At 72.4% G+C, this 100549-nt stretch carries 101 protein-coding genes and 1 tRNA gene; 49 read left to right on the top strand and 53 right to left on the bottom strand.

Annotation, left to right across the window (positions count from 1 at the left end):
- Positions 1-192 precede the first annotated feature (192 nt).
- Both ACFWP3_RS12295 and ACFWP3_RS12290 read left to right on the top strand, forming a co-directional pair.
- A tRNA-Arg gene (locus ACFWP3_RS12295) sits at positions 193-265 on the top strand.
- Between the two features lie 230 nt (positions 266-495).
- Positions 496-1365 carry a nitroreductase/quinone reductase family protein gene (locus ACFWP3_RS12290; RefSeq protein WP_384219293.1) on the top strand — a complete coding sequence of 290 codons (870 nt, stop codon included), beginning with the start codon at positions 496-498 and terminating at the stop codon, positions 1363-1365.
- Here ACFWP3_RS12290 and ACFWP3_RS12285 read toward each other — a convergent pair.
- The 4 genes from ACFWP3_RS12285 to ACFWP3_RS12270 form a co-directional block, all read right to left on the bottom strand.
- The gene (locus ACFWP3_RS12285) at positions 1268-2572 is read right to left on the bottom strand and encodes an ATP-binding protein (RefSeq protein WP_384219290.1); all 1305 of its coding nucleotides are present in this window, start codon (positions 2570-2572) and stop codon (positions 1268-1270) included. The two genes, ACFWP3_RS12290 and ACFWP3_RS12285, sit on opposite strands and share 98 nt — an antisense overlap.
- A gap of 395 nt (positions 2573-2967) precedes the next feature.
- Entirely contained in the window at positions 2968-3168 is a 201-nt protein-coding gene (locus ACFWP3_RS12280) for a hypothetical protein (protein ID WP_384219288.1), read from the bottom strand.
- 99 nt (positions 3169-3267) lie between these two features.
- Complete coding sequence (locus ACFWP3_RS12275) at positions 3268-5370, bottom strand: MFS transporter (RefSeq protein ID WP_384219285.1); 2103 nt, start codon at positions 5368-5370, stop codon at positions 3268-3270.
- 166 nt (positions 5371-5536) lie between these two features.
- Complete coding sequence (locus ACFWP3_RS12270) at positions 5537-8113, bottom strand: hypothetical protein (RefSeq protein ID WP_384219305.1); 2577 nt, start codon at positions 8111-8113, stop codon at positions 5537-5539.
- A gap of 172 nt (positions 8114-8285) precedes the next feature.
- Between ACFWP3_RS12270 and ACFWP3_RS12265 the strand changes: the two genes are divergently transcribed.
- From ACFWP3_RS12265 to ACFWP3_RS12255, 3 genes are all read left to right on the top strand, one after another.
- Entirely contained in the window at positions 8286-9023 is a 738-nt protein-coding gene (locus ACFWP3_RS12265; RefSeq protein WP_362304143.1) for a GPP34 family phosphoprotein, read from the top strand.
- A gap of 220 nt (positions 9024-9243) precedes the next feature.
- Positions 9244-10137 carry a helix-turn-helix domain-containing protein gene (locus tag ACFWP3_RS12260; protein WP_384219283.1) on the top strand — a complete coding sequence of 298 codons (894 nt, stop codon included), beginning with the start codon at positions 9244-9246 and terminating at the stop codon, positions 10135-10137.
- A gap of 209 nt (positions 10138-10346) precedes the next feature.
- Positions 10347-10556, top strand: a complete 210-nt coding sequence (locus ACFWP3_RS12255; protein WP_384219281.1) for a DUF397 domain-containing protein — start codon at positions 10347-10349, stop codon at positions 10554-10556.
- A 189-nt stretch (positions 10557-10745) separates the two neighbouring features.
- Here ACFWP3_RS12255 and ACFWP3_RS12250 read toward each other — a convergent pair whose 3' ends face one another.
- Positions 10746-11591 (bottom strand): hypothetical protein, encoded by an 846-nt coding sequence (locus ACFWP3_RS12250; protein WP_384219278.1) that lies wholly within the window; start codon positions 11589-11591, stop codon positions 10746-10748.
- Between the two features lie 128 nt (positions 11592-11719).
- Here ACFWP3_RS12250 and ACFWP3_RS12245 point away from each other — a divergent pair, with 128 nt between their 5' ends.
- Complete coding sequence (locus ACFWP3_RS12245) at positions 11720-12952, top strand: PLP-dependent aminotransferase family protein (RefSeq protein ID WP_384219276.1); 1233 nt, start codon at positions 11720-11722, stop codon at positions 12950-12952.
- Between the two features lie 3 nt (positions 12953-12955).
- On the opposite strand, the gene ACFWP3_RS12240 is transcribed toward ACFWP3_RS12245, so the two are convergent.
- Positions 12956-14323, bottom strand: a complete 1368-nt coding sequence (locus ACFWP3_RS12240; protein ID WP_384219273.1) for a serine hydrolase domain-containing protein — start codon at positions 14321-14323, stop codon at positions 12956-12958.
- 248 nt (positions 14324-14571) lie between these two features.
- Between ACFWP3_RS12240 and ACFWP3_RS12235 the strand changes: the two genes are divergently transcribed.
- From ACFWP3_RS12235 to ACFWP3_RS12210, 6 genes are all read left to right on the top strand, one after another.
- The gene (locus ACFWP3_RS12235) at positions 14572-15354 is read left to right on the top strand and encodes an SDR family oxidoreductase (RefSeq protein ID WP_384219271.1); all 783 of its coding nucleotides are present in this window, start codon (positions 14572-14574) and stop codon (positions 15352-15354) included.
- Between the two features lie 51 nt (positions 15355-15405).
- On the top strand, positions 15406-17997 hold the full coding sequence (locus ACFWP3_RS12230; RefSeq protein ID WP_384219269.1) for a bifunctional FO biosynthesis protein CofGH: 2592 nt from the start codon (positions 15406-15408) through the stop codon (positions 17995-17997).
- 891 nt (positions 17998-18888) lie between these two features.
- A complete protein-coding gene (locus tag ACFWP3_RS12225) occupies positions 18889-20064 on the top strand; it encodes an ADP-ribosylglycohydrolase family protein (protein ID WP_384219303.1) in 1176 nt (391 codons plus the stop codon).
- A gap of 99 nt (positions 20065-20163) precedes the next feature.
- Positions 20164-21024, top strand: coding sequence for a TIGR03619 family F420-dependent LLM class oxidoreductase (locus ACFWP3_RS12220; RefSeq protein ID WP_384219266.1), 861 nt, complete (start codon positions 20164-20166; stop codon positions 21022-21024).
- 50 nt (positions 21025-21074) lie between these two features.
- Entirely contained in the window at positions 21075-21356 is a 282-nt protein-coding gene (locus tag ACFWP3_RS12215; RefSeq protein WP_384219264.1) for a type II toxin-antitoxin system Phd/YefM family antitoxin, read from the top strand.
- Positions 21357-21359: 3 nt separating this feature from the next.
- Positions 21360-21638 carry a type II toxin-antitoxin system RelE/ParE family toxin gene (locus ACFWP3_RS12210; protein ID WP_384219261.1) on the top strand — a complete coding sequence of 93 codons (279 nt, stop codon included), beginning with the start codon at positions 21360-21362 and terminating at the stop codon, positions 21636-21638.
- Here the strand turns inward: ACFWP3_RS12210 and ACFWP3_RS12205 are convergent.
- A complete protein-coding gene (locus ACFWP3_RS12205; protein WP_384219259.1) occupies positions 21586-22065 on the bottom strand; it encodes an ATP-binding protein in 480 nt (159 codons plus the stop codon). The genes ACFWP3_RS12210 and ACFWP3_RS12205 overlap by 53 nt on opposite strands.
- Before the next feature lie 118 nt (positions 22066-22183).
- Between ACFWP3_RS12205 and ACFWP3_RS12200 the strand changes: the two genes are divergently transcribed.
- On the top strand, positions 22184-23035 hold the full coding sequence (locus ACFWP3_RS12200; RefSeq protein WP_384219256.1) for a Scr1 family TA system antitoxin-like transcriptional regulator: 852 nt from the start codon (positions 22184-22186) through the stop codon (positions 23033-23035).
- Positions 23032-23280 (top strand): DUF397 domain-containing protein, encoded by a 249-nt coding sequence (locus ACFWP3_RS12195; RefSeq protein ID WP_384219254.1) that lies wholly within the window; start codon positions 23032-23034, stop codon positions 23278-23280. Before ACFWP3_RS12200 ends, ACFWP3_RS12195 begins: the two co-directional genes overlap by 4 nt.
- A 7-nt stretch (positions 23281-23287) precedes the next feature.
- On the opposite strand, the gene ACFWP3_RS12190 is transcribed toward ACFWP3_RS12195, so the two are convergent.
- Entirely contained in the window at positions 23288-23896 is a 609-nt protein-coding gene (locus ACFWP3_RS12190; RefSeq protein ID WP_384219252.1) for a flavodoxin family protein, read from the bottom strand.
- A gap of 86 nt (positions 23897-23982) precedes the next feature.
- On the opposite strand from ACFWP3_RS12190, the gene ACFWP3_RS12185 reads away from it, so the two are divergent.
- Positions 23983-24381, top strand: a complete 399-nt coding sequence (locus ACFWP3_RS12185; RefSeq protein WP_384219249.1) for a VOC family protein — start codon at positions 23983-23985, stop codon at positions 24379-24381.
- A 26-nt stretch (positions 24382-24407) separates the two neighbouring features.
- Here the strand turns inward: ACFWP3_RS12185 and ACFWP3_RS12180 are convergent, their stop codons facing one another.
- Both ACFWP3_RS12180 and ACFWP3_RS12175 read right to left on the bottom strand, forming a co-directional pair.
- Complete coding sequence (locus tag ACFWP3_RS12180) at positions 24408-24683, bottom strand: hypothetical protein (RefSeq protein ID WP_384219246.1); 276 nt, start codon at positions 24681-24683, stop codon at positions 24408-24410.
- A 197-nt stretch (positions 24684-24880) separates the two neighbouring features.
- Complete coding sequence (locus ACFWP3_RS12175; RefSeq protein WP_384219244.1) at positions 24881-26446, bottom strand: APC family permease; 1566 nt, start codon at positions 26444-26446, stop codon at positions 24881-24883.
- 348 nt (positions 26447-26794) lie between these two features.
- On the opposite strand from ACFWP3_RS12175, the gene ACFWP3_RS12170 reads away from it, so the two are divergent.
- Complete coding sequence (locus ACFWP3_RS12170; RefSeq protein ID WP_384219241.1) at positions 26795-27553, top strand: hypothetical protein; 759 nt, start codon at positions 26795-26797, stop codon at positions 27551-27553.
- A gap of 38 nt (positions 27554-27591) precedes the next feature.
- Here ACFWP3_RS12170 and ACFWP3_RS12165 read toward each other — a convergent pair whose 3' ends face one another.
- The 5 genes from ACFWP3_RS12165 to ACFWP3_RS12145 form a co-directional block, all read right to left on the bottom strand.
- Positions 27592-29073: an aldehyde dehydrogenase family protein gene (locus ACFWP3_RS12165; protein ID WP_384219233.1), complete on the bottom strand. Its 1482-nt coding sequence runs from the start codon at positions 29071-29073 to the stop codon at positions 27592-27594.
- The gene (locus ACFWP3_RS12160; RefSeq protein ID WP_384219229.1) at positions 29070-30809 is read right to left on the bottom strand and encodes an amidohydrolase family protein; all 1740 of its coding nucleotides are present in this window, start codon (positions 30807-30809) and stop codon (positions 29070-29072) included. Before ACFWP3_RS12160 ends, ACFWP3_RS12165 begins: the two co-directional genes overlap by 4 nt.
- A gap of 901 nt (positions 30810-31710) precedes the next feature.
- The gene (locus ACFWP3_RS12155; protein WP_384219227.1) at positions 31711-32835 is read right to left on the bottom strand and encodes an LLM class flavin-dependent oxidoreductase; all 1125 of its coding nucleotides are present in this window, start codon (positions 32833-32835) and stop codon (positions 31711-31713) included.
- Positions 32836-32940: 105 nt separating this feature from the next.
- Positions 32941-33726, bottom strand: coding sequence for an SDR family NAD(P)-dependent oxidoreductase (locus ACFWP3_RS12150; protein ID WP_384219224.1), 786 nt, complete (start codon positions 33724-33726; stop codon positions 32941-32943).
- Positions 33727-33777: 51 nt separating this feature from the next.
- Positions 33778-34725: an LLM class F420-dependent oxidoreductase gene (locus tag ACFWP3_RS12145; protein WP_384219222.1), complete on the bottom strand. Its 948-nt coding sequence runs from the start codon at positions 34723-34725 to the stop codon at positions 33778-33780.
- 165 nt (positions 34726-34890) lie between these two features.
- On the opposite strand from ACFWP3_RS12145, the gene ACFWP3_RS12140 reads away from it, so the two are divergent.
- Positions 34891-35148, top strand: coding sequence for a hypothetical protein (locus tag ACFWP3_RS12140; protein ID WP_384219219.1), 258 nt, complete (start codon positions 34891-34893; stop codon positions 35146-35148).
- A 5-nt stretch (positions 35149-35153) separates the two neighbouring features.
- Positions 35154-35522, top strand: coding sequence for a hypothetical protein (locus ACFWP3_RS12135; protein ID WP_384219301.1), 369 nt, complete (start codon positions 35154-35156; stop codon positions 35520-35522).
- A gap of 30 nt (positions 35523-35552) precedes the next feature.
- Here the strand turns inward: ACFWP3_RS12135 and ACFWP3_RS12130 are convergent, their stop codons facing one another.
- Genes ACFWP3_RS12130 through ACFWP3_RS12120 form a run of 3 tightly spaced genes read right to left on the bottom strand, consistent with a single transcriptional unit; the run spans position 35553 to position 38337 of the window.
- Positions 35553-36410, bottom strand: coding sequence for a L,D-transpeptidase family protein (locus ACFWP3_RS12130; protein WP_384219217.1), 858 nt, complete (start codon positions 36408-36410; stop codon positions 35553-35555).
- Positions 36411-36436: 26 nt separating this feature from the next.
- The gene (locus tag ACFWP3_RS12125) at positions 36437-37678 is read right to left on the bottom strand and encodes a sensor histidine kinase (RefSeq protein ID WP_384219214.1); all 1242 of its coding nucleotides are present in this window, start codon (positions 37676-37678) and stop codon (positions 36437-36439) included.
- Positions 37675-38337, bottom strand: a complete 663-nt coding sequence (locus ACFWP3_RS12120) for a response regulator transcription factor (protein ID WP_384219298.1) — start codon at positions 38335-38337, stop codon at positions 37675-37677. Before ACFWP3_RS12120 ends, ACFWP3_RS12125 begins: the two co-directional genes overlap by 4 nt.
- 90 nt (positions 38338-38427) lie before the next feature.
- On the opposite strand from ACFWP3_RS12120, the gene ACFWP3_RS12115 reads away from it, so the two are divergent.
- From ACFWP3_RS12115 to ACFWP3_RS12095, 5 genes are read left to right on the top strand one after another with little or no spacing between them, the layout of a single operon-like run.
- Positions 38428-38946, top strand: a complete 519-nt coding sequence (locus tag ACFWP3_RS12115) for a hypothetical protein (RefSeq protein WP_384219212.1) — start codon at positions 38428-38430, stop codon at positions 38944-38946.
- Complete coding sequence (locus tag ACFWP3_RS12110; RefSeq protein ID WP_384219209.1) at positions 38943-40034, top strand: peptidoglycan-binding protein; 1092 nt, start codon at positions 38943-38945, stop codon at positions 40032-40034. The genes ACFWP3_RS12115 and ACFWP3_RS12110 overlap by 4 nt, the downstream gene beginning before the upstream one ends.
- The gene (locus tag ACFWP3_RS12105; RefSeq protein WP_384219207.1) at positions 40031-40810 is read left to right on the top strand and encodes an ABC transporter ATP-binding protein; all 780 of its coding nucleotides are present in this window, start codon (positions 40031-40033) and stop codon (positions 40808-40810) included. The genes ACFWP3_RS12110 and ACFWP3_RS12105 overlap by 4 nt, the downstream gene beginning before the upstream one ends.
- Entirely contained in the window at positions 40807-42057 is a 1251-nt protein-coding gene (locus ACFWP3_RS12100) for an ABC transporter permease (protein WP_384219204.1), read from the top strand. The genes ACFWP3_RS12105 and ACFWP3_RS12100 overlap by 4 nt, the downstream gene beginning before the upstream one ends.
- Before the next feature lie 40 nt (positions 42058-42097).
- Positions 42098-42538, top strand: coding sequence for an NUDIX hydrolase (locus tag ACFWP3_RS12095; protein ID WP_384219202.1), 441 nt, complete (start codon positions 42098-42100; stop codon positions 42536-42538).
- A gap of 41 nt (positions 42539-42579) precedes the next feature.
- Here the strand turns inward: ACFWP3_RS12095 and ACFWP3_RS12090 are convergent, their stop codons facing one another.
- The gene (locus ACFWP3_RS12090) at positions 42580-43440 is read right to left on the bottom strand and encodes a trypsin-like peptidase domain-containing protein (protein WP_384219199.1); all 861 of its coding nucleotides are present in this window, start codon (positions 43438-43440) and stop codon (positions 42580-42582) included.
- 139 nt (positions 43441-43579) lie between these two features.
- On the bottom strand, positions 43580-45316 hold the full coding sequence (locus tag ACFWP3_RS12085; RefSeq protein ID WP_384219197.1) for an AMP-dependent synthetase/ligase: 1737 nt from the start codon (positions 45314-45316) through the stop codon (positions 43580-43582).
- A gap of 510 nt (positions 45317-45826) precedes the next feature.
- On the opposite strand from ACFWP3_RS12085, the gene ACFWP3_RS12080 reads away from it, so the two are divergent.
- From ACFWP3_RS12080 to ACFWP3_RS12060, 5 genes are all read left to right on the top strand, one after another.
- On the top strand, positions 45827-46252 hold the full coding sequence (locus tag ACFWP3_RS12080) for a hypothetical protein (protein WP_384219195.1): 426 nt from the start codon (positions 45827-45829) through the stop codon (positions 46250-46252).
- A gap of 101 nt (positions 46253-46353) precedes the next feature.
- The gene (locus tag ACFWP3_RS12075) at positions 46354-46638 is read left to right on the top strand and encodes a hypothetical protein (protein WP_384219192.1); all 285 of its coding nucleotides are present in this window, start codon (positions 46354-46356) and stop codon (positions 46636-46638) included.
- Between the two features lie 160 nt (positions 46639-46798).
- A complete protein-coding gene (locus ACFWP3_RS12070; RefSeq protein WP_384219190.1) occupies positions 46799-47734 on the top strand; it encodes an ABC transporter ATP-binding protein in 936 nt (311 codons plus the stop codon).
- The gene (locus tag ACFWP3_RS12065; RefSeq protein ID WP_384219188.1) at positions 47731-48630 is read left to right on the top strand and encodes a hypothetical protein; all 900 of its coding nucleotides are present in this window, start codon (positions 47731-47733) and stop codon (positions 48628-48630) included. The genes ACFWP3_RS12070 and ACFWP3_RS12065 overlap by 4 nt, the downstream gene beginning before the upstream one ends.
- 76 nt (positions 48631-48706) lie before the next feature.
- On the top strand, positions 48707-49717 hold the full coding sequence (locus ACFWP3_RS12060; protein ID WP_384219185.1) for an AraC family transcriptional regulator: 1011 nt from the start codon (positions 48707-48709) through the stop codon (positions 49715-49717).
- Positions 49718-50093: 376 nt separating this feature from the next.
- Here ACFWP3_RS12060 and ACFWP3_RS12055 read toward each other — a convergent pair whose 3' ends face one another.
- Complete coding sequence (locus tag ACFWP3_RS12055) at positions 50094-50579, bottom strand: hypothetical protein (protein ID WP_384219183.1); 486 nt, start codon at positions 50577-50579, stop codon at positions 50094-50096.
- Between the two features lie 227 nt (positions 50580-50806).
- Here ACFWP3_RS12055 and ACFWP3_RS12050 point away from each other — a divergent pair, with 227 nt between their 5' ends.
- Entirely contained in the window at positions 50807-51991 is a 1185-nt protein-coding gene (locus ACFWP3_RS12050; protein ID WP_384219181.1) for a lipase family protein, read from the top strand.
- A 64-nt stretch (positions 51992-52055) separates the two neighbouring features.
- Here the strand turns inward: ACFWP3_RS12050 and ACFWP3_RS12045 are convergent, their stop codons facing one another.
- The 6 genes from ACFWP3_RS12045 to ACFWP3_RS12020 all read right to left on the bottom strand — a co-directional run bounded on the left by ACFWP3_RS12045 (position 52056) and on the right by ACFWP3_RS12020 (position 58568).
- Positions 52056-53435, bottom strand: a complete 1380-nt coding sequence (locus tag ACFWP3_RS12045) for an alpha/beta hydrolase (RefSeq protein ID WP_384219179.1) — start codon at positions 53433-53435, stop codon at positions 52056-52058.
- A gap of 342 nt (positions 53436-53777) precedes the next feature.
- Positions 53778-55679: an AMP-dependent synthetase/ligase gene (locus ACFWP3_RS12040; RefSeq protein ID WP_384219176.1), complete on the bottom strand. Its 1902-nt coding sequence runs from the start codon at positions 55677-55679 to the stop codon at positions 53778-53780.
- 296 nt (positions 55680-55975) lie between these two features.
- Positions 55976-56305 carry a hypothetical protein gene (locus ACFWP3_RS12035; RefSeq protein WP_384219174.1) on the bottom strand — a complete coding sequence of 110 codons (330 nt, stop codon included), beginning with the start codon at positions 56303-56305 and terminating at the stop codon, positions 55976-55978.
- Complete coding sequence (locus ACFWP3_RS12030) at positions 56305-56820, bottom strand: DUF6232 family protein (protein WP_384219172.1); 516 nt, start codon at positions 56818-56820, stop codon at positions 56305-56307. Before ACFWP3_RS12030 ends, ACFWP3_RS12035 begins: the two co-directional genes overlap by 1 nt.
- A gap of 156 nt (positions 56821-56976) precedes the next feature.
- Positions 56977-57828: a helix-turn-helix domain-containing protein gene (locus ACFWP3_RS12025; RefSeq protein ID WP_384219169.1), complete on the bottom strand. Its 852-nt coding sequence runs from the start codon at positions 57826-57828 to the stop codon at positions 56977-56979.
- Positions 57829-58139: 311 nt separating this feature from the next.
- Positions 58140-58568, bottom strand: a complete 429-nt coding sequence (locus ACFWP3_RS12020) for an ATP-binding protein (RefSeq protein ID WP_384219166.1) — start codon at positions 58566-58568, stop codon at positions 58140-58142.
- Positions 58569-58719: 151 nt separating this feature from the next.
- On the opposite strand from ACFWP3_RS12020, the gene ACFWP3_RS12015 reads away from it, so the two are divergent.
- The 7 genes from ACFWP3_RS12015 to ACFWP3_RS11985 all read left to right on the top strand — a co-directional run bounded on the left by ACFWP3_RS12015 (position 58720) and on the right by ACFWP3_RS11985 (position 62304).
- Complete coding sequence (locus tag ACFWP3_RS12015; RefSeq protein ID WP_384219164.1) at positions 58720-59577, top strand: helix-turn-helix domain-containing protein; 858 nt, start codon at positions 58720-58722, stop codon at positions 59575-59577.
- On the top strand, positions 59574-59759 hold the full coding sequence (locus tag ACFWP3_RS12010; protein WP_384219161.1) for a DUF397 domain-containing protein: 186 nt from the start codon (positions 59574-59576) through the stop codon (positions 59757-59759). The genes ACFWP3_RS12015 and ACFWP3_RS12010 overlap by 4 nt, the downstream gene beginning before the upstream one ends.
- Entirely contained in the window at positions 59756-59929 is a 174-nt protein-coding gene (locus ACFWP3_RS12005; RefSeq protein ID WP_384219158.1) for a DUF397 domain-containing protein, read from the top strand. Before ACFWP3_RS12010 ends, ACFWP3_RS12005 begins: the two co-directional genes overlap by 4 nt.
- Positions 59899-60099: a DUF397 domain-containing protein gene (locus ACFWP3_RS12000; protein WP_384219156.1), complete on the top strand. Its 201-nt coding sequence runs from the start codon at positions 59899-59901 to the stop codon at positions 60097-60099. Before ACFWP3_RS12005 ends, ACFWP3_RS12000 begins: the two co-directional genes overlap by 31 nt.
- Before the next feature lie 62 nt (positions 60100-60161).
- Positions 60162-60596 carry a hypothetical protein gene (locus ACFWP3_RS11995; RefSeq protein ID WP_384219154.1) on the top strand — a complete coding sequence of 145 codons (435 nt, stop codon included), beginning with the start codon at positions 60162-60164 and terminating at the stop codon, positions 60594-60596.
- Complete coding sequence (locus tag ACFWP3_RS11990) at positions 60593-61993, top strand: hypothetical protein (protein WP_384219151.1); 1401 nt, start codon at positions 60593-60595, stop codon at positions 61991-61993. Before ACFWP3_RS11995 ends, ACFWP3_RS11990 begins: the two co-directional genes overlap by 4 nt.
- Entirely contained in the window at positions 61990-62304 is a 315-nt protein-coding gene (locus tag ACFWP3_RS11985; RefSeq protein WP_384219148.1) for a hypothetical protein, read from the top strand. Before ACFWP3_RS11990 ends, ACFWP3_RS11985 begins: the two co-directional genes overlap by 4 nt.
- Before the next feature lie 108 nt (positions 62305-62412).
- Here ACFWP3_RS11985 and ACFWP3_RS11980 read toward each other — a convergent pair whose 3' ends face one another.
- From ACFWP3_RS11980 to ACFWP3_RS11960, 5 genes are all read right to left on the bottom strand, one after another.
- Positions 62413-63750, bottom strand: a complete 1338-nt coding sequence (locus ACFWP3_RS11980; protein ID WP_384219145.1) for a dicarboxylate/amino acid:cation symporter — start codon at positions 63748-63750, stop codon at positions 62413-62415.
- 393 nt (positions 63751-64143) lie between these two features.
- Positions 64144-64455: a DUF4229 domain-containing protein gene (locus ACFWP3_RS11975; protein ID WP_384219143.1), complete on the bottom strand. Its 312-nt coding sequence runs from the start codon at positions 64453-64455 to the stop codon at positions 64144-64146.
- A 100-nt stretch (positions 64456-64555) separates the two neighbouring features.
- Positions 64556-65080: a GNAT family N-acetyltransferase gene (locus ACFWP3_RS11970; RefSeq protein ID WP_384219141.1), complete on the bottom strand. Its 525-nt coding sequence runs from the start codon at positions 65078-65080 to the stop codon at positions 64556-64558.
- A 129-nt stretch (positions 65081-65209) separates the two neighbouring features.
- Positions 65210-66373 carry an aminofutalosine synthase MqnE gene (mqnE, locus tag ACFWP3_RS11965; RefSeq protein ID WP_069920704.1) on the bottom strand — a complete coding sequence of 388 codons (1164 nt, stop codon included), beginning with the start codon at positions 66371-66373 and terminating at the stop codon, positions 65210-65212.
- A 52-nt stretch (positions 66374-66425) separates the two neighbouring features.
- The gene (locus ACFWP3_RS11960; RefSeq protein WP_069920705.1) at positions 66426-66881 is read right to left on the bottom strand and encodes an Lrp/AsnC family transcriptional regulator; all 456 of its coding nucleotides are present in this window, start codon (positions 66879-66881) and stop codon (positions 66426-66428) included.
- A gap of 121 nt (positions 66882-67002) precedes the next feature.
- Between ACFWP3_RS11960 and ACFWP3_RS11955 the strand changes: the two genes are divergently transcribed.
- Complete coding sequence (locus ACFWP3_RS11955) at positions 67003-67137, top strand: hypothetical protein (RefSeq protein WP_384219138.1); 135 nt, start codon at positions 67003-67005, stop codon at positions 67135-67137.
- On the opposite strand, the gene ACFWP3_RS11950 is transcribed toward ACFWP3_RS11955, so the two are convergent.
- From ACFWP3_RS11950 to ACFWP3_RS11925, 6 genes are all read right to left on the bottom strand, one after another.
- Entirely contained in the window at positions 67134-67817 is a 684-nt protein-coding gene (locus ACFWP3_RS11950) for a UbiX family flavin prenyltransferase (protein WP_384219136.1), read from the bottom strand. The two genes, ACFWP3_RS11955 and ACFWP3_RS11950, sit on opposite strands and share 4 nt — an antisense overlap.
- 93 nt (positions 67818-67910) lie before the next feature.
- Positions 67911-68162: a type II toxin-antitoxin system RelE/ParE family toxin gene (locus tag ACFWP3_RS11945; protein WP_384219133.1), complete on the bottom strand. Its 252-nt coding sequence runs from the start codon at positions 68160-68162 to the stop codon at positions 67911-67913.
- Positions 68159-68431, bottom strand: a complete 273-nt coding sequence (locus tag ACFWP3_RS11940; RefSeq protein WP_384219132.1) for a type II toxin-antitoxin system Phd/YefM family antitoxin — start codon at positions 68429-68431, stop codon at positions 68159-68161. The genes ACFWP3_RS11945 and ACFWP3_RS11940 overlap by 4 nt, the downstream gene beginning before the upstream one ends.
- A gap of 55 nt (positions 68432-68486) precedes the next feature.
- Positions 68487-69407, bottom strand: a complete 921-nt coding sequence (gene mqnP, locus ACFWP3_RS11935) for a menaquinone biosynthesis prenyltransferase MqnP (protein WP_384219296.1) — start codon at positions 69405-69407, stop codon at positions 68487-68489.
- Positions 69408-69471: 64 nt separating this feature from the next.
- Complete coding sequence (locus tag ACFWP3_RS11930) at positions 69472-69957, bottom strand: hypothetical protein (RefSeq protein WP_384219130.1); 486 nt, start codon at positions 69955-69957, stop codon at positions 69472-69474.
- Between the two features lie 73 nt (positions 69958-70030).
- Positions 70031-71488 (bottom strand): menaquinone biosynthesis decarboxylase, encoded by a 1458-nt coding sequence (locus tag ACFWP3_RS11925; RefSeq protein WP_384219128.1) that lies wholly within the window; start codon positions 71486-71488, stop codon positions 70031-70033.
- 90 nt (positions 71489-71578) lie between these two features.
- Here ACFWP3_RS11925 and ACFWP3_RS11920 point away from each other — a divergent pair, with 90 nt between their 5' ends.
- Positions 71579-71905: a PLD nuclease N-terminal domain-containing protein gene (locus ACFWP3_RS11920; RefSeq protein WP_384219125.1), complete on the top strand. Its 327-nt coding sequence runs from the start codon at positions 71579-71581 to the stop codon at positions 71903-71905.
- 42 nt (positions 71906-71947) lie between these two features.
- On the opposite strand, the gene ACFWP3_RS11915 is transcribed toward ACFWP3_RS11920, so the two are convergent.
- From ACFWP3_RS11915 to hemL, 8 genes are all read right to left on the bottom strand, one after another.
- Positions 71948-72451, bottom strand: a complete 504-nt coding sequence (locus ACFWP3_RS11915; protein ID WP_384219123.1) for an SRPBCC domain-containing protein — start codon at positions 72449-72451, stop codon at positions 71948-71950.
- Between the two features lie 25 nt (positions 72452-72476).
- Entirely contained in the window at positions 72477-73559 is a 1083-nt protein-coding gene (gene ccsB, locus ACFWP3_RS11910; protein WP_384219121.1) for a c-type cytochrome biogenesis protein CcsB, read from the bottom strand.
- Complete coding sequence (locus ACFWP3_RS11905) at positions 73556-75295, bottom strand: cytochrome c biogenesis protein ResB (protein WP_384219118.1); 1740 nt, start codon at positions 75293-75295, stop codon at positions 73556-73558. Before ACFWP3_RS11905 ends, ccsB begins: the two co-directional genes overlap by 4 nt.
- Before the next feature lie 13 nt (positions 75296-75308).
- Positions 75309-76082, bottom strand: a complete 774-nt coding sequence (locus tag ACFWP3_RS11900) for a cytochrome c biogenesis CcdA family protein (protein WP_384219116.1) — start codon at positions 76080-76082, stop codon at positions 75309-75311.
- A gap of 4 nt (positions 76083-76086) precedes the next feature.
- The gene (locus ACFWP3_RS11895; RefSeq protein ID WP_384219113.1) at positions 76087-76728 is read right to left on the bottom strand and encodes a TlpA family protein disulfide reductase; all 642 of its coding nucleotides are present in this window, start codon (positions 76726-76728) and stop codon (positions 76087-76089) included.
- Positions 76729-76794: 66 nt separating this feature from the next.
- Positions 76795-78027, bottom strand: a complete 1233-nt coding sequence (locus tag ACFWP3_RS11890; RefSeq protein WP_384219111.1) for a hypothetical protein — start codon at positions 78025-78027, stop codon at positions 76795-76797.
- 143 nt (positions 78028-78170) lie between these two features.
- Positions 78171-78851: a histidine phosphatase family protein gene (locus ACFWP3_RS11885; protein ID WP_384219108.1), complete on the bottom strand. Its 681-nt coding sequence runs from the start codon at positions 78849-78851 to the stop codon at positions 78171-78173.
- The gene (hemL, locus tag ACFWP3_RS11880) at positions 78848-80170 is read right to left on the bottom strand and encodes a glutamate-1-semialdehyde 2,1-aminomutase (RefSeq protein WP_384219106.1); all 1323 of its coding nucleotides are present in this window, start codon (positions 80168-80170) and stop codon (positions 78848-78850) included. Before hemL ends, ACFWP3_RS11885 begins: the two co-directional genes overlap by 4 nt.
- Positions 80171-80474: 304 nt before the next feature.
- On the opposite strand from hemL, the gene ACFWP3_RS11875 reads away from it, so the two are divergent.
- Entirely contained in the window at positions 80475-80912 is a 438-nt protein-coding gene (locus ACFWP3_RS11875; RefSeq protein WP_030161262.1) for a hypothetical protein, read from the top strand.
- A gap of 55 nt (positions 80913-80967) precedes the next feature.
- On the opposite strand, the gene ACFWP3_RS11870 is transcribed toward ACFWP3_RS11875, so the two are convergent.
- The 6 genes from ACFWP3_RS11870 to ACFWP3_RS11845 all read right to left on the bottom strand — a co-directional run bounded on the left by ACFWP3_RS11870 (position 80968) and on the right by ACFWP3_RS11845 (position 86341).
- A complete protein-coding gene (locus tag ACFWP3_RS11870; RefSeq protein ID WP_384219103.1) occupies positions 80968-81669 on the bottom strand; it encodes a response regulator in 702 nt (233 codons plus the stop codon).
- A gap of 91 nt (positions 81670-81760) precedes the next feature.
- A complete protein-coding gene (locus ACFWP3_RS11865) occupies positions 81761-82600 on the bottom strand; it encodes a serine hydrolase domain-containing protein (RefSeq protein WP_384219102.1) in 840 nt (279 codons plus the stop codon).
- A gap of 12 nt (positions 82601-82612) precedes the next feature.
- Positions 82613-83944, bottom strand: a complete 1332-nt coding sequence (locus tag ACFWP3_RS11860; RefSeq protein WP_384219099.1) for a DCC1-like thiol-disulfide oxidoreductase family protein — start codon at positions 83942-83944, stop codon at positions 82613-82615.
- A complete protein-coding gene (locus ACFWP3_RS11855) occupies positions 83941-84573 on the bottom strand; it encodes a DUF5819 family protein (protein ID WP_384219096.1) in 633 nt (210 codons plus the stop codon). The genes ACFWP3_RS11860 and ACFWP3_RS11855 overlap by 4 nt, the downstream gene beginning before the upstream one ends.
- A gap of 11 nt (positions 84574-84584) precedes the next feature.
- On the bottom strand, positions 84585-84896 hold the full coding sequence (locus tag ACFWP3_RS11850; protein ID WP_384219094.1) for a hypothetical protein: 312 nt from the start codon (positions 84894-84896) through the stop codon (positions 84585-84587).
- A gap of 68 nt (positions 84897-84964) precedes the next feature.
- Positions 84965-86341, bottom strand: coding sequence for a sensor histidine kinase (locus ACFWP3_RS11845; RefSeq protein WP_384219091.1), 1377 nt, complete (start codon positions 86339-86341; stop codon positions 84965-84967).
- Between the two features lie 202 nt (positions 86342-86543).
- Between ACFWP3_RS11845 and ACFWP3_RS11840 the strand changes: the two genes are divergently transcribed.
- Positions 86544-88604, top strand: coding sequence for a DUF4157 domain-containing protein (locus ACFWP3_RS11840; protein WP_384219089.1), 2061 nt, complete (start codon positions 86544-86546; stop codon positions 88602-88604).
- A 218-nt stretch (positions 88605-88822) separates the two neighbouring features.
- On the opposite strand, the gene ACFWP3_RS11835 is transcribed toward ACFWP3_RS11840, so the two are convergent.
- Positions 88823-90190: a hydrolytic protein gene (locus ACFWP3_RS11835; protein ID WP_384219086.1), complete on the bottom strand. Its 1368-nt coding sequence runs from the start codon at positions 90188-90190 to the stop codon at positions 88823-88825.
- Positions 90191-90358: 168 nt separating this feature from the next.
- Here ACFWP3_RS11835 and ACFWP3_RS11830 point away from each other — a divergent pair, with 168 nt between their 5' ends.
- From ACFWP3_RS11830 to ACFWP3_RS11790, 9 genes are all read left to right on the top strand, one after another.
- On the top strand, positions 90359-91030 hold the full coding sequence (locus tag ACFWP3_RS11830; protein WP_384219083.1) for a LuxR C-terminal-related transcriptional regulator: 672 nt from the start codon (positions 90359-90361) through the stop codon (positions 91028-91030).
- Between the two features lie 176 nt (positions 91031-91206).
- The gene (locus tag ACFWP3_RS11825; RefSeq protein WP_384219081.1) at positions 91207-94368 is read left to right on the top strand and encodes a hypothetical protein; all 3162 of its coding nucleotides are present in this window, start codon (positions 91207-91209) and stop codon (positions 94366-94368) included.
- On the top strand, positions 94365-95069 hold the full coding sequence (locus ACFWP3_RS11820; protein WP_384219078.1) for a DUF4255 domain-containing protein: 705 nt from the start codon (positions 94365-94367) through the stop codon (positions 95067-95069). The genes ACFWP3_RS11825 and ACFWP3_RS11820 overlap by 4 nt, the downstream gene beginning before the upstream one ends.
- The gene (locus ACFWP3_RS11815) at positions 95066-97417 is read left to right on the top strand and encodes an ATP-binding protein (protein WP_384219076.1); all 2352 of its coding nucleotides are present in this window, start codon (positions 95066-95068) and stop codon (positions 97415-97417) included. The genes ACFWP3_RS11820 and ACFWP3_RS11815 overlap by 4 nt, the downstream gene beginning before the upstream one ends.
- Before the next feature lie 180 nt (positions 97418-97597).
- On the top strand, positions 97598-99154 hold the full coding sequence (locus ACFWP3_RS11810; RefSeq protein WP_384219073.1) for a phage tail sheath family protein: 1557 nt from the start codon (positions 97598-97600) through the stop codon (positions 99152-99154).
- Between the two features lie 38 nt (positions 99155-99192).
- A complete protein-coding gene (locus tag ACFWP3_RS11805; protein WP_030388073.1) occupies positions 99193-99633 on the top strand; it encodes a phage tail protein in 441 nt (146 codons plus the stop codon).
- The gene (locus ACFWP3_RS11800) at positions 99630-100157 is read left to right on the top strand and encodes a hypothetical protein (protein WP_384219070.1); all 528 of its coding nucleotides are present in this window, start codon (positions 99630-99632) and stop codon (positions 100155-100157) included. Before ACFWP3_RS11805 ends, ACFWP3_RS11800 begins: the two co-directional genes overlap by 4 nt.
- Positions 100154-100312, top strand: coding sequence for a DUF6760 family protein (locus tag ACFWP3_RS11795; RefSeq protein ID WP_167739575.1), 159 nt, complete (start codon positions 100154-100156; stop codon positions 100310-100312). The genes ACFWP3_RS11800 and ACFWP3_RS11795 overlap by 4 nt, the downstream gene beginning before the upstream one ends.
- Before the next feature lie 4 nt (positions 100313-100316).
- Positions 100317-100549: hypothetical protein (locus ACFWP3_RS11790; protein ID WP_384219067.1), on the top strand; the 233-nt coding region annotated here is incomplete at its 3' end.

Below are 100549 nucleotides of genomic sequence, written 5' to 3'. Positions count from 1 at the left end.
CCCGATACCCTCAATTTCGCCCCGGGGGGCCCTCAAAGTCGCCACCGACACTGGCCGCCCCGCCTCCGCCGGCCCGGCCTCCCCCCCCCCCGGCCCGGCCGGGGCGTCCGCGGGGTATCGCAGATGCGGATCAAGCGCCACCCGCTACACTGACCGCGGTGGACCGGCCTCACGGCCGGGTCCGCGCACCCCGCCTTCGTAGCTCAGGGGATAGAGCACGGCTCTCCTAAAGCCGGTGTCGCAGGTTCGAATCCTGCCGAGGGCACATCACGAGGACCCCCAGCTCAATTGGCTGGGGGTCTTCGCCGTGTTGTGGTTCCATGGTGCTCGTGTCGCGTGACGCCGCCTACTGAGATGTGGGCCGGGCGGTGGTTGGGCAGGCACCTGTTCGTCAAGGACCGGGCTCATGGGCTTCCACGCCACCGGCTACGGGTGATTCCCCGCGGTTGTTCGCTGCCATCGCATGCACACACACCGTAAGGAATCCAACACTCCGTGTCATCTTTCAATCAAGCGGTCATCGAAGAGTTCCGGGCGAACGCCGGCCGGGTCGGCGGGCCCTTCGAAGGTTCCGAGCTGATCCTGCTCACCACCACCGGCGCCAGGTCCGGGAAACCGCACACCGTCCCGCTCGGGTTCGTACGCGAGCCCCGCCACGGCGCGGCCGGTGCGGACGGCGGGACGCTGCTCGTCGTCGCGTCCGCGGGCGGGGCCGACCGGCATCCGGCCTGGTTCCACAATCTGCTCGCCCGACCCCTCGTCCAGGTCGAGACCGCGGCCGGGGAGTACGAGGCCGTCGCCGTGCCTGCCGAGGGTGCGCGGCGGGACGAGCTGTTCGCGCACGTCGTGGGCGTGGAGCCCGGCTACGGGGAGTACCAGGAGCGGACCGGGCGGGTGATCCCCGTCGTGGCGCTCCAGCGCACGCACGAGGCGCCCGCCGGGGAGGGCGGGTTCGCCGGGAAGCTGCTCGAGGTGCACGGGTGGCTGCGGGCCCAGCTGGCCCTCGTACGGGAGCAGGCGCGGGAGGCCGCGCCCGGCTCGTTCGGCATGCAACTGCGTCAGCACTGCCTCGCGTTCTGCCACAGCCTGGACTTCCACCACCGCAGCGAGGACGCCGGGATGTTCCCGTACCTGGCACAACAGCATCCGCACCTGAGCGAGTTCTTCCAGCGGATCGACGCCGAGCACCGGGTCATCGCCCGGCTCCAGGAGGAGCTCGTGGCGGCCCTGGACGGGCCGCCGGGCACCGGCCCGGGCGGCGGCGGGTTCAGCGAGCGCGTGGAGCGGCTGAGCCGGGAGCTGGAGGCACATCTCGACAGCGAGGAGGCGCAGTTGCTTCCGGTGCTTCGGGCGCTGGGAGCGTGATGCGGGCCTCGGCGCCGCCCTCCGCCGGATTGCGGAAGGCAAGGGTGGCGCCGAGGGCGCGGGCCTGGCCCGCGGCGATGGTCAGGCCCAGGCCGTGGCCCTTGTTCATGCCCTCCGTACGGAAGCGCTGCGGGCCGGCGGTGAGCAGGTACTGCGGATAGCCGGGGCCCGTGTCGGTCACGGTCAGGGTCCGGCCGTCCACCCGGACCGTGACCGGGGCCGCGCCGTGCTTGTGGGCGTTGGCGACGAGGTTGCCGAGGATCCGCTCCAGGCGCCGCCGGTCGGTCTCCACCCGGAGCGACGAGGCCACCTCCAGCCGGGTGTCGGTGCCCGAGGCGCGGATCGTCCGGGCCGCCAGGGCGGCCAGGTCGTGGGAGTCCAGCTCCACGCGCCCGCTGCCCGTGTCCAGCCGGGAGATCTCCAGCAGGTCCTCGGTCAGCGCGCGCATCGCCTGGACGCGGTCCCGTACGAGTTCGGCCGGGCGGCCCGGCGGCAGGAGCTCGGCGGCCGCGTTCAGCCCGGTCAGCGGGGTGCGGAGCTCGTGCGCGACGTCCGCCGTGAACCGCTGCTCCGCCTCCAGCTTGCGCTGGAGCGAGGAGGCCATCGTGTCCAGGGCCCGGGAGACCGCCGCCACCTCGTCCTTGTTGCGGGCGCTGTCGTCGACCCGCGCGTCCAGGTCGCCCGCGCTGATCCGGCGGGCCACCTGCGCGGTCAGGTGCAGCCGGCGGGTGATCCGGGTGACGCCGACCGCGCCGATGAGCAGGGTGCCGCCGATGGCGAGCACCGAGGAGCCGAGGATGGCGCGGTCCAGCTCGGCGATCGTCCGCTCGGCGGTGGTGAAGTCCACGGACACGGCTATCGCGGTGTCGTGGTCGGCCGGCGCCGCCGCCCACATCGCGGCCCGGCCGCGGTGCTCGCCGATGACCGTGCCGCGCTTGCCGGTCAGCGCCAGCGCGCGCAGCTCGGCCGGCAGGCCGACGGGGTCGATGCCCTCGCCGCGCGCCATCCGCGCGCCGGTCTCGTACGCCGCGATGGTGCGGTCCAGTTTGGCGAGGGCCTTCTCGCGGGCGGTGCTGACGGTCTGGTGGGTCATGGCGCTGTGGACGAGACCGCCGAGCAGGGCCGCGAGCCCGCAGCACATGAGGGTGATGAAGACCGCGGCCTTCCAGGTCAGGGTCGAGGTCCAGGCGGGCAGCCGAAGGCTCATGGTGCGCTGGTCCCGTTCATGATCCTGTGGGCCCGTCCGTCCTGGCTGGTGGTGGAGACGCGGCTGGCGTACGACCGTCCGCGGTCGCCAGGTCACCGTAGTGCGCCCGCCCGCGCGCCCACGCGGCGGGCGCCGGATTACGGCGCCACGAGATCGGCGTAGAAGATCACGTTGTCTACGAGGGGTGTGTGTGGGCCGTCCGTCGGCGAGGTAACGGTTGTCCGGAGTCCGGCCCGCGATGTCGTGACGATGCGAGAAGGCCCTTCCGGCCGGAGTCGGAAGGGCCTTTCGAAAGGGTCGGATGGGGCCGTCAGGTCGGATGGGGCCGTCAGGTCGCCGGGGCGGTCGGGCCGGTCAGGTCGGCCGGGGCGGTGCGGTCAGGTCGGCCGGGGCGGTCAGCTCAGGCCTCTGCTGCGTTCGCCGATGCGGTCGCCCTGCGGGGTGCCGGCCCGCTTGAGGGCCGCCTTCGTGTGCGCCCCGCCCTTGACCTTGCTCCTCAGCAGACCGTCGAAGCCGTGGCCCGGCGGGCGCGGCGGCCGGTCCGGCTCCTGGGCCTGGTGGGCCTGGTGGAAGTCCCGCTTCTGCTCTTTGCTCATCCCGTCGTCAACTCCCTCGGGAAGCACCCAATCGGACTACTGGGATCGTATGCAGATATAGCGGCCGACGCACCCGGACCGGACGTAAAGGATGGTGGATCAAGGCCGCGGCGGTGCCGGCCTGTCCGGCGGCCCCAGCGTGCCGTGGACCAGCTCCTCCGGGCAGGGCGTGCCCCGCGGCAGCTGGTACTTCGCGGCCACCCGGTACTGCCCCGGGCCCGGGGCCAGCAGCTCCGTCCACACGTCGCCCGACTCGTCCGGCGCGGCCTTGAACAGGCATCCCGCCGTGTTCGCGTACTCCTTCACGGCGGCGGCCTTCGCCTTCGACGAGAAGGTCTCCTCCGGCGGCGCCACCGGCTTGCCCGCCGCGTCCACCAGGCCCAGCCACGGCGAGTGCGGGATCCGCACGAGCACGCGCCCGGCCTGCTTCACGTCGATGACGAGCCGGTCGGCGCCCGCCCGCACCACCGTCGCCGGACCGGTCACCAGGTCCGTCGGCTGGTGGACCTTGAACAGCTGCCAGTTCGCGTCGCCCCACACCTGCTGGAGGTACGGGAGCCCCTCGCGCACCAGCTTCGCCTCGTCCTCCCCGCCCGAGTCGGGTTTGTCGGCGGGCAGCACCACGTAGTGCACCGCCCAGCGCTCGAGCCAGGCCCGGTAGCTGTCGGCGGTCAGGGTGTCGTCGTAGAAGAGCGGGTTGCGCTCCAGGTCCGCCTGCCGGTTCCAGCCGCGCGCGAGGTTCACGTACGAGGGGAAGGCGGAGGATTCGCGGTGGCTGCTGGCCGGGACCACCTCGACGCGGCCGCGGTCGGCGCCCGCCTTCTGCAGCTGGTCGACCAGCGGGGCCAGCTCGCGGTTCCAGGCGGCCACCGGGGTGGTGCGGACGATGTCCGTGATGCTGTTGGTGGTGATCCAGATGTTCAGCCCGGCGAAGGCGAGCAGCAGCGCGTACCAGCGGCGGGTGCGCGGGACCGCATACGGGAGGGCCGCGAGCAGGGCGGCTCCGCCGAAGAGCATGATCAGCCGGGTGACGTTCGACCCGATCTGCGAGTCGATCGCCCAGGTCAGGAAGACCCCGAAGGCGTAGACGGCCGAGGAGATCCGGACCGTCTTCCACCGCTCGGGTACGAGGAACAGGACCGCCAGCGCGAACACGAAGGGCAGCCAGGCCGAGCCGAACTTCATCGGCTGCGTCCCGGAGAAGGGGAACAGCCAGGCCGACAGCCCGACCACGGCCACCGGGGCCAGGCCCAGCGCGTAGGCGCCCGGCCGCCGCCCGCTCAGGAACAGCGCGGCCGCGACCACGCCGAGGAAGAGCCCGGCGACGGGGCTGGAGGCGGTGGCGAGTCCGGCCAGCGGGGCCGCGACGGCCGCCTTGGCCCACCGCCGGTCGGCCCATTTGCGCGGCCAGCAGAAGACGGCGGCGACCGCGCCGAGCGCGAACATCACGCCGAGGCCGAAGGTGACACGGCCCGACAGGGCGTTGCAGAACAGCCCGTACACTCCGGCCAGCGCGGGCCACAGGGGTTCGCGCACGGCGCCGCGGCAGCGGGTCAGGACCAGGGCGAGCAGTCCGGCCGAGACGGTGCCCGCGATCATCATCGTGGTCCGGACGCCGAGCATGTGCATGAGGTACGGCGAGACCACGCTGTACGAGACGGGGTGCATGCCGCCGTACCAGGCGAGGTTGTACGCCGAGTCGGGGTGGCGGCCGACGAACTCGGCCCAGGCGTCCTGAGCGGCGAGGTCGCCGCCGCTGTTGGCGAAGGTGAAGAACCAGACGACGTGCAGCACCGCGGCGAGCAGCGTGGACACGGCGACGGGGTGCCGGCGGACCCAATCCAGAGCCCGCGCCCCTATGCCGCCGGGACCGGGGGCGGGGGCGGGGGCGGGGTCGGGGGCGGGCGCCGAGCCGGGGCCGGGCGCCGAGCCGGGGCCGGGCGCCGAGCCGGGCGCGGGGTCGGTGCCGGGGCCGGTGCCGGGGCCGGTGCCGGGGTCGGGGCCGGTGCCGGGGTCGGGGCCGGTGCCAGCGCTGGGGCCGGCGCCAGCGCTGGGGCCGGTGCCAGCGCTGGGGCCGGTGCCAGCGCTGGGGCCGGTGCCAGCGCTGGGGCCGGTGTCGGCGGGTGCGGGCACGTCGGTGGTGCCGCCGTGGCCATCGCCGCGCCGGCCCTCCTGCTGCTGCCGCTGCTCAGCGGTGGTCACTGACGTACTCCCCAACACACGAGTCCACACCCCGCACCTGCCTGCGTCCGGACGCCCGGGGCGTTCGGACGCCCGGCACGTTCGGGACGTTCAGGTCCCGGGACCCAAGACGCGTCCCGGCGCCCCGGGGTTGCCCGGGGCGCCGGATCCGCGCGTTCGCCGGCCGTCAGCCGACGCGCGTCAGCTTGCTGCCGATACCGGGCGCGGCGAGCTCGCTCTGGAGCGCCACCGGCACCTTCACCTGGCTCGCGCCCTCGCCGACCGTGAGCACGCCGATCTCGGTGCCGGCCTTGGCGGTCTGCGGGATCTTGCCGCCGCCGTCGGCCAGCTTCACGTTCACGGTGAGCGAGGCCCAGCCGACCGCCTGCACGTCGGCGGTGGCCACGACCGGGGTGCGGCCGCCGAGACCGTCGTCCACATGGCCCACGACCTGGCCCTTCTTCACGACGGGCGCGCCTTCGAGGGCCTTCTGCGTGGCGATCATCAGCTGCTTGCTCGCGGAGATGACGCTGTCGATGATCGGCGGCTTGTGCTGGCCGAGGACGGCGCCGACGATCAGCTGGTTGGTGTTGCCGATCTTCTTCTGGGCGGCGAAGAGGAGGTTTCCGCCGGCCTTCGTCGTCGTACCGGTCTTGATGCCGAGCGAGTCGTTGTACGGGACGAGGCGGTTCCAGTTGTCCCACTTCTTGCCCGACGGGTCGACCCAGCTTGGCTTCTTGGTGATGTCCAGCAGGGTCTCGATCTCGACGAGCTTGAGGCCCAGCTTCACCTGGTCCTCGGCGGTGCTGACCGTGGTCGCGTCCAGGCCCGAGGGGTCGGTGTACGTGGTGTTGGTCATGCCGAGTTCCTTGGCGGTGTCGTTCATCTTCTTGACGAACGCCTCCTGGGAACCGGAGTCCCAGCGCGCGAGCAGCCGCGCGATGTTGTTGGCCGACGGGATCATCAGGGCGGCGATCGCGTCGTACTCCGAGATCTTGTCGCCCTCCTTGACCGTGTCGAGGGTGGACTCGTTGTTGACCGAGTCGTTCTTCTTGCCCTCGGTCTCGGCCGTCTTGTCGACGTCGATCATCGCGCCCTGCTCACCCTTCTTGATGGGGTGGTCGCGCAGGATGATGTACGCCGTCATCGACTTGGTGACGCTGGCGATCGGCACGGGCTTCTGCTCGCCGGACTGGCCGAGCGTGCCGAGGCCGGCGGCGGCCATGTAGGCCTGGCCCTCGCTGGGCCAGGGCAGCTCGGGCTTGGCGCCGTCGAAGGTGTACGAGGACTTCGCCGTCATCACGAGCTTCGGCTCCGGCAGGGGGCGCACCAGCTGCACGACGGCGAGGATGATCGCCAGGAGCACGACGAGCGGGAAGTAGATCTTGAACCGCCGAACGGCCGTGCGGAGCGGGCTCGGCGGCGGGGGCGGGTTGTTCGTGAGGTCCGCCAGCATGTCGAGCGGCGGCTTGGGGGGCAGGGGCTGCTGGGTGGTCCGCTCGGTGCGGTCCATGGAGGCGGGGGCCGGGGCCGGGGCGGCCGGGGCCGCGGGGGCCGGGGCGGATGCCTTCGGCTGGGGCCGGCCGGGCTCGTCGGTGCGCAGGGGTACGAAGGTGCTGGCCTTGGCCGGAGCGGAATCCGCGGGCCGGTCGTCGGCCGGGGCCGGAGCCGGGGCCGGGGCGGTTGGCTTGACGGCGCGGAAGGTGGCGGTCCGCTCGCTGTCGTCGGCATCCGCGGCCGGAATCCGGAACACACCGGTCCGCTCCCGCGGGGCGGGCTCCTTGACGGGCGCGTCCGCGGCCGCGGCCGGCTTCACCGCCCGGAACACAGCCGTCCGCTCGCTGTCGCCCGGCTCATCGCCGGAGGCGTCCGTCCGCTGCGCCGAAGCGGAATCGGCAGCCGACTTGCGCTGGCCCTCCGCCGAAGCGGAGTCGGCGGCCGGCTTGCGCTGATCCCCCGCCGGAGCGGAACCCGCGGCCGGCCCGGCCGGAGCCGCCGGCCGCACCGCCCGGAACACAGCCGTCCGCTCGCTCTCGCCAGCCTCAGGGGCCGCCTGCGTCCCCGGGGAGTCGGCCTTCACGGCACGGAAAGCGGTGGTCCGCTGATCACCCTCCGCCACCTCACCACCGACCCGCTCCGAACCCGAAGCGGAACCGGTGCCAGGCGCCGCGGCTTCCGCGGCCCCGGCGGCAGCGGGGCCCGACAGCCGGAACGAGCCGGTCCGCTGATCACCGGCCGGTCGACCCGAAGCCGAAGCGGAATCCGCGCCGGGCGCGGTGGGCTCGGCCGCGGGCGAAGCGGAATCCGTGTCAGGTGCGGCGGCTTCCGGGTTTTCGGTGGGAGCCGGGGCCGCGAGGCGGAACGAGGTGGTGGGCTGGGCGCCCGACGGCTGCTCCGACGCCGAACCGGAATCCGCCGAAGGCGAGTCGGCGGCAGCCGGCTTCGCGGCGCGGGAGGCCGTGGTGCGGCCCTCGCCGGCCGGGCGGTCCCCCGCCGGAGCGGAGTCCGTGGCGGTGGTCGTGTCGTCCGCCGTGGCGACCCAGGCCGCCACCGCGTCGCGCAGCGCGTCGCGGCCGCCGGAACCGTCCGGGGCCGGTTCCGCGTCCACGGGTGTGTCCGCAGAGGCATCGACAGGGGTCTCGGGATCCCGTTGCCGGAACACCGACAGCCTCGGGTCGCTCTCCGCGGAGGTCGACGCCGCCCCCGGCGTTCCCTCATCAACCGACTTGTCGGGGGACTCGCCCGCCACCAGTTCCTCCTCCATCGTCGCCACGTCCGGCTGTCCGAATGTCTAACAGTGTCCCGTCTAGGGGGCATCGCCCACGTGCTAGACGAGAACGACATAGCTGCGGGTTCCCCCACAAAGCGGCCACGCGCTCTCGACAGATGAATGTGAGAGGCGTCACCCTGTCACTCATCCACGCGGGGAGGCATGGATGGGCAGGAGCCGCAGAACAATTCCGGAGGAGCTTCTGCTGCTCGCCTTGGACCCGGCCACGGGTACCACGGCGCAGCCGCAGTCGCTCGACCTCGGCCTGGCCGGGGCACAGCTAGTGGAGCTGGCTCTGGCAGGACGGATAGCCCCTGACGGGGATCGTATCGCCGTGGTGATGCCACGGCCGACAGGAGATCCGACTCTGGACTCCGCACTGGAACTGCTGCGCAGGCGCGGCAGTCCGGTACGGGCCGTCCACTGGATTGGCGGACCCCGGCTGGGGCTCCGCCAGATTTACCTCGCCCACCTGGAGCGCTGCGGCATGGTCCATGCCGTCGCGGGCCAGATGTGCGGGGTGCTGCCGACGACTCGCTACCAGGCGACGGACACGGCGATCAGCCGGGAGATCCGTGCCCGGCTGGACACGGCGATCCGCACCGGCGTACCGCCGGACCCGCGGACCGCGGCGCTTGCCGCACTGGCCCACGCGGTCGGACTCGGCAAGCACCTGTACCCCGGCAACGAGGGGCGGTCGTCCAGATCCCGGCTGCGGGACCTGATCCGGCACGACCCGATGGGCGGACTCGTGGCGCACGCCGTGATGGACGTCCAGAACGGTGTGGCCGCACAGCCGCGCCGCGACCGCGCACCGGCACAGCCGGCCGCTCGGGCCACGGCGGGCAGCGTTCCGCTGCAGCCGCGCCGGACGGGTGCGATGGCCCGCGCGGCCGCGCACTGATCCACCCCGCTCCAACCGCTCCAACCGCTCCACCGCAATGCCATCACAACGCCGGCGCGCGGGGTGACGAGGCCGGTTCCGCCGGTCCCGCCGCCCCGCGCGTCTGTTTTTCCGGGCCGTTCCCCAGCGCCGCAGCACCCTTCGGTGGCAGTCTGCTCAACATCAGCCACGCAGAGAGACAGACAGCTGCACGACAGAAGAAGGCGGAGGTGCCGTTCACGTGGCGTCCAATGTCAATCCCACCGTCCGACGCCGCCGACTGGGCATGGAGTTGCGCAAGCTCCGCGAGGACAAGGGCATGACGGCCGAGCAGGTCGCCGAGCGCCTCCTCGTCTCCCAGTCCAAGATCAGCCGGCTGGAGAACGGCCGCCGGTCCATCAGCCAGCGCGACGTACGCGACCTGTGCGAGGTGTACGAGGTGGAGGACCCCAGGCTCGTGGACTCACTCATGCAGATGGCGAAGGACTCCCGCCAGCAGGGCTGGTGGCACGCCTTCGGCGACATCCCGTACAGCGTCTACATCGGCCTGGAGACGGACGCGGCGAGCCTGCGCACCTACGAGCCCCTGGTAATCCCGGGGTTGCTCCAGACCACGGAGTACGCCCACTCCCTGGTCCGCGGCGCGTGGCCGGAGACCGCTCCGGCCGACGTGGAGAAGCGGGTCCAGGTCCGGATGCACCGCCAGAAGCGGCTCTCCGAGACCGAGAACAACAATCCGGAACTCGGGCCGCTGCGCCTGTGGGCGGTGATCGACGAGGCCGCTCTGCGCCGGCGCGTGGGCGATGCCGAGCTGATGGTCCGGCAGCTGAAGTTCCTGATAGAGCAGTCGGAACAGCCGCACATCACGGTGCAGGTGATGCCGTTCGCGCTGGGCGCGCATCCCGGCGTGAACGGCCAGTACGCGATTCTGGAATTCCCGGACGCGTCCGACTCCACGGTGGTCTACATCGAGGGCGTGACGAGCGACCTGTACCTGGAGAAGGCCAACGACGTGCAGAAGTACAGCGTCATGTACGAGCACCTGCGCGCCCAGGCCCTCAATGTCGACGAGACCCGGCGGTTCATCTCCGGCATCATCGCCGGATATGCGGGCAAGGTCGACGAGTCGCGATAAAGGCGCAGGAAACACATGAGGTCCTGGGGAGGGCCGGTACCGTACACCGTCACTCCCCGGCCGCATAAGACCTGAATGGAATATGCCACTCGGTCGGGTGAATGCCTCCTTCACCCGTCAGGAGCTGCGGGTAGCGTCGATCACGTCAGCCGGAGAACGAGCCGGCCGACGCGGCAAAAACGGAACTACTCGCTGAACCGGAGAGAAACATGGCTATTCGTCAGGGCGCCACGCACAACTGGACCAAGTCCTCCTACTCCGCCAACGGCGCCTGCGTCGAGGTCAAGTCCCCCGTCATGGAGGCCATCGCGGTCCGCGACTCGAAGGCGCAGGACGGCCCGTCCCTCACCTTCGCGCCCGGCTCCTGGACCTCGTTCGTCGACGGCGTCACCGAGGGCCGGCTGGGACGCCTCGCCTGAACGTCACGGCATGCGCCCCAACCGACCCGAACGCGTTAACCGCAGTACCGGCAGTACACGCAGTACGAGCAGTGCCCGCAGTACAAGCAGGACCCGCACCACTGGCTGGAGCCCTCTCGACCGGTCCGCCGTCTTGGCCGAGGGGGCTCGGCCATGTCCGCGCACGGTCGGCTGCGGCTACCGCCGCGGCTACCTCAACTGGTCGACGTACCGGTCGGTCCCCGGCACCGTGGGGATGAACGGCGCCACCAGCTCCACCCGCCCCAGCCCCGCCTCCGCGACCTCCGCGTCCAGCCCCTGGAAGCGGTCCCAGCAGGTCCGGGGGTCCTGCTCCAGGAACCACAGGAGCGTCAGGCGGGTGTCGACCCCCTCGACCTGCTTGACGTAGGTCATCCGGTCGCCGGGCAGCGGCGTCGGCCGGAAAACCGTCACCATCGCGGCCGGAGATCCGTGCAGCCGCTTCGGCAGGGCCCGGGCGCGCAGCCACTCCAGCAGCTCGTCCCGCTGCGCGGGCCCGTCGGCGTCGACGACCTGGACGACGAGGCCGGCGTACGGGTGGTCCAGGGCGTGGAAGTCCCGCGGACCGGCGGCGCCGTCGCGGTAGACGGTGGCCTCGTGGTCCTGGAAGGACGTGAACACGTGGGTGCGGTCCTGGTAGACCCGCCCGTCGCGGCCCAGCCGCTTGTTGATGCCGACGGTCCACTTCATGTGCTCGTCGTAGCGGCCCTCGGTGACCCAGTACGTCGATATGTAGCAGCCGGCGGTGACGGGCTGGGCGACCGCCGACTTCTCCGGGTAGCGCAGCTCCTGGAGTTCGCGGGTGGCCACCCAGCGGCGGCCCGCGTACATCCAGGGCATGGCCATGGCGCCGGCGTAGTAGTGGTCGTCCTCGTACCAGCGGTTGTAGGCGTACTCGTGGCCCGGGTGCGGCTCCACCATGGTGATCAGCGCATGGCCGGGGCGGACGCCGTACGGGCCGACGGCGGCGAGCTCGGCATAGTCCTCGGCGCGGGTGTCCCGCTCTTCTGTCGTCATGCGACCGGTCTAGCTGATGTTGCGTCAGATCGGGAGCCCTCGGGCACCGTTCACCATGTGACACATAGGTGTCATCTGCACCTTTCCGTGGCTACGATGCCCGCACCCCACTCCCGGAGGAGCCACCCGTGCCCGCAGACGCCGCCGTCTCCGTCTCCGTCCCCCACGCCGACACAGCCGCTGCCCCGCCGCCCGCGTTCGCCTCGCGGGCCGCCTCGGTGGGCGGCTCCCCCGTACGCGAGATCCTGGCGCTCACCGAACGCCCCGGGGTGATCTCCTTCGCCGGCGGCCTCCCCGCGCCCGAACTCTTCGATGCCGAGGGCCTGCGGGCCGCGTACGACACCGCCTTCGCCGTGTCGGCGCGGCGGGCGCTCCAGTACTCGACCACCGAGGGCGCCCCGGAGCTGCGCGAGGCCGTCGCACGGCGGGCCACGGCCCGGGGCCTGGCCACCGGCGCGGACGAGGTCCTCGTCACCTCGGGCTCGCAACAGGCCCTCACCCTCCTCACCGCCGCGCTGGTCGAACCCGGGGACGTGGTGCTGGTCGAGAACCCCACCTACCTGGCGGCCCTCCAGTGCTTCGGGTTGGCCGGGGCCCGGGTGGTGGCGGTGCCCTGCGACGCGGACGGCCTGATACCCGAGGCCCTGGAGGAACTCCTCGCGCGGGAGCGCCCCAAGCTGCTCTACACCGTCCCGACCTTCCAGAACCCGACGGGCCGCACCCTGCCGGGAGCCCGCCGGGCGGCGGTGGCGCGGATCGCGGCGCGGCGGGGGCTGTGGCTGATCGAGGACGACCCGTACGGGGACCTGCGCTACGAGGGCGCGGAGGTGCCGTGGCTGGCGGCGCACCCGGGGGCCGAGGACCGCACCGCCCTGCTCGGCAGCTTCTCGAAGATCATGGCGCCGGGGCTGCGGCTGGGCTGGCTGCGGGCCCCGGCGGCGCTGCGCCGGGCCGCGGTGGTCGCCAAGCAGGCCGCGGACCTGCACACCTCGACGGTGGACCAGCTGGCCGCCGCGCACTACCTGGCGGCGGTGGACCTCGACGCGCACGTGGCCACGGTCCGCGCGGCCTACCGGCCCCGCCGCGACGCCCTGCTGGCGGGCCTGGCAGAAGCCCTGCCGGCGGGCTCGGCCTGGAACCGTCCGGAGGGCGGCATGTTCGTCTGGGCCCGCCTCCCGGCGGGCCACGACGCGACGGCCCTGCTCAAGGCAGCCCTCGCCCACGACGTGGCCTTCGTCCCGGGAGCCCCCTTCTTCACGGGCGCCCCGGACCCGCGCACCCTTCGCCTGTCCTTCACGACGCACACCCCGGAGGAGATCACCGAGGGCCTGGCCCGCCTGGCCCGCGCGGTCCGCGCCTGAGCCCTAGGGCGAGGCGGTGGGCGCGCCGGGGCCGGTGGCCGTCGGCGTGGCGCCCGTCGGTGTCGTGCCCGTCGGCTCCGGGGCCGTCGGTGTGGCGCCGGTCGGCTCCGGGGCGGTCGGCGTGGTGCCCGTCGGCTCCGGGGCGGTCGGGACGTGGCCCGGGTACACGTGGTCGGGGGTCACGATGCTCGTGATCGCCTCGCCGAAGAGCGTGCTGGGCTCCTGGCCCTCGTGCAGGACGTCGGTGTTGAGCAGCACCACCATGGTCGCCCGGGCCTCCGGCAGGTACACGGTCAGGGTCTCGTAGCCGGGCAGCGAGCCGTTGTGGCCGATCCAGCCCTGGACGTCGAAGATGCCCAGCCCGTACCCGGCACCGGGAATGCCGTCGATCGAGGTCGTCTTCAGGCGTTCCGCCTGCGTCTCGGGCGTCAGCAGCGAGCCGGTGGCCACGGTGCGCGCCCAGCTGCGCAGGTCCATGAGGTCCGAGATCATCGCGCCCGCGGCCCAGGCCCACGACGGGTTCCAGTCGGTCGCGTTGACGATCTTCCCGGTGGTGTCGTCCGTGTAGCCCTGCGGATGCGGGTCGGGGAAGTGCGCGTCGGTCGGGAAGACCGTCCGCCGCAGCCCGGCGGGCTCCAGCACCTCCTCGCGGATGAACTCCTGGAGGGGCTTGCCGCCGGCCTTCTCCACGACGAGACCCAGCAGGATCAGGTTGGTGTTGCTGTACTGCCACTTGGCGTTCGGCTCGAACTGCACCGGGTGCTTGAAGGAGTAGTCGAGCAGCTGCTGCGGTGTGAACGGCCGGGTCGGGCCGGCCGCGAGGGCCTTGCTGAAGTCCTCGTCCAGGCTGTAGTTGAAGAGCCCGCTGCGCATGCCCGCCAGTTCGCGCAGGGTGATGCGGTCCCCGTTCGGGACCCCGTCGACGTACTTCCCGATGGTGTCGTCGAGGGCCACCTTGCCCTGGTCTACGAGTTCGAGGAGCGCGGTCACCGTGAAGGTCTTGGTCTCGCTGCCGATCCGGATGTTGAAGCCGGTCTCCATGGGCGAGCCCGTGGCCTTGTCGGCCACGCCGAAGGTCCGTACGTAGCTCCCCTTGCCGGGGGCCCACAGGCCCACGATCACGCCCGGCACCCGCGCCTCGCGCAGGACCCGCTGGACCGCGGCGTCCAGCTTCGCCGCGACGGCCGGGGTGAGCTCGGGGAACCGCGCGCCGGCGTCGTCCGAAGGCGCGGGCGGGGGCGTGGTGGCGGAGACGGACGGCTCCGGCGTGGGAGCCCCGTACGCGGGGCCCGCGAGGGCCGGGGTGACGAGCAGACCTGCCGCGGCGGCGGCCACGCAGGCCCGGCGCAGGCGTGTGCGGGTGGGACTCACGGCATGCCTCCTGTCGCACGAGGGGGACGAACGCACGTACGAGTACGCGGACCCCGTACGCGGACCAAGGCAGCAGCACCAGCGTAGGTCCGCGCCGACCGGGTCGCGAGGCGAGCCGCCCGGCAGCCTGGCGGCGGCCCGGCGACGCCCCCGGGGCGGGTGGTCGACTCGCGGCCGCCCCCTTCCCATCCCGCTGCCGGGACCCTAGCCTGACGAACCGTCAGATACGTTGCTCCTGGAGGCCCGTCATGCTGCTGCGAGGGAAGACCGTCATCGTCTCCGGGGTCGGGGCCGGGCTGGGGCATCAGGTCGCCGCCACCGTGGTCCGCGACGGCGGGAACGCCGTACTCGGGGCGCGGACGGAGGCGAATCTGGCCAAATCCGCCGCCGAGATCGACCCCGACGGCGCGCACACCGCCTACCTGCCCACCGACATCGGCGACGAGCGCCAGTGCGAGGCCCTCGCCGCGCTCGCCCGGGAGCGGTTCGGCCGGATCGACGCCGTCGTGCACGTCGCCGCCTGGGACTCGTACTTCGGCGGCCTGGAGGACGCCGACTTCGGGACCTGGCAGCAGATCATCGACGTCAACCTGCTGGGGACGCTCCGGATGACCCGGGCCTGCCTGCCCGCGCTCAAGGAGAACGGCGGCTCCGTCGTCATCATCGGGACCCAGTCCGCCGTGGCCGCGCCCAACGAGGTCCAGCAGGCCGCCTACGCCGCCTCCAAGGGCGCCCTGACGTCCGCCATGTACTCCATGGCCCGCGAGCTCGGCCCGCACCGGATCAGGGTCAACACCGTGCTCCCGGGCTGGATGTGGGGCCCGCCCGTGCAGGCCTTCGTCACCTTCACCGCCCACACCGAGAACGTCCCCGAGGCCGAGGTCCACGCCCGCCTCACCGACCGCATGGCGCTGCCCGATCTCGCCACCGACGGGGACGTCGCCGACGCCGCCGCCTTCCTCGCCTCCGACCGGGCGCGGGCGATAACCGGCCAGTCGCTGCTGGTCAACGCCGGTGAGCTGATGCGATGAGCATGCGGCCGACCTCCCCTGGCCCGTACGACCGGATCGTATGCTCGGCCCATGACCACTCCGAGTGACGCTCCGACCGAAAACGCGATGCGCCGCGCGCTCCGGCGGGCCCGCGACGGCGTCGCGCTCGACGCGACCGAGGCGGCCGTACTCCTCCAGGCGCGCGGTGAGGCCCTCGACGACCTCACCGCCTCCGCCGCACGCGTAAGGGACTCCGGACTCGCCGCCGCCGGGCGGCCCGGTGTCATCACGTACTCGACGAGCGTGTTCATCCCGCTGACCCGCCTGTGCCGCGACAAGTGCCACTACTGCACCTTCGCCACCGTCCCCGGCAAGCTCCGCCGCGCCGGCCACGGGATGTACATGTCCCCGGACGAGGTCCTCGACATCGCCCGCCGCGGCGCCGCGCTGGGCTGCAAGGAAGCGCTCATCACCCTCGGCGACAAGCCCGAGGACCGCTGGCCCGAGGCGCGCGAGTGGCTCGAGGCCGAGGGCTACGACGACACCATCTCCTACGTACGGGCCATCTCCATCCGGATCCTGGAGGAGACCGGCCTGCTCCCCCACCTGAACCCGGGTGTCATGTCCTGGGCCGACTTCCAGCGGCTCAAGCCCGTCGCCCCGTCCATGGGCATGATGCTGGAGACCACCGCCACCCGCCTGTGGTCCGAGCCGGGCGGCCCGCACCACGGCTCCCCCGACAAGGAGCCCGCGGTCCGGCTGCGCGTGCTGGAGGACGCCGGGCGGTCCTCGGTGCCCTTCACCAGCGGGCTGCTGATCGGCATCGGCGAGACGTACGAGGAGCGCGCGGAGTCCCTGTTCGCGCTGCGCCGGGTCGCCCGCGCCTACCACGGCATACAGGAGCTGATCATCCAGAACTTCCGCGCCAAGCCGGACACGGCCATGCGCGGGATGCCGGACGCCGAACTCGACGACCTCGTCGCCACGATCGCCGTCGCCCGGCACATCATGGGCCCGTCCGCCTGCCTGCAGGCGCCGCCCAACCTGGTCGACGGGGAGTACGCCCGCCTGATCGGCGCCGGGATCGACGACTGGGGCGGCGTCTCGCCGCTGACCCCCGACCACGTCAACCCCGAGCGCCCGTGGCCCCAGATCGACACGCTGGCCGAGCAGTCCGCGGAGGCCGGCTTCGCGCTGCGCGAGCGGCTCTGCGTCTACCCGGAGTTCGTGCGGCGCGGCGAGCCGTGGCTGGACCCGCGGCTGCTGCCGCACGTACGGGCGCTGGCCGACCCGGAGACGGGGCTGGCCGACGAGTCCGCCGAGGTCGTGGGCCGGCCCTGGCAGGAGCCGGACGAGGCCTTCACCTCGTCCGGGCGGACCGATCTGCACACCGCCATCGACAGCGAGGGCCGCACCGGCGACCGCCGGGAGGACTTCGACCACGTCTACGGCGACTGGGAGGCGCTGCGCGAGGCGGCCGCGCCCGGGATGGTGCCCGAGCGCATCGACACCGACGTGCGGGCCGCGCTCGCGCAGGCCGCCGACGATCCGACCGGGCTCACCGACGCCCAGGCCCTGGCCCTGCTGCACGCCGACGGGACGGCCCTGGACGCCCTCTGCCGGATCGCCGACGACCTGCGCAAGTCGGTGGTCGGGGACGAGGTCACCTACGTCGTCACGCGCAACATCAACTTCACCAACGTCTGTTACACCGGCTGCCGCTTCTGCGCCTTCGCGCAGCGCCGCACGGACGCCGACGCGTACACGCTGTCCCTGGACCAGGTCGCCGACCGGGCCGCCCAGGCCTGGGACGTGGGCGCGGTCGAGGTGTGCATGCAGGGCGGCATCCACCCGGACCTGCCCGGGACGGCGTACTTCGACATCGCGCGCGCGGTGAAGCAGCGCGTCCCGGGGATGCACGTGCACGCCTTCTCGCCGATGGAGGTCGTCAACGGGGCCACGCGGACGGGGATGTCCGTACGGGACTGGCTGACGGCCGCGAAGGAGGCCGGTCTGGACTCCGTACCGGGCACGGCGGCGGAGATCCTCGACGACGAGGTGCGGTGGGTCCTGACCAAGGGCAAGCTGCCGGCGGCGGACTGGATCGAGGTCATCTCCACGGCGCACGAGCTCGGCATCCGGTCCTCGTCCACGATGATGTACGGGCACGTGGACCAGCCGCGGCACTGGCTCGGGCACTTCCGCACGCTGGCCCGGATCCAGCAGAGCGCCCTGTCCAAGGGGGTGGAGGGCTTCACGGAGTTCGTGACGCTGCCGTTCATCCACACCAACGCGCCCGTGTACTTGGCGGGCATCGCCCGGCCCGGGCCCACCGTCCGCGACAACCGGGCGGTGACGGCGATGGCGCGGCTGCTGCTGCACCCGTACATCCCCAACATCCAGACCAGCTGGGTGAAGCTGGGCGCGGAGGGCGCGGCCGAAATGCTGCGGTCCGGGGCCAACGACCTGGGCGGGACGCTGATGGAGGAGACGATCTCGCGGATGGCGGGGTCGAGTTACGGCTCGTACAAGTCGGTGCGGGACCTGATCGCCGTCGCCGAGGCGGCGGGGCGGCCCGCGAAGGCCCGTACGACGCTGTACGGGGAGGTGCCGGCGGAGCGCCAGGACGCGGCCCGCGCCTCGGACGGGCACCTGCCGGAGCTGCTGCCGGTGCTGGACTAGCGGCGGCGGCGGGCGGGTAGCGCGGCGAACCACGAGGGGCCCGGCCGGGGCGTGGCGCGTCCGGCCGGGCGCCCGCACCCGCGGGTGCGTCGGGTCGGGGGGCCGCGAACAGGGAAGCGGTGACAGCGGAGGCGACGACGGTCGCGGCGGCCGCGGGGAACTGCGGATGAACGAGGCATGGCTGGAACCAGCCGGGCCGAAGGCGAGTGGCAAAACCTGCCATCAGCCGGGGCGGCGGCCGAAAGTATTCGGTTTCCGGCCGTTCTGCGCATGCTTACGGACCGCTTGACGGGCTGCTTCCGGATTCGACCGAAGCTGTCCACTACAGTGCGCGCCAGTGCTGCCGTGGCGGCGGCCGCAGGCACGGCCAGGGGGACGGTGAGGACGATGGACGCGACAACGGGCACGAGCACGCCGATCATTCAGGGCACACCCCCCACCCCACCACCCCCAACCACCCCCGGCCACACCCCAACCCCCGCCCACGCCCCGGGCGCACCCTCGCCGGACGGCCACGACACCCCCGACCTGCCGGGCGGCCCCGGGCCGGGCGGCAGACACGGCATGCAGCACGCCCACGGCCCGGCGGAGCCGGCGCACGCGCCGGGCGCGCCGACGGGACCGAACGCCGTCGGCCCTGCGCCCGCGACGGACGGCCGGGGCGCGGCGTACGCCCCCGGCGCAGCCTCAACGGACGGGCGCGGCACCCCCGGCCTGCACGGCGGCCCCGGGGCCGCCGGCGGGCACGGCGTGACACACGCCCACGGCCCGGCGGAGCCGGCGTACGCGCCGGGCGCGCCGACGGGGCCGGACGCCGTCGGCCCGGCGCGCTCGACGGACGGACGGGGTGCGGCGTACGCGCACGGCGCGGCCTCGACGGACGGCCGGGGTGTGGCGTACGCGCACGGCGCGGCCGCGACGGACGGGCGGGGTGCGGCTGACGGGCGTGGCCGCGGCGGTCGGCGGGGCGGGGCCGTTGCCACCGGGCTCTGGGGGCGGTTTGAGCAGCAGGACTTTCGGAGTCGGGTCCGCGGGACGCTCCTCGGGTCCGCCATCGGCGACGCCTTCGGCGCGGCCGTCGGCCCGCTCAGCCTCGACGCCATCCGCGCAGCGCACGGCCCCGACGGCCTGACCACGCCCACCGCCGCCCCCGTCACCGCCGCCACCCAGCTCACCCTCTTCACGGTGGACGGCCTCATACGGGCCCACGTACGCCGGGACACCGGCACCTGGCACCCGCCCACCGACGTGCACCGCGCCTACCTCCGCTGGGCCGCCACCCAGCACGACTGGGGCCCCGACGAGCGCCGCAAGGACAACGGCTGGCTCGCCGCGCAGGAGTGGCTCTACGCCCGCCGCGGCCCCGACCGCGCCTGCCTGACCGGCTTCGCCGACGACACCCTCGGCACCCCCGCCCAGCCGAAGAACCCCACCGCCCGCGACGCGGCCGCCGCCACCCGCTCCGCCCCCTTCGGCCTGCTCGTCGGCTGGGAGCCGGCCCTGGTCCTCCAACTGGCCGTCGAATGCGCCACGCAGAGCCACGGCCACCCCGCCGCCTACCTCTCGGCCGGCGCCTTCGCCCTCGTCGTCCACGGCCTGACCCGCGGCGAGTCCCTGGACTCGGCCGTCCAGCGCGCCCTCGGCCAGCTCGGCACCCGCCCGGGACACCAGCCCGTCACCGACGCCCTCCAGCGCGCCCTGGCCGCCGTCACCCAGGGCGCGCCCGGCCCCGCGACCGTCGAAGCCCTCGCCGCCACCGGGGACGCCGAAGCCGCCCTCGCCGTCGCCGTCTACTGCGCCCTGGTCGCCGAGGACGTCCCGCACGGCCTGCGCCTCGCCGTCAACCACGGCGGCGACTCCGGCGCCGCCGGAGCCCTGTGCGGAGCCCTTCTCGGCGCGCTGCACGGCGAGACCGCCCTCCCGGCCGCCTGGCTCGCCGAACTCGAAGGCCGCGCCACGCTCCTGGAGCTCGCCGACGACTTCGCCCTGGAGATGACCCAGGGCCCGTCCCTGCACGGCCCCACCACCGCCTCCCCGGGCTGGCTGGCCCGCTACCCGCGCGGCTGACCCGGCGGCCGCGAGACGACACCGATCTGACGCCCCCTCAACATTCGGGCCCCCAGCCCGTACCGTGGCGGGTCCCACGTCTCGGAGGTGTCAGAAGCCATGCGGATCGCCACGACCATCTTCCTCACCGACCGCACCGTCTCGCCCGTCCGCCTCGCGCGCAGTCTGGAGGAGCGGGGCTTCGCCGGGCTCTACCTGCCGGAGCACACCCACATCCCGGTCGTCCGCGAGACCGCCGCCCCCATGGGCGGCGACCTGCCCGAGATGTACGGGCGCACGCTCGACCCGTTCGTGGCCCTCGGACAGGCCGCCGCCGTGACCGAGCGGCTCCACCTCGGCACCGGCATCACGCTCGTGGCGCAGCACGACCCGATCGACCTCGCCAAGCAGATCGCCACCCTCGACCACCTCTCCGGCGGCCGCTTCACGCTCGGCATCGGCTACGGCTGGAACGTCGAGGAGGCCGCCGACCACGGCGTCGAGTGGCGCACCCGCCGCGAACTGGTCCGCGACCGGATGGCCCTGATGCGCGCCCTGTGGGCCCCGGAACCCACCGCGTACGTCGGGGAGTTCTCCTCCGTCCAGGCCAGCTCCGCGCACCCCAAGCCGGTCCAGGCCCCGCGTGAACTCGGCCCCGGCGTCCCCCTGTACGGGCCCCGCACCCTGATCGGCGGCCAGGCCGGGCCGAAGCTCTTCACCGCCATCGCCGACCACTCCGACGGCTGGCTGCCGATCGGCGGCGGCGGCCTCACCGAGTCCCTGCCGGTGCTGCGCCGCTTCTGGGAGACCGCCGGCCGCGACCCGAAGTCCCTCCAGGTGGTCCCGTACGCCGTCCAGCCCACCCCCGGCAAGATGGGCCACTACGCCGACCTCGGCATCGAGGAGGTCGTCCTCCAGCTCCCCTCGGCCCCGGAGCCGGAGGTCCTGCGCACCCTGGACGAGTTCGCCCGCTACCTCTGACCCCGGGACGGGCCCGCGCGGCACTCATGTACATCTGGTACATTGATGCCATGAGTGAGCCTGTGATCGAGTCCATGGCGGAGGTCCGCAGCCACCTCGCGGATGCCATAGACCGTGCACGTCGCGAGGGAGTACCCACGATCATCACGCGCCGCGGCAAGCAGGAGGCCGTCGTGATCGACATCGAGGAATACCAGCAACTGCGCCGCCTCGCCGACCAGGCCGAGGACGCATGGCTGAACAAGCTGGCCGACGAAGCCGAGTCCGAGGGCCTCGAGGGATCCGTATCCCTCGAGGAAATGGCCGCTGTCCTGCGCGACCAGCAGGCATGACGGATGGGTTACGTCACCCGGTTCACCTCACACGCACAGCGCGACTTGCTCAAAGTCCCCCGCCCCGACGCGCTGCGGATCCTGTACCGGCTCGCAGAACTACAGAAAGCCCTTACGGCGGGGGACACAACAGCGTTCGACATCAAGGCCCTCCAGGGCCACGCAGCACGCTGGCGCCTCCGCGTCGGCGACTACCGCGTGGTCTACACCGTCGAGGACAACCGGCTCATCATCTGGGCACTGGCAGCGGGGCACCGGCGCGAGGTGTATCGCGACCGCTGAGGCCGCCCGCACGGAGCTCCGCCCACACGGTCTTGCCGATCAGCCGGTCCATGACCCCCCAGTGGGCGGCGACGGCATCGACGATGCGCAGCCCGTAGCCGGATTCGGCCTGGTAGGCGTGGGGCAGCGGGACGGGCCGCCGGTCGCGGCGGGGGTCCGACACCTCGATCCGGAGCACCCCCTCCAGCAACACCATCCGCAGCTCGAAGTCCCGCCCGGGCACCCGCCCGTGGACGACGGCGTTGGCGGCGAGCTCGGCGACGACGAGCCCGGCGTCGGCGGACAGCGCGGTGGATTCGGGGATGCCCCACGCGTGCAGTTCCACGAGGGCGAGCTGGCGGGCGAGACGGGCCCCGCGACGGGTGGAGCTGAAACGCTGAGTGAACACGCGTACGAGCGTCCCGGCGGGGACGAGGGGTGCGGTCATGCCAGCAACATCCCGTGCGGCCAGGGCTGTTCCCAGCACGGCAACCGCTACTTTTCAACTGTACGAGTCGAGTATCTGGACAGTAGCGGTCACCGTCCGTGAGCCTGAGTGCCGGGAGGTGACCGTGACGACACATGCGCACGCCGAGGAGACCGGTGACGGCGAGGTCGAGCCGGACAACGACCTGCGGAACTTCGGCGAGGTGGTCAAGGCCTCCCGCAAACGGGCCGGCCTGACCCAGGAGCAACTGGGTACGAGGATCCGCTACTCGGTCCAGTACGTCGGCTCGGTAGAACAGGGCCGACGCCACCCGTCGACGAAGTTCGTGGACCGGGTGGAGGAGGCCCTGAACGCCTTCGGCGTCATCCAGATCGCGGCGGCCCAGCTGACGCGACGGCGGGGCCTGGCGAGGTGGTTTAGGCGGTGGGCGGAGCTGGAGGCGGTAGCGATCGCCCTCCATACGTACGAATGCAGGTCGGTACCGGGGCTGTTACAGACGGAGGCCTACGCACGGGCCCAGATCCGGGACGTCCCGCCATTGGTAACGGCGGAACAGGCCGAGGCGCGCGTCACCTCCCGGCTGGCCCGTCAGGCGGTGCTGCTGAAGACGCCGTACGTCGCTTTCAGCTTCATCATCGAACAAGCTGTGATCGAGCGGCAGACGGGCGGGCCGGAGGTGACGCGCGAGCTGATCGACCACCTGCTGGAAGTGGGGAAGCTGCCCAATGTGGATCTCCAGATCATGCCGAGGATCAGCCCGGAACACGCGGGCACCGATGGCCCCTTCCGGCTCCTCGAAACCCAGGAGCACGACTGGTGGGGGTACACCGAAGGCCCGCAGATGGGCCAGGTCATCTCTGACCCGAAAGCCGTCAGCAATCTCCATCAGCAGTATGCAAAACTTCGCATCCAGGCCCTCAATCCTGCGGACAGCGCGGGCCTGTTGATGCGAATGCGAGGTTCCCTGTGAACAGCTCCCGGCTCCGGTGGTTCAAGAGCAGCTACAGCAGCAGCCAGGGCGACGACTGCGTCGAGGTCGCCCTCTCCTGGCACAAGTCCACGTACAGCAGCGGTGACGGAGACAACTGCGTTGAGGTCGCAGCCTGTACGGAAGCCGTCCACGTCCGGGACTCCAAGGTGACGGCCGGTCCCGAGCTGGCCGTCGACCCCGCCGCCTGGGGCGTCTTCCTGGGCGGGGTCACCGCCGGCCGCTGAGCCGCTGCTACGCCTGCGCCTCGTACGGGAACCGGGCGAGCGGGGTCTCGCGCGCGAAGAAGGTCTTGGCGCGGGTCATCGCCCGCTCGTCGTTCCGCACCTGGCCGGGCCGGGAGCCGTTGCCGAGGAGTACGCCGCCGAAGTGCATCCGCATGTAGGCGGCCGAGTGGTTGAGGCTGGTGATCAGCCCGTCGGCGACCTCCTCCTCTTCGTGCGCCAGGGCAGTGACCCCCCACAGCGTCCGGCCCGCCATCCGCTTCTTGAAGTCCATGCCGGGCACCCCGAGCCAGCCCGACCAGTAGTCGAGGTAGCGCTTGGTGTGCGCGGAGAGGGAGTACCAGTACAGGGGCGAGGCGATGACGATGTCGGTGGCCTCCAGCGTGGCCCGCCGCAGCTCCTCCTCGGCCTCCCCGACCGGCCAGGACCCGCTCTCGTGCCGGCCGTCCTGGAAGTCCGGCAGCGAGAGCTTCATCAGGTCCACCCAGCGCTGCGGGGTGCCGGCGGGCAGTTGCTCGGCGGCGGCGCGGGCCAGGATCTCGGTGTTGCCGTCGGGGCGGGAACTGCCGAGGACGAAGAGGAACGAGCGGTCCGTGGCGTTGGCTGCGTCGGTGGTCATGCTGCCTGCAACTGCCGTGCCCGGCGGCACATTCCCGCCCTCCCCGCCGCCGCGCGGTCACCCGCGGGTTCCGTACGCTGCACCGCATGATCGATTCACGGACACACATCCGCGTCGCCCGCCCCTCCCTCGACCTGGCCGCGGCCGAGCGGTTCTACGTCGACGGGCTCGGACTCGAAGTGCAGTGGCGCAGCGCCGGGAGCGTGCCCGGTGAGCACGACCTGCTCATGGTCGGGCCCGCCGGGGGCGGTTGGCACTTCGAGCTGACGCACGACGCCGGGAATCCCGTCGCGCCCTCCCCCACCGTCGACGACCTCTTCGTCGTCTACCTGGGCGAGGCCCCCGACGAGGCCCTGGTCCAGCGGCTCGTCGCGCACGGCGGGACCCGGGTCGCCGCGCACAACCCGTACTGGGACGAGTGGGGTGTCACCGTCGCCGACCCCGACGGCTACCGCCTCGTGCTCTGCTCCCGCACCTGGGGCTGAGCCGTCGGGGGTGCTCCCGGGAGCCCTCAGCCGACCTTCGGGGCGCTGGGGAGGCCGCCGGACAGGGCGCTGCCCGCGCCCGACAGGGAGGAGTCGGTGGCCTTGGTGGCGGATCCGGCCGCCGCGGCGGTCACGCCGAGCGCGGTCTTGGTGTCCTGGACGGTCTGGCCGGGGTGGTCGACGATGTCGATCACGCGGTCGGCGACCGGCGGCGCCTTGGCCGGCTCGTCGGCGTGGGCGACGGGGGTGAGTGCGAGGGCGGCCCCGCCGGAGAGGACCAGGGCGGAAAGGGTGCGCTTCATGGCATTCATGCCGTGCCCAACGACCCCGCCACGCCCCGGGTCACCCCCCTCGCCCCGGCCGTTCCGCGCATCGGATGACCGCGGCGCCGCCCGGCCGGGCCGCCGGGTGCCGGCGGCACGCACCGCGGCCCCGGATCGGGGGGATCGATCCGGGGCCGCGGCGCTGACTCGCCAGGTGGCTCGGGGTGGGGGTGGGGTCAGTCCTCGACCACCAGGGCGGGGGTGGACTTGGTCAGGACCTCGCCGCGGAAGAAGGCGGGGCTGCGGCGCTCGGTGATGAACATGATCACCAGGCCGAGGGCGAGCAGGCCGACGCCGATGACGAAGACGTTGCCGATGCCGACGCCCGGGAGGGTGGAGCCGGAGCCGTAGGCCGGGTCGTAGGCGTCGTACAGGGTCTTGAAGAAGACCGCGGCCAGCAGCAGGCCGCCGAGGACCGGGAAGACGCCCTTGAAGAACAGGTCGCGGGCGGAGCGGCGCAGGTCGCCGCGGAAGTACCAGACGCAGGCGAAGGCCGTCAGCGAGTAGTAGAAGCAGATCATCAGGCCGAGCGCGAAGATCGTGTCGGTCAGGACGTTCTCGCTGACCAGCGTCATCACGGTGTAGAAGGCGCCGGTGGCGACACCCGCGACGACCGTGGCGCGGCCGGGGGTCTTGAAGCGCTCGTGGACCTTGGCGTACGCGGGCGGCAGGGCCTCGTAGGTCGACATGGCGAGCACCGTGCGGGCCACCGGGATGAAGGTGGTCTGCAGGGAGGCGGCGGCCGAGGCCAGGACCGCGACGAAGAGCAGGATGCCGAGCGCGGGGCCCATCACCGGGCCGGCGAGGGCGGCGAAGACGTTGCCGGAGGTCTCCTCGTTGCCGAGGCCCAGGCCCTCGCCGCCGGCGCCGACGGCCATCTGGGCGGCGACGCCGGTGGCCAGGTAGGAGCCGACGAGGACGACCATGGCGATGAGGGAGGCGCGGCCCGGGGTCTTCGTGGAGCCGGTGGTCTCCTCGTTGGTGGCCAGGCAGGCGTCCCAGCCCCAGTACATGAAGATCGAGAGCGAGAGTCCGGCGGTGAAGGCCGCCATGGACTCGACCGCGAAGGGGTTCATCCAGGACCAGGAGAAGTCCAGGCCGGTGTCGAAGGTGCCGGCGGAGGCCTTCTGGAAGGCCATCGCGACGAACACGGCGAGGACGACGAGCTGGAGGCCGACCAGGGCGTACTGGACGCCCTTGGTGGCCGTCATGCCGCGGTAGCTGATGGCGGTCGCGACGGCGATCAGGGTGAGGCAGGTGGCGATGTGGACGAGCTTGTTCTCGTCCAGGGCGGCGATCGACGGGTTGTTCGTGATCTCGCCGGCCAGCAGCCAGAAGTAGGAGGTGGCGACGCCGGCCAGGTTGGAGAGCACGATGATCGTGGCGATCACCAGGCCCCAGCCGCACATCCAGCCGATCCGCGGGCCGAAGGCCTTGACGGTCCAGGTGAAGGAGGTGCCGCAGTCCGGCATGGCCTTGTTGAGCTCGCGGTAGGCGAAGGCCACCAGGAGCATCGGCAGGAATCCGGCGAGGAAGATCGCCGGCATCTGCACTCCGACCTCACCGGCGGTGGAGCCGAGGGTCGAGGTCAGACAGTAGACAGGGGCGACGGTCGAGATGCCGATGACGGCGCTTCCCACCAGGCCGACGGACCCCTTTCCGAGGCCCTTGCCGCGAACATCGCCCTCGGCGACGCCGCTTACCGTGTCTCCGGCCTGAGGCCGAACGTCCAGCTGAGTCATGAGTCAGGACGTTAGATGCTGCGCATTCCACATATGGAGGACGTAAGTCCGGACCTAAAGCCCCCGGATTGCCTTTGAATCCAGAGATCTCCACCCTTCACGAGTACGCAATACAAGGTTCACGAACGAATCCAGCCACGGTTCAGCAGGCATTCGGGAGACTCTTTCGCCATACGGAAACCGCAGCCATGTCCGTTTTGGGCGTTTTCAAAGTTTCCTTCGTGACTTTGTGGTGACCACCGGTAACCCGCTTCTGGACGAGGCCTGTCCTACAGCGCACGCGTCGCCGCCGTCCGCGACGCCGTCCTCGCCGACCTGCCCGACGACTGGCCCGCCTTCGAGGCCGTCGTGCGCACCGCGCTCGCCGACCCGGGCTTCGACGGCTGGATGACCCTGCCCGTCGACGAGGCCGTCGCCGTGCGGGGACTGGCGGTGTTCGAGCCCGGCCTCGCGCTGCTGCACGACCTCACCCCCCGGCTGACCGCCGAATCCGCCGTACGGCCCTTCCTGCGCGCCGACCCGCGCCCGGCGGTGCCGGTGCTCGACGCCCTGTACCGCGACGAGTCGGAGTACGTGCGCCGGTCCGTCTCCAACCACCTCAACGACATCAGCCGGGACCACCCCGGGCTCGCCGTGGAGACCGCGGCCCGCTGGCTGGGCGGGGGCGCGGTCCCGCCCACGACGGATCGCGTCGTCCGGCACGGACTGCGCACCCTGATCAAGGCCGGCCGGCCCGAGGCGCTGACCCTGCTCGGGCACTCCCCCGACGCCCCGGTCACGGTGACCGGGCCGGTGGTCCGCACGCCGCGGATCGCCGTGGGCGACCACCTCGTCTTCGACTACGCCCTGACCAACACCGGCGGCGAGCCGGCCGAGCTGGTGGTGGACTACGTCGTCCACCACACGAAGGCGAACGGCAGCCGCACCCCGAAGGTCTTCAAACTCACCACCCGCGCCCTGGCCCCCGGCGAAACCCTCACCGGCACCAAGCGCCACTCCTTCAAGCCCATCACCACCCGCCGCTACCACTCCGGCGAGCACCTGGTGCAGCTACAGGTCAACGGCCGGATCCGGGGCGAGGCCGCGTTCTCGCTGGACGCGCCCTGAACCGGCCCGCCCGCTAGGCTGGCTCTTTCGGATCTGGCCTAGGTGGTCCAGACGATCGACTGGATCTCGCTGTAGGCGTGGAGCGCGTACGAGCCGACGTCGCGCCCCACCCCCGACCGCTTGAAGCCGCCGAACGGCGCCTCCATGTTCCGGCCGATCGTGTTCACGCCCACCCCGCCCGAGCGGAGCCGCCGGGCCACCCGGAAGGCGCGGGCCGCGTCCCCCGACCAGACGTAGCTGATCAGCCCGAAGTCGGAGTCGTTGGCCAGCGCCACCGCCTCCTCCTCCGTGTCGAAGGGGACGACCACGACGACCGGGCCGAAGATCTCCTCGCGGACCACCCGCATGTCGTTGGTGCAGTCCACGAGCAGCGTCGGGGCCACGTAGAAGCCCTTGCCGTCCGGGCGCACCGACGGCCGCTCGCCGCCGACCGCGATCCGGGCGCCCTCCTTGCGGCCCAGCTCGACGTACGACTCCACCCGGTCGCGGTGGGCCGCCGAGATGACCGGGCCGACCACCGTGCCCTGCGCCGCCGGTTCGCCGACCTTCATGAAGGCCAGGTATCCGGTCAGCTTCTCCACCAGCGCGTCGTGAACGGACCGGTGCACGATCACCCGGGTCGGGGCGGTGCAGATCTGGCCGGAGTAGAAGGAGAAGGTGGTGCCGATGCCCATCATCGCGGCGTCCAGGTCGGCGTCCTCGAAGACGACCGCGGCCCCCTTGCCGCCCAGCTCCATCAGCTGCCGCTTCATGGACCGCCCGCACACCTCGGCGATGCGCTGCCCGACCGCCGTGGAGCCGGTGAAGGACACCATGTCCACGTCCGGGGAGTCCACGGCCGCCTCGCCGACCGCCACCGACCGGCCGTTGACGACGTTCACCACCCCTGCCGGAACCCCCGCCTCAGCGAGTGCCTCGGCCATCTTGAACACCGACAGCGGGTCCTGCGGGGCCGGTTTGACCACCACCGTGTTGCCCATGGCCAGCGCCGGGGCGACCTTGCCCGCCGGGTTCGCCCACGGGTTGTTGTAGGAGGTGATGCAGGTGACCACCCCGACCGGCTGGCGCACCTCCAGCGCGCCGAGAATGCCCGCCTTCCCCATCGGGCCGGCCTCCGTCACCTGCGGCGGAAGGCCCTTCTCCACGGGTTCGAGGGCTCCGCGCGCGTACCGCCGGAACCGGGCCACGCCCACCCCGACCTGCATGCCCCGGGCGATGCCCGTCGGCGCACCGGTCTCGGCCTGGGCGAGCGCGGTCCACGGCTCGTACTCGCGCTGGATGATGTCGGCGGCCCGGTCCAGGATCGCGGCCCGCTCCTCCGGCCGCGTACGGGACCACGCGCCGAAGGCCTCGGCCGCGGCGCGCGCCGCCTGCGCGACCTGCGCCGGCGAGGCCTCGGGCGCGAGCCCGACGACCGACTCGTCCGCCGGGTTGACCACCTCGTAGTGGCCGCCCTCCGGCTCCACCCACTCGCCGCCGATGAAGAGCCTGCCGGCCTCGTGCCTCTGCGCTGCGCTCACCGCGTGCTCACCGTCCTCGTGTCCCTGCCCGACCGGAGCACGATGCCCGGGATCGCGCCCGTCACTTCGTCGTCGCGGATGGTCTCCACGCCGTTGACCCGTACCGAGACGATCCCGACGGCCCGCGCGTCCAGCCGCGGGCTGTCCCCGGGCAGGTCGTGGACCAGGGTCGCCGGGCCGGCGTCGATGCGCTCCGGGTCGAAGAGCACGAGGTCCGCGTGGTAGCCCTCGGCGATCCGGCCGCGTTCGCGCAGCCCGAACAGCCGGGCCGGGTCGTCGGTGAGCATCCGTACCGCCTGCTCCAGCGGGACCAGCTTGCGGCCGCGCAGGCAGTCGCCGAGGAAGCGGGTCGTGTACGGGGCCCCGCACATGCGGTCCAGGTGCGCGCCGGCGTCGGAGCCGCCCAGCATGACGTCCTCGTGCTGCCAGGTCTCGGCGCGCAGGGCCCAGCTCGCCGGGTCGTTGTCGGTGGGCATCGGCCACAGCACCGTGCGCAGGTCGTCGTTGGCGCAGATCTCCACCAGGCACTGGAAGGCGTCCTGGCCGCGCTCGGCGGCGATGTCGCCCACGACCCGCCCCGAGAGGCCCTCGTTCTCCTTGCTGTACGTGTCGCCGATGACGTACCGGCCGAAGTTGGCCAGCCGCCGGAAGACGCCGGCCTCCTTGGAGCCGGCCCGCTCCAGCATCACGGCGCGCACGGCCGGGTCGCGGAGCTTCTCGATCCGCTCGGGGACGGGCAGGCCGAGGACCTCCCCCCAGCCGGGGATGAGGTTGAGCGCGCAGAAGGTGCCGAGCGACATGTTCATGGGGGTGAGGATCGGCATGGTCAGGGCGACGATCCGGCCGCCGGATTCGCGGGCGCGCGCGCTGGGGATCAGCTGGCGCGGGACCCGCTCCGGGACGGAGGCGTCGATGGTGAGGACGTTCCAGTTCAGGGGCCGGCCGGCGGCCGCGCTCATCTCGACGAAGAGGTCGATCTCCGCGTCGGAGAACTGGTCGAGGCAGCCGGCGACGATGGCTTCGAGCTGCGTGCCCTCGTGTTCGGCGACCGCCTTGGACAGGGCGAGGAGTTCGGCGGGCTTGGCGTGCCGGGAGGCGACGGGGGCGCCCGAGCCGTCGGAGTGGGTGGAGGACTGGGTGGTGGACAGGCCCCAGGCACCGGAGTTCATGGCGTCGTGGAAGAGGTCGAGCATCTCCTGCATCTGCTCGGGGGTGGGCTGTCCGCCGACGGCGTCCTCGCCCATCACGTGGCGGCGCAGGGCGCAGTGGCCGACCATGAACCCGGCGTTGACGGCGATCCGGCCCTCGAGGGCGTCGAGGTACTCGCCGAAGCTCGACCAGGTCCAGTCGACGCCCTCCTCCAGGGCCTTGAGGGCCATGCCCTCGACCTTGCTCATCATGCGGCGCGTGTAGTCGGCGTCTTCGGGGCGGGCCGGGTTGAGCGGGGCCAGGGTGAAGCCGCAGTTGCCGCCGGCGACGGTGGTGACGCCGTGGTTCATGGAGGGGGTGGCGTACGGGTCCCAGAAGAGCTGGGCGTCGTAGTGCGTGTGGGGGTCGACGAAGCCGGGGGCCAGGACCAGGCCGGTGGCGTCCTCGGTGGTCCGAGCCTCTTCCGCAGACGCGCCCGGTCTGGTGATGGCGACGATGCGGCCGTCGCGTATGCCGACGTCTGCGACGCGGGCGGGGGCGCCGGTGCCGTCCACGACGGTGGCGCCCTTGATCAGGTGGTCGAGCATGACGTCCTCTCTCAGGTTCGGCCGCGGATTCCTTGCCAGGGGCTCTGCGGGGGTTCCCGGGGGCGGGGCCCTTGACCGTGCGCCGGCGAGCGGGGTCCCTCCGGGGCGACTCCTCGTCGTCGCGCACGAAGGCCGGGCTTCGAAACCCGGGCCGCGGTTGCGCGCTCCTCCTGCGGGGACGCCCCTGCGCGCCCCCGCTCCCCCCGACGGGTCGAAGCCCCGCCCCGGGGGCCCTGGGTGCGAGCGCCGGGGTGGGGACACGGTGGAGTGCCCCCGCAGGAGGAGCGCGCAACCACCGCCCCGCCTTCGCAGCCCGGCCTTCGTGCGCGACGACGAGGAGGTGCTCCGCCGGGGCACCGCCCCACCCCGCCGACCCCGCCCCCGGGAGCCCTGGGTGCGAGCGCCGGGGTGGGGACACGGTGGAGTGCCCCCGCAGGAGGAGCGCGCAACCACCGCCCCGCCTTCGCAGCCCGGCCTTCGTGCGCGACGACGAGGAGGTGCTCCGCCGGGGCACCGCCCCACCCCGCCGACCCCGCCCCCGGGAGCCCTGGGTGCGAGCGCCGGGGGTGGGGACACGGTGGAGTGCCCCCGCAGGAGGAGCGCGCAACCACCGCCCGCCTATCGAAGCCGGCCCGAAGTGCGCGACGACGAGGAGGTGCTCCGCCGGGGCACCGCCCCACCCCGCCGACGGGGCTGGACCATCCAGCCCCTCCGGCGTTTGAGGAGCGGGGGTTCGGGGGCGGAGCCCCCGCAGCGGTGCCGCGCCCGGGCGGTGGGGCTGGGCCCCGGCCGGAGGCCGCCCGGCCGGGGCCGGTACAGGGGCGGCGGTCCGGGAAGACGCCGCCCCTGTACCGGAGCAGGTCCGGGGCCGCCCCGGAGCCTGCTCTGCTCGGTGGCCCCGTCAGGCCCCGGCCTCACGGAAGCGCGTGGTGCGGTGGACCGGGTCCGTGTCGATCTCCGGGATCACGTGCTCGCCGATCAGCTTGATCGTGGTCATCGTGTCCTCGTAGGACACCCCGGTCGGCAGCCCGAAGGACAGCTGGTCCGCGCCGGCCTGCTCCCAGCGCTTGCACTGCTGGAGCACCTCGGACGGGTCGCCGCAGATCATCAGCTCCTCGGCGATCAGCAGCTCGATGATCTCCGCGTTGTACTCCGGCAGCAGCTCGGGCCACTGCGGGATGGCCTCGGGCCGCGGGAAGGTGTCGTGGTAGCGGAAGACCAGCGACTGGAAGCGGTTCATGTTGGCGTTGACCGCGATCTCGACGGCCTTGTCGTGGGTCTCGGCGCAGATCGCCGTCGAGGTGACCATGACGTTGTCGTTGACGAAGGCCCCGATCGCCTTGGCCTCCCGGATGGCCGTCTTGTACTGGTCGAGCACCCACTCCATGTCGGAGACCTTCTGGACGCTGAACCCGAGGACGCCGAGGCCCTTCTTCGCCGCCATCGCGTACGAGGAGGGGGAGCCGGCGGCGTACCACATGGCCGGGTGCGCCTTGCCGTACGGCTTGGGGAAGACCTTGCGCGGCGGCAGCGACCAGTGCTTGCCCTGGAACCCCTCGTATTCCTCCTGGAGGAACATCTTGGGGAACTCCGCGATGGTCTCCTCCCATATCTCCTTCGTGCCGTTCATGTCCTCGATGCCGGGCAGGAAGCCGAGGATCTCGTGGCTGCCCGCGCCGCGGCCGGTGCCGAACTCGAAGCGGCCCTTGGAGAGGTGGTCGAGCATGGCGACCTTCTCGGCCACCTTCACCGGGTGGTTCACCGGGGCCAGCGGGTTGAAGATGCCGGAGCCGAGGTGGATCCGCTCGGTGGCGTGCGCGAGGTAGCCGAGGAAGACCTCGTTCGCCGACAGGTGCGAGTACTCCTCCAGGAAGTGGTGCTCGGAGGCCCAGGCGTACTTGAAGCCCGACTTGTCGGCCTGGATGACGTACTCGGTCTCCTCGATCAGCGCCTTGTGCTCTGCCTCGGGGTCGACCTTGGACCGTGACTCGGCCACGTATCCCTGCACGAAGAGCCCGAATTCCAAGGGGGTTCACCGTCCTTTGATTTCTGACGTTGCGTCAGATTCGATGTCTCGACTGTTCCACCGCCGGGGCCGGAGCGTCAATACCTGACGCTCCATCAGATATGACTAGGGGATGCTCACGCCCGCCATCCAGCCACCGTCGATCACGAACGGCTGGCCGGTGATGTACGAGGAGTCCTCGCTGGTCAGGAAGAGGGCCAGCTTCGCGATCTCCTCCGGCTGCCCGACCCGCCCCATCGGCACGACCCGCTTGTACAGCTGCGCCATCGCCTCGCGCGCCTCGTCCGTCAGCCCCGCCGGATCCAGCAGGCCGGGGTTGGCCATCGGGGTGTCCACGGCTCCCGGGCACATCGCGTTGACCCGGATCCCCTTGCCCGCCAGCTCCAGCGCGGCCACCCGGGTCAGGCCGAGGATGGCCGCCTTGGTCGCGGCGTAGGTGCCGACGTACGCCATGCCCGTCAGGCCGGTGTACGAGGAGGTGTTGACGATCGTGCCGCCGCCCGCCGCCTCGATCTCGGGGGCGACCGTCTTGATGCCGAGGAAGGCGCCCACCTGGTTGACCTGGACCACCTGCCGGAACTCCTCCAGCGGGGTCGCGGTCAGCTCGTTGAAGCGCAGGATGCCCGCGTTGTTGACCAGGCCGTCGACCGGGCCGAAGGCCTCCTTCGCGGCGGCCAGCGCACCCGCCCAGTCCTCCTCGCGGCTCACGTCGAGGCGTACGTAGCGGGCCCGGTCCTCGCCGATCTCCTTGGCCACGGCGGCGCCCTGCTCGTCCAGCACGTCGCCGAGGAGCACCTTCGCGCCCTCGGCGGCGAAGAGGCGGGCCTCCTGCTCGCCCTGCCCGCGCGCGGCGCCGGTGATGATGACGACGCGTCCGTCCAGCTTTCCCATGCCGTACTCCCAGTCGCTCGTCGCCGGTGGCCGGCCACCGGCCACCGGCCGCTAGTCGTTGAGGAGGGGCCCCACCTCGGCCCCGAAAGCGGTGATCTGGTCCACGAGCTCGGCGCGGTCGCGGTTGCGGAAGCGGACCTGGATCTGGTCCACGCCGAGCGCCTTGTACTCCCGCAGGGACTCGGCGAGGGCCTCGGCCTTGCCGGTGAGGGCCCGGCGGCCGGTGTCCCAGCCGGGCTCGCCGACGTACAGCGCCTCGGTGATCGCGCCGAACTCGACGGGGCCGGCCACCCCGGCCTCGGCGCGCAGCTCCTTGATGCGGGCGATCTGCGCCGGGAGCTTCTCGCGCGGGTCGCCCTGCGGCAGCCAGCCGTCGCCGCGCAGCGCGGCCCGGCGCACGGCGGCGGGCGAGGAGCCGCCGACCCATACGGGGATCCGCTCCTGGGCGGGCCGGGGCAGCTGGCCGAGGTCCTTGAAGGAGAACAGCTCGCCCTCGAACTCCGGGTACTCCTCGGGGCCGAGCGCGGCCCGCAGCGCGTCGAGGGTCTCGTCGAGGACGGCCCCGCGGCGGGCGAAGTCCACGCCCAGGATCTCGAACTCCTCCTGGACGTGCCCGGCGCCGACGCCGAGGATCAGCCGTCCGCCGGAGAGGTGGTCGAGGGTGGCGTACTGCTTGGCGCTGATCAGCGGGTGGCGCAGGCCGAGGATCGCGACGTGGCTGAGCAGCCGCACGTGCTCGGTGATGCCGGCGAGGAAGGACAGGGTGGCCACCGGGTCGTACCAGACGGTGCTCATGGGGCCGGCGAGCCTTCGCGGGATGGCCACGTGGTCGCAGGTGGCCACGTACCCGAAGCCGGCCCGGTCGGCGGCCCGCGCCACCTCGGCGAGATCGGCGGCGGTGGCCGAGGCCTCCCAGGGCTCGGCGTAGATGGTGCTCTGCGACTGGACCGGGAGCTGCATCCCGTAGACCAGCCGACCCTCCGGAAACACGCGCGCCATGCCGGACCCGCCTCGCCTTCGTCTGCCGATTCGTCATATCGGTGCCGGGCCATCGTCGTAGCTGACGGACCGTCAGGCAAGAGGGCTGCGAGGATCTCGCTCGGCACGGCAATTGCGGGTACGGGGGCGTACCCGTACCCTTGAGGTGTGGAGAGGAGCACGCCGATGCCTGACGCCAACATCCGTATCCCCGAGGAAGCCAAAGACAGGCTCGCCGCCATAGCCGCTGCCGAAGGCTTGTCCCTGCGCGCCTACCTGGCCCGTCTCTCCGAGACGCTGCTCACTCCGGCCGAGCGCGCCGAACGAGCCGAACGCGCCCGCGTCGCACTGTACGACTGGAACGGCTACGCACCGACCGCCGCCGAACAGCGCGACCTGGACCGCGAGCTGGACCGCCGCCTGACCGAGGCAGGGGACCTGTGACGGAGCTGCACATCGTGCTGGACGAGACGGCGATGCTGGCCGCGGGCCAGGGAAACGTCCTCGCGTCACGCCTCATCCACCGGGCACACGCCGAGGCCGGCTGGTTCCTGTACGCCCCCTCGTGTGCGCTCGTCGAGGCCGACCGGACACGGCCCGGTACGGCTGAGCACCTGGCCTCCCTGCCCGGCATCACCATCCTCGACCTGGACCTGCCCGCCGCGTTGGCCGTCGCGCGCGAGGAGACCTGGGCAGCGGCGCACAGCCGGTACGCGGCCCAGCCGACCGCCGACCGCCCGGACGGTGCGGTCGTCGCCACCACGTTCGCCAAGCGATGGGAAGGCGAGCCGGTCCGGGTCCTCGACCTCAATCCGTGACCGCCCGGCCGGGTCCGGCGGAGCGGGACGTCAGAAGCCCTGCGGGCCCATCACGATGACCGGCTTCGCCGCCGGGTCGAGGGTTTCCAGGACCTTCTTCATCGCTTCCTTCGGGATGCCGACGCAGCCCTGCGAGGGGCCGTCGTGGTCCACGTGGAGCCAGATGTTGCCGCCCTTGCGCTCGCCCTCCGGCTTGACCGGGTCGAGCGGCGACTTCCCCGGCCTGCGGTTGAAGTCGATGGCGACGACGTAGTCGAAGGAGCCGGCCAGCGACTCCCCGTTCACCCCGCGCCCCGTGGCGACGAACGCGCCGTCCTTGTCGTACGGGAGACGGGTGCCGGGCGGGGGCGGCAGCAGCCCGCCCGCGTCGGTGAGCGCGAACACGCCCTGCGGGGAGGTCAGGTCCCCGTACGTGCGCTCCGTGGACCAGCCCTTCGCCCCGTTGCGGGCCGGCCAGCTCTCGCCGCGCACCCAGTCGGCGCCGGCCGCGGGCCGGGTGTAGAACGCGGCGGTGGACTCCGAGGAGTCCCCGGCCTTGCCGGTGACCAGGACGAGCTGGCGGGCGTCGGCCGGGATCTTCGCCAGGGTCTGCTCGCTGATGCCGGTCAGCCCCTGGAGGGGATCGCGGGGAGCGGCCTCGGGGGCGCCCCGCCAGGCGTCGCGCGCCGCGCGGTCGGCGGCCGGGGGGCGGGAGTCGGCGCTCGCCTGCGAGGTGCCGACGGCCTTCTGGTCGAGGGCGTACACCCAGCCCGCGGCGAAGGTCAGCAGCCCGGCGGTGGCGGCGAGGGCCACACGGCGGGACGTGGGCGAGGACGTACGAGTGCGTCCCTGACGGGGCGTACGCGAGGTACGCGGCGTGCGGGAGCGGGCTCGGCGGTGCTTGCTCATTGAACCGACCGTACATCAGCCGCCCTTCACCGCGGCTGAACGCTGCCCTGCCGCCGGGGGTCGGCCGCCGGGAAGCGGACCCGGACGGTCAGCCCGCCGTCCGGCGCCGGATTGGCCCGCGCCGTCAGCTCCGCCTCGTGCGCGCGTGCGATCGAGGCGACGATCGACAGCCCGAGACCCGCGCCCTCACCTGCGGTGTGCTGCCGTTCCGCACGCCGCCGGAAGGGCTCCAGGAGCCTCGGCACATCGGCCGGATCTATCACCGGGCCCGTGTTCGACACCGTCAGTTCCCCCTCGGCGGAGGTCTCCAGGGTCAGCCGGCCGCCCTCGCGGTTGTGACGTACGGCATTGGTCAGCAGGTTGCGGACCAGGTGTCCCAGCAGGGTCCGGTCGCCCGTCACGGTCAGCGGGGCCAGCGTCCGCTCCACCGTCACGCCCTGCTGCGGGCAGGCCGCCAGCTCGGCGGCGGCCAGCGCGGCGAGGTCCACCCGCTCCGCCGACTCCAGCCCCTCCTCCGACACCGCGAGCAGCAGCAGCGATTCGATGAGGTGTTCGCTGGAGTCGGCGACACCGATCAGCCGCTCGCGGATCCGGGCGACCCGCTCCGGCGACGGGTCCCCGGCCAGCCCGATCTCGGCCGCCGCCCGCTGCACGGCGAGCGGGGTGCGCAGTTCGTGCGCCGCGTTCGCCGCGAACCGCCGCTGGGCGGAGACCAGATGCTCCATCCGCCCCAGCATCGCGTCGAAGGTGTCGGCGAGCTCCTTGAGCTCGCCCGGAGGGGCGTCGAGGGCGATCCGCTCGTCCAGGTTCTCGCCGGACAGCCGCCGCGCGGTCCCGGTGATCACGGCGACCGGGCGCAGCACCCGGCCGGCCATCCACCAGGCCAGCCAGATCGACAGCACGGCGAAGACGGCGAGGGCGATGAGCGAGACGGTCAGCAGCCGGTGCTGGGTCGCCTCGGTGACGGCGCCGGTCAGGTTCTGGGTGAGGGCGTAGTTCCGCAGCTGGTCCGGTGTCGGCCCCTCGCCCGGGGCCATGCTCTGGGCGGGGACGGGGGCGCGGCCGGGGTCCACGTCCATCCGCTCGCCCAGCCGCAGGGCGGGGCTGACGGTGCTGACGGCCCCGCTGACGCTCGCGTAGAGGCCCTGGCCGAGCAGGACGTAGACCAGGGCCACCAGTCCGCCGCCCGCCAGCAGCAGCAGCGACCCGTACAGGGCGGTGAGGCGGCCGCGCTCGGTGCGCAGGACGCGGCGCGAGAACGCGGTCACCGGGCCGCGATCCGGTAGCCCGCGCCCGGCACGGTCTCGATGAGCGGCGGCTCGCCCAGCTTGGCGCGGAGCTTGCTGAGCGTGACGCGGACGGCGTTGGTGGAGTAGCTGGTGTCCTCTTCCCAGACGTCCTCGATGAGGTCGTCGTTGCTGACCACCGCGCCCTCGGCGCGCAGCAGCGCCTCCAGCACGGCGAACTCCTTGCGGGACAGGGCGAGCCGGCGTCCGTCGCGGGTGGCGCTGCGGCGGGCGGTGTCGACGGCGACCCCGGCGCGCTCCAGGACGGGCGGCAGGGCGGGGCGGGCGCGCCGGCCCAGGGCGAGGACGCGGGCGAGGAGCTCGTCGTAGGCGAAGGGCTTGGTGAGGTAGTCGTCGGCGCCCAGGCCCAGGCCCTCGACCCGGTCGCGTACGGTCCCGGACGCGGTCAGCATCAGGACGCGGGTCAGCAGCCGCTCGCGCACCACCTGGCGGCAGACCTCGTCGCCGTGCAGTCCGGGCAGGTCGCGGTCCAGGACGAGCACGTCGTAGGCGCCCAGGCGCAGGCGCTCCAGGGCCTCCAGGCCGTCGCCGGCCTCGTCGACGGCCAGCGCGTCGCGGCGCAGCCCCTCGGCGATCATCTCCCGGAGGAATTCCTCGTCCTCCACCACCAGTACGCGCATGGCGTCCTCTCTACCCGACATCGGTATTTCGGCGTTGTAAGCACAGGGGGAGAGGGAAGCGAAAGGGCCCTTTGCCGCAGGGTCGGCCCCATGAAGCGATCCCTCATCATGACCACGGCCGCTGCCATCACCGGCCTCGCACTCGCCGTCACCGGATGTGCGGGCGGCTCGGACGGCGGGAACGGCGGCAAGAACGACTCCGCGTCGGGCGGCGGCTCCGGCTCGGGCTCCGGCTCCGGCTCCGGCTCGGGTACGGACGCGGACAACGCCGTGAAGATGCGCCAGTGCCTGCGCGACCACGGCATAGACGCGCCCGACCCCAAGCCCGGCCAGGATCCGCGCGGGATGACGGTCGGCGGCGGCGCCGACCCGCAGAAGATGCAGGAGGCCATGAAGGCCTGCGGGATGAGCACCCCCGGCTCGGGCAAGGAGCCCACCCAGGAGGAGAAGGACAAGGAGCTCAAGTGGATCCGCTGCATGCGCGACAACGGGATCCAGCTCAAGGACCCTGAGTACAACGGCGGCATGCGGACCGGCATCGAGATCCCCCAGGGCCAGGAGAAGGCCTTCGAGGACGCCCAGAAGAAGTGCGAAGCGGCCCGGTCGTGAGGAAGCGGGCGAAATGGCTGCTGGCGTCGCTGGCCGTCGTGCTCGCCGCCTCGGGCGGCGGGTACGCGGTCATGGCCCAGCCGCAGCACAAGAGCGGGCAGGAGCAGCGCGCCGGCGGTCTGCCGCCGGCCACCGCGCCGGTGCAGCGCGGCGACCTCAGCTCGGGCCTCCAGGTGGAGGGCACCCTCGGCTACGCCCAGGAGCGCAAGGTCAACTCGGCCGGGCCGGGCGTGCTGACCTGGCTCGCGGGCGAGGGCACGGCCGTCGAGCGGGACGGGAAGCTGTACGAGGTCAACGGCAAGCCGGTGCGGCTCATGTACGGGTCCACGCCCATGTACCGGCCGCTGAAGGCCGGGGACAAGGGCGACGACGTCAAACAGCTCAAGCGCAACCTCCAGGCGCTGGGCCACGGGACCGGCCTGGACCCCGAGGACGGCACCTTCACGGCCGGTACGGCGACGGCGGTCAAGCGGTGGCAGAAGGCGCACAAGGTGCCGGAGACGGGCGAGGTCGCCAAGGAGGACATCGCCTTCGCCTCGGGGCCGCAGCGGGTCAAGAAGAACGACTCGGCGGTCGGTGACGAGCCGGGCCCGGGCAAGCCGGTGATGACCCTGACCGGCACCGAGCGGGTCGTCCGCTTCCAGATGGACGCGGCGAAGGCGGGCGCGGCGAAGACCGGCGAACCGGTCACCGTGCGGCTGCCGGGCGGGACCACGGTCACCGGGAAGATCGATTCGGTGGGCGGCACGGCCGGCCCCGACGAGAAGAACGAGGGCGGCGGCCCCGGCGGCGGCGACAAGAAGGCCAAGGTCGAGGTGGTCGTCGCCCTGGACAAACCCGCCGAGGTCAACGCCCCGGACCAGTCCCCGGTGTCGGTCGGCCTGACCGGCGAGACCCGCAAGGGCGTGCTCTCCGTACCGGTCAACGCGCTGCTCGCGCTGACCGGCGGCGGCTTCGGCGTGCAGGTCGTCGAGGACGGCAGGGCGCGCGAGGTCAAGGTGGAGCTGGGCATGTTCGGCAACGGCCGGGTCGAGGTGACCGGCGACGCCCTCAAGGAGGGCATGCAGGTGGGGATCCCGAAGCTATGACGCACACGCATCCCGTTCCCGTGGTCGAGCTGTCCGGGGTCACCAAGGAGTACCCGGGCGGGGTCGCTGCCCTGCGCGGGGTCGACCTGACCGTGTCGAGCGGCGAACTGCTGGCCATCGTCGGCCCGTCCGGATCGGGGAAGTCCACGCTGCTGCACATCGTCGGCACCCTGGACCGGCCGACGGCGGGCGGCGTACGGATCGTCGGCCACGACGTCGCGGCCCTCTCGGACCGCTCGCTGTCGGCGCTGCGGTCCCGGCACGTCGGCTTCGTCTTCCAGTCCTTCCACCTGGTGCCGGGCGTCAGCGCCCGGGCGAACGTCGCCGAGGGGCTGCTGTACTCCGGCCTCTCGCGGGCCGAGCGCGGCCGGCGGGCGGAGCGGGCACTGGAGCGGGTCGGGCTCGGCGACCGGATGGAACACCGGCCGCACGAGCTGTCCGGCGGGCAGAAGCAGCGGGTGGCGATCGCCCGCGCGGTGGCGGGCGCCCCCGACCTGCTGCTGGCCGACGAGCCGACGGGCGCGCTGGACACGGCGTCCGGGGAGTCGGTGATGGAGCTGCTGCACGAGCTGAACGCGGACGGGGCCACCATCGCCGTGATCACCCACGACCAGGAGATCGCGGCGAGCCTGCCGCGCCAGGTGCGGATCCGGGACGGCGAGATCGTGGCCGACGTCCGCAACGCTTCGGCCGTGGCGGCCGGGGTTGCAGGGGCGGCTGGGGCGGCTGGGGCGGCTGGGGCGGCTGGCGCTGCCGGGGCGGGGGTGGCGGGATGAGCCGGACGAGCGGTCGTACGGACGGCGGTACGGGCAGCCGCAGGGCCCGTCGCGCCGTGCGGCTGACCCCGCCCAGGCTGACCCCCCGTGACGTCCTGCACGTCGGATCGGCCGGGCTGCGCTCGCGCCCGATGCGGGTGTTCCTGTCCGCGCTCGGCATCGCCATCGGCATCGCGACGATGATCGCGGTGGTCGGGATCTCCTCCTCCAGCCAGGCCAAGCTGCTGCGCGAACTCGACCGGCTCGGCACGAACATGCTGGTCGTGACGCCGGGGAAGGGGATGTTCAGCGGACAGGACACCAAGCTGCCCAAGGACGCCCCCGGCATGATCTCCCGCATCGAGGGCGTCGAGTCGATCGGCACCACCGGTGACGTGGCCGAGTCCGTACGCCGCTCGGAGAACATCCCCGAGGAGGAGACGGGCGGGATCGCGCTGAAGGCGGCCAAGGACGACCTGCTGGGCACGCTGCGCGCCGGGATGGGCAGCGGCACCTGGCTCAACGGGGCCACCGGCCGCTACCCCTCGGTGGTGCTCGGCGACGTCTCGGCCCGGCGGCTCGGCATCACCGAGCCGGGCCAGCAGGTGTTCATCGGCGGCCGGTACTTCACGGTGATCGGCATCCTGGCACCGGTGCCGCTGGCCCCGGAGATCGAGCGCTCGGCCCTGATCGGCTGGGACGCGGCCGAGCAGCTGCTCGGCTTCAACGGGCACCCGACGGCGGTGTACGAGCGGTCGGCGGACGACCGGGTGGCGCAGGTGCGGAACCTGATCGCCCAGACGGCCAATCCGCAGACGCCGAGCGCGGTCGAGGTCAGCGACCCGTCGGCGGCGCTCCAGGCGAAGGCGGCCACGGAGGGCGCCTTCAGCACCCTGCTGCTGGGGCTGGGCGGGATCGCGCTGCTGGTGGGCGGGGTCGGCGTCGCCAACACCATGATCATCTCGGTGCTGGAGCGCCGCCACGAGATCGGCTTGCGCCGCTCGCTGGGCGCGACGAAGGGGCAGATCCGGATCCAGTTCGTGACGGAGTCCCTGCTGCTGTCCGGCCTCGGCGGCCTCGCCGGCATCGCCCTGGGCGCGGCGGCCACGGCCGTCTACGCCCAGGCCGGCGACCTGCCCTGGGTGGTCCCCCTCTGGGCGGTCACCGGCGGCTTCGCGGCCACCTTGGCCATCGGCACCGTGGCCGGCCTCTACCCGGCGGTCCGGGCGGCGAAGCTGTCCCCGACGCTGGCGCTGGCCGCGGGATAATCCCCGGGGCCGGGTTCGATCACCGGCGTACGCTGGCCTGATGCGAACTCCACGTCACGCAGCGCGCGTTGTCATCCTGTCCCCCGCCGGGTCGGTGTTCCTCTTCCGCGAGAACAACGTGGAGGTGGGCATCCACTGGCTGCCGCCCGGCGGGGGCATCGACCCGGGCGAGAGCCCCGAGGAGTGCGTACGGCGCGAGCTGCGCGAGGAGACCGGCTGGACCGACCTGGAGCCGGGGCGGCTGCTGTGCACCTGGGAACACGACTTCACGCACCAGGGGATCCCGGTCCGCCAGCACGAGCACATCTACCTCACCACGGGCCCGCACCGCGAACCGGTGCTCGAACACCCCGACATCCACTGGCAGTGGCTCTCCCCGCAGCGCCTGGCCGCCCTCGGCGAACCGCTGTGGCCGCCGCGCCTGCCGGACCTCCTGGCGAACGCACCGGCCGAGCCGGTGCACTTGGGGCTGATCGGCTAGCTCTTCGGCTGACCCTGGGCTGGCTCTTCGGCTGACCTGGGCTAGCTCTTCGGCTGACCCTGGGCCGTCGTGGCCTTGGCGTACAGCGAGGCGGCGTAGTCGCCCAGGATGGTGCTGGTCGACACGTCGTCCGTGTCGCCGCCCGTCAGGATGCCGATGATCTTGCCGTCGCGGGCGATCCAGGCGCTGCCGCTGGTCCCGCCGGGGAAGTCGGCGCAGTCGAAGCGCTGTTCGGTGTCGCTCTCGCGGACGGTGACCGCCGTGCACGTACGGGGCACCTTGCGGTCGGCCGGGTAGCCGGTGACGGTGACCTCCTCGGCCGAGCGGCCGCTGGTGTCCAGCACGGCCGCCCCGGTCACGTCCTCGATGTTGCGGCCGGTGGCGTCGGAGGCCAGGCGGGCGAAGGCGAGGTCGTAGCTGTCGTCGGTGTCCTGGGCCCAGCGGTCGTCCTCGAAGACCTCCTCGAGCTTCCACGTGCCGTACGGGGCGATTCCGTTGGCGTACGCGGGCACGAAGACGGCGGTGCCGCCGCCCTGGTCCCCGTCGAGCAGGCAGTGCCCGGCGGTGATGATCAGGTTTCGGCCGGGGCTGCGCACCACGGTCGCGGTGCAGAAGTGGTCGCTGTCCAGGCCGTTCGTGAACAGGGCCCCGGTGAAGGCCGCGGGCCCGCCGGGCTGGGGGGTGACGGCCGGCGGCAGCGTGCTCTTGGGCGGGGTGGTCAGCTGCGGCTTCGCCGCCTGGGAGCGCGAGGGGGCCGTCGGCGACGGCGTGGCCGCGGCCTTCGCCCGCGCGGGCACGCCCGCCTCGGGCGGCGGCGCCAGCTCGGCCACCGCGGCGGAGGCCCCCAGCGCCGCGAGGGCGCACAGCACCACGGTCACGACGGTCCGCTTGTCCACCGACATGATGATCCTTCCGCTGCGCCCCGGCGAAGCATGCCCCGCGGGCGGGGCCGGGTGCAAGACGCACGGATTCCGCTCCCGCGTCCCGCGCCCCCGCCACGCCCCCGGCCCGCCCCCGCCCCGCCTCCGGCGCGGCCCGCGCTCAGTCCCCGTACAGCGCCTCGATCTCCGCCGCGTACCGCTCCGCCACCGCCCGGCGCCGGAGCTTCAGCGTCGGCGTCAGGGTCCCGGACGCGATCGTGAAGTCCTCCGGGAGAACGTGGAAGGCGCGGATGCGGGCCGGGCGGGAGACCGTGGCGTTGGCCTCCGCCACCGCCGCCTCGACCAGGGCGCGGACCGCCGGGTGGGCGGCGGGGGCGGCGCCCAGGTCGTGGCCCTCGCGGGCCGCCCAGGCCGCGATCTCCTCCGCGTCCAGGGTGATCAGGGCCACCGGGTGCGGGCGGCGGTCGCCGACCATCACCGCGCGGGAGACGTAGCGCGAGCGCTGGATGGCGAACTCGACCTCGGTCGGCGTGAGGTTCTTCCCCGCCGAGGTGATCACGATCTCCTTCTTGCGCCCGGTGATCCGCAGGTACCCCTCGGCGTCCAGTTCGCCGAGGTCCCCGGTGTGCAGCCAGCCGTCCGGGTCCAGCGCCTGCGCCGAAGCCGTCTCGTTGGCGTGGTAGCCCGGGAACACCATCGGCCCGCGCGCCAGCACCTCCCCGTCCCCCGCGATGCGCACCTCGCAGCCCGCGATCGGGCGCCCCACCGTCCCGTACCGGACCGCGTCCGGGTGGTTGAGGGAGATGACACCGCCCGACTCCGTCATCCCGTACCCCTCGTACACCGCGATCCCGCAGGCCCGCAGCAGGTCCAAGGTGGCCGGGGCGATCGGGGCGCCGCCGGTGAGCGCCCACTTCAGGCGGCCCCCGAACGCGCCCCGGACCAGGGAGTACAGCGACTTCTCCGCCGCCTCGTGGGCGTCCCGCAGCTCGTCCGGCAGCCGGCCCTCCGCCGCGAGCACGCCCAGCCGTACCGCCTCCTCCAGCCGTTCCCGGCCGCCCTCCTGGCCCTCCGCCAGCGACAGCACCACCGAGTGCAGCTTCTCGAACAGCCGGGGCACGGACGGCAGGTGGGTGGGGCGGACCTCCGCCAGCTCCGCCAGCACGTCCTCGATCCGGCCGCCGAAGTAGCAGAGCTCGCCGCCCTCCAGCAGCGTCGTGAACTGGATCAGCTGCGCCAGCAGGTGCGCGAGCGGCAGATAGAGGTACGTCGAGTCCCCCGGCCCGCCCGCGACCAGCGGGAGCGTGGCGTCCTGGATCGCGCCCAGGTTGCCGTGGGTGAGCCGGCAGCCCTTCGGCAGGCCCGTGGTGCCCGAGGTGTAGACGATCGACGCGTCCGCCCCGGGCACGACGGCCGCGGCGCGCGCGAGGAGCGCCGCCTCCGGGGCCCGCGGCAGGCCAGGCAGCGCGTCCATCCCCACCACCGCGCGCAGCGCGGGCAGTGCGGGCCGCAGCGCCTCGACCCGGGCCGCCTGCGCCGCGTCGTCGCAGACCACGACCACGGCCGCCGAATCCGACAGCACCCAGGCGAGTTCCTCCTCCCCGGCCGTCGGATAGACCGGGACGAGGACCGCGCCGGCCGCCAGCACCCCGAAGTGGGTGTACGTCCACGGCGGGCGGGTCTCGGCCAGTACGGCCACCCGCTCGCCCGCGGCCACCCCCAGGCCGAGCAGCGCCCGCCCGACGGCCCGTACCTCCGCGCCCAGTTCCCCGTACGTACGGGTCTGCCAGCCGCCGCCTCCCGGCGCCCGGAACCTGAGGGCCGTCTCCGGCCCGTACCGCTCCTCGGTCCACTGGGTGAACTGCGCCAGGGTGCTCGGCCGGCCGTCGACGTCCATCGCGTGCCCTCCCGGGAGTTGGTGACCCCCGACGCTAGGCAGCCGGGGGCGCCCGCCGGCATGACCGGAAGCGTCAGCCGTCCTGGCCGCAGCGCTCATCCGGGCCGGGGGCGGCGCACATCGTGTGCGGAAGATGTGGTCGTCCAGTGAGCGCCGAGTGGTCATTGACCGGGACTCGTCGGCCAAGGAGGTCTGTTTCAAGCCAAGCCGCGCCAGGTAAAGCGCGCCCCAAGGCGGGAATGTGCAGGCCCGTGCCCGGAACGCCTCTCCACACCATGTCTGTTGGCCAGTTCGACAGTGGCCAAGTGATCGTCTTGTAGGTAACGTTCGCGTGTGCCCGGCGGTCGAAGGACGAGCCGCCGAGCACACCGTCGGACTTCTCTCTGACCAAGAGCGGTTCGGCAGACCAATTAATCGGGGGAAAGAAGTCCGGGGGGACCTTTCGGTTTCCACGCCTGTTCGGGTTGCCCGTAGGGCTTCCTCCCCCTTGCGACAACGCAAGGGAATCAAATGAATCGCAACACCCTGCGGATGACTGCCGTTTCGGCCGTCGCCGCCATCGCCATCGGGGGCGGCGCCGGTCTGGCCCAGGCCTCCAGCGCGTCCGTGGCCGCTCCCCAGAGCATCTCGGCCACCCAGCAGGCCGAGGCCCAGCAGGCCGCGCGCGCCCTGCTGTCCAGCCCGCTGGCCGCCGAGCTCACGGCCGCCGAGCGGGCCGAGATGAACAAGATCGTCAACGGCGAGCTCTCCGCCGCCAGCAGGTGGAGCGCGATCCGGGCCGCCTTCAGCAAGGTCGGCGGCTTCGCGAAGGCCATCGGCGGCAAGTTCAGCGACTTCAAGAAGTGGTACGACGGCCTGTCCTGGTGGGTGCGCGCCCCCCTCGCGGCCGTCTCCCCGGGCCTGACCCTTCTCGAGATCTACAACGCCCTCCGCTGATCCAGTGGAGTGGGCCGGTCCGTCCGGGTCCTCCCCGGGCGGGCCGGCCCGCCACCCGTGACCCTGTCCCGCTACGGGGACACAGAGACGGAGCGTCCGGGATGACCGACACCAAGTCCACCGCCCGCACCCGCGCGGCCGGCGGGGCCACCTGGGCCCTGCCCCTGCTGGCGCTCGCACCGGCCGCGGCCATCGCCAAGTTCACCGACCACGCCACGCCGTGGCTCGTGATCTCCTGGGTGTGCTGCGCACTGGCCGCCGTATTGCTGGCAGCCGGCTGGTCGACCGTATTCCGCAACGGAATGCGCAATGCCGGATCCTGGGCGACGTGCATTCTCGCGCACGCGGTCCTGGCTATCCAGCTGATATGGCTCGTCCGGTATTGATTGCACACCTGATGCCATATCAGAATTTTGAATTGGATTCGCAATTGAGCAAGTCAATCGGGGGAAGAAGCCCGCGGGTGACAACCCTTCGGTTTCCACGCCTGTTCAGGTCGCCTGGTGCGGGCTTCCTCCCCCTTGCGATAACGCAGGGAGACCCTACATGAACCGCCGCTCCCTGAATACGGAGCCGGGCGGAGTCCTGGTCGAGGCGGAAGGCCTCGGCCGCTCCTTCGGCACCAAGCGGGTCCTGGAGGGTGTCTCGATGAGCCTGCGCTCCGGAGAGGTGACCGGCTTCGTCGGGGCCAACGGGGCCGGGAAGTCCACCACCATCCAGCTGATGCTGGGCCTGTTGCACGGCGAGGGCAGCACCAGCTACCTCGGCCGCCCGCTGCGCGCGTGGGGCGCGCCGGGCACGGTCGTCGGCGCCGTCCTGGGCGGCGTCGCCGGCCACTCGAGGCACCGCGTCCGCACCCATCTGCGGATGGTGGCGGCGGGCTCCGGCGTTTCGGACCGCCGCGTCGCCGAACTCCTGGACGCCGTCGGCCTGACGGAGGCCGGCGCGCTGCGTCTGGAGCAGCTGTCGCTCGGCATGGCCCAGCGCGTCGCCATCGCCCAGGCCCTGCTGGGCGATCCGCCCGTGCTCGTCCTCGACGAGCCCGCGAACGGGCTCGACCCCCATTCGATCCGCTGGCTGCGGGAGTTCCTCTGCGCGCAGGCGGACCTGGGCCGGGCGATCCTGGTCTCCAGCCACTTCCTCGGCGAGATGGAGCAGTTGGCCGACCGCGTGGTCGTCCTGTCGCGCGGCCGGGTCGTGGCCTCCTCGCCGATGGCCGAGCTGCTGGCCCGCGCCGCCGACCGGCGGGTGGTGACCGTGGAGTCGCCCGATCTGCCGCGGCTGGCCGGGCTCGTCGAGGCGCACGGCGGCCGGCTCACCGCCACGGGCGGCGCGGGCGCGCGCATCACCGGCCTGGACCGGGTGCGGATCGGCACCCTCGCGGCCGAGAACGCCCTGCCGCTGTACTGGCTGCACGAGGCGGGCCCGTCACTGGAGGAGTTCTACCTGGCCATCGCGGAAGAGGAGTTCAAGATCTCGTGAGGTCATCGGCACCGGCGGCCCCCGAGGCCGCCGTTCCCCCCGCCCTGCCGGCCCCCGTGGCCGTCTCCCCCGCCGAGGCCTTCCGCCGGGCCTGCCGCTACGAGTGGCGGCATCTGGCCGGGCTGCGCTCGACGTGGATCCTGCTCGGCGTCGTCGCGGTACTGAGCCTGCTGACGGGCGTCACCCTGCTGCTCGACCTCGACAAGGACCGGCCGGTCACTCCGGCCACCATGGCCGACGTGATCGCGTGGACCCCGCTCGCCACGCAGGTCCCGGCCCTGTGCTTCTTCCTCCTCGTCCTGGGCACCGGGCCGGTCTCGACCGAGCTGGTGCGCGGAGGCGCCCGTACGACGTGGCTGGCGGTCAACGGACGCTTCACCGCCTACACCGCGAAATGCCTGGTCGGCTTCCTGGTGGCGGCCGCGACGGCCGCCACCAGCGCCCTGCTCGGCGCCCTCTCCTCCGCGACCGTCCTGGCCGTGAAGGGCGCCCCGCAGCCCGAGTGGGCCGGAGTGCTGGTGCCCGCGCTGCGGTTCACGCTGTGGATGGGCTGCTGGGCGCTGCTCTGCCTGGCGCTCGTGTCCCTGGTCCGCAGCCGGATCATCCCGGTGCTGATCCTGTGCATGTGGCCGCTGATCGTCGAGCGGCTCGCGGGCGGGGCGCTCGGCTACCTGCCCGGGCTGGACGGGGTGGGCGGCTGGATGCCGTTCGCGGCCGGCCGGGCCATGCTCACGGACGTCTCCGCCTACCCGCCCGACGACCGGCCCTTCGCGCAGGCCCTGGTCGGATCCCACCTGTCCTCGGGCACGGCCACGCTGGTGTTCTGCCTGTACACCGCCGCGATCGCGGCTGCGGGCTGCTGGGCGTACTGCCGCCGGGACGCCAAGACGGGCTGACCGGAACCATCCCCGCGCCGCTCCCCGCGCCGCCGCTTCCGTATCGCACGGCGGCGCGGGCGGCTACCGTCGGAGCATGGGGAGGCGGACGATCACCGTGCACCACGTGCGGGCCCTGCTCGCGGGGGCCCGCGGCAGCGGCATCGACACGGTGCCGCTGCTCCAGGAGGCGCAGATCCCGCCGCTGCTGCTGGGCGACGACCGGGCGCGGATCACGCCCGCGCAGTTCGCCCGCCTGTTCCGGGCGCTGTACCGGACCACGCAGGACGAGTTCCTGGGCCTGAGCCCGGTCCCCAGCCGGCCCGGCACCTTCGCGATGATGTGCTACGCCTCGCTGGGCTGCCGGGATCTGGGCGCGGCCATGGAGCGGGCGGCCGCGTTCTACGGGCTGTTCCCGGGCGGGCCGGAGCTGGCGCTCGAAGTCGTGGGCGCGGAGGCGCGGTTCACGGTGCGCAACGACTTCGCGCGGGACGAGGAGCGGTTCCTCACCGAGTGCGTGCTGGCCATCTGGCACCGGCTGAGCAGCTGGCTGATCGGCCGGCGCATCCCGCTGGCGCATGCCGCGTTCTCCTATCCCCCGCCGCCGCACAAGGACGAGTACGAGATCCTCTTCGACTGCCCGGTCCGCTTCGGGGAGGCCCGTACGGGCGCGGCCTTCGACGCGCACTGGCTGACCGCGCCGCTGGTGCGGGACGAGCCCGCGCTGGACGCGATGCTGCGGCGCGCGCCGTTCGACCTGCTGTCGCGGCCGGAGTACGGGACGACCGTCGCGGAGCAGGTCCGCCGGGCCCTGACCCGGCAGCTGCGCGCCTCGCCGCGGCTGCCGGAGCTGGGGGAGGTCGCGGCGCGGCTGGCGGTGTCGCCGGCGACGCTGCGGAGGCGGCTGCGGGAGGAGGGGACCTCGTTCCAGGAGCTGAAGGACCATGTCCGGCGGGACGCGGCGATCGCGGGGCTGGCGGAGAGCGGCGAGCCGATCGCTGAGCTCGCGGCTCGGCTGGGCTTCTCCGAGGACACGGCGTTCCACCGCGCCTTCCGCCGCTGGACGGGCACAACCCCAGGCGCCTACCGCCTAGCCTCAACCCCCTAGCCCGCCGCCTCAATCGCCGGCGAGGCTGGATGCTACCCCTGCCGCCTCCCGGGTGCGGCAATCCCTCCCGGGGCTCCGCCCCAGACCCCGCGCTCAAACGCCGGCGAGGCTGATTGTTGCCCCTACCGCCTGCCGGGTGCGCCGATCCCTCCCGGGGCTCCGCCCCAGACCCCGCGCCTCAAACGCCGGCGGGGCTGGATGTTGCCCCTGCCGCCTCGCAAGTGCGGCTATCCCCCATGGGGGTTGTGCTGCGCACACATACAGGGCAACGCCGGCAAATCCAGCCCCGCCGGCGATTGAGGCGGCTTTTCAGCCTCGCCGGCGTTTGAGGCGCGGGGTTCGGGGCGGAGCCCCGAGGCCTTGAGACCCGCCCCCCTCAGGCTCGGCGGCGGGGGGTGAAGAGGGCGGCCAGGGTGGAGAGGGTGAGGGCGAGCGCGGCCAGGGCGGCTACGCCCAGGGTGGTGAGGTGGAGGGCCGTTTCCCAGGGCTCCGGCTTTCCGTACAGCCGGTCCCCCAACCCCCGCGCCTCGCCCTCGAAGACCAGCTTCCCGCTGCCGTCCTTCCCGATCTCGTCCGCGTACGCGTACAGCGTGCCCGTCCGCGACACCCCGTCGGCCGTCCACCGCGTGCCCTCGCACTTCGCCGTGCCCCGGCTCCCGCTGCCGCCCCGGACGAAGGTCTCCGTACCGCACCGCGAGGGCAGTTCGACGGCGGCCGAGGAGGCGCCGAAGGCGTAGGCCGCGCCCCAGCCCGTCGGCTTCTGGGAGGCGCTGCCGACGAAGAAGAAGACGCCGGCCGCGATGCCGATGAGGACGAGGCAGAGCGTCGCCCGCTGTTTGAACTTCTCTCCGCGTCCGGCCACGGAAACCCCCAGATGGTTGCGTTCATGTCAATTCGACGGTTATCGGCCACCCCGATGGCCGATAACCGACCCGGTGTGTCGCGCGTTTGTACCGCACCCGCACCGTGCCGGACAAGGCCTGCGATTCCCGGCCAGGAAAGCTGAGCTGCACGGTCAGCGACCTTCCTACCGGTCGGTCACTACCGTCGCCTCACCTACCCCCACCCGGACCCTTGGGAGAGCCGCCCATGCGATTCCGAAGCACCGCCCTGGCCGCCGTCGCCGCCCTGGCCCTCTCGGCCGCGATCCCCGCCACCGGAGCCACCGCCGACACCAGCACCGGCACCGGTACCGGCACCGGCACCGCGTCCGCCGCCCGCCCCGGAGACCTGGTCAGCAGCGCCCCCTCCGCCTTCCACCCGCTGCCCGGCCAGCCCACCCGCACCAAGGCCTGGAAGATCCACTACCGCTCGACCACCGCCGACGGGGCCCCGAACACCGTCTCGGGCACCGTCATCGTCCCGCAGGACGGCCGCACCGGCCCGCGCCCGCTCATCACGTACGCCGTCGGCACCGTCGGCATGGGCGACTCCTGCGCGCCGAGCAACAACATCCCGTACGGCACCGCCATGGAGGCCAACCTCATCCAGCAGCTCACCCTGCGCGGCTGGGCCGTGGTCGTCACCGACTACGAGGGCCTCGGCACGCCGGGCGTGCACACCTACACCGTGGGCCCGTCGGCCGGGCACGCCGTGCTCGACGCCGCCCGCGCCGCCACCCGGCTCCCGGAGGCCGGCCTCCCGGCCGACACCCCGGTCGGCATCATGGGCTACTCCCAGGGCGGCCAGGCCAGCAGCTGGGCCGCCGAACTGCACGGCTCGTACGCCCCGGAGCTGAAGGTCAAGGGCACGGCGACCGGCGGCGTCCCGGCCGACCTGCTGAAGGTGGCCGACTTCAACAACGGCTCCTTCGGCTCCGGACTGATCTTCATGGCGGCGGCCGGCCAGGACGCCGCCTTCCCCGAGCTGAAGCTGGACTCCTACCTCAACCCGGCCGGCCGGTTGCTGGTCGCCGGCATGAAGGAGAACTGCGTGGCGATCGACGCCATCGCCGGCTCCTTCAAGCGGATCTCCGACCTGACCACGCGCAACCCGCTCGACCAGCCCGACTGGCAGGCCCGGCTGGGCCAGAGCCGGCTCGGGCGCACCGCCCCGGCCGCGCCGGTGTACCAGTACCACGCGCTCGCCGACGAGTTGATCCCGTACGGGGTGGGCCGGGGGCTGCGCTCCGACTGGTGCGCGCGGGGTGCGAACCTCGAATTCGACACCATCTGGATCGGTGAGCACGTCAGCGGCGTGATCACCCAGTCGCTCGCGGCCGGCAACTGGCTCGCGGACCGCTTCGCCGGACGCGCCACGCACGCCAACTGCTGACGCCCGCCGGCGCGCCGCCCGCCGGTGCGCCGCCCGCCGGCGCGCCGCCCGCCCCGCCGTGCGCTCACTCCACGGCGGGGCAGGACCGCGTCCCGGACGGCAGCCGCCCGCTGAGCAGGAAGCGGTCCACGTACTCCCGGACGCAGGGCGAGGACCCGTAGCCGGTGTGCCCGTCGCCCTTGTAGTCCACGATCACGGCCGAGCCGAGCCGCTCCGCCGTCTCCTCCGTCCACTCGTACGGGGTCGCCGGGTCCCCCCGGGTGCCGACCAGCAGCATCCGCGGGGCGCCCGGGCGGTCGATCCGCCGGATGAAGTCGGTGCCCGCGGGGCGGCCGTAGCAGGAGAGCACCGTCGTCAGCTGGCTCGGCCCGAAGATCTTCGAGACCTTGAGGAACTCCTCCTCCAGGGCCTCCAGCTCCTTCTCGACGGCCGCCGCCCCGGCCTTCTCGTCCGACCGGTCCGGGTCGTCGGCGCAGCTCACGGCGATGAGCGCGGCCTCGCTGTTGTCGGCCGGCACCGTCCCGGGGCCGTCGGGCTGCTCATCCTCCCCGTTGGACGGCTCCACCGGGGCGCCGAGCTGGAGCAGCTCGGCCGGGTCGCCGCCCCGTTCGGCCGTCTTCAGCGCGTCGGCGAGCGCGGGCCACATGAGCGGGGAGTACAGGGCAGCGCCGATCGCGTAGACGAGGTCCTGCCCGGTCACGTACGAGCCGTCGTGCCCGACCAGCGGCTCCTCGTCGAGCCGGGTCACCAGGGCCTCGACCTTCTCCCTGGCGGTGCGGGTGTTGGTCCCGTAGACGCAGCCGTACTGGTGGGCGCACCAGGTCAGGAAGTTGTCCAGGGCCCGCTGCTGGCCCCGCGCCGAGGCGAGGGCCTGCTCCGCCAGCGGTTCGGTGAGGCTGTCGACGCCGTCGAGGACCATGCGGCCGGTGGTGCCGGGGAACTGGGCGGCGTAGACGGCGCCGAGCCGGGTCCCGTAGGAGAAGCCGAGGTAGTTGAGCTTCTTGTCGCCCAGCGCCCGGCGGATGAGGTCCAGGTCGCGGGCGACGTGCACGGTCCCGACGTACGGGAGGACCGGGCCGGAGGCCAGCTCGCAGCTCCTGACCACGGCGCGCAGGGCGGCCAGCACGGCCGCGGCGTCCGCGCCCTCCTCCAGGGCGGTGTGCTGGGTGCCGCCGCAGGAGACGGGCTCGCTGTGGCCGACGCCGCGCGGGTCGAAGGCGACGAGGTCGTAGCGCTCGCCGAGGTCGGCGAAGGCGTCGGGGTCGGCGGCCAGGCTCTCGATGCCGGGGGCGCCGGGGCCGCCGAAGTTCAGCAGGAGCGAGCCGAGGCGCTTCTTGCGGTCCGTGGCCGGTATCCGGGCCAGGGCTATCTCGGCCGTTCCCTTGCCGGGCGCCGCGTGGTCGAGGGGCACCTGGAGGGTCCCGCACCGCATCGTGTCGGGCACCGGCCGTTCGGGGCAGTCCCCCCACCGGACGGCGGGAGCGGGCGGCGGCGGGCTCGGGCCGGGCGCGGAGCCGGGCCCCGGTCCGGGAGCCGCTCCGAGGCAGGCCAGGACCAGCACACAGGCAGCGGCAACACGGGACGGGCCACGGGAGCGGGAACGGTGCACGGCGCCCTCCTCGGGCATCCCCCCGAACCGCAGGAGCGGTCAGCCCACGATAAACGCACCCCCGCACCCCCGCCCCTCGACCGCCCCCGGCCCGTGGGGCCCGTGCCCCAGCCCCACCCCCGCCCCACGGCCGGTCCCGGACCCCACGCCCCGGCCCAGCCGCCAGGGCGCCCCGGGTCAGGCGGGGTCGCGGCCCGGCTCGCGCGGGCCGCGGTACAGGTTGTCGATCTCGTGGGCGTAGTCGCGGGCGATCGCGGCCCGCTTCAGCTTCAGCGAAGGGGTCAGGTGGCCGCGCGCCTCCGTGAAATCGGCCTGGAGGACGGTGAAGCGGCGGATCGACTCGGCGCGCGACACCAGCCGGTTCGCCTCGTCGACCGCCCGCTGAAGGTCCGCCCGCAGCTCCTCGTCCCGCACCAGCTCGTAGATCGGCACGCCCAGCTTCTTGTGCATCTGGCGCCAGTGCAGCAGGCCGTCCGGCTCCAGGGTGATCAGGGCGGTGATGTAGGGCCGGTTGTCGCCGATCACCATGCACTGGCCGACCAGGGGGTGGGCCCGCAGCCAGTCCTCCAGCGGCGCCGGGGCCACGTTCTTGCCGCCGGAGGTGATGATGATGTCCTTCTTGCGGCCGGTGATGGTGAGGTACCCGTCGGCGTCGAGCTCGCCGATGTCCCCGGTCGGCAGCCAGCTCCCGTACGGGACGCCCTGGCCGCTGTTCCAGTACCCGGCGAAGACGTGGCGCCCGCCCAGCAGCACCTCGCCGTCGTCCGCGATCCGTACGGCCGTGCCGGGCAGCGGCCAGCCGACCGTGCCGAGCCGGGGCCGCTGCGGAGGGGTCACGGTCGAGGCGCCGGTCGTCTCCGTGAGCCCGTACCCCTCGAAGACCTCGATGCCGGCGCCGGTGTAGAACGCGGCGAGGCGGCGGCCGAGCGGTGAGCCGCCGGTGAGGACGTAGCGGACGCGTCCGCCGAGCGCGGCCCGGATCCGCCGGTAGACGAGCGGGTCGTACAGCGCCCGCGCGGCCCGCAGCCCGAGCCCGGGCGTCCCGCCCGCGGCGGTCTTCTCGCCGAGCCGCCCCGCGATGCGGGCGGCCCGGTCGAAGGACGCGGCCCGGCCCATCTTCTCGGCGGTGGCCCGGGCGGTGTTGTAGACCTTCTCCAGGACGTAGGGGATGGCGAGCAGGAACGTCGGCCGGAACCCGGCGAGATCCGCCAGCAGTTCCTCGGTGGCGATGCTCGGCGCGTGCCCGAGCTTCACCCGGGCCCGCAGGCATCCGACCGCGACCATCCGCCCGAAGACGTGGGACAGCGGCAGGAAGAGCAGGGTGGAGGCCGGGTCCTTGCTGACGGACTTGAAGACGGGGTGCAGCAGCTCCACCGCGTTGTCCACCTCGGCGAAGAAGTTGCCGTGCGTGATGACGCAGCCCTTGGGCCGGCCGGTCGTGCCCGAGGTGTAGATGAGGGTGGCGACGGCCTCCGGCGTACGGGCGGCCCGCCGTGCGTGCACCACCGCGTCGGGCAGGTGCTCGCCGGCCTTGACGAGCCGGGCGACGGCGCCGGTGTCGAACTCCCACAGGTGGGCCAGCCAGGGCAGGTTGGCCCGCTCGGCGCTGATGATCCGCGCCTGCGCGGTGTCCTCGACTGCGCAGGCGACGGCGCCGGAGTCCTGGATGATCCAGCGCACCTGGAGGGCGGAGGAGGTGGGGTAGATCGGTACGGTGACCAGCCCGGCGGCCCATCCGGCGAAGTCGAGCAGGGTCCACTCGTAGGTCGTACGGGCCATGATGGCGAGCCGGTCGCCCTCCTTCAGCCCCTCCGCGATCAGGCCCTTCGCGACGGCGAGCACCTCGGCGGCGAACCGGGCCGCGGTCACGTCGTGCCAGTGCCCGTCCCGGTCCTTGCGCGCGAGCACCGCCTCGTCGGGCGCCTCGCGGGCGTTGTCGAAGGGGATGTCCCCGAGCGAGCCCCGCTCGGGCACGCCCGCCAGCGCGGGCACCCGTACTTCGCGCACCACCCCGCCGACGGTGGTCTTGGCGGGTTCGACGGGTCCGACGGGCCCGGCCGGCCTGAGCTCGGCTCCCACGGTGCACTCTCCTCGGCTGGGGCAGCGAGTTACCGCCGGTAATGTACGCAGCGGTAACCCCGCCCGACCACCCCCGCGACCTCCTTCTTCACCGACGCTCCACGCTTCCCCCTCCCCGTGCGCGTCAAGAGGCGCTTCCCGGCCAGCCGGATCGAATGCATTTATCTACGTAATTTCAGGTGGCACCGACCCCCGCGCCCGACCCCCGCGCCCGACTCCCGGCAAGAAAAGAGGGCCACTGGATGTGGCCCTCCACCCCTACCGACGATTCGGCCGATTCGGCCGATTCCGAGGATTCAGCCGAGCAGCGCCTTCACCGCGGCGATCACCGGAACTCCGGCTTCTCCGACGAGCGCCGCGATTCCGGAGAACGTCCGGAGCAGTTTGTTGAAGCGGCCTTCGGAAGGATTCGAACTGATCTCCTCGATGGCCGCGTCCACCTCCGCCCGGTCGCTCTCGTCGAGGTGTTCGCGCATCGCCCGGACTTCGTCGAGGAGCTTCTGCAGGGCCGGCGAGCCCGCCTCGGGGACGCCCACGTGCTTTCCGCCGGCGACGATGTCGCCGGAGCCGCTGTGCTCCGCCTTGCCGATGCTCCCGGACCCGTACTGCGTGTACTGGTCACCCATCAACGCCCCCCGATGTTTCCGGAGCCGCTGTGCTGCGCCCTGCCGATGCTCCCCGCCCCGTACTGCTCGATGTGATCACCCATGACGGCGTGCTTCACGTTGTAGACCACCTGCGCGGTGTCGGGCCGGCCGATCGCCTTGGTGATCTCCATGACGAGGGCCTGGATCTCGCTGTGCTCCGTGGACCACACGGCATCGCGCTGTGTGCCGGAGGTGTTGAGGACCAGACCGTAGAGCGGGGGCTTGCCGATCACCGTGACGAGCTGCCAGATCAGCAGACCCAGCACGACGACCAGCAGGACGACCCCGATTTCGCCGGCGGCGGCCGCCACGATCCCGCCGATGATGAGGGTGATGAGCGCACGGCCGATGAACCTTTTCCATGCCGCGCCCTTGTCCACCTCCAGAATGCGCTGTCCGACGTGGGAGATGTTGCGCAGCGGATAAGCCTCACCGTCGACCCACAGCACGCCTTCCTGCACCCGGACTTCAACGGTTGATTGGCTACGCGCCATATCTCGCCCCCCTTGACTGTTTTTAGGAGTTCTCGGCACGCAGTGTAGGGCGGGCGCGATCGGTTACGCAGGGTTCGGACAATTTCAATTTAGTGATGATCAATTCGCCATTCCGCTTGACACGAAGCGCGACGATGACTTTCTCGCACACCCTTGCTAACCGGCGCCTTTCCCGGCATCGGGCGGACACTCACCACAGCGGCCAGGCACGGGGGCCCGGAAGGCGCGGTCGCAGCCGTCGCAGTTCTGGAGCGGATCCGGCCGTCTGACGGGCGGGGCCGCCGGGGTGGCCGGGGCCGCCGGGAGGCGGGGCGGCAGCTGCGCCTTGAGGCGGTAGGCGATCAGCCCCGCCGCGTGGCGCAGATCGACGGGAAGGTCCGCGGCCAGGGCGCGGCGTACGGCCTCGGGCGCGGCCCCGCGCTCCAGCCAGGCCGAGACCCCGGGCGCGAGCCGCACCACGTCGCGCTCGGCGAGCAACAGCCGGGGGTCTTCGCTCCGGAGCCCCGCGAGCAGGTCCACGGCTTCCTGACGAACCGGCCCGGCGGGACCGGCCGCCGCAGGCTCGGGATCGGGCTCGGGTTCGGGGTCGGGTTCGGGCGGCGGTGCGGGGACGGGCTCAGGCGGCGCCGACGGCTCCGGCGCGGGGGCCCGTACGGGCTCGGGCAGCGGCTCCGGCCCTCGTACGGGCTGCTCGCACGCCTCCGGAGGCGACGGCGGCTGCCGCACCGCGGCCCCCGGGCTGTTGTACGAGTACGTACGGGTCACCACCTGCCCGGTGGCCAGCCGCTCGCGCCGCCGCTCCAGGTACCCGTGCCGCTCCAACTCCCGCAGCGCCGCGGCGACCCGGGCCTCGCCCTCCGCGGACCGCCCGGCCAGGGCCTTGACCCCGATGGGCGAACCGGCGGGCAGCGACTGGATGTACAGGGCGATGCCCCGTGCGGTGAAGGACAGTTCGCGGTGCTGGGCGAGGCTGTTGCCCACCACCGTGAAGTGACGGGCGTGCCGCACGTTGACGTGGACGACACCTGATCGGGGGGTCCCGGCGGGAACACGGGACGCTGCGGACGCGTGGGCGCTAAGCTGCTGAAGAGCCATGGGGAAGGCTGAAGCTTCCTACTTGGTCAGGCCCTCGACCGGGATGCCAGTCCCGCCGGGGGCCGTCTCATGTCTGCGGTTGTCGGGGCGAGCATATGCCCGGCAACCGGCACCAAATCCAGCCCAGTTGGCACAGTTCACCCATCCGAGGGATGGCGCACGGGCACGGGCACGGGGTGGGTTTGGTCGGTTGGTTCTCTCACCGTGACTAGGTACTTATGCGTCTAAGCACGCCGGGTCGCGGCGCCCGGCGACCCGGTGGCCAGCGGGACGTCCGCCCACACCACCTTGGTCGGCGCCGGCCCTTCCCGTACGCCCCAACGGTCCGCGAGCCCTTCGACGATCACCAGCCCCCGCCCCGGGTCGCGGCGAACCGGGATCCGGTCACCCCGCGTATCGGTCACCTCGATCCGCAGCACCCCTCCGGCGACGGCGAGCACCAGCCGGAAGTCCCGCCCGGGCACGCGCCCGTGCGTCACGGCGTTCGCGGCGAGCTCGGCCACGACCTGGGCCGGATCGACCAAGGGCAGCCCCCACGCCCTCAGTTGCTCGACGGCGAGCAGCCGGGCCAGTCGGGCCCCTCGCGGGGTGGAGGAGAGTCGTACGTCGAACCGGTCGGCGGCGGCCCGGACTTGGGCGAGTTGGTGATTCACGTCACACAGCGTGGCGGCGCGTGCGTACCGTGAGAAGCGGGGGCGCCCTTGCGTCCGGCCTTTGTCCGGCGCTTGTCCTGTGCTGTCGCGGCTGTCGTGAGCTGCGGCCGGGCAAGGGGGTGGGGACATTCGGCTCGTCGGAGGTGGGCGCGTGAGCGTGGACAGTGACGGTACGGAAGACGCGGGCTGGGACGTCGACCCGGAGGACGAACAGGGGGTGGCGGTCCTGGCCGCGCTCGGCCGCCAGCTGCGCGCTTGGCGGGAGGCCGCCGACCTGCGCGCCGCCGACTTCGGGCTCGCCATCGGCTACGGGGAGGACATGGTCCGCAAGGTCGAGGGCGGCAAGCGGATCCCGCGCCCCGAGTACCTGGACAAGGCGGACGAGGTGCTGCGGGCGGGTGGGCGGATCGCCGCGATGAAGGCGGACGTCGAGCAGGTCCGGTACCCGAAGAAGGTCCGGGATCTCGTGAAGCTGGAAGGCCGGGCGGTCGAACTGTCGGCGTACGGCAACCACAACATCCATGGCCTGTTGCAGACGGACGACTACACGCGGGCCCTGTTCGAGATGTGGCAGCCCCCGCAGACCATCCAGGAGGTGGAGCGCGGCTTGGCCGCCCGGATGGCGCGCCGAGCGATCTTCGATCGAAGTCCCGCACCCGCCCTGTGCTTCGTCCAGGAAGAGGTGACCCTGCGGCGCCGCATCGGGGGGACAATGGTGATGCGTGGGCAACTCGAACGCCTGCTGAAGGTTGCCGAGCTGCGCCACGTGACGATCCAGGTCATGCCCACCGGTCTCGAGGAGCATGCCGGAATGGGTGGGTTGATCCAAGTGCTGAAGTTCGCGGACGGATCGGCGGTAGGGCGCTCCGAAGGGGCGTTCAACGGCCGTGCCGTCTCCGATCCGAGGCAGGTCCGGATCCTTGAGCAGTGCTATGCCATGATCCGGTCCCAGGCTCTCACGCCACGGGAGTCCGTCGCATTCATCGAGCAAGTGCTGGGAGAGACATGATCCACGAGTCCGAGCTGGAGTGGTTCAAGAGCAGCTACAGCGACAGCGGTGACATCAACGACTGCGTCGAGGTGGCCAACACCCCCACCACGATCCACGTCCGCGATTCGAAAGTCCTCCGCCTCCCCCACCTCAGCTTCGCCCCACAGGCATGGGCCGAGTTTGTGAGGCACACGTCATGACGCTGGAGTGGTTCAAAAGCAGCTACAGCGACGGCAGCGAAGGCGACTCCTGCGTCGAGGTGGCCACGACCCGCGCCACGGTCCACGTCCGGGATTCGAAGGACCACCGCCTCGCCCATCTCTCCTTCACCGCGCAGGCATGGGCCGAGTTCGTGAAGCACACGTCATGACGCCGCTCGACTGGTTCAAGAGCAGCTACAGCAGCGGCAGCGAGGGCGACTCCTGCGTCGAGGTGGCCAACACCCCCGCCACGATCCACGTCCGCGACTCCAAAGACCACCGCCTCCCCCACCTCGCCTTCGCCCCCCACGCCTGGGCGGGATTCATCGCGCAGACCTGACGCCCCGAGCGCATTAGCATGGACATGATCCAGCGCAATCGGGTCATGTCGGGGGGAACCAGATGTCGTTCGACGCGGAATGGGCGCAGCACAAGGCTGACGTCCTGGCCGGGCAGTCGCCCTCGATGCGGCTCGACCAGGTCGCGCCGCAGGCGACCGGCCCCGCCGGGGGGCTGCTCGCCGGGGCCGGGTCCATCAACGGCAACGCCCACCTCCTCATCGAGATCGCCGCGCTGCTGCACGAGGGCCGCCCGGACGGCGATGCCTCCACCATGGCCCGCGCCCCCCGCGCGCACGCCGACGTATCGGCCCAGACCCTGCGCTTCGCCCGGTTCGCCGACGACCAGGTCAAGGACACGGTCGCCCTGCTCGCCGCCCTGGCCACCCGCCTGAAGACCACCGGCACCGCCTTCGCGCAGGTGGACGACGACACCGCCCGGGCCTTCCTCGACGGCCTCCTCACCGGGGGCCGATACGTGAAGCCGGAGTCCAGATGAGCGGGTTGAGCTACCGCGGCGACGTCGAGTTCCTGGAGGAGTGCTCCCCGACGCTGGTGGAACGCAACGCAGCCGAGTTCCGCCGGCTGCGCGACCTCCTCGTCCAGGTCGAGGAGCCGGCCCGGCGGGCGGAGACCCGTACCCAGTGGCAGAGCGACGGCAGCCACACGTACACCGCCCGCCTCTCCGAGGCCCGCATGCTGGTGACCCAGCTGGCCGAGGGCTACGACAAGGCGGCGAGCGCCCTGCACGCCTACGCCCTGGCCCTGGGCACCGCCAAGTCCCACTACGGCAACGGCAAGCGCGCCGAGCGGGCGCTCGCCGCGCTGATCGCGACGAAGGGCACCGCGATCACCCGCACGGCGCAGGAGGCCGAACCGATGCGCCAGTGGGAGGACATGCGGGCGACGACCGGGTTCCTCGACGGTCTCGCCGAGCTCACGATGGACGTGGACGACATCCGGGACGAGGCGAACCGGCTCCACGACGACGCGGGCGGGAACTTCCGGCTGGCGAAGACCGCGGAGCAGGAGGCCCGGAGCAGCTGCGTGCACGCGCTGAAGCAGGCGTACGAGCTGCTCCCCGAGTTCGTCGTGAAGGGCGGCGGCGACCGCCCCGACCTGTACGCGGCGATGGCCGACATCCGGCGGGAGGCGGCCGAGGCCCGCACCGACCCCCTGACCCGCCTGCCCGGCGGCGGCCCGAAGCGGGAGATGACCGGGCCGGTCGGCCCGGACACGCTGGTCTCGCCGCAGCTGCGGGACATCCGGATGAAGGTGGCGGGGCTGCCCGACGCGGCCGACACCTACTGGATCCCGAACGTCACCGACGGCATGCGCGCGGACTGGATCTCCCAGAACAAGCAGGTCCTGCGCGCGGCCGCCGCGCACGCGGGCGTGCCCGAGGACCTGCTCGCGGGCGTGGCCTGGCAGGAGGTCGGCGGCTGGCAGCCCGGCTTCGCCGACGACCTGGTCGGGGCGGTGCGCGAACAGGCCGAGGCGCCCTGGGGGCTGAGCCCCGTCGCCCCGCGCAACCTCCCGGACCGGCTCGGCGGGGCCTCGGACGAGACCTCGTACGGCCCCATCGCGATCCAGCTGCGGCGCGGTGCCGAGGTGCTGGGCTACGACCCCGAGCGCCTCACCGAGCAGCAGCGCGGCCTGGTGGAGCAGGCGCTCCAGGACCCGAGGGAGAACGCCTTCATCGCCGGGGCCTACCTGGCGCAGATCAAGGCGGAGACGAGCTTCGCCGATGTCCCGGCGGACCGGCTGACGGAGGCCCAGAAGCGGGAGATCGCCGCACGCTACAACGGCGGCCCCTACTGGGACCTGGGCAAGGCCCAGGGGTACGGTGACCGGTTCGTCGACGACCTGGGCCGAGCGAAGGAGGCCATGCGATGAGGCTCCGCCGCGAGAGCATCGACCTGCCCGAGGACCGGGGCTGCCTCCAGTGGGTGCTGGGCGTCCCGCTCGCCCTCCTCTACGCGCCCGCGGTGTACTTCTGCGTACTGCTGCTGATCGCGGAGGCGGACCCGGGCGACGGCCGCATGCGCGCCGACATGCGCTCGGGCGCCCACGCCGTGTACTTCATCTGCCTGCTCGGACTGCTCGTCTGCCTGCTCCCGGTGTACCGCCGGACCATGAACCGCTGGTGGTACGCGCTGCCGGCGCTGCTCTCGGCGGTCGCCTGGATCCGCATCGCGACCCTCTAGCCCGGCCCGCCGCGCCCCGGCACGCCCCGGCACGCCACAGCCCCCGCCCGGACGGGGCGGGGGCTGCGGCGAGTGCGGGCGTCAGGCGCGGTGCGTCGGGCGCGGGCGTCAGGCGGGGACGGCGACCGGCTCGGGCTTGGCGGCCTCGGCGGGCGCCGGGGCGGGCTCGTCGAGCGGGGAGGCCGAGGCGGAGGCGTAGGCCTCCTTGTCCAGGATCCCCTCGCGGGCCGAGACGATGACCGGGACCAGGGCCTGGCCGGCCACGTTGGTGGCGGTGCGCATCATGTCCAGGATCGGGTCGATCGCCATCAGCAGGCCGACACCCGCCAGCGGCAGGCCCAGCGTCGACAGGGTCAGGGTCAGCATGACCGTGGCGCCGGTCAGACCGGCCGTGGCGGCCGAGCCGATGACCGAGACGAAGGCGATGAGCAGGTACTCCTTGATGCCCAGCTGCACGTCGAAGATCTGCGCGATGAAGATCGCGGCGAGCGCCGGGTAGATCGCGGCGCAGCCGTCCATCTTCGTGGTGGCGCCGAACGGGACGGCGAAGGAGGCGTACTCCTTCGGGACGCCGAGGCGCTCGGTGACCTTCTGGGTGACCGGCATGGTGCCGACCGAGGAGCGGGAGACGAAGGCGAGCTGGATGGCGGGCCAGGCGCCCTTGAAGAACTGGATCGGGCTGACCTTGGCGACCGTGGCGAGCAGCAGCGGGTACACGCCGAACATCACCAGGGCGCAGCCGATGTAGACGTCGGCGGTGAAGGTCGCGTACTTGCCGATGAGCTCCCAGCCGTACGTGGCGATCGCGGTGCCGATCAGGCCGATGGTGCCGATCGGGGCGAGGCGGATGACCCACCACAGGGCCTTCTGGAGCAGTTCGAGCACGGACTCGGCGAGGTCGAGGACGGGCTTGGCCTTGCCGCCGAGCTGGAGGGCGGCGATACCGGCGACGACGGCCAGGAAGACGATCTGGAGGACCTTCAGCTCGGTGAACGGCGTGACGATGTTCGTCGGCACGATCCCGGTCAGGAAGTCGATCCAGGAGCCGGTCTTCTTCGGCTCCTTGCCGTCGGCGGCGGTGAGGCCGGTGCCCGCGCCGGGGTCGGTCAGCAGGCCGATCGCGATGCCTATGCCGACCGCGATCAGCGAGGTGATCATGAACCAGAGCAGCGTGCGCGAGGCGAGCCGCGCGGCGTTGTTCACCTTCCGCAGGTTGGTGATGGACACCAGGATCGCGAAGAAGACGAGCGGGGCGATGGCCAGCTTCAGCAGCTGGATGAAGATGTCGCCGGTCTTCTCGAGCGTGGTGCCGAGCCAGCTGACGTCCTGGCTGCGGGCGATCCAGCCGAACAGGACGCCCAGGACCAGACCGGCGAGGATCTGGGCCCAGAACGGGAACTTGAACGAGGCCTTGGCGGGAGCCTGGGCCTGGGGGGACGCGGACACGAACACGCTCCTGGGGTGACGCACGAAGACAGGGGGGAGGTTCTGCGGGAGGGGTGGTGTGGTGCGGCAGCAGCCAGGGGCACCTCCCGGGCGAAGCCCGGGGGAGGAGCGCGGCCGGCCGGGACCGCTGCTGTATCGATTCAGCGCGCGGGGCGGATCAACAGCAACAGGCCGCGGTCGCGCGGCGGCAGAGGTCGACGTCCAGGCGCGCCACGAGCGGAACGCTCACGGTCATCGGGTGCGCGGCTGTGGTCAACATGTTGAACACGCTAACACCTACCCTTTGGGAATCTCAAAGGGGTTCTTTGAGGCGGGAAAACACGACCGCCCCAGCGCTGCGGGCGTTCTACCCGGCTCTGGGGCGGTTCGGTGTGTGAGGAAGCTAACGGACCGCTACGGGGTCACGCGCGCCGCGTCGTCGGCCGCGTCCTCCTGGCTGCGGTTCGCGGCGAGCTTCTGCTTCGCGCCCGCGACCCGGCCGGAGATCTGCTGGGACATCTCCTCGCGCTGCTTGCGCAGGAGCACGAAGGAGAGCGGGGCGGAGATGACGAGGGCCAGCAGCACGACCCAGGCGACGTTGGCCTCGCCGAGGCCGGCGGGCACCCAGCCGAGGTTGACCAGGACGGCCACGATGACGAGGCATCCGACGAAGATGCCCAGACGCATCGCGGTGTAGCGGATCGTCGCGCTCGGCTTGAGGGACACGGTGACCCCTTCTTTCTCGTCTTCGTACGGCGGCACGTGCCCGTCCAGTGAAGCACGCCGGTCCACCGCTCCGGCCCGCTGGGGTCGCGGCCCGGCCGGGTCAGTACAGCGGCAGCAGCATCGTGATGTCGTCGCGGTCGTCGCCGGGGGCGACGCGGATGGCGTCGGGGACCCGGCCGACCTCCTTGTAGCCGCAGGACTCGTAGAAGCGCTCCAGGCCGAGGCCGCCGCGGCAGCCGAGGCGGATCGCGTCGATGCCCTCCAGGGAGCGGGCCGCGTCGGCCGCCGCGGCCATTAGGTCGCGGCCGTAGCCCTTGCCCTGGTGGCGCGGGTGGACCATCACCGTGTAGGCCCACACCCAGTGCAGCTGGAGGCGGTGCGTGTTGTGGGTCAGGAACGCGGTCGCGGCGACCTCGCCGGTCTCGTCGCGCCCGACCAGGAGCCGGCTGCCGCCGTCGGCGACCGCGGCCAGCTGCTTGATCAGCGCCGGGCGGATGTCGTCGGCGGTGACCGGGGGTACGAAGCCCACGGCGCCGCCCGCGTTGGAGACGTCGGCCCACAGCGACAGCATGCCTTCGCGCAGGGCGGGGTCGATGACCGGATCCAGGGTGAAAGTAAGGGTCACGACTGAAGATTATCCATTACGGGCAGCAGGGGCAACGAAGCCCCGGCCCGCACTGCGGACCGGGGCTCGTGACGTGCCGCGCGGCTGCCCGCGCGATGCCCGGGCCGTGCCCCGGGCGATGACCGCGCGTCAGACGCGCATCGCCTGCGGCGTCTCGCGCAGGCCCGCGTCCGGGCCGGGGTACTCGCGGATGATCTCGTAGCGCGTGTTGCGCTCGACCGGGCGGAAGCCCGCCTCGCGGATCAGCTCCAGCAGGTCCTCGCGGCCCAGCTTGTTCGGGGTGCCGTAGTTGTCCGCGTCGTGCGTGATCTTGTACTCGACGACCGAGCCGTCCATGTCGTCCGCGCCGTGCTGGAGCGCGAGCTGGGCGGTCTGCACGCCGTGCATCACCCAGAAGACCTTGACGTGCGGCACGTTGTCGAACAGCAGGCGGGAGACGGCGAAGGTCTTCAGGGCCTCGGCGCCCGTCGCCATCGTCGTCCGCGCCTGGAGCTTGTTGCGGACCTTGCCGTCCTGCATGTCCACGAAGTCGTGCTGGTAGCGCAGCGGGATGAAGACCTGGAAGCCGCCGGTCTCGTCCTGGAGCTCGCGCAGCCGCAGCACGTGGTCCACGCGGTGGCGCGGCTCCTCGATGTGCCCGTACAGCATCGTCGAAGGGGTCTTGAGGCCCTTCGAGTGCGCCAGCCGGTGGATGCGCGACCAGTCCTCCCAGTGGGTGCGGTGGTCGACGATGTGCTGGCGCACCTCCCAGTCGAAGATCTCCGCGCCGCCGCCGGTGAGCGACTCCAGGCCGGCCTCGATCAGCTCGTCCAGGATGTCCGAGGCGGACATGCCGGAGATCGTCTCGAAGTGGTGGATCTCCGTCGCCGTGAACGCCTTCAGCGAGACGTTCGGCAGCGCCTTCTTCAGCTCGGACAGCGAGCGCGGGTAGTAGCGCCACGGCAGGTTGGGGTGCAGGCCGTTGACGATGTGCAGCTCGGTGAGGTTGTCGTTCTCCATGGCCTTGGCCAGGCGCACGGCCTCTTCGATGCGCATCGTGTACGCGTCCTTCTCGCCCGGCTTGCGCTGGAACGAGCAGTACGCGCACGAGGCGGTGCACACGTTCGTCATGTTGAGGTGGCGGTTGACGTTGAAGTGGACGACGTCGCCGTTCTTGCGCGTGCGCACCTCGTGGGCGAGGCCGCCCAGCCAGGCCAGGTCGTCCGACTCGTAGAGGGCGATGCCGTCCTCACGGGTCAGCCGCTCGCCGGAACGGACCTTCTCCTCCAGCTCGCGCTTGAGCCCAGCGTCCATCAGGCGGTCGCCTCCTCTAGATGCCTGTCCTGCAACCCGTCCAACCGTACTCTCAGCCTTCCTCGGGAAGTTCCCCGACCCGGTTCTCCCACTTCGTCGAGAGCACGATGGTGGTGCGGGTGCGGGAGACGCCCTTGGTGCCGGAGAGCCTGCGGATGATCTTCTCCAGGCCGTCCACGTCGTTGGCGCGCACCTTCAGCATGAAGGAGTCGTCGCCCGCGATGAACCAGCAGTCCTCGATCTCCGCGAGGTCGCGCAGCCGCCGGGCGACGTCCTCGTGGTCGGCGGCGTCGGACATGGAGAGGCCGATCAGCGCGGTGACGCCGAGGCCGAGCGAGGCCGCGTTCACGGTCGCGCGGTAGCCGGTGATCACACCGGCCGACTCCAGCCGGTTGATGCGGTCGGTGACGCTGGGGCCGGAGAGGCCCACGAGACGGCCCAGCTCCGCGTACGAGGCACGACCGTTCTCGCGAAGTGCCTGGATGAGCTGCCTGTCCACCGTGTCCATTACGTGGAGCCTTCCATTATTCGGCGATCCTGCAAGTTTAGGTATAGAATCTAAGGCACACAGGGTCAACACCCTGTGAATCTTTCAACAGATCAATGACGATCTTCAGGAGTGGTTCACCGTGTACACGATCGAGATGGCCTACGCACACATGCGACAGCTCCAGGAGCTGGCCAACCGATCCCGCACCGACCAGCCGTCCGCCGCGCACCGCGTGGACAAGACCCGCAGGCCGCGCAGCACCAAGAAGCGCTAGCCACCGCTTGCCCCGGGAGGCCGGGAGCCGCCCAGCTCCCCCTCCCAACGGCGGTACAGCCGGTGCGGCACCCCTGCCGCGTCCAGCACCCGCCCCGCGACGAAATCCACCAGATCCTGGATGTGCGTCGCACCCGCGTAGAACGCCGGAGAGGCGGGCAGCACGACCGCGCCCGCCTCGTCCAGCGTCACCAGATGCTTCAGCGTCTGCCCGTTCAGCGGGGTCTCCCGCACACAGACCACCAGCCGCCGCCGCTCCTTGAGCGTCACGCTCGCCACGCGCTGGAGCAGGTCCTTCGACAGCCCGAGCGCCACCCCCGCCACGCACGCCGTGGACGCGGGGACGACGAGCATCCCCTTGACGGGGTACGAACCCGAACTCGGCCCGGCCGCCAGATCCCCCGCACCCCAGTAGCGCACGTCGGCCAGGTCCGGGCGGGCGAAGGCGGCGGGCTTGCCGTCCGCCCCGCGCTCCAGCCACTCCCCCAGATCGTCCCGCCAGTGCGCGTCCCGGAAGGCGATGCCGGTCTCGTCCAGCAGGGTGAGCCGCGAGGCCCGGCTCACCACCAGGTCGACGCTCTCCCCCGCCGCGAGCAGCCCGCGGAGCACCGCCGCCGCGTACGGGGTCCCGGAAGCCCCGGAAACCCCCACCACCCACGGGGTGCGCTTGCGCTCAGTCATACCTCCGAGACTATCCGGCCACGCCTGGGCAGGGGTCGGTCAGGTGCCCGGCGCGGACCGGCGGCGGGTCACGAATCCAGGACGGCGCGGGGTTCAGCCCACCCGGCCGACCTTGATGACGTACACCGTGACCGTCTCGCCGTCGGGGCGGTACAGCACCCGCCATGCGCCCACGTGGAGCCGCCAGTAGCCGGAGCCGCCCAACGCGCGCGCCTCCTCCGGGTGCCAGTCGTCGGCCAGCCCGCCGATCGCGGCGGCGCACGCCTTGGCGCCCACAGGATCGAGAACACGGAGTCTCCGGAACTCCTCCATCGCCGGAAGCTCCCAGACAACGGTGTGCCTCATTGCGCGGCCTGCCGGTCCTCGTCCTCCAACTGGGCCATGAAGGCGTCATGGCCGACCGGCGTCGCGCTCCTGTCGGCCTCGCGCCGTCGGGCTTCCGCGACGTCGGCCTCGTCCCTCAGCCTCCGGAGCTCCTCCAGCTCCTCTATCGGCACGAGCGCGGCCGCCGGCTTTCCGTACTCGCTGATCAGGATCTGCTCGTGGCCATGGCGAACCCTGCCTACAAGCTGTCCGAGGTGGTTGCGGGCCTCGACGAGCGAAACGGTCTCCATGCCAAAACTGTACACACTCGCAGGTCCGTACAGGCTGCCTGCGTGCGCTGCCGCTCTAGAAGGTCAGGCCCCGGGCCGCGAGGTCCAGCACGGCGCACACGAAGAGGGCGATCCCGATGAACCCGTTGACCGTGAAGAAGGCGCGGTTCAGGCGGGACAGGTCGTGCGGCGTCACGATGCCGTGCTCGTAGAAGAAGGCGCAGACGACGATCAGCAGGCCCGCCCAGAAGAACATCCCGGCGTCCGTGGCGAGCGCGAACCAGACCAGCAGGGCCGTGGTCACGACGTGCGCGCCGCGGGCCCCCCACAGGGCGGCCGGGACGCCGAAGCGGGCCGGGACGGACTTGACGCCCTCCGCGCGGTCCGCGGCGACGTCCTGGGAGGCGAAGATCAGGTCGAAGCCGCCGATCCAGACGCCCACCGCGAGCCCCAGGATGACCGCGTCCCAGGACCACTCACCGGTGACGGCCAGCCAGGCCCCGACCGGGCCGATCGCCTGGGCCAGGCCCAGGATGGCGTGCGGGAAGTTCGTGAACCGCTTGCCGTACGGGTAGACCACCATCGGTATCACCGCGACGGGCGCCAGAGCCAGGCAGAGCGGGTTCAGCAGCGCCGCCGCGCCGAGGAAGACGGCGAGCGCGATCCCCGCCCCGGTCCACGCGGACCGCACCGACACCGCGCCGGTGACCAGCTCGCGGCCGGCCGTACGCGGATTGCGGGCGTCGATCTCGCGGTCGATGATCCGGTTGGCGGCCATCGCGAAGGTCCGCAGGCCCACCATGCAGACGGTGACCAGCAGCAGCGTGCCCCAGTGCACGGTCCGGTCGAACCGGAACATGGCGGTGAGCGCGGCGATGTAGGCGAAGGGCAGCGCGAAGACCGAGTGCTCGATCATCACGAGCCGCAGGAACGCCTTGATCTTGTTGGTGGCCTCGGGTGCGGGGCCGGGCCCGACCACTCCGTCGGCGGTGGTCATCATGCGCAGTCCCTCCGGGGGGCTTCGAGGTGGGCCGTCGGGCCGCCCGGGGGGACGGCGCCGGTCACGCCAGGCTCCCGCGGAACTCTTCGAGGTCGGCCAGCAGCGTGTCGAGGGGCACCGGGTCGGTCTCCAGGATCAGGAAGGCCTCGGCGTCGCCCTCGGGCGGGGTGATCCGGGCGGTGAACGCGTAGTCCTCGCCGACCGGCCGGGCGTCGAGCCGCAGCACCGCGCCGGCCTCGACGGTGAACCGCCCGCCGGCGGCCAGGGCCGCCTGCAGCCGCTCCGCGAACTCCTCCGCCTCGCTGTCGCGCAGGCCCGGCAGCTCGAACCCGCCGCCCTCGCCGTGCCCGTCGGGCCCGCCGTCGGCCCAGTCCAGCATCAGCGCCCAGACGTCGCCGGGGCCGGCGAACTCCTCCGGGGAGACGCCCGCCTCCTCGGCGGCCCGCCGGACGCCGGGGTCGGCCGGGTCCAGCTCGGGGCGCACGAGGGCCACGTACGTCTCGCCGCCGAGGAAGAGGGCCGGGCCGCCCATCGCGATCGGGCTCACAGGCCGGGACCATCCCCGCAGCGGCGGGGAGCACACGCCCGCGTCCTCTCCGCGTCCATCCTGTCCGAGCAACTCACAGGCCGTACTCCTTCCAACGTCGTGTCACCCGTTCGGCGGTCGCCGGGTCGGACTCGACCATGTCGGGCCAGCCGCCGTCGCGGGTGTAGCCCTCCTCGGGGAGCTTCTTGGTGGCGTCGATGCCCGCCTTGCCGCCCCAGAACTGCTGGTAGGACGCGTGGTCCAGATGGTCCACGGGGCCCTCGACCACCGTCAGGTCACGGGAGTAGTCGGTGTTGCCGAGCGCCCGCCAGGACACCTCGTGCAGGTCGTGGACGTCGCAGTCGGCGTCGACCACGATGATCAGCTTGGTCAGCGACATCATGTGCGCGCCCCAGATGGCGTGCATGACCTTCTGCGCGTGCTTCGGGTACTTCTTGTCGATCGAGACGATCGCACAGTTGTGGAAGCCGCCCGACTCGGGCAGGTGGTAGTCCACGATGTCCGGCACGATGATCTTGAGGAGCGGGAGGAAGAAGCGCTCCGTCGCGCGGCCCAGCGGGCCGTCCTCGGTCGGCGGCCGGCCCACAACGATGGACTGGAGCAGCGGGCGCCTGCGCATCGTCACGCAGTCGATCTTCAGCGCGGGGAAGGGCTCCTGCGGGGTGTAGAAGCCGGTGTGGTCGCCGAACGGGCCCTCCGGGAGGGTCTCCCCCGGCTCCAGCCAGCCCTCGATGACGACCTCCGCGTGGGCCGGGACCTGGAGCGGCACGGTCTTGCAGTCGACCATCTCGATGCGCTTGCCGGCGACGAAGCCCGCGAAGAGGTACTCGTCGATGTCACCGGGCAGCGGCGCGGTGGACGCGTACGTCACCGCGGGCGGGCAGCCGAAGGCGATCGCGACCGGCAGCCGCTCGCCGCGCTTGGCGGCCACCGCGTAGTGGTTGCGGCTGTCCTTGTGGATCTGCCAGTGCATGCCGATGGTGCGCTTGTCATGGCGCTGGAGGCGGTACAGGCCGAGGTTGCGGACACCGGTCTCGGGGTGCTTGGTGTGCGTGAGGCCGAGGTTGAAGAAGGAGCCGCCGTCCTTGGGCCAGGTGAAGAGGGCCGGGAGCTGGTCGAGGTCCACGTCGTCGCCGGTGAGGACGACCTCCTGGACGGGCGCGGACTCGCCCTTCACCTTCTTCGGCGGCACGTGCACCATCGAGCCGAGCTTGCCGAAGGCCTCGCGGACGCCGATGAAGCCCTGCGGCAGCTCCGGCTTGAGCAGGCCGCCGATCTTCTCGCTGATCTCGCCGTACGACTTCAGGCCCAGCGCCTTCAGCAGGCGGCGGTCGGTGCCGAAGACGTTCATGGCCAGCGGCATCGCCGAGCCCTTGACGTTCTCGAACAGGAGGGCCGGGCCGCCCGCCTTGTTCACTCTGTCGACGATCTCCCCCACTTCGAGGTGCGGGTCGACTTCGGCCTTGATGCGCTTGAGGTCGCCCTCCCGCTCCAGAGCCCGGAGCAGCGAGCGGAGATCGTCGTAAGCCATAGGGGCAAGTATCCGTCACCAACTACCCTGGAAGGGTCACCGGGGCCCCCAGCGGGCCCGCCGCCACTGCCCGGGAGTCGGTCCCACACCGTGCTGCGCTATCTGCCGTTCCTGCTGATCATCGCGCTGACCATCTACGCCTTCATCGACTGCCTGAACACGCCCGAGGAAGAGGTCAAGCACCTGCCCAAGGTGGTCTGGGTGATCATCATCCTGCTCTTCTCCATCGTCGGGCCGGTGGTGTGGCTGTTCGCGGGGAAGAAGCGGGCCGCGGCGGGCGGCGGACGGCCGCGCCGCACCCAGTGGGTCGCGCCCGACGACAACCCGGAGTTCCTCAAGCGCCTGCGCGACGAGCAGGAGAAGGACCGGGGCAAGGACCGGGACAAGGACCGGGACAAGGACAAGGGCTCGGACTGACGGACGGGGGCGCGGGCGCGGCCGCGGCCGCGGGCCCGCGCGCTAGGCCGCGGCGGGGGACGCGTACCGCTCGCGCAGCTCGGCCCAGTGGGCGCCGTTCCAGGCGGCCCAGTCCGCCGGCCGTCCGGCCAGCGCGGACTCCAGCAGCTCGAAGTGCTCGTGCCAGCCGGCCAGGCAGTCCAGCCGCTCGTTCTCGGGGCCGCCGCGCTCGTTCACGAAGCGGATGACCGTCGAGTCGGTCCCCACGGGCTCCAGGTGGAAGCGGATCCGCTCGTGTCCGCTCACCGTGTACTCGACGACCCGCTCGACGTCCCAGGCCGTGACGTGCCCGGTGGCCACCGTCCCGGTGTTGAGCCAGCGCAGGGTGACGGCCCCGCCGAGCCGGCGCTCCAGGACCTCGGCCCCGGCCAGCCAGCCGCGCAGCCCCTCGGGCGTGGTCAGGGCCGGCCACAGCGCCTCGTAGGCGTACGGGAAGTGCGGCTCGAAGTGGATCCGCCAGCGGTCCGCGCCGCGGCTCTCGCTGGTGCCATGGCTCACAGGAGGCATGACACCAGCGTCCCACTCCCGCCGGTCAGACGCCCGCGTACGAGTGCTTGCCGCTGAGCAGGATGTTCACGCCGTAGTAGTTCCAGATCCAGCAGGCGAAGGCGAAGAGCGCCAGGTAGGCGGCCTTGCGGCCCTTCCAGCCGGCGGTGGCCCGCGCGTGCAGGTAGCAGGCGTACGCCACCCAGGTCACGAAGGACCAGACCTCCTTGGGGTCCCAGCCCCAGTAGCGGCCCCAGGCGTCGCCCGCCCAGATCGCGCCCGCGATGATCGTGAAGGTCCACAGCGGGAAGACGGCCGCGTTGATGCGGTAGGAGAACTTGTCGAGGGAGCCCGCCGAGGGCAGCCGCTCGAGGACCGAGGAGGCGAACTTCCCCGGCTTGCCGCCGCCCGCGAGCTTGGCCTCGTAGGAGTCGCGGAAGAGGTAGAGGACCGCTCCGGCCGCGCCGATGTAGAAGACGGCGCCGCAGAAGATCGCGGTGGAGACGTGGATCCACAGCCAGTACGAGTGCAGGGCCGGGACCAGCTGGTCGCTCTCGGTGTAGAGCCAGGTCACGGCGATGCCGAGGTCCAGCAGGACCGTGGTGACGAGGATCAGGCCGAGCCAGCGGACGTTCTTCTTCAGCGCGAGCAGCACCAGGTAGGCGCCGACGGCCACCGTGGAGAAGGTGATCGAGAACTCGTACATGTTGCCCCAGGGGGCCCGCTGCACCGACATCGCGCGGGCCACGACGCCGCCCGCCTCGATGAGGAAGGCGAGCGCGGTCAGCGAGACCGCGATCCGCCCGTACAGGTCGCCCTGCACGGTGCCGCCCGCGGCGCCCGGGCCGTCCGGCACGTCACGGGTGCCCGCGGCGGAGCGGGTGACGACCTTCGGCTTGTCGAGGACGGCCGTGCTGCCGCCCTTGCCCCGGACCTGCACGGCGGGAGCGGCGGCGGCCTTGGCGGGGGTCAGCGCGGCGGCCGTACGGGCCACCTTGCTGCGGCTGCCGAAGGTCCACTCGGCGATGTGCGCGAAGAAGGCGAGCATGTAGACCGCCATCGACGAATAGATCAGGTAGTTGCTGATCTGAGCCAGGTTCTCGTTGGCTGCGGCAGCGAGCGGCGTCATCCGCGCTCTCCTTCGGGGTTTTCTTCGACAGGTTCGGCGGGCGTCGCGGTCGGCGCCTGCCCGTGCAGCGTGGCGGCGAGGTCCGCCAGCTCCTCCGGGAGCCTGGCGGACTCGCTGCGGCCGAGGCCCGCCATCTCGACGACGGTGACGCCGTCCTCGCCGGTCACCGCGCGGACCCAGATCCGGCGGCGCTGGATGAACAGGGATCCTGCCAGGCCCGCGATGGCGGCGATCGCGCCCGCGAGGGCGAGGCCGCTGCCGGGCTGGTGGGTGACGGAGAAGGTGGCCCAGCGCTCGATGCCCTCGAACTTCACGGTGCCGGCGCCGCCCGGCAGGGTCATCGTCTCGCCGGGCGCCAGCTTCTGCTTGAACGGCTGGCCCGACTCGTCCTTGTACGACTCCATCTTGGTGGTGTCGAGCTGGTACACGTTCTGCGGCAGGCCCGAGTCCACGCCGAGGCTGCCGTGCCAGGCGTTGAGCATGAGCCGCGGCATGAAGATGTCCGGGAACTGGGAGAACATCGTGCCCTGGCCCTCGCCGGCGAACGTCGGCACGAAGACGGCCTTGAAGCCGAGCTGCTCCTTCTTGCCGTCCTTGTCCTTGTAGCCGTCGGTGACCTTGATGGCACCGGTGGAGGTGAGGTTGGCGTCCTGCGGGAGCACCGGCACGGCGTCCTTGAAGACCACCTTGCCGGTGGGGTCGGTCACCGAGACCACCGGCGCGTAGCCGTGGCCGAGCAGGTAGACCTTGGAGCCGTCGACCTCGAGCGGCTCGTTGACCTGGATCTCGCGCTTCCGCGGGGTGCCGTGCGCGCCGTCGGAGAAGGTGACGTACGCCTTGAAGTCGCGCGGGGTGCCCTTCTGCGGGCCGGTCAGCTCGTAGGTCGCGTCGAACTTGTCGAGCGTGAACGAGAAGGGCGGCAGGTCGTCGGGGTCGAAGAGGGCGCCGGACTTGAAGTCGTCGTACTGGGTGAGCGTGTTCGAGAAGCCGCTGCCGCGCAGGACGAGCTTGCCGCCCTCGGACTTGAAGTACTGGCCCCAGGCGAAGGCCACCAGCATCACGATCAGCGCGACGTGGAAGATCAGGTTGCCGGCTTCGCGCAGGTAGCCCTTCTCCGCGGCGACGGAGTTCGCGCCGCCCGCCGCCTCGGTGCGGAAGCGCCGCCCGGCGAGCAGCGACTTCGCGTGCGCGAGCACCTCGTCCGCGGAGGAGGCCGTGCGCCACGTCGTGTAGGCGGGCAGCCGGTCGAGCCGCTTGGGGGCGCCCGGCGGGCGGCCGCGGAGCTGGCCGACGAACTGCCAGGAGCGCGGCAGGATGCAGCCGATCAGCGAGACGAAGAGCAGCAGGTAGATCGCGGAGAACCACACCGAGCCGTAGACGTCGAAGAGCTGGAGCTTCTCGGCGACGGTGACCCAGGACGGGTTGTCCCTCTTCCAGACGGCGACCTTCATGGCGTCGACGTCGGTCTGCGGGATGAGGGAGCCGGGGATGGCGCCCAGGGAGAGCAGGAAGAGCAGGATCAGCGCGACCCGCATGGAGGTGAGCTGCCGCCAGAACCAGCGGGCCCAGCCGACCACGCCGATGCCGACGGGGCCGCGGTCCTCGACGGGGGCGGTGGAGAGCTGGGAGCCGGCCGCCGCCTCGGCCGCGTCGGTGTCCGTGTTCGCGTCCGTGTCTGTGTCCGTGTCAGCGGACTCGTGGGGCGCCTCGGTGGACGTGTTGTCTGTCGTACTCATGTCCGTGTAGTCCTCAGATCCCCACCGTGAAGCCTTGGGTCCAGCTCTGCATGTCGCTGACGATGCTGTCCCACATTCCTGTGACGAGCAGCAGACCGGTCAGGATCAGCATGCCGCCACCGATGCGCATGACCCACGCGTAGTGCTTCTTCACCCAGCCGAACGCGCCGAGCGCCTTGCGGAAGGCGATCGCGGCGAGGATGAAGGGCAGGCCGAGACCCAGGCAGTAGACCACGGTCAGCAGCGCGCCGCGGCCGGCGCTCGCCTGGTCGAGGGAGAGCGTGGTGACGGCCGCGAGGGTCGGGCCCATGCAGGGCGTCCAGCCGACGCCGAAGAGCACGCCGAGCAGGGGCGCGCCGAGCAGACCCGCCGTCGGCTTCTTGTGGAAGCGGAACTCCCGCATCGTCAGGCCCGGGATCGCGCCCATGAAGAAGAGGCCCATGAGGATCACCACACCGCCCAGCACCCGGGAGATGATCTCGGTGTTCTCCCGGAGGGTCTCGCCGAAGTAGCCGAAGAGGGCTCCCGTGGAGACGAAGACGGCGGTGAAGCCGGCGATGAACAGGAGCGCGCCGGCCAGCATCCGGCCGCGCCGCGCCTCGGCGAGGTCGGCTCCGCTGACCCCGGTCACGTAGGAGAGGTAGCCGGGAACCAGGGGCAGCACGCAGGGCGAGAAGAAGGACACCAGTCCCGCGAGCAGCGAGATCGGCAGGGCCAGCAGCAGCGCGCCGCTGAGGACCGTCTCGTTCACCCCGGTGGCCTCGGCGGCGAGGACGTAGTCGACCACGAGGTCACTGCTCCGCGAGGACCGGGTCGATCATCGAGCGCAGCTGTTCCTCGTTGACCGCGACGAGGGTGCGGGCGGCGATTCTGCCCTGCTTGTCGAGGATGATCGTGGAGGGGATGGCCGACGGGTTGAGGGTGCCCTTGGGGAAGCGCAGTATCAGCTTCCCGGCGGGGTCGTAGAGGCTCGGGTAGGTGATCCCGTAGCTCTCCTCGAAGGCGGTCGCGTTCTGCTTGCTGCTGTCGCGGGTGTTGATGCCGACGAAGGCGACGTCCTTGCCGGCGTCGGCCATCTCCTTGGAGACCTTCGCGAAGTACGGGGCTTCGGCGCGGCACGGCGGGCACCAGGAGCCCCATACGTTGAGGACGACGACCTTGCCCTTGAGCTCGGTGGTGTCCAGGGTCTTGCCGTCGACGGTCTCGCCGTCGAGCTTGGGCGCCTCGGTGCGCTCACCGGCCGCGACGGTGGAGATGCCGCCCTTGCCCACGACGTAGTTGCCGCCGGAGCCGCCGGAGGGCTTGCCGCCGTCCGAATCGTCGCAGGCCGTCAGGGTCATGACGCCCGCGACGGCGGCTGCGGTCAGCAGGAGTGCGCGGCGGCCGGCGGGCGAGGAGCTACGTCGACGGGCACTGGCGCGGCTAAGGCTCATGTGAAAAGTTTCGCATGAGCGAAATGCGGATCTACCGCACCCCCCGAAGGGCCGTGAAGGTGCTGGTCAGGCAGCGGCGAGGTACGCGGCCCAGCCGACGCCGGGCGACTGGCCGGGGCCCAGGGCGCGGAGCTTGGCGAGCACCTTGGGGTCCTGGACGTCCAGCCAGTCGGTGAACTGCCGGAAGGATACGAGCCGTACATCCCTTTTGTCCGCCATGCCCTTGAGGGCTTCCTCGACGGCGTCCATGTAGATGCCGCCGTTCCACTCCTCGAAGTGGTTGCCGATGAAGAGCGGCGCGCGGTTGGTCTCGTAGGCCCGCCGGAAGCCGCCGAGGTAGGTGGCGGTGGCCTGGGCGCGCCAGCCCGGGTAGTGGGCGGGGACGCCCCTGGTGGTGCTCTTCGACTGGTTGGCGAGGATGTTGTAGTCCATCGACAGCACCTCGAAGGAGTGCCCGGGGAAGGGCAGCGACTGGAGCGGCAGGTCCCAGACGCCCGCCTTCTTCACCGGCCAGACCTGGAGGCCGCCGGGCGAGCTGGAGTCGTAGCGCCAGCCCAGCTCGCGGGCGGTCGGCAGCAGGCTCTCCTGGCCGAGCAGGCACGGGGTGCGGGCGCCGGCCAGTTCCTTGCGGTAGTCGAAGGGCAGCGGTTCGACGTCGGTGAAGCCGGTGTTCGTGCGCCAGTTGGTGACGAAGGACACGGCCTGGTCGATCTCGCTCCGCCAGTCCTGCGGGGTCCACCTGCCGACCGAGCCGGCCCCGCCGCAGAAGTGGCCGTTGAAGTGGGTGCCTATCTCGTGCCCGTCGAGCCAGGCCTCGCGGACGTACTTGAGGGTGGCGCGGACGTTCTCGTCCTTGAGGTAGCCGATGTCGGAGGCCCCGACGGGGTTGTTCGGCGGGTGGTAGAGGGCCCTCTTCGACTCGGGCAGGAGGTAGATGCCCGAGAGGAAGAAGGTCATGCCCGCGCCGTGGTCCTTGGCGAGCTTGAGGAAGCGCGGGAAGAGGCCGTTGCCGATCTCGCCCGCGCCGTCCCAGCTGAACACGACGAACTGCGGCGGGACCTCGCCCGGCTGGAGGGGCACGGGCTTGTCCGGCTGGTGGGGCTGCGGCCCGGTGTCGGCGGTGGAGCCGTCGCCGATCGGCCTGGCCGGGGGCGGCCCGGGGGGCTCGGTGGCCGGCGGGCCGGGTTCGCCCGGACCCGATCCGCCACCGCCGCAGCCCGCGATGCCCGCGGCCGCGGCACCCAGTCCGAGCCCGAGCCCGAGCAAGCCCCTCCGACTGACACCCCTGAAGTCGCGCATGTCACCGTCCCGTCGTCAGACCCAAGAGCCATGTTCCGTTATATAAACGGACAATTAGCCTGAGTTTGTGCGCTGACACGGTGATTCCCGCGCGTCTTGTATTTATTTAGGCAAAGCCGTAACAGATCGTCACAGAATGCGGATCAGGCGCCGAAGGCCTTGGACTTGCCCTTCACCGGCTTCGCCCCGGCCAGCAGGTGCGCCGGCACCAGGTCCCGGGCCGGCTCGCTGTAGCCCACCGACACCAGCCGGTCGCCCTGGTACGTGAAGGACGTCATCGAGGCGAGCGTGCACTGGCGGCGGCGCGGGTCGTGCCACAGCCGGCGCTTCTCCGCGAAGCTGCGCACGATCCAGATCGGCAGCTGGTGGCTGACCGCCACCGCCTCGTGGCCGCGGGCCGCGTCGCGCGCGGCCTCCAGCGCGCTCGTCATCCGGACCACCTGCTCGACGTACGGCTCGCCCCAGGACGGCTTGAACGGGTTCGTCAGGTGCTTCCAGTTGCCGGGCTTGCGCAGCGCGCCGTCGCCGACGCCGAAGGTCTTGCCCTCGAAGACGTTCTCCGCCTCCAGCAGCCGCCGGTCCGTGGCCAGGTCCAGGCCGTGGCTCTTGGCGATCGGCGCCGCCGTCTCCTGGGCCCGCTCCAGCGGGGAGGACACCACGTAGGTGATGTCCCGGGCCTCCAGGTGCTCGGCGACCCGGTCCGCCATCTGCCGGCCCAGCTCGGACAGGTGGTAGCCGTCCCGGCGCCCGTACAGGACCCCCTCCGGGTTGTGCACCTCGCCGTGGCGCACCAGGTGGACGACGGTGATCTCGCTGCTGCTCATGCGGTGGCCTCCGCGGCGGCCCGGGCCGCGGCCGGCAGGGCCGCCGCGATCCGCTCGACCGCCCGCTCGTCGTGGGCGGTGGACACGAACCAGGACTCGAAGGCGGACGGCGGCAGGTAGACGCCCTGCGCCAGCATCGAGTGGAAGAAGCCGTTGAAGCGGAAGGACTCCTGCTTCTTGGCGTCGTCGTAGTTGCGCACCTCGTCCTCGGTGAAGAAGACCGAGAACATGCTGGACGCGGTCTGCACCCGGTGCGCCACGCCCTCCTTGGCGAGCGCCGCGGTCACCAGCCCCTGGATCTCCTTCGAGACCGCGCCCACCTTCTCGTACGCGGCGTCGTCCAGCAGGCGCAGCTGCGCGAGGCCGGCGGCGGTGGCGATCGGGTTCCCGGAGAGCGTGCCCGCCTGGTAGACCGGGCCGGCCGGGGCCAGGTGGCCCATGACGTCGGCGCGGCCGCCGAAGGCCGCGGCCGGGAAGCCGCCGCCCATGACCTTGCCGAAGGTCATCAGGTCGGGCCTGACCCCGTCCACGCCGTACCAGCCGGCGCGGGAGGTCCGGAAACCGGTCATGACCTCGTCGGAGATGTACAGGGCGCCGTTCTCGCGGCAGAGGTCGGCGAGCCCCTGGTTGAAGCCCTCGGCCGGGGTCACGACGCCCATGTTGCCGGGCGCGGCCTCGGTGATCACACAGGCGATCTCGCCGGGGTGCGCGGCGAAGGCCGCCCGGACCGCTTCGATGTCGTTGTAGGGCAGCACGATCGTGTCGCCGGCCTGCGCGCCCGTCACCCCGGGAGTGTCCGGCAGCGCGAAGGTCGCGAGCCCGGAACCGGCGGCGGCCAGCAGCGCGTCCACGTGGCCGTGGTAGCAGCCTGCGAACTTCACGACCTTGGCCCGGCCGGTGAACCCGCGGGCCAGCCGGATCGCCGACATCGTGGCCTCCGTACCGGAGGAGACGAGCCTCACCTGCTCGACGGGGGCGACGCGGGCGACGATCTCCTCGGCGAGCGCGACCTCGCCCTCGCCGGGCGTGCCGAAGGAGGTGCCGCGGGCCACGGCCGCCTGGACCGCCCCGATCACCTCGGGGTGGGAATGGCCGAGGATCATCGGGCCCCACGAGCACACGAGGTCGACGTACTCGCGGCCGTCGGCATCGGTGAGGTACGGACCGGTGCCGGACACCATGAACCGGGGCGTACCGCCCACGGCTCGGAAGGCGCGCACCGGAGAGTTCACGCCGCCGGGGGTCACGAGGGAGGCGCGCTCGAAGAGCGTCTGCGAAACTGGGGCTTCATACGGGTACGGGTAGCTCACACCAGCCATGGTCTCAGAGGCCGCGACAGACTTGCGGACGGGCGTTTCACCGCGCCGCCGCGGGGGAGGTCACTGCCATGATGATCAGGCTGCGTGGCGGGGGCCGCGGGGCCGGGGCAAGCAAGACCAGTCGGGTGGAGATATGCAACGCGGTGGTGGACCGGGCGAGGGTACGGACGGCCTGGACCCGCAGCGCGCCCGCGAGGCCCGTGAAGCCCGCCGCCGGGGCAAGCACCGCCGCCGCTCCACGGAGGCGGCCGACGCGGTCCCGGGCCCGGCGGAAGCACCCGACGGCCTCCCCAGGGGCCGCGGCATGGGCGTGACGTACAAGTACTTCGGCGCCCCCGACGGCGCGACGGCGGCCCGCGTCCCGGTCACGATGCGCCCCGAGGAGCTCGGCGGCGACGAGCTCGGCATGGGCGGCCTGTTCACCAAGATCAAGCCGGAGACGGTGGCCGCGATGGTCCTGACCGGCATCGAGGGCATACCCCTTCACAAGGTGCCCCCGCTGGAGCTGGTCGTCCTCCACCCCGACTACGCGGTGGTCAAGCTCCCCATGACGGTGGTGGACCCGCTGCGCGGCATCGGCGAGGAATCGGTGGGCGCGGCCGCGTTCATCTGGTCCACCGTCCCGGACCGCGGCGGCCCGCGCGACGCGTTCAACGTCTACCAGCTCCTGCACGAGTGGCAGGACTTCTCCCACCGCCTCCACGAGGCCGGCCACCAGCCGTACTGCCTGGTCTGGCCCTGACCCGAGTCCCTTGACCCTCCGGGGGCGGCCCTTCCGGGGGGCTGCCCGGCCCGGCTCAGGTCCTGGCGTCACCACGCCGGCCGGTGGCGCGTTCGGGCCCCGGCTCCGCCACCTGGTTCGCGAGCAGTCCGCTGCGCTCGGCCGCCAGCGCGGCCTGCACCCGGTTGGTGGCCCTGAGCTTGGCCAGGATGGCGCTGACGTGTTCCTTCACGGTGCCGAGGCCCAGGTACGTCCTGCCCGCGATGTCGGTGTTGGTCAGGCCCTCGGCGAGCAGACCCAGCACCTCGTGCTCGCGCTCGGTCAGCTGGGGCCGGGGTACGCCCGCCGGCAGGCGCCCGTGCAGGGCGAGATGGCCGTCGATGACGGTGTTGCCGGGCCGGGGAGAGAGCGCGATGCCGCCGGAGGCGATGAAGCGCACCATCGGCGCCAGATGCTCCGGGTCGGTGTCCTTGAGCAGGAAACCCGCGGCGCCGGCCTGGAGGGCACTGGTGAGGTGGTCGTCGGTGTCGAAGGTGGTCAGCATGCACACGGCCGGGGGAACCGGGAGTTCGCGGATGCGCCGCAGCACCGTGAGCCCGTCGACGTCCGGCATCCGGATGTCGAGGAGCACCGCGTCCGCGCCGTGTTCCGTGACGGCCTCGACGGCTCCCACACCGGTGGTGAGGGCGACGACATCGATGTCACCCTCCGTCGAGAGGATGCGCTGGAGTCCGGTCCGGACGAGGGCTTCGTCGTCCACGATCACGACCTTGATCACCAGAACTCCGTTCACAGATGCCAAGAAGGTCTCACCCGCGGCCGGGCGGGCGACGCCGGAGATCATAATGGCGTCGCCCCGGCCCGGGGCCTCAGAGTCCCGGGCGCCGGGAGGCCGCGAGGGCCTCACCGCCCAGCCGGTCCGTGGTGGCGGGGGACCCTCCGAGCCGGTGGAGGAGCGTCCAGCGGCCGTCGGGGAGCGCGGCCGCGAAGACCGAGGCCCCTTCGGTGGCACCGTTGTGCCAGATCACCGCGCCGGTCTTCCTCCAGGTCGGGGCGGGCGGCCCGAGGAGCTTGTCCACGAGCAGTCCCGTGAGGAGTCGGGCGGCGGCCCGGGGAGTGGCCCACAGGCCTCCCGCGGGCAGGATGGCGCCGTCCATGGCCCACGGCTTGCGCGGCCGGTTCAGCAAGCTGCCCGTCGCGAGCAGGCGTTGCTCCGCCGGGGGGTGCGCCGTCATCTCGTCGATGCCCAGGGGCTCGAGGACATGGGTGTGCACGAGCTTCTCGTACGGAACCCCGGCAGCGGCGGACAGAGCCGAACCGAGCAGCGCGTACCCGAGGTTGGAGTACTCCTCGGACGCACCGGGCGGGGCCGTGGCCAGCTCGCCGAGACCGGCGAGCAGCCCGTCCAGGGCCGCCTGGCCGAAACCGCCGTACGGGTCCTTGCGCGGCAGGCCCTGGGGCTGGCGGGGCAGACCGGAGGTGTGCTCCGCCAGGTGTAACAGGGTGATGCCGCTGCCGGGCGGGGTGTCGAGCCAGCGCTCGATCGGATCGTCCACGCTCAGGATGCCGGCCTCGGCCATGCGCATGAGCGCGGTGCCCGTGACGACTTTGGTCAGAGATCCGATCTGCACGTAGCCGTCGGTGCTGTGACCGTGGGTGACACGGGGTTCGACCCCGTTGCCGAGGAGGCAGCTGGGCGTCCGGAACACGGAAGGCCCCTTTCAGGTGCGCTTGCTGGAGCTGGGCAATGTACAGGCATTCGAACTGCCCGGCATGCGCTGCCTGTTGTCCGCTACCCAGCGGTATCCGACGGCCGCGCACGCCCTGAGGCCGGGTGCGCGCAGCAGGACCGACGCCAGCCGGTACCGGCGGACGGGCGAGTCCCGTACGAAGTGCGCCAGTGCCTGGGCCCCGCCGGCCAGCACCCGCCCGTCCGCGAGGAGCAGCACCTCACGGTCCAGTCGTGCCACGTGCGGGTCGGTGTCCTCGGCCGGAAGCGACTGCCAGGGCGCGGCGCGCAACGCGGGCCGGGCCCGGGTGGTGATCCGGTCCACGGCGGCCTGGCAGAACCCGCAGTCCCCGTCGAAGGCCAGGACGGCCCCGGCCGGGAGGGGTTCCCGCCGTCGCAGGGCGGTGCGGGCCCGGTGCAGCGCGGTCTCCAGCGCCCCGCTCAGGAACACGAGGTCGCACGCCACCATCGTCAGGGCGAAGCCGGTCAGGCCCATGACGAAGCCGATGGAGACGTGGAAGCCGATGGACACGACGGCGGCCCAGGGGCGCAGTCGTGGGACGAGTACGCCCAGGGGGAAGTACACGAGGAACAGCGTGGTGGAGTACGTGCCGATGAAGACGAGGTAGTCGTTGCCGTACACGAGCTCGGACACGCCGGGCAGTCGGAATTCGGACACGCGCAGCACGTAGAACAGCGCCGTGCCGTCCTGCCACATCCGCCCCTGCACCTTGTAGAGCCCGCTGACCACGTAGACCAGGCACATCTGGACGGCGACGGCGAGCACGCCGAGGTTGTGCAGGGGTGTGGACAGCGACCTCAGGACCGGGGGGACGCGCCGGGCGAGGGTGCGGGCCAGACCGGTGGGGAAGGACAGCCGCTCGTAGCAGCGCGTCAGCAGCAGCATCGGGATGACGACGTAGGCGAGGTTGTCCCCGCCGTCGAGGAGCACGGGCTGCCGCTGGTAGATCGACCAGAGCAGGACCCAGTGCACGGCGAGTACGGGCCGTCCGCCGACACCGCAGGTGACGGCCAGCGCGGCCAGGATTCCCGCGTGGAAGACGATCTCGAACCACAGCGTGGAACTGCTCAGGGTGTAGAGGCTGAACGTGCCGCCCTCGTGGACCTTCGCGGTGAACTCCGCCCAGGGGTACACCCCGTCCGGGCCGAAGAGGAAACCGCGGTCGCCGTACTGGCTCGCGTAGTACATGAAGCCGACGAAGCCGAGGAGCAGGCGGGTGCCGCTGACGCCGAGGACGCTGAAGGGACGGCTTCCGGCCGTGTCGAGCAGCTCGGTCAGCCGGAGTTTCCGGGTCTGGCTCACTTGAGGTCCCCGGTCTTCAGCCAGTCCATGTCGTAGGCGTCCACCTTGCTCTCGGCGGCCGGATTGTGCCGCTCCGACCAGGGCGGGAGCTGCTCGATGTACATGCGGACCTGTACCTGTTCGGGCGGGGCGCCGTCGCCACAGACGCCGGCGGGCAGCTGGGTGAGGGAGTAGCGGGAGACGAAGCGCAGGGCTTCGCCCTGCGAGGTCTTCTCGTACGGCATGAGGGGCAGTTCGGTCTTCTTCTTCGCCCGCTCGGTCTCCCGAAGGCGGGCCAGCACGGGGTCGGAACCGCTGAGCTGCTGCATGTTCCCGGTCACCAGCCGCGACATGTGCGAGGGGAAGAACCGGCTGTTCTGCGCCGCCGCGATGTACCTCGACGTCACGTCGTGGAAGGGGGTGACCGAGCCGTCGCGGCATTGGGCGCGGGCCAGGATGCCCCGGTTCTCCGACAGCGGGTCGGGGGCGAAGAGCATCCAGTTCTGTGCGGAGTACGGCTCCAGATAGGCGGCGACCGTGTCGAAGTGCCGGACCTTCATCGGGGTGAGCGGCATCTGGGAGAAGGCCGCGGCCGCGAAGTGAAGGCCCAGGAGGGCGGCACCGACGAGCAGTGCCACCCTCCTGGTCAAGCGGTGATCTCTCACTTGTCGAAGACCGTCTCGACGGACGCGCCCTCGGGGATGCCGGCCGGGCTGACTCCGCCGACCATGTTCGCGAACTCTCCGGCGGCGTTGGCCACCGACGAGCAGGCGGCCTTGCCGTGCACCCAGGCCTTGCCCGCGGCCTTGCCGACCCAGGAGCCCAGCCCCGCCGGAGCGTTGCTCGGGCCCTCGGCGGACGCGACCGTGGTGGCGACCTCCTGGCCGGTTGCGGCCTGCGCCGAACCCTGGGTGGCGATGAGCAGGGCCGCCCCGCCGAGGGCCACGCCGACGCCTGCCAGTACCTTCTTCATTCTGTTCACTTGCCTCTCTCGTGTATCCCTGCCCGCGGCACGCAGGTGTGGATCGCCGCGCGGCAGCTTCACGCGGGCGGCCCACCGGATCTCGGCGCCCCTCCCGCTCGAGGACCATGCTTTCGGCGCCACCTGGCCTTTCGGCACCCGTCACCTGGCCGGCCCGTCCGGCCAAGTGGTTTCACCCGGGGCCGAAACACCCTGCGCATCGCCGTGGCCGGTCGGCCGGGGCTGCTCACGGGGACGCGCACCTGGGCCGGAAAGGCGGCGGTCACGAGGTGCCCGCCCTCGCCGGTGGCGCCGGCCTCGAAGGTGCCGCCGACGAGGTGGACGCGTTCCGCCAGCCCGATGAGGCCGAAGCCGCCGGAGGGCAGGTCCGCGACCGGGTACGGGCCGGGATTCGGGTACGGGCCCGGCTGCGGGTCCCGGCTCGAACCGGCGGGTCCGGGCGGGCCGTTGTGGACCCGCAGGCGCAGGTAGCCGTCGGCCTCGTGGAGCCGCACGCCCACGGCCGCGCCCGGCGCGTGCTTGCGTACGTTGGTCAGCGCTTCCTGGACCGTCCGGTACACCGCGTGCTGCACCGGGTCGGGCCACCGGCTCGGGCATTCGGAGGCCGGCCGCAGGAGGCGCGGGTCGATGTGCGCCTCGACCTCGAGCCGGCAGTCGCGGATGAGCTGCGGCAGATCGGACAGCCGGGGCCGGGGCGCGGAGGCATCGGCGCGGCCGCCGCCGACCCGCAGCACCCCGACGACCTGGCGCAGCTCGTCCAGGGTGCGGGCGGCCATGGTGCGCACGGCGCGGGCGGCGTCCCGTACGGCGGGGTCGGAGGTGGTCATCTGCAGGGCGGCGGCCTCGACGCTGATCAGACTCACCTGATGCGCGACTACGTCGTGCATCTCGCGGGCGAGACGCGCGCGTTCGGCCGCCAGCAGCCGCTCGGCCAGCAGCGGTTCGGCGCGGGCGTGCGCCGCGGCGAGTTCGTCGATGCGTCCGGTGAGCTGCTCGCGGATGCCGACGAGCAGGCCCAGCGCGATGGGCAGGACGGCTTCGCCGAGGAAGACCATCAGGATCGCGTAGTCGTTGGGGGTGTCCCACGTGGCGTCTTCCGGGTTGAGCGTGATCCCGCTGCCCAGGAGGAAGACGCCCGCGCATCCGGCGGTCACCCGGCGACGGGCGGTCATGACGACCACCGTGTACAGCGCGATCATGGAGGGGACGAAGCCGCCCCAGTACATCGCGGGCAGCGTGGCGAGGAACGTGGCGATCGGCCATCGGCGACGGCCCAGTACGACCACGGGCATCGCGCCCAGGACCACCGTCGCCCACAACGGTTCCCAGGATGCGTGACCGTCGGCGTACACCCACTCCAGCTGGGCGGCGATGTCGACGGCGGCAGCGCACGCCGGTAACAACAGGAACAGGGCCCGGCGTGCTTTCACGGACACGGGCTCACTCCGAACAACATGCTTCTCCCCCTAAGTTACTGCTCGGTTACTTTGTAACCATAGGTCCCGGTGGCCGCGGGCCCGCAGCAGCCCGCGCGGCGGTGCGGTCTTCCCCCGGATATGGCCGAAGGGGCATGCCGGAAGGGCCGGTTCCGCAGGTAAGCAGGGTGCGTTCCGCAGCATCCGACGAGAGGCACGGCCCATGCGTATCCCCGCCCGCGACAAGGCATCGGCCGATGCCGCCAAGGAGGGCCCGGCCCAGGTCCGGCCGGCACGTCCCGGTGAGGAGCGGGCCCCCGCCGCTCCCGCGTCGGCCTCGCTGCCGGCGCTCCAGCGGTCCGTCGGCAACGCGGCGGTGACGCGCATGCTCGCGGCGGGCCACGGCGCCGGCCCCGGGCACGAGGACGCGGCGGTCCAGCGGGCGACGGCGCACCAGGTGCTGCGCACGCCCGGGCGGCCCCTCGACGCGCCCCTGCGCGAGGAGATGGAGAGCCGGCTCGGCGCCGACTTCTCCGACGTACGGGTCCACTCCGATCCCCTCGCCCAGCGTTCCGCGGCCGAGATCGGCGCCCGGGCGTACACCTCGGGCAGCCATGTGGTGGTCACGGACGGCGGGAAGGACAAGCACACCCTCGCCCACGAGCTGACCCACGTCATCCAGCAGCGGCAGGGGCCCGTCTCGGGCACGGACACGGGCCACGGGCTGCGGGTCAGCGATCCCGGCGACCGCTTCGAGCGGGAGGCCGAGGCCAACGCGAGCCGGGTGATGGCGGGGCCCGCGCCCGACGTGCAGCGCTCGGCCTGCGCGGAGCACGGCGCGCACGCGCACGCGTCCGGCGGGCGGGCCGTCGTCCAGCGCAAGGGGCCCGAGGAGCTCGGCACCTCGCTGCCGGCCGACCCGCCGCGGGGCAACCTGTTCGGCCGGTTCATGGCGAAGACCCGTGCGATGCCGGCGCCGTCGGAGGACCTGGTGGCGCGGGTGCGGGCGGGCATCGCCGCGTACGACGCCGACACCAACCGCGACCCGATGCACTGCATGATGGCGCTGACGGACCTCACGCAGGAGTTCGCCCCGGCCGAGGAGGACGCGGCCGCGGCCGTCAAGCCCTGGCTGTCGGCCGCACTCAAGGTCATCAAGGACGAGCTGGTGCTGGTGAACGACCAGCTCGTCCGCGACAACGAGTTCCCCGACGGGGCGCGGCCGCCGTTCGAGGCGATGACGCAGAACGGCATGCTGTGGCAGCAGGAGCAGTGGGCCGACAGCGCCGCCGCGTTCCAGATGCACGGGGCGAGCTACTTCCGCGAGCTGTCGGAGCTCAACCGGGCGGGCATGGCCAAGGAGATCAACGGGGGCAAGGGCGACCGGAACTGGGTCGCCGACGTCCGCACCAAGCTGTCGTCCGCGCTCGACCGGAGCGTGCTGTGCCACTACACCGGCAAGTCCCGGGCCGAGGCGATGCTCTCCCAGGGGCAGATGAAGTCCAAGACCGAGCTGATCAAGGCGAACCCGGACGCGCCGAACAACTCGGAGGCGTACGACAAGCACGTGCTGGCCAACGAGGGCTTCGTGTTCTTCTTCCTGGAGGTGGAGAACAGCCCGTTCCGCGAGACGCGGTTCGGCGGCGAGGAGCCCGCCCGCATCCAGATCCCCCTCACCAGGTCCCCCCTGATGAGCCAGGGCTGGCTGATGCTCAGCGACTTCGCGCAGCGCGAGTACCCCACCGTCCGCGCCAAGCCCGAGGACCCGGCGCAGACGCAGAGCCGGCTGGGCACCCGCGAGGAGACCTTCTCGCCCGGATTCGACCTGCCGGTGCGCAAGTTCGACATCGGGGCGGCGGCGGGCGCCGACGCGCTGGACATGGAGAAGGTCACGGAGGCGATGGGCAACGAGTCGGACCCGGACCGCCGGCGCCAGATCATGTTCGCCACCACCCAGGCGCTGTCGGACCCGCACAGCACCATGACCTACGGCGGCGGCGACCAGGAGCAGGTCCACTCCGAGCGGCTGCGCTCCAACACCCTGATGGGCCGGGACATCGTGCCGGGCCTGGTGGAGCGGGCCATCGTGGAGATCCAGCGCCTCGGAGAGGTCAACCCGCAGCTCGCGGACCGGCTCAAGGCGATGTCCGGCGCCGATCTGATGCGCTTCCTGCTCAAGGACCTGCTGCGGCCCCAGGCGATGCTGCCGAACACGGTCGACCTGAGCGGAGCCACGGTGGTCCTGGCCTCCGGCGAGCAGGTGACGGCGCCGGCCACGCACTGACCGGAGCTCCCGACCTAGTCGCGATCAAGCCAACTTTTCGGCACGACCAACTGGCATCCAGCGGCCCCGAGTTCACTGCTCCGGGGCCGCTGGAATGAGAACGAATGGCCGAAGAACGGACATCTGTCCGGATATCGAGTACCGGTTTCCGGACGGAACGGGAGAGGCGCCCTTTGTCCTCGCGCCCTACCTGACCGAGTATGTCTGTTCCGCTCGGGTCACCTGAGGTCGCTGAGTACACCGCTCACGTTGAGCACCTCGTGGCATTCCTGCGCCTGACGACCGGTGGCAGGGGTGCCCGGCTTCGCACAGGTCACCTGGACGGTCACAGTCTGACTCTCGGTGATGCTGATGGGGGTGACCCAGTGGTAGTCCTGGTTGCGGAACGTCTCCAGCGCGATCGTCGTGATCTTGCGGTCGCCGAAGCTGATGGTCACCACCCCCTCGTCACCCTGGAAGTTGGCGACGACGATGTCCGTGATCCCGAACGCCTTGCCCGCGGGCACCGTGTAGGCACCGGTGTTGGTCTGCCCGCCCGCGGTCTGCAGGTCGATGGTGGCCGAGCTCTGCTGGCCCCCGCCGCCCCCACCGGACCCGGCACCGGCTCCCGCCCCGGCACCCGCACCGCCGCCGCCCGTCCCGGGCTGGGGGCTCTTGCCCCCGCCGCCCGGCTGGGCGCCGCCGCCGGCGCCCGGGGTCTGCCCGGCGGCGTCCGCGGCGGGCGTCGGCCGGTTCTGGACGGCCTGGTCGGCGGCCTCCTTGGCGGTGCTGCGCACGGCGGGGCGCACCAGCATGAACCAGGCGAGCAGCAGCGCGAGCAGCGCGGCCAGGAGCGCGAGCAGCCAGGTCGGGAAGATCGGGATCTGGACGAACTCCACCTCCAGCGGGGCCCGTACGGGGTCCGGCTCGGCCCGCTCGGCGCGCTCCGCCCGGTCCGCAGCAGCCTCGCCGTCGCCTTCGGCGGCCTCGGCCACCTCGACGGTGAACGGCCAGGCCACCGGGGCCCCGAACCACACCGGCGTGCCGGCGCGGACCTTCAGCACCACCTCCGCCGACTCGCCCGGCTCCAGCTTCAGGGCCGCGGGGGCGAAGTCGAACTTCAGCTCCTCGCCCGGCTGCGCGGGCGTGAATCCGAGCCGTACGGGGGCGTTGCCCTCGTTGCGCACGGCCAGTCGATAGCGCCCGCGCAGCCAGCCGCGGCGGCGTTTGGGAGCGCTCTCTGCCCGGAGCTCCCGGAACTCCTCGATGTGCACGGTCGTCTCGGGGACCCGCACCGACTCGGGCTGCTCGGTGGGCAGCACGCCCACGGCGAGCGGCATGTCGCCCGCCCGCACCTGCGAGGAACGCGGCGGGTCCAGGCGGATCGTCACCGTTTCCGAGGTGCCCGGATAGAGGGAGAGGCGCTCGGGTTCCACCGTGGTCCACGCAGCGCAGTCGCCGACGACCTCCAGGCGGTACGCCTCGACGATGTCGCTGTCGTTGCGGACGGTCAGGCTGGTGGATGCGGTCCCGCCGGGCATCACCGACACCGCCGGGATGTCGAGGCCGGGCGCGCCAGGGCTGGAAGAGGCTGCTGGGGATATCACACCACGACGCTAGGGCGGCCGGTCCGCCGTTTCCAAGGGCGCGGGGGCAACGCTCCGGGCAGCCCCGATGCCCCCGCGGGCTCCTCACAACTCCTCGTCCCGAAGCACTCGTTGACCATTCCTCCCCTCCCGTATCCCGACATACGCATCCCGGAACAGGTACGCCACATGCCCCAGCCTGAGAACTACGGACCCGCCCCCTCATCCGGCGCCGGCCAACGGGTCACCGTGGCCGTGTACGCGTCGGACCCGATCCTGCGCGTCGGGGTCGTCCACCAGCTGCGCCAGCGGCCGGAGATCGCGCTCGTCGACCACGCGGACGCCGACACCGCGCAGGTCTCGCTCGTGACCGTGGACACCGTGGACGACGAGACCGCCGCCCTGCTGTACCGGCTGCGGCACAACTCCGACACCCGCACCGGGCTCGTGGTCGGCACCTTCGAATCCGGGGACGCCCTCCAGCGCGCCATCGAATGCGGGGTCACCGCGGTGCTCCGGCGCACCGAGGCCGACCAGGACCGGCTCCTGCGCCTGGTCCTGGCGATAGCCAACGGCGAGGGCGTGCTCCCCGGCGACCTGCTCGCGAAGCTCCTCGACCACGTCGGCAGCCTCCAGCGCTCGGCCCTCGACCCGCGCGCGGTGTCCCTGTCCACCCTGACCCCGCGCGAGGCGGACATGCTGCGCCTGGTGTCGGAGGGCATGGACACCGCGGAGATCGCGCGCAAGACCTCGTACTCCGAACGGACCGTCAAGAACGTGCTGCACGAGGTCATCACACGGCTGCAACTGCGCAACCGCACGCACGCGGTCGGGTACGCCCTGCGCAACGGGCTGATCTGACCGTACGGCGGCCCCGGCGACCCGCCGGCGGGGGCGGACCACCCGCACCACTGCCCGAAAGCGCACCCGGTGCTTCCCCCGGGTCCGGCCCCGCGGCCCTGCCGGTACCCGGCGGCGGGGCCGCAGGGTGGCGGGGTCATACGTAGATGCTGCACCCGACGGTGAGGTGGACCCTGATGGGCACGGGTGGATCCGGCGGCCGGCGACCCCGCTGGGGGAGAGTCGGCGCGTCTCTGCTGCTGGTGATCCCCCTGCTCGCGGTGACGGCGGCGACCGGCCCCGGCGACGCCGAGGCACGCACCCTCGCGGCCGACGCCGGCGACAGCCGGGTGGCGTACGCGGGAACCCGCCACCGCAGCCTGGGCCGGGTGGCGACCGGCACGTCCAGCACGCCCCTGTTCGGGGAGGGCCCGGCGCACCAGGACCTGCAGCCCTCCGCACGGGGCGACCGGCTGGTCTTCGCCAGCCGCCGCGACGAGCGGAACCCGCAGGTCTACCTGCGGTCCGCGGACGGCTCGGTACGCCGCCTGACCGGCGGTATGGACGCGGCGAACCCGCAGCTGACCCCCGACGGCCGGTCGGTCGTCTTCGACTCCGCGCCGCCCTCCGCGTCCGGCGGCGGCAGCCAGCGCGACCTGTGGCTGGTGCGCACCGACGGCACCGGCCTCACCCGGCTGACGGACACCCCCGCGAACGAGGAGAACCCGACGCTCTCGCCCGACGGCGGACGTCTGGCGTACTCCAGCGACGAGGACAGGGCCGCCGGACGGCAGGTCCACGTACGCGCCCTGCGGGGCGGGACCGCCACCCGCGTCTCCGACCCCGCCAACGGCACGGCCACCGAGCCGGCGTGGAACCCGGTGGACGACGCGGCGAACCGCGACGTCATCGCCTACACCGCCACCGGACCGGCCGGGCCCCGCCTGCGCTGGACCGACGGGCGCGGCGGCGGCCCGCTGCTGGCGGGCGCCCAGGCAGGCTGGCGCACCCACGGGGCAGCCTGGCTGCCCGACGGGAACGGGCTGCTCTTCCTCAGCCCGGACCGCACCTGTGAATGCAAGGGCGACTGGGACCACGTCTTCCGGGTGCCCGTGCATTCGCCCGACACACCCCAGCTCGTGCTCAGCGAGGACCGCGAGGTCGGCTCGCCCACCTGGCTCGGCCCGCTGAACGGCGGCGGCACCGTGGTCGAGCGGACCTCGGCGGCCGGTCCGCACGTGGTGACCCTCCAGGACGCCCGGATGGACGGCTCCGACCCCCGCGACCTCGGCCTGACCATCCTCAAGGAGGACCCGGCGGCCGACACCAACACCGACCCGGCCAAGGACCCGCTGTTCCAGCCCGCCCCCGGGTCCGACCCGTGGACCGAGCGGCAGAACTACACACCCGACGGGCGCAGGATCGTGGTGACCCGCTTCGAGGACACCCCCGACGGGCGGATCGAACGGATCTGGATGGTGGACGCCGACGGTTCGCGCCCGGCGCCCCTGCCGCTCGCCGGCCGCGGCCCCAAGGACTGGGACACCGACCCGACGTTCTCCCCCGACGGCAAGTCCCTGGCCTTCACCCGGACCTCGCCCGGCGGCGTCGGCGACGCCGCCGGCCCCTCGCGCATCCTGATCGCGGACGCCGCCACCGGCGCGCTCCGCGGCGAGATCACCCCGCCCGCCGGCCAGCCGCGGGGCGGCGACGCCCAGCCCACCTGGTCCTCCGACGGCACCACACTGGCCTTCACCCGCAACCTCGTCATCAACGGCCACGGCGGCAACAAGCACGTCTGGACCGTGCCCGTGGACCGCCTGGACCAGCAGCGCGACCTGAGCGCCGGCGTCTGCTTCGGCGCCTGCGAAGTCATCGACGACAGCCCGGCCTTCTCCCCCGACGGCGCCACCATCGCCTTCAACCGCAAGAACGGCGGCGGCCGCGTCGACGAGCGCAGCGGCATCCTGCTCGCCTCCGCGACGGGCGGCGCCTGCCGGGTCCTGCTGCCCGACGCCGCCCGCGACGTGCCGGGCGCCTGCGGCCGGGAACTGCCCGAACCCACCGGCAAGGGGCCGTTCCAGCCCCGCGACGCCGCCTGGACCGCCGACGGCAAGAGCCTGGTGCTCAGCGCCCGCGGCGCCCGGGCCGCCAACAGCCCGGAGAAGCTGAAGCTCGTGGACGTCGCCACCGGCGCCCACAACCTGCTCGTCACCGGCCTGCCGGGCCGCCAGAAGGAACCGAGCGTGCAGCAGTCCGTGGACCTCGCCGTCCGGGCACCGGACAAGGCCGCACCGGTCACCGTCGGCGGCTCCACCACCCTGCGGGTCGACGTCGTCAACCACGGACCGGCGGCCTCGCCCGGGACCCGGCTGACCATCGCGCCCCCGCTCGGGGTCGGCGTCACCGGGCTCACCGCACCCGGCGCCACCTGCGACGCGGCCGCGCTGACCTGCACCCTGGGCGTCGTGCGCCCCGGCACCACCGTCCCGGTGACCGTCACCCTCACCGGCCTCACCCCCGGCGACCAGCCCATCGCCTGGTCGGTCACCGGCACCGTGCTCGACCCCCGCCCCAGCGACAACACCGACCGGACCGTCGTACCGGTCCGCGAGGCGCCCGTACCCCCGACGCCCACCCCCGCCCCGCCGACCCCGACCCCCGCCCCGCCGGTCCCGAAGCCCACGCCGCAGCCCGAGCCGCCGGCGCCGCCGGCCGGTCCCGGCGTACGCGTCACGGCGCAGCCCAATCCCGGCTACGTGGGCGGCCGCGTCGTCGTCACCTACACCGTCGTCAACGGCCAGGGCGCCCTGGCCACCGGCCTGCGGCTGCGCATCGGCCTGCCCGCGGGCATCCCCAACGGCGGGCCGCCGCCGGGCTGCGACCAGAGCTGGCTGTGCGCCCTGCCGGACCTGGCACCGGGCGCCCGGACCGTCCTCCAGGTCGTCCTGAGCCCCGACAAGGCCCTCACCGGCCGGGTGACCGGCAACCTCACCACCACCGGCACCGACGCCGACCCCGGCGACAACACCGCCGAGCAGCAGCTGCGCATCCTCCAGCCGCGCATCGTCGCCGTGCCGCCGATCGGCAAGCCCGGCTTCGTCACCTCGGTGCGCGGCGAGGACTTCCCGCCCGGCGCGCCGGTGCGGTTCGCGTGGAAGCCGGGCATCACGGCGGCGGCCGCGCCGACCGTCCCGCTGCCCGACGGCACGTTCATCGGCCAGCTGCTCATCCTCGCCAAGGACCAGACCGGACCCCGGACCATCACCGCGAGCGGACCCGGCTTCTCGCCGGTGCAGACCGACTTCCTCGTGGTCAGCGGTACGGTCCAGCCGCCGGACGAGGTGACCCGCCGGTGATCCACGAGGTCGACGAGGCACTGCGCCGGCTGCTGGCGGAGTCCGGCCTGGAGGCGTCGGGCGTCGAGGTGGTCTTCGACGCGCCGACGCGTGACTGGGCGGCGCGCCGCAGCGCGCCCACCGTCTGCGTGTTCCTGTACGACATCCGCGAGGACCACACCCGGCGCGGCAGCGGCGCGGGCGAGGTGTACGACGCGGACGGGTTCGTCGTCGCGCGCCGCACCCCGCCCCGCTGGTTCGACCTGACGTACCTGGTCACCGCGTGGGCGAGCCGGCCGCAGGACGAGCACCGGCTGCTCTCCCAGGTGCTGGCCCGCCTCGTGTCCACCGACACGCTGCCCCAGCACCTGCTGGTCGGCACGCTCGCCGAACTCGGCCTGCTCGTGGACGTGGACGCGGGCGGCACCGGCATGGACGCGCCGGCCGCCTCCGACGTGTGGTCGGCGCTGGGCGGCGAGCTGAAGCCGTCCCTGGGGCTGCGCGTGAAGGCCCCGCTGGCCGGCATCGGCAGCGTCGCGTCCCCGCCGGTCACCGAGGGGCTCGTCGTACGGTCCGTGCCGCGGGCCGAGCCGGACGGGACCGAGAACGCGCGCCGGCTGCGCTACGCCGAGCTGGGCGAACCGGGCCCGGAGGGCTTCAGCGGCCCCCGGCAACGGCCGAACGCCCCCGCGCGCCGCCGCCGAGGAGAACGCCAGCCATGACCCACACCCTCAACCCGACGGCCCCGACGCAGGCCCCGACGGCCCCGGCGGCTGCGACGGCTGCGGCTCCGGCCCAGCTCCCGGCGCCGGCACAGGTCGAGACCGCGACCCAGGCCCCGGAGCCGGCCCAACTCGCGGCGCAGGCACCGACCCCGGCCCCGGCGCAGGCACCGGCCTCGGCTCCGGCTCCGGCGCAGGCCTCGGACTCGGCGCAAGCCCCGGCCTCGGCCCCGGCCGAGACCCCCGTCCCGTACCTCTGGGAGCGGCTTCGGGTCGTCGAGGGGCGGGTGCGGCGGGCCGTGGCGGCCCGGCGCGCCGTCGATCCCGATCCCGACGACCCCTACCGGGGCCAGTACCTCACCCCCGAGGCGGCCGCGCGCATCCTGGACGCACCGCACGGCCACGGCCCGCACCCGCCCGCCGCGGCCGACCCGGCCGACCCCGCCGACCCGCCGCCCGGCTCGCCGCTCGAGGTCCTCGCCGCGCGCTTCGCGCTGGCCCCGATCGACCTCGACCTGCTGCTGATCACCCTGGCCCCGGACCTCGACGCCCGCTTCGAGCAGCTCTACGGCTACCTCAACGACGACCTGACCCGCCGCCGGCCCACCGTCGGCCTCGCCCTCGAACTGTGCGGCCGCACCGGCTCCGCGGCCGCGCGGTTCCGGCTCTCCCCCACCGCCCCGCTCGTCGCGGGCGGGCTGCTCGAGGTGACCGAGCCCGAACGGCCGCCCCTGTCCCGGGTGCTGGCCGTCCCCGACCGGGTCACCGCCCACCTGCTCGGCGGCACCTCGCCCGACCCGCGGCTGGCCGACGTACTCGGCGAGGCCACCGAGGATCCGGCCGTCGACCCGGCCGAGCTGCACCGGGCCGTCGCCGCCGCAGGCAGCGGCACCGGCCACGTCCACCTGCGGACCCGCGGCGGCGACCCGGTCGGCCTGGCCGCGGCCGCCCTGCGCGCGAACGGGCCCGCCCCCCTCGCCCTGGACGCCGCCGCGCTCGCCCACCACGCCCGCGCCGTGCCCGAACTGGCCCGCGCCACCGCCCGCGAGGCCCGCCTCACGGGAGCCGGCGTACTGCTCGGGCCGGTGGAGGAGCTGCCCGACAAACCCGATGAGCGGGCCCGCGTCCTGCGCACGCTGTGCACGGAACTGCGCGGCATCCCCCTGTTCACGTACGGAACGAGCGGCTGGGAGCCGGCCTGGGCGGCCGACACCCCCGTCACCCTCACGGTGGCGGCCCCGGCCCCCGACCGGCACGTCATCCGCTGGCGCCTCGCGCTGGAACGGGCCGCCGACGGCCACGGCGCCTCGGGCGGCGGGGCCGGGACGGGGGCCGGGGACGGGGCCGGGCCCGGCGACGTCGACGCCCTCGCCCGGTCCGTGTCCGCGCACCGGCTCGACGCGGGCCAGCTGCGCCGCGCCGCCGGCACCGCCGTCCGCACGGCCGCGCTCGACGGCCGCCCGGTCTCCCCCGAGGACCTGCGCACCGCCGTACGGGCCCAGAACGGCGCGGGGCTCGCCCGGCTCGCCCGCCGGGTGGAGCCCGCGGTGGGCTGGGACGACCTGGTGCTGCCCGCCCCCACCCACCGCAGCCTGCGCGAACTCGCCGTCCGCGCCCGCCACCGCGACCAGGTGCTCGGCCAGTGGGGCATGCGGCCCGGCGGCGGGCGCGGGCGCGGGGTGATCGCCCTGTTCGCGGGGTCCTCCGGCACCGGCAAGACCATGTCCGCCGAGGTCGTCGCGGCCGACCTGGGCATGGACCTGTACGTCGTGGACCTGTCCACGGTCGTCGACAAGTACGTCGGCGAGACCGAGAAGAACCTGGAGCGGATCTTCACCGAGGCCTCGGCCGTCAACGCGGTGCTGCTGTTCGACGAGGCCGACGCGATCTTCGGCAAGCGCTCGGAGGTCAAGGACTCCCACGACAAGCACGCCAACATGGAGTCGGCCTATCTGCTCCAGCGGATGGAGTCCTTCGACGGCATCGCCATCCTGACCACCAACCTGCGGGCCAACCTCGACGAGGCGTTCACCCGCCGCCTGGACGTGGTCGCCGACTTCCCGGTGCCCGACGCGGCCCAGCGGCTCGCCCTGTGGGAGCGCTGCCTGGGCGACCTGCTGCCCCGGGCCGGCGACCTCGATCTCGCCTTCTGCGCCGACCGGTTCGAGCTCGCCGGGGGATCGATCCGAGCCTGCGCGGTCACCGCCGCCTACTTCGCGGCCGCCGCGGGTGAGCCGCTGACCATGCCCCAGGTGGTGAAGGCCGTCGCCCAGGAGTACCGCAAGCTCGGACGGCTGCTCCTGGAGGGCGAGTTCGGACCGTACGTGGACCAGGTCACACACCTCTGAGCCGGGCGGCGCCGGACCGGCCGGGCCCGCTGCCTGGCAGGTCCGGCGGCGGCGACCACGAGGGCAGCGCACTTGCCCCCGCCCAGGTCCGTACGTCTCTGCCGGCGGCGGCGGCAGCCGGAAAGGCTGTGGACAGACCTGATCACGGAAGAACGTGAACGCAAGAGCGAAGGAGCGAGCATGCCGACGTACCTCACCCCGGGCGTGTACGTGGAGGAGGTGCAGTCCGGTGCTCGCCCGATCGAAGGGGTCGGCACCGCCGTCGCCGCGTTCGTCGGGTTCGCCCAGAGCGGCCCGTTCCACGAGCCCACCCTCGTCACCAGCTGGGACCAGTACCACCAGCACTTCGGCGGCTTCACCGAGGGCACCTACCTGGCCCACGCCGTCTACGGGTACTTCGCCAACGGCGGCGGCGCCGCGTACGTCGTCCGCATCGGCGGATCGGCCCAGGACGCCTCCGCCCCGGCCGCCGCCGGCGGACGCCCCCAGACCCGCGCGGTGGAGCCGGCCGAGCTCGGCGGCTTCCTGCTCTCGGCCCGGCCCGGCGTCACCGGCGTCTCCGTGGAGATCGCCGCCGCGGACGGCGAGAACCCGCCCGAGGACCGCTTCAAGCTCCTGGTCCGCCAGGGCGAGCAGGTCGCCGAGAGCTACGAGGTGTCCGCCCGGAAGAACGTCAAGGGCTACCTCGTCACCCAGGCCCGCGCCTCGAAGCTGATCGAGGTCACCGAGCAGCGCGGCGCCACCCAGACCCGGCCCGCCGTCCAGACCGTGGCCCTGGCCGACGCCCCCGCCGCACCCGCCACCACCGGCCAGGGCGGCGTGGCCCGCCTCGACCCGGCGGAGTACGTCGGCGACGCGGCCGCCCGCACCGGGTTCGCCGGCCTGGAGACCATCGACGAGATCACCATGGTCGCGGTGCCGGACCTGATGAGCGCCTACCAGCGCGGCGACATCGACTCCGAGGGCGTCCGCACCGTGCAGCTCGCGGTGATCTCGCACTGCGAGCAGATGGGCGACCGCGTGGCCGTCCTGGACACCCCGCCCGGGCTGTCCGCGCAGCAGGTCCGCAACTGGCGCAACGACGAGGCCGGTTACGACTCGCGCTACGCCACCCTCTACTACCCGTGGGTGCGGGTCTTCGACCCGGCCGCCGGCCGCAACACCACCGTCCCGCCGAGCGGCCACATCGCCGGCGTGTGGGCGCGCAGCGACGCCGAGCGCGGCGTGCACAAGGCCCCCGCCAACGAGGTCATCCGCGGCGCGGTCGACCTGGAGCTGCGCCTGAGCAAGGGCGAGCAGGACCTGCTCAACCCGATCGGCGTCAACTGCGTACGGGCCTTCCCCGGCCGGGGCATCCGGATCTGGGGCGCCCGCACCCTGTCCTCCGACCCGGCCTGGCGCTACCTGAACGTGCGCCGCCTCTTCAACTACCTGGAGGAGTCCATCCTCCTGGGCACCCAGTGGGTGGTCTTCGAGCCGAACGACGACCGGCTCTGGTCGAGCATCCGGCGCAACGTCACCGCGTTCCTCACCGAGGAGTGGCGCCGCGGCGCGCTGTTCGGCCGCACGGCGGCGGAGGCGTTCTACGTCAAGTGCGACCGGGACAACAACCCGCAGGAGTCGATCGACCAGGGCCGCGTGGTCTGCGAGATCGGCGTCTCGCCGGTCAAGCCCGCCGAGTTCGTGGTGTTCCGGCTGGCCCAGTTCTCCGACAGCACCAGTCTCGTCGACGAGTGACCCTCCGGGGCAGCAGCAAGGAAAGGTGAAGGACAGTCATGGCAGAGGGCGATGCTCTTTCCACCCATATCTTCGGCGTACAGCTCGGCGGCTACCTGGTCGAATCGATCCAGGAGATCAGCGGGCTGACCGTCGAGGAAGAGGTCGTCGAGGTCCGCCAGGTCAGCGCGGAGGGCAAGCAGATCATCCGCAAGCAGCCCGGCGCGCGCCAGGCGGGCGAGGTCACGATCACCCGGGGACTCGACAAGAGCAGCGAGTTCACCAAGTGGATCAAGGAGACCCTGAACAACGGGGCCGTCGACACCGCTCGGCAGAACCTCACCATCGAGATCAAGGACTCCACGGGCGCCACCGTGCGCCGCATCCAGCTGATGCAGGGCTGGGCCTCCAAGTGGGAGGGCCCCTCCCTCAAGGCGGGCGAGTCCGCCGCGGCCACCGAGTCCGTGACCATCGTGTTCGAGGAGATCATCGTCGAATGAGGCGCCGTACGGTCACCGCGGGCAGCCTGGAGGAGATCCTCCAGGTCACGGCGCCCACCCAGACCCCGGAGCAGGCGGCGGTACCCCCGGCCGCCGCCGCTCCGGCTTCGGCTTCGGCCTCGGCCTCGGCTTCGGCTTCGCGCGAGGACCACGGGCTGCGCACCGAGTTCGAGTTCGAGCTGCCGCGCGGGTACGTGGACGAGGCGGGCACCGTGCACCGGCACGGCTCGATGCGCCTGGCCACCGCCCGCGACGAGCTGCGCCCGCAGATCGACCTGCGGGTCAAGGAGAACCCGGCGTACCTGAGCGTGGTCCTGCTCAGCCAGGTGATCACCCGGCTGGGCACGATCACCGACGTGCACGCCGGGGTGGTGGAGCGGATGTACGCGACCGACGTCGCGTTCCTCCAGGACTTCTACCGGCGCGTCAACAGCGAGGGCCACACCCGTGCGGCCGTCACCTGCCCGCACTGCGAAGGCGGCTTCGAGGTCGACCTCTCCGGTGGGCGCCTGGGGGAATCGTGACGTACGCCCTCCCCCGGCTCAGGGAGGAGATCGCGTACATCGCCTACCACTTCCACTGGCAACGCGACGAGATCCTCGACCTGACCCACGGCGAGCGACAGGAGTGGGTCACCGAGATAGCTCGTATCAACACCCGTGTGAACGAAGGCGGTTGAGCACATGGCATGGCGGGACAGGCTGCGTCGGCGCGCCGCCGTGCCGGACGCCGCGACCGGAGGGCGCACAACGCCCCCGGACCCGACGCCCTCGGACGGCCCGACGCCGTCGGACGCGGCGCCCTCCGGCGGCGCGGCGTCCGGCGGCGCACCCTCCGGTGGCGCGGCGTCCGGCGGCGCACCCTCCGGCGGCGCACCCTCCGGCGGCGCACCCTCCGGCGGCGCACCCTCCGGCGG

The sequence above is a fragment of the Streptomyces sp. NPDC058525 genome (assembly GCF_042719495.1).
GTDB lineage: Bacteria > Actinomycetota > Actinomycetes > Streptomycetales > Streptomycetaceae > Streptomyces.
This window is presented reverse-complemented; position numbering and strand designations above follow the sequence as displayed.

Excerpts from the sequence above, each read along its gene's own strand:
- ACFWP3_RS12285 (WP_384219290.1), bottom strand. The coding sequence starts at position 2,572 with ATGAGCCTTCGGCTGCCCGCCTGGACCTCGACCCTGACCTGGAAGGCC.
- ACFWP3_RS12280 (WP_384219288.1), bottom strand. The coding sequence starts at position 3,168 with ATGAGCAAAGAGCAGAAGCGGGACTTCCACCAGGCCCACCAGGCCCAG.
- ACFWP3_RS12270 (WP_384219305.1), bottom strand. The coding sequence starts at position 8,113 with ATGGAGGAGGAACTGGTGGCGGGCGAGTCCCCCGACAAGTCGGTTGAT.
- ACFWP3_RS12265 (WP_362304143.1), top strand. The coding sequence starts at position 8,286 with ATGGGCAGGAGCCGCAGAACAATTCCGGAGGAGCTTCTGCTGCTCGCC.
- ACFWP3_RS12255 (WP_384219281.1), top strand. The coding sequence starts at position 10,347 with ATGGCTATTCGTCAGGGCGCCACGCACAACTGGACCAAGTCCTCCTAC.
- ACFWP3_RS12250 (WP_384219278.1), bottom strand. The coding sequence starts at position 11,591 with ATGACGACAGAAGAGCGGGACACCCGCGCCGAGGACTATGCCGAGCTC.
- ACFWP3_RS12235 (WP_384219271.1), top strand. The coding sequence starts at position 14,572 with ATGCTGCTGCGAGGGAAGACCGTCATCGTCTCCGGGGTCGGGGCCGGG.
- ACFWP3_RS12230 (WP_384219269.1), top strand. The coding sequence starts at position 15,406 with ATGACCACTCCGAGTGACGCTCCGACCGAAAACGCGATGCGCCGCGCG.
- ACFWP3_RS12220 (WP_384219266.1), top strand. The coding sequence starts at position 20,164 with ATGCGGATCGCCACGACCATCTTCCTCACCGACCGCACCGTCTCGCCC.
- ACFWP3_RS12215 (WP_384219264.1), top strand. The coding sequence starts at position 21,075 with ATGAGTGAGCCTGTGATCGAGTCCATGGCGGAGGTCCGCAGCCACCTC.
- ACFWP3_RS12210 (WP_384219261.1), top strand. The coding sequence starts at position 21,360 with ATGGGTTACGTCACCCGGTTCACCTCACACGCACAGCGCGACTTGCTC.
- ACFWP3_RS12205 (WP_384219259.1), bottom strand. The coding sequence starts at position 22,065 with ATGACCGCACCCCTCGTCCCCGCCGGGACGCTCGTACGCGTGTTCACT.
- ACFWP3_RS12190 (WP_384219252.1), bottom strand. The coding sequence starts at position 23,896 with ATGACCACCGACGCAGCCAACGCCACGGACCGCTCGTTCCTCTTCGTC.
- ACFWP3_RS12185 (WP_384219249.1), top strand. The coding sequence starts at position 23,983 with ATGATCGATTCACGGACACACATCCGCGTCGCCCGCCCCTCCCTCGAC.
- ACFWP3_RS12180 (WP_384219246.1), bottom strand. The coding sequence starts at position 24,683 with ATGAAGCGCACCCTTTCCGCCCTGGTCCTCTCCGGCGGGGCCGCCCTC.
- ACFWP3_RS12175 (WP_384219244.1), bottom strand. The coding sequence starts at position 26,446 with ATGACTCAGCTGGACGTTCGGCCTCAGGCCGGAGACACGGTAAGCGGC.
- ACFWP3_RS12160 (WP_384219229.1), bottom strand. The coding sequence starts at position 30,809 with ATGCTCGACCACCTGATCAAGGGCGCCACCGTCGTGGACGGCACCGGC.
- ACFWP3_RS12150 (WP_384219224.1), bottom strand. The coding sequence starts at position 33,726 with ATGGGAAAGCTGGACGGACGCGTCGTCATCATCACCGGCGCCGCGCGC.
- ACFWP3_RS12145 (WP_384219222.1), bottom strand. The coding sequence starts at position 34,725 with ATGGCGCGCGTGTTTCCGGAGGGTCGGCTGGTCTACGGGATGCAGCTC.
- ACFWP3_RS12140 (WP_384219219.1), top strand. The coding sequence starts at position 34,891 with ATGCCTGACGCCAACATCCGTATCCCCGAGGAAGCCAAAGACAGGCTC.
- ACFWP3_RS12130 (WP_384219217.1), bottom strand. The coding sequence starts at position 36,410 with ATGAGCAAGCACCGCCGAGCCCGCTCCCGCACGCCGCGTACCTCGCGT.
- ACFWP3_RS12120 (WP_384219298.1), bottom strand. The coding sequence starts at position 38,337 with ATGCGCGTACTGGTGGTGGAGGACGAGGAATTCCTCCGGGAGATGATC.
- ACFWP3_RS12115 (WP_384219212.1), top strand. The coding sequence starts at position 38,428 with ATGAAGCGATCCCTCATCATGACCACGGCCGCTGCCATCACCGGCCTC.
- ACFWP3_RS12105 (WP_384219207.1), top strand. The coding sequence starts at position 40,031 with ATGACGCACACGCATCCCGTTCCCGTGGTCGAGCTGTCCGGGGTCACC.
- ACFWP3_RS12100 (WP_384219204.1), top strand. The coding sequence starts at position 40,807 with ATGAGCCGGACGAGCGGTCGTACGGACGGCGGTACGGGCAGCCGCAGG.
- ACFWP3_RS12095 (WP_384219202.1), top strand. The coding sequence starts at position 42,098 with ATGCGAACTCCACGTCACGCAGCGCGCGTTGTCATCCTGTCCCCCGCC.
- ACFWP3_RS12090 (WP_384219199.1), bottom strand. The coding sequence starts at position 43,440 with ATGTCGGTGGACAAGCGGACCGTCGTGACCGTGGTGCTGTGCGCCCTC.
- ACFWP3_RS12085 (WP_384219197.1), bottom strand. The coding sequence starts at position 45,316 with ATGGACGTCGACGGCCGGCCGAGCACCCTGGCGCAGTTCACCCAGTGG.
- ACFWP3_RS12080 (WP_384219195.1), top strand. The coding sequence starts at position 45,827 with ATGAATCGCAACACCCTGCGGATGACTGCCGTTTCGGCCGTCGCCGCC.
- ACFWP3_RS12075 (WP_384219192.1), top strand. The coding sequence starts at position 46,354 with ATGACCGACACCAAGTCCACCGCCCGCACCCGCGCGGCCGGCGGGGCC.
- ACFWP3_RS12070 (WP_384219190.1), top strand. The coding sequence starts at position 46,799 with ATGAACCGCCGCTCCCTGAATACGGAGCCGGGCGGAGTCCTGGTCGAG.
- ACFWP3_RS12060 (WP_384219185.1), top strand. The coding sequence starts at position 48,707 with ATGGGGAGGCGGACGATCACCGTGCACCACGTGCGGGCCCTGCTCGCG.
- ACFWP3_RS12050 (WP_384219181.1), top strand. The coding sequence starts at position 50,807 with ATGCGATTCCGAAGCACCGCCCTGGCCGCCGTCGCCGCCCTGGCCCTC.
- ACFWP3_RS12035 (WP_384219174.1), bottom strand. The coding sequence starts at position 56,305 with ATGGGTGACCAGTACACGCAGTACGGGTCCGGGAGCATCGGCAAGGCG.
- ACFWP3_RS12030 (WP_384219172.1), bottom strand. The coding sequence starts at position 56,820 with ATGGCGCGTAGCCAATCAACCGTTGAAGTCCGGGTGCAGGAAGGCGTG.
- ACFWP3_RS12010 (WP_384219161.1), top strand. The coding sequence starts at position 59,574 with ATGATCCACGAGTCCGAGCTGGAGTGGTTCAAGAGCAGCTACAGCGAC.
- ACFWP3_RS12005 (WP_384219158.1), top strand. The coding sequence starts at position 59,756 with ATGACGCTGGAGTGGTTCAAAAGCAGCTACAGCGACGGCAGCGAAGGC.
- ACFWP3_RS12000 (WP_384219156.1), top strand. The coding sequence starts at position 59,899 with ATGGGCCGAGTTCGTGAAGCACACGTCATGACGCCGCTCGACTGGTTC.
- ACFWP3_RS11995 (WP_384219154.1), top strand. The coding sequence starts at position 60,162 with ATGTCGTTCGACGCGGAATGGGCGCAGCACAAGGCTGACGTCCTGGCC.
- ACFWP3_RS11990 (WP_384219151.1), top strand. The coding sequence starts at position 60,593 with ATGAGCGGGTTGAGCTACCGCGGCGACGTCGAGTTCCTGGAGGAGTGC.
- ACFWP3_RS11985 (WP_384219148.1), top strand. The coding sequence starts at position 61,990 with ATGAGGCTCCGCCGCGAGAGCATCGACCTGCCCGAGGACCGGGGCTGC.
- mqnE (WP_069920704.1), bottom strand. The coding sequence starts at position 66,373 with ATGGACGCTGGGCTCAAGCGCGAGCTGGAGGAGAAGGTCCGTTCCGGC.
- ACFWP3_RS11960 (WP_069920705.1), bottom strand. The coding sequence starts at position 66,881 with ATGGACACGGTGGACAGGCAGCTCATCCAGGCACTTCGCGAGAACGGT.
- ACFWP3_RS11950 (WP_384219136.1), bottom strand. The coding sequence starts at position 67,817 with ATGACTGAGCGCAAGCGCACCCCGTGGGTGGTGGGGGTTTCCGGGGCT.
- ACFWP3_RS11945 (WP_384219133.1), bottom strand. The coding sequence starts at position 68,162 with ATGAGGCACACCGTTGTCTGGGAGCTTCCGGCGATGGAGGAGTTCCGG.
- ACFWP3_RS11940 (WP_384219132.1), bottom strand. The coding sequence starts at position 68,431 with ATGGAGACCGTTTCGCTCGTCGAGGCCCGCAACCACCTCGGACAGCTT.
- mqnP (WP_384219296.1), bottom strand. The coding sequence starts at position 69,407 with ATGACCACCGCCGACGGAGTGGTCGGGCCCGGCCCCGCACCCGAGGCC.
- ACFWP3_RS11925 (WP_384219128.1), bottom strand. The coding sequence starts at position 71,488 with ATGGCTTACGACGATCTCCGCTCGCTGCTCCGGGCTCTGGAGCGGGAG.
- ACFWP3_RS11915 (WP_384219123.1), bottom strand. The coding sequence starts at position 72,451 with ATGCCTCCTGTGAGCCATGGCACCAGCGAGAGCCGCGGCGCGGACCGC.
- ccsB (WP_384219121.1), bottom strand. The coding sequence starts at position 73,559 with ATGACGCCGCTCGCTGCCGCAGCCAACGAGAACCTGGCTCAGATCAGC.
- ACFWP3_RS11905 (WP_384219118.1), bottom strand. The coding sequence starts at position 75,295 with ATGAGTACGACAGACAACACGTCCACCGAGGCGCCCCACGAGTCCGCT.
- ACFWP3_RS11895 (WP_384219113.1), bottom strand. The coding sequence starts at position 76,728 with ATGAGCCTTAGCCGCGCCAGTGCCCGTCGACGTAGCTCCTCGCCCGCC.
- ACFWP3_RS11890 (WP_384219111.1), bottom strand. The coding sequence starts at position 78,027 with ATGCGCGACTTCAGGGGTGTCAGTCGGAGGGGCTTGCTCGGGCTCGGG.
- ACFWP3_RS11885 (WP_384219108.1), bottom strand. The coding sequence starts at position 78,851 with ATGAGCAGCAGCGAGATCACCGTCGTCCACCTGGTGCGCCACGGCGAG.
- hemL (WP_384219106.1), bottom strand. The coding sequence starts at position 80,170 with ATGGCTGGTGTGAGCTACCCGTACCCGTATGAAGCCCCAGTTTCGCAG.
- ACFWP3_RS11875 (WP_030161262.1), top strand. The coding sequence starts at position 80,475 with ATGGGCGTGACGTACAAGTACTTCGGCGCCCCCGACGGCGCGACGGCG.
- ACFWP3_RS11850 (WP_384219094.1), bottom strand. The coding sequence starts at position 84,896 with ATGAAGAAGGTACTGGCAGGCGTCGGCGTGGCCCTCGGCGGGGCGGCC.
- ACFWP3_RS11840 (WP_384219089.1), top strand. The coding sequence starts at position 86,544 with ATGCGTATCCCCGCCCGCGACAAGGCATCGGCCGATGCCGCCAAGGAG.
- ACFWP3_RS11830 (WP_384219083.1), top strand. The coding sequence starts at position 90,359 with ATGCCCCAGCCTGAGAACTACGGACCCGCCCCCTCATCCGGCGCCGGC.
- ACFWP3_RS11825 (WP_384219081.1), top strand. The coding sequence starts at position 91,207 with ATGGGCACGGGTGGATCCGGCGGCCGGCGACCCCGCTGGGGGAGAGTC.
- ACFWP3_RS11815 (WP_384219076.1), top strand. The coding sequence starts at position 95,066 with ATGACCCACACCCTCAACCCGACGGCCCCGACGCAGGCCCCGACGGCC.
- ACFWP3_RS11810 (WP_384219073.1), top strand. The coding sequence starts at position 97,598 with ATGCCGACGTACCTCACCCCGGGCGTGTACGTGGAGGAGGTGCAGTCC.
- ACFWP3_RS11805 (WP_030388073.1), top strand. The coding sequence starts at position 99,193 with ATGGCAGAGGGCGATGCTCTTTCCACCCATATCTTCGGCGTACAGCTC.
- ACFWP3_RS11800 (WP_384219070.1), top strand. The coding sequence starts at position 99,630 with ATGAGGCGCCGTACGGTCACCGCGGGCAGCCTGGAGGAGATCCTCCAG.